The following is a 115343-nucleotide window of genomic DNA, read 5'->3' on the forward strand; positions in this document are numbered from 1 at the left end:
GCGCGGGAACGGGGCGACGGGTCGAGCGTTGCGGTTTGTCGCCGCCCTCAAAATTGCGAAAGCATTTTAGTATAAATTTGCAGGCAAGTCACATAAATGATGCCTTGGAGAACTTAGAGGTAACGGCGAATCCATAGCCAGTAGGCCTTCAGCAGGGGATTGAGAAAAAAATCAAGCGCCAGACTTTGCACGCCGCTGATTTGCAGATCGCTGGAAAACAGTCGGGCGATTTCCCGGTCGGCGACGGCGCGGCGGGATTGCAGGCGTCGCCGCTTCACAAGGATGCGGGGGAGCAGATCGAGCAGGTCGCCGTAGCTTTTGAGTTTGAGAAAAAACCATCCGTGCATTAGCGAGTGCGCCCATTGAGCCAACTCGACGAGCAGGAGGGGCGGCGCGAGGAGGACCAGAGACTTCAATTCCAGATATTTCAGGAGCAGGTGCAGGCGGTTTTTCTCCGAATGATAGTATTTCATCTTGCCCTTGTTGAAATGGTAGCGATGATGAAAGACCGCGCGCGGGTTTGTCAGCAGGCGCCATCCTGCAAGACGGATGCGCCAGGACAGGTCGTGGTCCTCGTGGTAGAGGAAGAGGTCTTCGTCGAAGCCGCCCAGCTCTTCATATACTTCCCGCCTCATCATGAAAATACCGCCGCAGGCCACCTCTTCAGGCGCAAGGTCGTCGCAATCCGGTTCGTCGAGCATACGCGGGTAGGCGATGCCGGTGCAGTGGATGTTAACGCCGAGCGAGTTGATGGCGTTTTGTTTTTGCGAATACAGGATTTTGGGGATCACCGCTCCGATGCCGGGAACGCTTTCCAGCGCGTCGACGAGGATGGCGAAACTGTCCGGCGCGAATTCCAGATCGTTGTTGAGGAAAATCAGGTAATCGCCGCTGGCTCGTTCAAAACCGCGATTGACGGCGGTCCCGAATCCGAGATTGTCCGGGTTTTCGATCAGGAAGGTTTCGTGAAACTGTTCCTTCACCATCGCTTGTGAGCCGTCGCTGGAAGCGTTGTCGCTGACGATGATTTCGATGTCGCCATGCGTTTGTTGTTGCAGGGAGCGGATGCACCGGGCCAGCGTCTCTTTATCGTTCCAGTTGACGATGACGGCTGAAATGCGTTTCATCGTTCGATTCGCTCAGCGCTTGTTTTTGAACAGTTCGAGAAGCTCATTGCAATTGGTATCCCAGTTCATGGACAGGATTTTTTTTTGTCCCCTTTCGGCGAGCGCGAATAGAAGCTGTTCGTCGCGCAGGAGGGATAAAAGATTTTGCGACAAGGCGGAGGCGTCTTTGGGCGGCGAGACCAGAGCGGTTTCGCCGTCGATGGCGTAATCCCGGCATCCCCCGGTGTCGGTGGTGACGAGCGCGGAACCGCAGGCCATCGCTTCCATCGGCGGCATGCCCAGTCCCTCGTGCCAGCTTGGGCAAAGGTAAATGTCGGAAGAGGCGTAGATGTCGCGTAGTTTTTCCTTGGTGGGGCGGTAATGGTATTCGAAATCGAATCCGGCCTTGCGGAATAGCGGAGCGGGGTCTGCCAGTTTTTCGCCGAACACGACAAGGTTTACCGTTTCGCCCGCCGCGCGTGTTTGCTGTATTGCGGCGATGCCGTCGTCGAAGCCTTTCCAGTCGTAATCATGATGGAGCATGCAGACGCGACGTGGCGAGTTCCATATTTTTTCAGCAGGATAAAACACTTCGCTGTTGACGGGGGTGACGAGAACATGGGCGGACTGCCCGTATTGGTCGCGCAGAAGGTCGCCCAGCCAGGTCGAGATGACAATCTTCTGGAAGGGCAATTGATAAGTCTGCTCCGCCGTTTTCTGGTCGCGCATCCACAGGCTTTCATGATGCTGAATGAAATAGAATTTTCGCCCGGCCTTTTCCGGTAAGGTCGCGGCAAATTCCGCCGTTTGCCATGCGGTTGCGACAAAGACGTCGGCGTCGGGAATGAGCGCGGCGTCCTTGCGCGGCAAAATTTCGATGGGTAAAGAATTTTCCATCCAGTCGACGCTGGAGGCGGGTTTGATCGTCCCGTCGTCAAAATAGGTTTTGATTTTTTTGAGAGGTCGGCTCCATTTGACGCGCGGCGGCATGACGAACCAGCGCACCTCGCAGCCCTTGCGCTGGAGTCGATTGGCGTATTCGAACAAGGCGCGGTTGCCGCCGCTGATGCGCGCGTATTGGTTGACCAGAAAGGTGATTTTCATTACGTTACCAAAAGAGATTTGTATTCGCCCTGTCGGCGAAAGGGAAAGACAAGGTCAACCGCCCAGTTTTTTAGACCACTTTCGGAAAAATTTTTGAACCTTGATTTGAACGGGACTTTCCGCCTGCTCGCCGGGTCGTTCGCGAAACAGGGTCGAATGCCGGTTCTCATCCGGCGCTTGTTCGAGTCCGTTGCTGTAATAATACAGCGCCAGCGACTTGCGGCTCCGGTCCTCCGGGCATTGCAAGGGGTCCGGGTGACCGTGATAAGAGCTTTCGGTGGTCGAAAATAAAACGGCGCGATTGAAGACAGGCAGATAGCGTTTTTCACAACGCGCCATGTCGGGACTCCACAATTCGATGTGGCCGCCGTATTCTTCCTTCCAGTCCTTGTTGAGATAGAGCAGGAGGTTGAGTCGGCGGTCCAGTCCAAAGCGTTCGTGCTTGTTGAAATCGACATGCACGCCAAGTTTGCCGCCGCGATAGATATTGTGTTGTCCGCCGCCGCGCAGGCTTGGGTCGGCGATCAGATTCTGGATTCCGGTCAGTTGTTCGAGGAAGCTTAGAAAGGTGGCGGAATTCAGGGTGTAGAGCACGTGGCGCGTTAAGGCGCTCATGTGGTTTTCGTTTTCGTTGGCTTGTTTTTTCTGCCTGGAATCATAATACTCTTTCCACGGGATTGCGTTCTCGCCGGGGAATTCGCTCAATAATTGTTCAGCAATGTCTTCATCCAGAAAATCGTCGATAGCGATGTGCGGGAAAGGAGTCGCCTGCGCGTAGGTTTGGGCGGCTTGCGGAAGCAGGCCCAACAGTTTTTCCATCGGGACCAGCGCTTTGTCGAGTTTGAACGGGGAATTCATAGGGGCTTGCGTTCTGTATGCGTTTTCAACAGATGTATTAATAACTTAAAGAAAGCCCGGAAGCAAAATAAATGCCCGCGCGGTGTCAGAGCATGGGTTGAATCGTTGCGCGTTGGGTTTACTTTAAAATTTCCTGATAGAAGGTGTCGGGGTCTTCCGGGTCAAAGACTTCGTTGGAATACACGATCAGGGCCATGTCGGTGTCCCCCGTGTTTTTGATCGCATGCACCACGCCGGGCAGTATCTTCACGGTTTTGAGGTGGTCCGCGCCCATGACGACGCGCTCCTCTTCTCCCGTTTCCAGATCGTGCAGGAGCAGTTCGCCGACTCCGGTCGGCACGCAGAACCATTCGACCTTTCGGGTGTGATAGTGATTGCCGCGCACTTTTCCCGGATAGGCGACGGACACGTGAATCTGCCCGAAGGACGCGGGCGCTTCCAGATCGTCCGCGCCGAGCGCCTCGATCAACCAGCCGCGATGATCGGATTTTTTATCGAGATCACTGATTTTATATTTTTTCATTTCTTTTGCCGTTCGGAAAACCAGTCCAGAGTTTGGCGGATGCCCTCATTCAACGCGACCTTCGGCTTCCATTGGAAGCGTTTGCTGAATCGGGTGACGTCGCACCCGTAAGACAGTCCGCCAGACTTTTTCGTGTCGCGTTCGACACTCAGTCCGGGAACCTGCCGTTTGATTTGCGCCGCAATCTGATTCAGGGAAATCATCGTTCCGCTACCGACATTATAAATCCTTGCGCCGCGTTTTGCAGGAACTTTTCCGGCTTGAATCAGGGCGCGAATCGCATCGTCGATATAAAGGAAGTTTCTCGATTGCTCGCCGTCGCCATGAATACAGACCGCTTCGCCGCGAATTGCGCGGTCGCAGAAGGTGGCGATGGTCGAGTTGTAATCGGGGCGACAGCCGGGACCGTAGATGTTTGTGAAACGAAGGATCGTGTGATCCAACCCGGAGGCATGGAGAATGTCTTCTGCGGCTTTCTTGCAGACGCCGTAGAGCGTTTCGGGCCGCGTCGCCTGGGATTCGCGGATTTTGAAATTGTCGCCAGTGATTGCGTAGACCAGCGCCGAGGACATGAAAATGACGCGCGGTCGCGGCTCGGGTAGAGACTGGAGCGCTTCGACCAGATGGCTCATGTAGAGGACGTTGCCCTCGATGATTTCTTTCGAGCTTGCGCGATTGACGCCGCCCAGATGGTAAATCAAATCAAGATTCGTCGCGAATTTGCGCAGAACGGCGACTCCGGGAACGGATTTTCCATTTGCTCTGTTGAGGGGTGAAATCTCCCCAGATCGGCTCGCCCGTAGCGCGTTCGTTAAATGAGAGCCAATGAAGCCGGAGGCGCCGGTGACGCCAATGGCGGGAGTTGATTTTTGATCTGGGGTTTTGCGCATTATCACCAGGAGCTAGGAGGCTTTTCTCTAGGACTATTAATACGGACAGGGACTGAATTTGCAACGGATTTTTTTGTGCGTTCGGGCGGCAGAGCTTGCATCTTTCTTTCTCGTCCTTCCTTTGCTAGTCTTTGTCGAGTTTGAGATCAATCGCTCCGGAATTTTTTTAAAGGTCTTCATTGTTATGAAATTTATTTTATCCCTTGTCGCGAGCTTGTTCTGCGTTGCTGTCGCCACGGCTCAGGAGGCGACCCCGTTTCAGGAGGCGCGTCCGGGCTACGAGTATCAGTTTCCAAGAGATTTCGGATCGCACGACGCCTTTCGCGTTGAGTGGTGGTACTACACGGGTAATCTGAAGGCTGTGGAAGACGGCAGGGACTTTGGTTATCAACTGACTTTTTTTCGCGTTGGACTCGACCCGGAAGAAAAGATTCCCAATCCATCACGCTGGACGCCGCGGCAGATTTATTTTTCGCATTTTACCGTGACCGACGTTGCCGGAGAAAAATTCTATTTTTTTGAAAAAATCAATCGGGCGGGATTGGGCACGGCGGGAGCGGAGGCAGGGCGCATGCAGGTCTGGAACGACGACTGGACGCTGGAGGGCGACGCAAGCGAGCATCATTTCAAGGCCCGTCAGAACGGGGTCGGGCTGGAATTGAAACTGAAGCCTTCCAAACCCCTTGTGTTTCATGGCGCCGAAGGGATCAGCCGCAAGGGTGAGGAAGAAGGCAACGCCTCGCATTATTTTTCTTACACGCGCATGGCTAGCGAGGGCGTGTTGGAGTTGAACGGAAAGACTTATCGGGTTGAGGGCACGAGCTGGATGGACCGCGAATTTTCCAGCAATCAGTTGAACGACGCCCTCGAAGGCTGGGACTGGTTTTCGCTCAAACTGAATAACGATTACGAAGTCATGTTGTATCAGTTGCGCAAGAAAGGCGGCGGGGTCGACGCCTTTTCAAGCGGCACTTTGATTGCTCCCGACGGCTCATGGGAACATCTGCGACTCGAGCAGTTCACGGTCAAAGCGCGCGACCAATGGACCAGTCCGGAAACCGGAGCGGCGTATCCCTCTGGCTGGGAGATTGCGATTCCCGATCACAAGATTCAGTTGCGCGTTGAGCCGGACCTGCGGAAGCAGGAATTGTATCGTTTGCGTTCGATCGATTCTTCTTATTGGGAAGGAAGCGTTTCCGTACAAGGGCGGCAAGGCGGCGAGTCTGTCGACGGCAAGGGCTATGTGGAGCTGGTGGGCTACGAAAAACCGCTCAAACAGGAATTGCCTGAGTGATTTTTTCAATCCGGGACGATGATCGAAAGGCAGGTCAGGCCGCCGTCGGCCTTTTCAAATTCGCTCATCTCCAGTTCGACGATGCGTTGAAACAATCCGCTTTCACGAAGCAGGGCGTGTGTTTCAGGGAAGCCTGAGGGCATGAGGTAGGCGTCGCCAAGAGCAATTCCGTTCGCCGCGTAGGATTCCTCTTCGCACACTTCGAGCATTTTATAATCTTTAAATTGTTCTGTGTCCACACCTAGCGGGTCGACTAAGAGCGTGTTGTCCGCCAGGTAGGACGCGGCGCTTTTCAGGTGCAGTCCGCGCAAGACATCGACGCCGACGACAGTTTTATTTGTCAGGGCTTGCAGGGCGGGAATCGCTTCGGCGTTGCTTCGTTTCGATTGCCCAACGAAGATATGCCGATCGGTTGCCAGCGCATCGCCGCCATCCAGCCAGACCGTTTCGGGAGGAAACTTTACAGCGAGCAAGTCTTCCAATTGATTCAGCAAAGAAGGCGCTTCCGGTTGTCGGGTTGGCTCGCGCATCGGACAGGCCAGCGCAACGCCTTTGCAGACCACCGCGACATCCTCGACGAAGGGCTGATCCGGGCAGTCCTCGATATTGGGCGCCTGAACGATGCGTCCTCCTGCGTTCCGCAAGGCCTCGACATAAGCCTGATGCTGGCTCAGGGCCTTGGGAAAATCGATGGAATCTTTTTTCGCATGGCTGGAGATCGCGCGGGTGAATGCAGGCGTCGGTTGTCGGACGAACGCGGTGAACGTGCGCATGGCCTTCCCCTCTCAGAGCCTCGTCAGTCGATGGTTCTGGTTCCCATCAATCGGGAAAAATAAAGCATGCTCATGGTCTTCCGCGCTCCCCTCAGAATTTTCATTGTCGCCTTGTCGGGTTTCAAGCCCGCCTTGACCCGTTCGGGCTGGGCGAAATACACGATGCCGTTGACGGTGATGAAATCGTGCCGGTTGATGCGCATCACTTTGCGCGTGTATTCCTTTGGATATTCATAATACTCGTCCAGCTTGGGCACGTATTTTTCATCCATCTCGTATAAAATGCCCTCCATCATTCCGGCATTCGTGGGAGTCGGCTCGATGTTCACCACGCCCAGGCCTTCCGGCGCATTGGGGTCGGATGGAAGTTTGTTGAACACCACCCGATAGGCGGACAGGGTCACGTTTGTTTTGGAGTTGTATTCGAATCCCTGTTCTTTGAAATAGGTCTCGTTTACCATCTCTCCGTAAGCAAAAAAATTGATAAAATCGGGCATTTAATTCTCCAGTCAAGCCGTTGTTTTCGTCAGACTATCACTATGATTTCAGACGTAAACTAAAAGAGTTGTGGTCAGTAATCGGTTATGATAGCATGAAACGACCTTCCAATAACAGCGGCCTTCTGTTGATGCAATATTTTGAACTTGGTTGAGATATCCGGCATCTAATACAAACTGTTATTTTCTTCTGATGACTCCCCTTTCTGGCGAAACTGCCAATAAAGGGCCGTTTAATAATTAATTTTTAAGGAGTGGATTTATGGCAGCCGAGAATGTTGTCCCTGTAACTGACAGTGATTTTGGATCTTCCGTTTTGAACGGTGATAAACCCGCGATGGTCGATTTCTGGGCCGATTGGTGTCAGCCTTGCAAAATGCTGGCTCCCACGGTTGAGGAGCTTGCAGGCGAGTACGAAGGTAGCGTGATGGTGGGAAAAGTCAACGTTGACGACAACCCTTCAACGGCGACGACCTATGGCATTCGAGGGATTCCGACCTTGCTGTTTTTCAAGGGCGGTCAAGTGGTCCATCAACTGGTGGGCGTTAAATCCAAAGCGGAAATCAAAAAGGTGATCGACGAATACCTGGTTTGATCCGGATTGTGTTATCGGGCCGCCCAGCCAATTGTGGGGGCGGCCGGTTACGCCCGGAGGCCCGGTCGTTTTATTCCGCGGCTGTCGTCGTTTCGAAAACCGGGCGCAGTCCCAGCGCTTCGATCATTTCAATATCACGTTTCGGGTCCTGGCCTTTGGTGGTCAGGTAATTGCCTCCGAGAATTCCGTTGGCCCCGGCGCTGAACAAGCGTTCCTGTCCTTCCGTAAAAATTTCTTCCCGACCGCCGCAGACAAACAAATCAATTTGAGGAAGCGTCAGACGCAGTAACGCGATGGTGCGAAGCGCTTCGATCGCGGGCATGAGTCCCTGATTTTCCAGATCCGTTCCCTCAATGGGTTTGAGGAAATTGACGGGGAGCGATTGCGTTTCCAGAGCTTTGATATCAAAAGCCAGCTCGACGCGCTGAGCGAAACTTTCCCCCATTCCAAAGATGCCGCCGACGCAGACATGCAGGCCCGCTTCCTTGGCGTTTTTCACGGCGCTGACTTCGTCTTCATAGCTGTGCGTGGTGACGATGTTTTCGAAATGACTGGCGGCGGTTTCGAGATTGTGGTGGCATCGGTCAAGACCGGCGGCTTTCAAATCCTTCATATCCTCCAGGCTCATCAGGCCGAGCGAGCAACAGACTTCAAGCCGGGTTTCGGCTTTGATGCGCTTGATGGCTTCTTTCACACGATCCAGTTCTTCGCGGTTATCGAGAGAGGTCCCGGCGGTGACGATTGAAAATTCGTTGGAGCCGAAGGCTTCCGCTTCTTTAGCGGCGGCGACGATGGCGTCGACGTCGAGCAGTCCGTATTCAGGACTTTCCGTTTCGAAACGGCTCGACTGGGCGCAGAAGGAGCAATCTTCCTGACAGCGTCCTGATTTGGCGTTGACGATAGAGCAGATTTTGACTTCGTCGCCCTTGAACTTGTCGCGGATTTTGTCCACGCCGACAAACAGGTATTCCAGTTCTTCGTGAGAAAAGGATTCCAGCGCCAGCGCCTGATCGCGGCTGATGCCTTGGCCTTGCAAACCGTTTTCAACCAGTGAATCTATATATTCTTTTCGCATAGTGAAAATGCTCTTGATGTAATGGGTTATTAGAATGCAACATCCTACCATGAAGGCCTTTGCGGTCAAACCACAAGCTGTAAAAAAACGTCAGGCCATTTTGGACGGGTTTTTTAATAAATCCAGTTCTATTCATAGCTCAGTTGAGAGCGCAATTCCTCAATCGTGTGCGTCGGGGCCAGGCAGGCGCCCTGACGACAAACGTAGAAGGTCGCTTTTCCGCCCACCAGTTGTTTGCCTGCCAGAAGAGGGATCGATTTTGCGATTTGAGCGACTTCGTCTTCGTAGGCAAAAGCGAACACGGCGTTGGGGAAAAACTCCTGACGAATGCAGGACCGCAATTTCTCCGTTTCCGGGTCCTTGCGTTTTCCTATCAACACGACTTCCTTGAGGCCGCCGAGGTAGAGGTGCATGGCCTGGAGCATGAACGAGGAGTTGAGTCCGTATTCCATCAAGTCTTCGTGAAAGGAACAGAAGATTTTTTCCGCGCGCGCTGAAAATTCGGGATCGCCGAGATAGGCGGATAATTTCAAGCAGGCCAGCGCGGCGTTGCTGTTGCCCGAAGGCTCGACGCCGTCGTAACCTGAAACCTGCCGGACGATGAGTTTTTCCGCGTCGCTGGCGGTTTCGTAATAAGCTCCGTCGGATTTGAATTTTTCTTCCACCGTATCCATCAGTTGTTTGGCGCGCAGGATCAGGCTGGGATCGTACTGCGCTTCGTAAAGGTCCAGACAGGCGGAGGCGATGGAGGTGTAATCAAACAGGTATCCGTCGTACAGGGCCTGGCCATCGCGATAGCGGCGGAGCAGTTTGCCTTCCGGCGTCAGAAGATGTTCGAAGATGAAATCGAGCGCCTTGCGGGCTTTGTTGACGCGATCGTCGTCGCCGAGAATTCGCCCGGCTCGGGCCATGGCGCTGATCATCATGCCGTTCCATGAGGTCAGAACCTTGTCGTCGAGGAGCGGGCGAATGCGCTTGCTACGCGCCTCCATCAAAATCGTTCGCGTGCGCTCCAGTTCCTGGATCACCGTTTCTTCTGGGTAAGACAACTTCTTCGCCAGTTCGGGGACGCTACGCAGGACGTGAAGATTGTTTTTGCCCTCGAAATTTCCCTTTGCGGTGATGTTGTAATAAGGAATCGCGACCGATGCGGTTTGCCGTCCCAGCAATTGTTCGATTTCCTCCAGCGTCCAGACGTAAAACTTGCCTTCCACGCCTTCGCTGTCGGCGTCTTCAGCGCTGTAAAACGCGCCGTCCGGCGAGGTCATGTCGCGATCAATGTAATGGAAGAGGTCGTTGGCGTAGTCGGCGAAATCCTTGTCGCCCGTCTTCTGGTAAGTTTCAATGAGAGCAGTGGCGAACAATGCGTTGTCGTAGAGCATTTTTTCGAAATGCGGGATCATCCAGTGGTAATCGGTACTGTAGCGCGACATTCCGCCGCCGATCTGGTCGTAGATGCCGCCGTTTTTCATGGCGCGCAGGGTGTTGACCGTCATCTTCAGGCTGGCTTCATGACCGGTTCGATGGTAATGCCGGAGCAGGAGAGACAGCCCCATCGAAGCCGGGAATTTGTTTTGTTGCTGAAATTTGAAGCCGTGGTTCAGCGTGTCGTAGTGACGTTCATAAAGTTCAGCGGCCTTGTCCTCTCCTTCAAAGGAAAGCGAATCGAGGGGGCCGCTTCGGGTTTCGTCTTTGGATGAGTTTTTAATGTAGTCGATCAGGGCCTGTCCCTGCTTGTCCACCTTCTCGTGTTCGTTGTTCCAGATATTGCTGAGGAATTTCAGGACGTCGCTGAAAGAGGGCAGGTTGAATTTTTTGACGGGCGGGAAATAGGTTCCGCCGTAAAAGGGAATGCCTTCCGGCGTTACAAACACGTTGAGCGGCCAGCCGCCCTGTTGTCCCATCGCCTGCACGGCTTTCATGTATACGCCGTCAACGTCCGGGCGTTCCTCTCTGTCGACTTTAACGGCGATGTAATTCGCGTTTAGTTGTTTAGCCAGTTCCGGGTTCTCGAAGGATTCGCGCTCCATCACATGGCACCAGTGGCAGGTCGCGTAACCGATGCTGACGAGCAGGGGCAGGTTCTTTTCTTTAGCCTCGCGAAAGGCTTCTTCGCCCCAGGGGCGCCAGTTGACGGGGTTGTGCGCGTGTTGCAACAGGTACGGGCTTTTTTCGTGTATCAGAGCATTCGTGTATTCAGGATTCGTCATAGAGTTCGTTGAAGCGCTCAAAAAAATCCGGGAAGGATTTTTCAACGCATTGAGGATTGATGATTTTGACGCCCGGGATGGCAAGTCCGGCGAGAGCAAAGCTCATGGCCATTCGGTGATCGTCGTAAGTTTCGATTGCCGCGCCCCTGTAGTTTCCGGGAATGATGTTGAGAAAGTCGTCGCCGGCTTCGACCGAGGCGCCGAGGCGGCTCAGCTCCTGCGACAGGGCGGCGATGCGATCCGTTTCCTTGATGCGCAGATTGCCGATGCCGGTGATGCGCGTGACCCCCTTCGCGAACAAGGCGACCACGGCAAGCGTTTGGGCGACGTCGGGCATATTATTCATGTTGATGTCGATCCCGCGCAAGGGCTTCCCTATCACGGTGATTTTGTTTTCCCCCGTTTGTATCTCGCAACCCATTTGCTGAAGGGCGTTGAGGAATTCCTTGTCGCCCTGCACGCTGTCGGGATTGAGTCGTTCGACCGTCGCCTTGCCTCCAGTGATGGCGGCGGCGGCGAAGAAATAAGACGCGCTCGAAAAATCGCCTTCGACCAGATAATCCCGCGCTTTGTAGCGTTGTCCGGCGGCGACGCGGAATGTCTGGAAGCTCTCATTTTCTACAGTCACCCCGAAGGCCTTCATGATATCGAGGGTGATCAGCGCGTAGGATTTCGAGGTGAGGTCTCCGTTGATATGGATCACCGCGCCGGTTTCAAAGCAGGGCGACGATAGCAGAAGCGAGGTGAGGTACTGACTGCTCTTGTCCCCGGCGATATGAATTTCTCCTCCGGGCACGCCGCCTCCGGCAATTTGCAGGGGAGGGCAACCGTTGTCGTTGACGGAAACGGCTTTGACGCCCATGGCGTTCAGCGCATCCAGCAAATCCCGAATCGGGCGCTCGCGCATGCGTTCGCTACCATCCAGACAGGAGGGGCCGGGAGCCAGCGCGGCGAATGTGGTCAGAAAGCGCATGGCGGTTCCTGCATTGCCGACGCTGATCGTCTCTTGCGGCGCGTTCAGGCGTCCGCCATTGCCCGCAACGCGGAATGCGGAAGTGTGCTTCTCGACCGTTACGCCGAACTGATTCAGAGCCGTACTCATATAGTGTGTGTCGTCGCTGAACAGCGGGTGACTCAGGAGACTGACCCCTTCCGCCAGCGCGGCGATCAGCAATGCCCGGTTGGTGTAACTTTTAGAGCCCGGACAGGCAATGACGGCGTTAATGTTTTGCGCAGGTTTTATTTCGATCACTTTAGATTCCGGTAAAAAAACAAAGCACTATAGCACACTGAGCCGTCAGGAATCGAACCGTAAGGCGGTTAAAAGAATTCCCGTCAATTGGTGAAAAACAGGGGGAGGAACGCTGACAAGGTTTTATCCTAATCAATTTGTTCTGACATCGAAATACAATGCTATTCCACTCACAAGCCTTGTCGGGATTGGTTCGTAAGGACGGATGCGATAATATTTCGAAGTGGTGAAAAAAATAAGGACTAATGCTGATAGGATTTATTCCTACAAAAAGAAAATTTTTTTTAAAGCGTATTCTTGTTTCGGGATTTTCTTTTTGCTATGATGACGTCGTTATACCTTTTAAATAGGAGGCGAAGGCGGCAAGGACTGCGCCCAGTTATGACGACTTCAGATAAAACACCTCAAGGGCAGGAACGTAAAAAGGAATCACTTTACCAACGATTATGGCTCAGCAAGTCGGAAGATGAAAGGAAGCGAATCAAGTCCTTTGGCCCCCTGTTTTTGTATAGTTTTGGGGTTATCTATGGCGTGATTTATCTTTCCATACTGAACACGGTCAATCGCGACCGGGTGGGCACCACTGTAAAAACCTGGTTTGGCGGAGATAAGCCGGAAGTGGTTGCGGCAAGACAGAAAGAAAAAGAGGACTTGAAAGCCAGCTTCAAGGAATTGCGCAAGAGGGTTTCCGGCGGCAGGTGATTTACACCTCGTTTTCCCTTGAATATTGAAGCGGGCGAAATTTATGCGAAGATTGCTTTATACCTTTAATTTATTTTATCTGTTTGGGCTTTCTTTGTGGCTCGCTGGAATGTTCCTATTGGGAATTCTGGTCGAGATCATGGTTCGCATCAACCTGAAAGACGATCCGTCCAAGGGTAGCGTGATCATGAATCAGATCATGGACGTTTTTAATGTTCATGTGATCTATACCTGTATCGGGCTCATGGTTGCGGCTGAGATATTCAAGCTTGTGATGGCGAAAACGGGAAGCGCCGGATACCAGGAGAACATCGTCACCAAGAGACGTTGGACGCGGGAAGTCATTCTGGGCATCATGATCGTTTTGGCTATTTATATGGGAAGCGTTTTAAGACCGGAAATGCACGAGGTCGACCGACTCAAAAAGGCAAATCCCGAGGATAAAAAAATACAGATTCAATTTGACCGTTTTCATGGTAAATTTGTAAACATTTATACGGTCAATATGATTTTAGGATTGGCTCTTCTGTATATCCATGGGAAGGAAATGACCCGCTTTCGGGAGGATGTCCATGATGGCGGCTCTAAAGTAGCTACCCCTCCTCCACGCTAGGCTTGGTTTTGAATCGATTGAATGTTGAAACGTTTTCTAGCCAGTTTTTTTATTTGTTGTTTGGGCATTGTTGTATCGCAGACTTCTCTTGTTCTCGCGGACGATACTGTTGAAGTTGAAGACCCTTACGCCGCTTCTGCCGAAGCGGAGACGTCGTCGTCTGATGACGAAGAAGACCCCTCCTCACCTGATCCCAATCTCTCACTGATCCCTTCCGTTGACGACTATCAACGAATGGTAATGGTCCCAGCGGGCGGTTTTAAAATGGGATCGACTTTCTCAGAAATCAAAGATTATCTGGCCGCTTGCAGGAAGGTGGATAAAAACTGCGCCTTATGGTGGTTTGATGATGAATTGCCGAAGCACGACGTCTATCTGTATAGTTTCTGGATCGACATCTTCGAAGTGACTAATAAAGAATACCTGGAATTTGTGCTTGCCACCGACCGCCGACCCGCGCTGGACGAAACCTGCGAGACAGAGCGATGCTGGGCGGGTAATATCTGGAAGGGAAAATCCTTTCCTGAGAAAGCCGCCAACCAGCCGGTGACTCAGGTCAGCTGGGAAGACGCTTATGAATATTGCGCCTGGCGAGGCAAACGTCTACCTACCGAGGCTGAATGGGAAAAAGCCGCGCGCGGTCCCGGCGGTGGCATCTACCCCTGGGGAGACAGCTCTCCCAAAGGTCGAGCCACTTATAAACGAAAATGGCGGGGCGTTTTGACGATGACCAACGTTGGCAGTTATTCGCGAGGAGTGTCGCCTTATGGCGTTCATGACATGGCGGGGAACGTTTGGGAATGGGTGAACGACTGGTACGGAAGAAATTATTATAAGAACAGCGCCAAGCGAAATCCCAAGGGTCCCAAAGAAGGATATTTCAGAGTGTCGCGCGGCGGATCGTGGGTGAATTATGAGGACAGCCTGAGAAGCGCCCTGCGGCGCTGGAGCCGGGCGGATGTACGTTTCAACGACACCGGATTCCGTTGCGCCAAAGACCATGTTCGCAAGGGTCCTTCATAACCGTGGACGACGGTATAACCAGCCCTCACAGGATTGCGCTATGACTAAACCGAAACGCACCGATGATTTGACGGATGCAGAACGCGAAATCCTGCGCCCCTATCTTTCCGATGTGGACTCCAGCGTTTTTGTGTTGAAGAATCTCAACCCTGAAGTGATCGGGGCGGCTCTGGCGCGATACAGCCGGGCGCCGACAGGGTTCAAGGAAACGGTGGCGCGCGAATTCCTCAACGCAGACGGCACGCCCAATGAGGTCAAAGGCACCCAACTGATCGACCGGGTGGTTAATAAATTTGGCGACGAGTCGGTTTCCGAACTGGCGGTCGCTCCCCTGTGCATCGAAGACGTATCCAATCTCGCCACAAAAATCATTGAAGATTGCCGCATTGGCGGCTCCCCTATTGAAGAATCCACGCGCTATGTGTTGTACGACCAGGTTCGCGACGGTCGCTGGCGCTATGTCGTCCCGCCGGGGATCGCGGATTCTGGACTGGAGGGGAAATACGTCCAGACCATGGATTTTATATTTGAAAGCTACGCCAGTCTGGTGGACCCGGTTCAGGATTTGTTCCGCAAGAAACTTCCCGAAAATAAATTCCAGATCGATGTGGACCGCAATGGAAAGCATGAAAAAGTAGCGGGAGACGCTCTGGAAAACGACGCGGAGCGCAAAGCCTTTCGACTGGCTTACGGTTTCACCATACGCAGCGCCGCATGCGATGTGGTGCGATGCATTCTTCCCGCAAGCGCCAAGGCCAATCTGGGCGTGGTGGGCAACGGTCGCTATTTCACGGGACTCATCAGCAAGCTGATGACGCATGAATTGAAAGAGGCTCGGGTTCTGGCGGAAAAAATCCAGGAAGCGCTGCAGACCTATATCCCCACGTTCATCAAGAGAGCGCGAGTCAACGATTACGCCATGCAGAATGAACGCGCCATGCGCGCTCTGTGTCATGAGTTGTTTGATGCGGTTCCCATCGAAACGAATCGGGAAGTGGATTTGCTCGAAAATGAAACGGTCGATTTCAAAACAAACCTCATCGCGTCCATGTTGTTTCCTTATCTATCTCATTCGACGCGGCAGATTCGCGAAGTGGTGAAGAAACTCCCGGATGCGCGCCGCGATCAGATTTTTACCGCCTATGTGGGCGACCGGCAAAGCAAGCGCGACCGTCCCGGGAGGGCGTTGGAATACGGTTATCCCGTGAATTTTGACATCGTCGCCGGTTTTGCCGAATACCGCGACCTGCAACGGCATCGCATGCTGACCCAGCAGAGGCAGGACCTTGGGATCGCACTGGGTTATTCCATTCCTGAAGAAATTCGCGAAGTGGGCGGGGAACCCGTCGTGCGCGAGTGTTTCGAGAGAGCGGAATCCCTGTATCGGGATTTTGTCCGGGCGGGGATGGAACGCGAGGCGCAGTATGCCGCTCTGTTCAATCACTACATCCGATGGAATATGGGAATGAACCTGCGAGAGTTTGAACACCTGACCGAATTACGATCGCAAAAAGCCGGACACCCCAAATACCGCCGCACCGTACAACTGATGGCGCGTTTGTATTTGAAAGAGCATCCTGAAATGGAAGCGATCCTGAAATTTGTCGATTACAACGATTATGACGGCGGCGTGACCCGCGCCGAGCAAGAAGCCCGCACGGCTTTCAAAAGTCTTGCCTCCGGGGTATTTGACGATATGGATTGAGCGTCCATTGTTAATCGTCATTTCGGCGCTTGATTCAACGCCTCTGGGTGAATTTTCCAGGTGTGTATTCCCAGATGATAGCGCTGAATGATGTTATTGAGCCGGATCCAGTATTTCCCATCCTCTTCCGTTTCCAGTATCAGAACAATACCCGCTTCCTTTCCAGTGGCCATTGAATAGTGCAAGGCCTGGCCAATCGCTTCGGCCCATTTCGAGCCGAAATCGAATTCGATCGCGTGCTGGGTTGTGAGGCAGTCGACGCGGGTGCGGTCGATCAGGCGGACCTCTGTTTGACCCTGGGCTTGCTGGCACCAATAAGCCTGATAGGCCTTTTCAGGAAAGAGACGGGACGCGGAGACCTCTCCTTTGAAAACAAAGAAAATAATAAAAATTGTCAAAAATACGCTTTGCATTGAGGAGCCTTCAGGCGAAGTTTGAGGAACAAGACGTTCGTTCTTTAAAAATCCCAATTCGGAACTAAGGATTGTGGTGAGCGGAGATGTCGCCGGTACACAGTCCTCTTGATTAATTATACGGTATTTTAAATTCCTTATTGGGAAATAAAGCGATTTGCTTCATATATAATGAAAAAAATTCTATGTCCACTGGAGTGGAGGGACGGGATTTTTCACGTTAACCGGCGGGGTTTTATTTGATTCAACGGCACAGCGTTTTTGAGAGTAAATCCAGCGCTGGTTTTGAAATTAGAGTCAGAAAAAGGGAGATTTTAGTTGAACTTCGTTGGGATTTAGTTATTATCACCCTTTATATTTTCATACTTAACTAACAGTCAAGGGCGCAAAAATGAAGATTGGTGTTCCCAAAGAGGTTCATGCTGGCGAAAGGCGGGTGGCCACTACCCCTGAGGTTGTCAGTCAACTCAAAAAGCTAGGTTTTGAAGTTTCGGTGCAGGCAGGCGCCGGAGCGCTGGCTCATTTTGCGGATGCCGCATATGTAGAAGCCGGTGCGACGGTTGTGGAAAGCGCCAAAACATTGTGGCAAGAGAGCGACATAATATTGAAAGTTCGCGCGCCGGAAATGAATCCGGACTTGAAGACCGACGAAGTCGATCTTCTACACGAAAATCAGATACTCATCACCTTTCTCTGGCCGGCTCAGAATCCTGAGTTGTTAAAACGCCTGGCGGAGAAACAAGTAACCGCGCTGGCGATGGACAGCGTGCCTCGTATTTCGCGAGCGCAGAAGATGGACGCGCTCAGTTCAATGGCGAATATTGCGGGTTATCGCGCAGTGGTGGAAGCGGCTCAGCATTTCGGTCGTTTTTTCACCGGTCAAATCACCGCCGCAGGAAAGATTCCTCCTGCAAAGGTCATGGTGATCGGCGCGGGCGTGGCGGGTCTTTCGGCGATTGGCGCGGCGAAAAGCATGGGCGCGATCGTGAGAGCGTTCGACACGCGACCGGAAGTGAAAGAACAGGTCGAGAGTATGGATGCGGAGTTTCTGGAACTCGATTTTGAAGAAGAAGGTTCGGGATCGGGCGGTTACGCGAAGGTCATGAGCGAAGAGTTCATTAAAGCTGAAATGGAATTGTTCGCCGAGCAGGCCAAGGAAGTGGATATCATTATCACCACGGCTTTGATTCCCGGAAAACCCGCTCCAGAGCTGATTACGGAAGCGATGGTCTCCTCCATGAAAGACGGTAGCGTTATTGTCGATCTGGCGGCAGAGCAGGGCGGTAACTGTAAATTGTCAAAAGCAGGCGAAGTGGTGAGCGCGCACGGCGTGTCCATCATCGGCTACACCGATTTGCCAAGCCGTTTGTCGGCGCAGTCGAGTCAGTTGTATGGCACCAATCTGCGCCATCTGCTGACAGACATGTGTCCTGAAAAGGACGGCAATTTAAAAGTCGATATGGAAGATGAAGTGGTGCGCGGCGCGACGGTGGTCAAGGATGGCGAGATCACATGGCCGCCTCCGGCTCCCAAACTTTCAGCCGCTCCGGCCAAACCGGCGGAAGCGTCCAAGCCCGCTCCAAAACCCGAAGCCAAAGAACAGCCCGCTTGGATGGGGCCGCTGATAACCTTCGGCGTCGGCGGACTCGCTCTGTTTGGATTAGGTTCGGTCGCTCCCGCTTCATTCATGGCTCATTTTACGGTATTCGTGCTGGCCTGTTTTGTCGGCTACATGGTCATCTGGAACGTTTCGGCGGCTTTGCACACTCCGCTCATGAGCGTGACCAACGCGATCAGCAGTATCATTATTATTGGCGCCATCTTACAGATCAGCTCGGGAGAACCGATCATCGTTCTTCTTGCAGGACTGGCTGTTCTGATTACGGCTATCAACATAGCAGGCGGTTTCGCGGTGACGCGCCGAATGCTGGAAATGTTTCGCAAATAGGAGGCGATAAAAGATGAGTGAAGGTATCGTAACCGCCTCTTATGTTGGGGCGACAATTCTTTTTATTCTGGCGCTGGGCGGACTGAGCAATCAGGAAACCGCGCGACGCGGTAATCTGTACGGCATGATCGGCATGACGCTGGCTCTGGTTGCGACCATTTCAAGCGTCACCGACCATATGGTATTGCTTATCCTCGGTCTGTTGGTTGGCGGTTCGGTCGGTATTGTGCTGGCGAAGCGCGTTCAAATGACGGAAATGCCGGAGCTGGTGGCCATTCTGCACAGTCTGGTAGGTCTGGCGGCGGTGCTGGTTGGATATGCAAATTTCATGGATTCAACGATTCATTTTGAGGGCGTTGAAAAATCAATTCATGACATTGAAACCTATCTGGGTATTCTTATCGGAGCGATCACGTTTTCCGGTTCCATCATTGCATTTGGTAAATTGAGCGGGAAAATCGGCGGCAATCCCATGTTACTGCCCGGACGCCACTGGATGAACCTGGGTTTGTTGATCCTGACCATCTGGTTGTGCGACGCATTTGTCGATCAATCGGCGCAGGGCGCTGGCACATTTCCTTTGATCATCATGACCTTGATCGCGCTGGCGTTTGGCGTTCATATGGTCATGGCCATTGGCGGCGCAGACATGCCGGTGGTGGTTTCGATGCTCAACAGTTATTCCGGCTGGGCCGCATCGGCGACGGGCTTCATGCTCAGCAATGACTTGTTGATCGTGACCGGCGCGCTGGTAGGAAGTAGCGGCGCGATTCTGAGCTACATCATGTGTCGCGCGATGAACCGCAAGTTTTTGTCGGTTATCGCTGGCGGATTTGGGACTACAGCGAGCGGCAGTCCTGCCGCGGCTGGAGAACAGGGTGAAGTGGTTGCGATCGATGCGGTTGAGGCGGCGACTCTTCTCAAGGAAGCCAAAGAAGTGATGATCATTCCGGGCTATGGAATGGCGGTGGCTCAAGCTCAGCACATTGTCTGCGAGATCACCAAAACCCTGCGTAGCAAGAAGGTCAACGTGCGCTTCGGAATTCATCCCGTTGCCGGACGTATGCCGGGCCACATGAACGTACTGCTGGCCGAAGCGAAGGTGCCTTACGACATCGTTTATGAAATGGATGAGATCAACGATGACTTCCCGAAAATCGACGTTTCGGTTGTTATCGGCGCGAACGACATCGTGAATCCTTCCGCTCAGGACGAACCCAACAGCCCGATTGCCGGTATGCCGGTCATGGAGTGTTGGAAAGGCGAAACGACCATCGTGCTGAAACGCGGTATGGCGACCGGTTATGCGGGCGTGGACAATCCTTTGTTCTTCAAGGAGAATACCCGCATGTTGTTTGGCGACGCCAAAAAGAGCCTGGACGAGGTCTTCAAAAATCTCTAAGGCTTTGCGTTGAAGACGCGATGCGTCTGATTACAAGTTCAAAACCTGTCGATTTGTGATGGGTTGAAAATAGGAAAGGGCCTGTTTCCTCAATAGAGGAGACAGGCTCTTTTTTTATTTCAGTGAAGCGGAATGGTGAAGGCGCCGTTGCCGTTGAACGATGGAACCAGAACCTGATTATTCCGAAAATCATAAGAAATGTCAGCGGGAGTCACCAGATTTTCCCTGAGGATTTCCATGTTTGAAAAATCACTTATCAGGTAAATTTTCCCAGTGGAGAAACTGGACACGATCAAGCGTCCCGAACGATCAAAATCCATCCCGTCGGGTCGTTTCATCTTTCCCGGAACAGCGGGCCGAATGCTTCCGTCATTGGCGACGCTCAATATTTCTCCACTCCCATAGGCGGCGGCGAGCAGACGCTTGCGAGCCGCATCGTAGACCAGGCCATTCGGATTCCTCAACCGGGAACCCTTCGCCAGAATGGACGCGGCGTAACTCTGACCGCGGCTCAGTTTGAAAATGATGTTGGCGTGCGTGTCTGAAATATAGAGGTTGCCCTCGGGGTCGGCGGCAATGTCGTTAAGAAAACGCGCTCCCATGATAGAAAGCCCGATAGAGCCGAGAAATTTTCCAGAAGCCTTGTCGAAAAAACAAACCCGGTCGATGTCCGTCACATAAAGTCGCTCGCCGACGATGGCGAGACCTTTCGGGGCATGCAGTGTCGTCCCCAGCCTGCCAGACTGGATGAAATTCAAGTTTTCAATCGAACCGTCGGGAAAGAGTTTTGTGATGAATCCGTTGTTGTTTTTTTGTCGCGCTCCGCCGTTGACGTTGGAAATATAATAGGAACCGGTGGCGGGGTCGATGATAAAACTTTCAGGTTTTTTTAATCCGCTGACGTTAAACGCAGACGCAGAGGGAGGCGCCGTGAGGAAGGTCAGGATCGTGATGAAAAGCGCATATCGTTTCATGATTCACCGGAAAAATGCCAGGGGAAACCGGGATGTGCTAAAGTGATTTTTCCTGAGGCGAAGGCCCTGTACTCTAAAGAAGGCTATCAAATGAAGGTTTCGAATAAAAGGCAAAATATTTTCAGCGGAATAGCGCTGATGGGAGCGACCGGTTTGCTGATAGGCCTGACCGTAGACAGCGTTGTTCTCATGGTCGTCGCCTGCTCTTTGGGATGCGTCGTCGGCGGCTTTGTCGGCTGGCTCGGCGGGACTCGCTTTATGTTGATTATCTGCGTCGGCGGTTTGTTGGGAACGGCGGTCGGTTACTCCACAGGGGATCGCGATATTCTGATCGTTTCAGCGGGGAGCGGCGCGGCGATCTTCGGTTTCATCGGAGCGCAGTTGGAACTGTTTTTAGGAAAACCTTGAGTTACAACGAAGTTAGAAATCGCACTGGAATTGAAAATAAAAAGCCTTGAGAACGGACAACCGCTCCCAAGGCTTCTTTATTTTTTAGGGAAAATTCCAGGGGGTTCTACTGAGGCCCGGTTTCCTTAACGCCAATTCGTTTGTAGTCTTCATCGGTCAGCATTTTAACAGTACCCGAGTCCGAAGAACTTCCCTGATGGTTGGCGGCGCAAGCCCAACAAAATGCCAGAGATACGATTAACAGCGCTTGTGCGAAAAGTTTCATTCTCTCCTCCAAAAGTTGAAATTTCCATTACTATAAAATAGTTTGGCTTAAAATTGAACGAAAAAATGGCCTCCCGCAAACTGAAATGATGCAAGGGTGAAAGGGTGGAGAAAGCGGCTTTTTAAATTTAAAGAAATGCCTGCGGGGCGCGCCAATGGTTGACTTCAGATGGAGGGCGGAGTTTCTACAATTTCTTTGGCGATGGTGAATTGGATGGAGTTGAACGCCCGGTCGATGGTTTCCTGAACGTAGTCGATGGGGATCACTACCGCCAGCCCTGAATTTTCTTCAAATACAATGCGGGGTTGTCCGGTTTGCTGGCTCAGAGCGGTTTCGGTGTAGGTCAGGTAACTGGCGATGATGCCAATCAAGCCCGGTTTCGATACGGCGGGCGCGCCGATGCTGATGATTTCCGGCTTGTAGATCACCGGGCCGCCGCTATTGCCGGGGAAGACCATGGCGTCGATCAGAAAGTCGGCGCTGTGACGATTGATCGCATCCTGAACCCGGGCGATGATGCCGGATCGCGCGATGACGTAATGACGTTCCGGGGCGGCGATGCCCATGGGAAAACCGAGAACGTAGACGAAGTCTCCTTCGGAAATCTGCTTTTGAGCCATTTCCTTCAGCGGCGTGAAATGGTAGTCGGATTTGAAAAAATCATACTGGATTTCATGAGCGGATAAAAAATTCGCGTCGATTCCGATTGCGGCGAGATCGATATCCGGGTTCTTGTGACCGGTCCACAAAGACGCGCCTGTTTTGTTGTATAATGGAATGATATAGTTGCGCGAAGGCTCAGGCCCTGAAGGATTGAAGCGAACCACAAGGTCGGTTCTGTCCTGCAAAACATGGCGGTTGGTCACAATAAAGAGATGATATTCTTGCTGATCGCTTGATATGGAATGATGCAGGCGCCCCACGAGGGTTCCGGTGCCGGTCCATGTGATATCATCCGCGGCTTCCCGATTACCGAGAGTGACGACGCAATTGAAATAGGATGGAGGTATCAATGCCATACCTGTTTTTCGGAATAATTTGAAGAAAAGTTAAGCCTGCCGATGCATTTGAACTGGTTTTTTTGAATTCAGACGCGGTTTTCGCTCAATGCCATGATAGTTTTGGGCCTTTGTAGCGACACATTGAAGATGGCGGTATGGATTTTTTCAAAGACTCAGGGAGCTGAACATTTGAATTTGAGACAGTTTTTTTCAACCGCCCTGGCATGTTTACCGATGGTCTTCATTCTGAACATCGCGCAGGCGCAAGAGACCATCACTATTTCCGGCTCCACGACGGTCGCGCCCATTGCATCTCGCGCGGCGGAGGCATTTTTAGTCAATCGACCGGAAATTAGAATTCTTGTCAATGGCGGCGGTTCCGGCGTTGGAATCAATGCGGTTGGAAGCGGTCTGGCGCAAATTGGCATGGCCTCTCGCATGATTACGCCGCGAGAGTTGTCCCGATTTGAGCGGAGTCAATTGAAGGCGCACGCGGTCGGAAGGGATGGCGTGGCCTGCGCAATTTCTGCATCGATATATAACGCGGGTGTGCGGGCCTTGACGCGCGAACAAATCGCAGGGATTTATCTCGGGAAGATAAAAAACTGGAGCGCCCTGGGCGGACCGGATAGCGCGATAGTCGTTATTGATAAGGAGCGTCACCGAGGGACGCGCCACGTTTTTATGAATTATGTGTTTGGCGACGCTAACGCGCGCACTCCCGGCGCCCGTTTGGTCACCGGTTCCAATAATGAAGAACGCGCTAAAATTGCGCAGAGTGATGCGGCCATCGGTATGTTGTCTCTTGCCTGGCTGAACGATGCGGTCAAAGGCGTTGCGATCCAGGAAGGCGACGCGCGAATCGAGCCTAGCGTTGCCAATGTGCGTTCCGGAGCCTACCCCATCACGCGAGACCTGTTGTTTGTAACCGCAGGCGAACCGGTCGGAGCGGTCAAGGAATTCATGGAATTTATATACGGTCCCAAAGGAAAAGAGATTGTCGTTGACAGCGGATACATTCCCATTGAACGTCCTTGAGAAAAGGCCGACCGACCCACTGTTCTGGTTCTCGGCCTTGTCGGCCGGGTTGACCCTGCTGATCGGTCTGGGTTTTTATGTCTACCTGTTCTGGGCGAGCTGGCCGCTGTGGCGCGACCATTCTTTGAGTTTCTTCACCAGTACGGACTGGTTTCCCGGGGAATCCTACGGCGCTCTTGCGATGATTTACGGTTCCGTGATGGTTTCGACCCTGGCTTTGGTCACAGCCCTTCCCTTTGCCCTTGCGGGCGCGGTGACGGCGTCCGAATTTTTGTCGCCTCGATTGCGTTTGGTTTTCAAGGCGGCGATGGAGCTCATGGCGGGCGTCCCTGGAATTGTTTACGGTTTGTTGGGCGCCGCTCTGCTTGCGCTTTGGGTGAAGGACTGGTTTGGATTGATCGACGGCAACACTCTGTTCACCGCGGGGATTTTGTTGGGCGTGATGATCCTGCCGACGATCATGACTCTGGCGGAAGACGCGATTCATTCGGTGCCGCGCGAGTTTCGCGAAACGGCGGCGAGTCTGGGCCTTCCGCCCTTACAGGCTTTTTTCCGCGTCGTGTTTCCGCAGGCTCTGCCGGGCATCGTAGGCGCTGTTCTGCTTGGGCTGGGTCGGGCATTGGGCGAGACGATTGCCGTGATGCTGGTGATCGGAGGACTCGACATGATCCCGTCTCCCTGGTTCGACTGGTTTGCGCCGGGACAGAGCATCCCTTCGAAACTGGGGAGGGAAGCGGCGGAAGCGATCGGTTCGGGGATGCACTGGAACGCATTGCTGGGGCTTGGATGCGCGCTGTTTTCCGGTTCCATGTTGTTGACGGGATTTGGCTCTTATCTATTGAGGAGGCGGCAACGGTGAGGCAAACATTGGATCGCATGCTGATCGCAATAATCTTTATGTTAGCCGCAACGGGGTTGCTGGTTTTGCTGATTATTTTATCGACCGTGTTCGGCAAAGGAATGCCGGCGCTTTCTCTCGGATTTCTGACCGAGCCGTCGAGTGATTTTGGCGCCGAGGGCGGCGTGTTTTATCAAATCATTGGAACGCTGATTTTGACCGTCGGGGCATTGGCGATCGCGCTTCCCCTTGCGGTGGGGACGACCTTGTTTCAGACCGAATGTCTGCGTTCGCATCGTCTGAAAGCCGCCTTTCGCGCGGTGATTTATTCGTTGAACGCCATGCCGACCATCCTGTTCGGTCTGGCGGGTTATGTTTTGTTTGGGGTTTATTTAGGAGCCGGAGTGTCCTGGTTGACGGGCGCTCTGATATTGGGAATCATGATTCTTCCAACCATACAGGCAAGCATTCAGGAAGCCGTTGAAGGGCTTCCCGAAAAGTACCGGGAAACGGGAACCTCGTTGGGCATGACGCCCTGGGCGCTGGCGCAGAACGTGGTCCTGCCGCTATGCTGGCATGGCGCGGTGACCGGCGGATTGCTGGGGCTGGCGCGCGCGGCCGGGGAGACGGCGGCCATCATGTTCACCGCCGCCGCGTTTTCAGGCGCCACCTTCCCGCAGTCGTTTAAAGATCCGGTTCCCACTTTACAGACGCATATTCTGGTGCTGGCTCAGGACGCTTCGCAGGCGAGTTCTCTGACCAACGCCTGGGGCGCGGCATCTGTTTTATTGCTGATGGTGTTTCTATTGATCCTGTTCTCGCTTTGGGTGCGCAATCAGTTTTCCATGGAGGCCCAGCGGTGAAAGATAAAATGGTGAATCTGGAACTGAAGAACACCGAGATTACCTATAACGGAAAACCCATTTTGAAAAATCTTTGTTATGGATTTCCCGAAAACTCGATCACTTGTATTCTGGGCGCTTCCGGTTCAGGCAAGACGACCTTGTTACGCTCCCTGAGTCGCCTGAACGACCGGATACCCGGTTTCAAGGTTCGCGGGGAAGTTTGGGTCGCCGGCACGGAAATCTATTTAAACGGCGTTAACGTCTATGACTTGCGGCGCAAGGTCGGTATGATTTTTCAGTCCCCCTGCGTGTTCCCGAAAAGCATTTATGAAAATGTTATTTTTGGCTACAAATACCATCACCCTAAAAGGAAATCGGAATTCCCCGAGATCGCAGAACGCTATTTGAAAGAAACGCATCTGTGGGACGAGGTCAAGGATCGCCTGAAAAAACCCGCATCCATACTGTCTCAAGGGCAAAAGCAGAGACTGTCCATCGCCAGAACGCTGGCCCTTGAACCGGAAATCTTGCTCATGGACGAGCCGACCTCGTCGCTGGACCCGGTCTCCGTCGAGGCCTTTGAACAATTGATCTTGTCTCTCAAGGAAAAACACACCATACTGATGGCGACGCATAACATCGCGCAAACCCGAAGAATTGCAGATGAAGTGGTGTTTTTGCATGAGGGGCAAATCTGGGATCAGGGACCCTCTGCGACGTTCTTTGAAGCTACATTGAGCGCCGAGGCTCAACGGTTTCTCGAAGGGGACCGCCCCCGTATCTAGTCACCCCGTTTCCCAAACATTCCCATGTCGCCCGATTCTAAAAACAAGCCATCCTCCGGGGAAAAGATGGAGTCCCTGTCCACGCTGGGCGACGCGCTTCGTCAACAAAACCCAAACCTTGCCAGAGCGTTCGAAATTTTTCAGGATCGGGCGGAACCGGCCAATCGACTGGTTGAAGTGTTTCACGACATTCTTCCCTACGATTGGGAGGACCCTTTGCTGTTTGAGAAGGGCGTCGAGCTGACTTCCGAAGGTCGCTTCGGCGAATCCGTCGCCGTGTTCCAGCAGGTCTTGCAGAAACAGCCGGAGGCCTATCCGGCCTATCATATGCTGGGGCATGTGTTTGGATGCCAGGGCCAATTCAAAACCGAAGTTGAATATTATCGCAAGGCGTTACGCATCCGCCCGGACTATCCGCAAGCCTGGATCAACCTCGGCTCGGCTTATCAGGCCTTGGGCAAAGAGAAAAAGGCGGTCGAAGCCTTCTGTCAGGCGGCGCGCCACACGCCTGATTTTGCGCTTGCGGATTATTGGTTGACCTACACCATCGATCGCTTGCGCCGATTTCCCAAAGACCCTAGTCACCCGAAAAAAGAAACCGGTCGGAAACGTTATTTTGCCGACGCCTGTTATTTTCTGGGGCTGGCCTATGTGGAATACGCAAGCCATAACTCTGCGCGTCAGGCCTTCAAAAAAGCGGTGCGTATCGATCCTGCTTTTGCCGACGCCTTTGGTCAGTTGGGGCATCTGCATATCAAGAAAATGCGCAATCCCAAACGCGCGGAAAAATATCTTGCGAGCGCGAACCAACTGTATCTGAAACAGAATGACTTGCATCATGCGGCCTTGATCCAGGCCCTGAGAGAGAAAAAAGAGAGCGGCGCGGCGACTCCTGAAGACTGGCTTAAGGAAGGGTTGCGTTTACAGCAGAACGGACAGAATCAGGGAGCCATCGACGCCTATCGGGTTGCGGTCAATTTACAAAAGGGTTATGTCGATGCGCATTACAATCTGGGAATCGCTTTTGGCAGTCAGGTGGATATGGGTTTTCCCGTTCATCATAAGGCAATTTGGGAATTCAACCACGTCATTGAATTGAAGCGGGATTTCATCCACGCTTATACCGCGTTGGCGGCGATTTATATCAAGAAGGGCGAGCCTGAAGAAGCGATCACAGTCATTGAAAAGGGATTGGAGATCGATTCCCGGGAAGTGAACCTTTACTATTATATGGGAATCGCCCGGCAATTTTTAAGAGAGTACGATGAGGCGGCGGAAGCGCTGAAGCAGGCGGCGATCCTCAAACCGCAATCGATTCCCATCCGGTTTTACCTGGGGATGGCTCATATGGAACGGGGGCGTTATGCGGAAGCGAGCGAGGCGTTTCAGGAAACGGTGCGTCTCAAGCCGGATTTCGCCGACGGACACCATATGCTGGGCGCGATTTATCACGACAAAATTCCCGACCCGGAGAAAGCCGCGTTTCATTTGAAAAAGGCGGACCAGCTCTATGTGAAACTGGAGGAGTATTCGCGTTCCGCCCAGGTGCGTTTGTTGATCGAACAAATTACCTGATCGCCCTGCAAACTAAAGGCTCGTCAATGCCAAGCCGGATTCTGAAATTCATTGCGCTGGTTTTTTTGTCGCTTCTTCTTGAAGCTCCGTATTTTGCCCGGGCGCTTCCAACGCAGTTGTCGGCTCCTCCCGAAAATAATATCAGCGCCTCCGTCGCGGCTCAACGCGCTCTGGTTGATTCCCTCTATTATGAATTTGATCGCTGGTTCGAGATTTTCGACGAGCGCATTGCCTTTCTGGAGGCGCAACCCGAATCCAGAGATAATACAATGGAGCGGATGCGCTTTTATTTCGCGTATGCGGGCTTGCTGGGGGAAGTGTCGCACACCCTCGCCTTCACCAGTCAATACAAGATCGATTCCGTGGCCAAACCATTTTCCTATTACAGCGAGATGGCCAAGAAAACCGCGCGCGAGATCATCGATCGAGACGATGCGAGCCCGTCTGAAAAGGCGGAAGCCTATATGTACCTTGGCGGAGCGGAAGGTTATATTGCAATTTTTGAATACGGACAAGGCGATCTGGTGTCGGCGCTGATCAACGGATTGCAGGCGGATGGGCATTTGGAGAAGGCGCTGGACCTGGATTCGCGCTTTGTTGATTCCAATTTTGGACTGGGAATGTACCGTTACGGCAACAGCCGTCTGGGCGGTTTCGGCAATTTCATTCTGCAGGGCGGATCGGATTTGCGCAAAGAGGGTCTGGCTCATATTGAAACCGCGTTGAGGGAGGACGCTTCATCGCGTCCCCTGGTCTACAAGACGCTGATCTGGTTCAATATTTCCGAACAGATCAATCCGGCGAACGCGAATCTTCCTAAGGATCATGTCCTGGCGCCCCACAATCGACGCGCTCGAGTTCTGGAACTGCTGGCAGAATTCAAGTCCGCCTATTTTTCGGATCCAGCGCGCAAGGATTTCATAGGCAATAAAGAATATTTTATGATGGACGCGCTACAGGCGATGCTCGATGGAAGGTACCGCGACGGCAAGGCTGGGTTCGAAAAGGCGCTTGAAATCTGCGACTACCTCATCAAGGTAAAGAAAATGCCGATCAACCCGCAGTTGATTCGTTCCGTCAAGGCGGGAATTGAGTTTTGCGAGTTGATGCTGATGAAGCCGGATGAATCGGGCGACGCGCCTCTTTGTCTGAAGGTCTCCCAGCATCTTGATTTCCTGAAAAACGGCGGCGCCATGTTGGAATACGATTCAAAAAAAATTCAGCGCGAACTTCAGGATGTGTTTACAGAAGCCTTGAAAAAGTTTTCAAACAAGAATCATTGCTGATCTGAATGCGAATGTAAGGCCTGGGCGAGGCGCGCGACCAAAGATGCAGAGCAGGTTGCTATTATCTTTAAATTTCTGGACATGGTTCACGGACGGCTTTTTTCAGACACTCAGGTTTATCCGTTTAGAGGATTCGATGAATAAAAAAATCATACTACTGACATGCCTGACTGTTGGGGCAGGGTTGTTTTTCTACTTTGACCTGAACCAGTATTTATCACTGGACGGTCTCAAGGCGAACCGGGATCGATTGCTTGACTATTATGAACACAATGCCGTTCCGATGATTCTCGGGTTCATTGCGTTATACATTGTCGTTGTGGCGGTGTCTCTGCCAGGCGCGACGATTCTGACTTTAGGGGGAGGCGCTATATTCGGATCGGTGATGGGGACCGCAGTCGTCAACGTTGGCGCGACGATCGGAGCGACTCTGGCGTTTCTTGCGGCCCGATTTTTGTTGAGGGATTGGGTCGAAGGAAAATTCGGCGAGCGCCTGCAACCCTTCAATGCGGGATTTTCGCAAAACGCGCTCAACTATATTCTGTTTCTTCGCTTGGTTCCTTTGTTCCCTTTTTTCCTGGTCAATTTGTTGTCCGGGCTCACCCAGGTTCCGTTACGCATTTATTTTTTTGGAACGATGTTTGGCACGCTTCCCGGAACTTTTGTCTATGCGAATGCGGGATCGAGTCTGGCGTCGATCAATTCCCTGAGAGATATCGCATCGCCCGAAGTGTTGCTGTCTTTCGCTCTTCTTGGTTTGTTTGCGGTTGTTCCCGCCTTGTACCAACGTTTCAAAAAGAAGAGTCCAGCGGCTTCGTAACTCTGTCGCGCGGGCGATTTATGTTCCTTGCTTGATGCGAAATTGCCTGTACAATGAGGCTTCAGACCCTCTAGTAAGGAACGCATTTCAACCATGTCGGAAGAAGACGCCGAGCGTAGACGCATCGAAGGCAATAAAAAATATTTAAGCGATTCGAATCTCAGAGACACCTATCTGGCCGGGGCCAACCTGAGCGGCGGCCTGATACGCGGCGCCGATTTGGAGCGTTGTGATCTGAGCGACTCAAATCTGGAAGGCGCGGACCTGAGCCGCGCCAATTTGTTTCAGGCGAATCTTCAGGGCGCGAATCTGAAAAAAGCGAATTTGAGCAAAGCCAATCTGGGCGCGGCCAATTTATCCGGCGCCGATTTGACCGGAGCCATTTTGGGGAAGACCGACCTTTCGGGAGCGATCCTCAACAAAACCGTTTGCGACGAAGCGGATTTTCGTCAAGCGATCATGACGGAAGCGGAGTTCGATGAAGCCAGTTTTTGCGGCGCCAATCTGCGTAAGGTTGATTTTTCAAACACCAGCCTGAAAGGCGCGCGCATGAAAGGTTCCGATCTGAGGCGCGCCCGTTTTGCGAACGCGAAATTATTTAAAATCGATTTGAGTAAATCCGACCTGACCTCGGCGAGTTTCCTCAACGCTGATATGACGGAAGCCTATTTGAGCGGGGCGAATTTGAGCAAAGCGGATTTTTCCGGCGCCAATCTGAAGGGAACCGTCTTTCGCTACGCCATGAATATGGATAAAGAACAAATGAAATCTGCCCTCCTGGACGACCGCACCCGCCTGCCGCATTACCTGAAGTGATCTCGAAATACTATCAGAGAATTTCCACCCGGATGCGATGCACGCCGTCGACGCCGGAAGGAAAGGGGTCTCTGCTTCCATTCTCCTGCCGACCGCTGTATTGATCGGCGGCTCTCACCGAAATATCAAATTCACCGCGACTGTGGGGCGTCCAGCGATAGCTCCAGAACACCCAACTGTATGGCGACAGCGGTTTCTCGATTTCGGCGAGGAACCAGGTTCGCTCGCCGTCGGTAGACACTTGCACATACTGTATGCCGCGATCCCCGGCAAATGCGATGCCCTTGATTTCTGTGGAACGCAAAGGCAGGGCGTCTTCGTTTTGCGGGAAGTCGATTCTGGAAAAAATATGAACTCGGGCTTGTTGCGTCCAACCTTTTTTCTGCCAATAACCCTGATAGGAGCCGCGCGAAATTTCGATCTCGCGCAACCACTTCACCTGCTTGATGCCGTACAGACCGGGGATGAGCAGTCGCACGGGCATTCCGTGGTCCGGCGTTAAAGGCTGATCGTTCATGCTGTAGGCGATCATCGCTCCGGGGTGAAATCCTTTTTTCAATGGCACGCTTTCGTGATAACCGTCGTCGGCTCGCAGGATCAGACGATTGGAGAAAAAGTCGGGGTCGGCCTTTCGTAGTAATGTGGAGAGGGGAACGCCCTGCCAGTAGGCGTTGCCGAGGGCGCGGCCGCCAACAGGATTTCCGATGCAGGAAAGGGTGATCGCCTGACGCACCGAGGGCATGGCGCGAATCTCATCGAGACTCAGAGATAAGGGCTGGGACAGTCTGCCGTGGATTTTGAGACGCCAGTCGGGAGAGCGCATGACTTCGGCTTTGGGCGGACCTGAAATATCTTCGACATAAAATTCGGGAACGGGAGTGACGGGAAGCGTTTCGCGCCGCGTTTGCAAAATACGCGGTTTCATATTCGCCAGAGCTTTGAGAGGCGCGAGGGCCAGCAAGGCGAAGTCGGCCAGCAGACTTTTTAAAAATTGTTTGCGCGTCAACTGCATGGGAGCCGAGACCGCGCCTGTCCGGCGAGGTCGTAACGATTAAAATATCATCCGGCAAGGGACCGCCCTTTTGAAGGGGGCGCCTTGCCGGACGTTTTCAATTACAACAGGAATCCCCGTCCGAGGGCGCTTCGGTCTCGGGATCGGTGATCGTGAAATGGCCTGCGTAGGGAGCGTCGCCAAGAATTTTGACGGTCGCCTCATCGACCTCGACGTCTTCGCCGACGCGAAACTCCTGACCGTTGCAGACGATGCTTTCAAATGGGCCGTTGTAGGCCGCCATCAGCGAACTGCAACAGGACGATTCGCCGGGATCGGGCGCATAAGCTGTCAGCGTGTAGGAGTAAAATTTAATGCCCTCGATGATTTTCCACAAATAATCTTTTTTGAGGGAGATGCCGTGAAAGCCGATGGCGCGGGTCATGTCGATGAATTCTTTCAGGGTCATCGCGCCGGACGCGCATTCTCCCCAGAGTTCCCGGTTGTCCCGCATATGCTGAGGCGCGGCGCGATCTGAAATGATGTCCGCAATGACAAAGCGTCCGCCGGGTTTTAAAATTCGTTTGATTTCCTTGAAGACCTCGGCTTTGCTGACTGAAAGATTGAGTACGCAATTGGAGGTCACGAGGTTCGCCGCGTCGTCTTCGACGGGAATTTTCTCCAGGAAACCCTGCTTGAATTCGACGTTGCCATAGCCCAGGTTCTTCGCGACCTTTTCGGCGTTGAGACTCGCTTTTTTCAGCATCGCTTCGGTCATGTCCACGCCAATGACGCGACCGGAAGCTCCGACCAGTTTGGATGCGATGAAGCAGTCGATGCCGCCGCCAGACCCAAGATCGACCATGGTTTCTCCCTGACGCAGACCGGCGCGGTCGACGGGACTTCCGCATCCGTAAGAGATCGCACGGACTTCTTCCGGGATATGGGACAGATTACTTTCATCGTATTCAGCGGGGCAACACAAGCTGTCCTGCGCTTCGAGCGCGGCTTTCGAATAAAAATCTCGCACGTCTTCGCGTGTGACCTTGGAGTCTTCCTGCTCGTCGCAACAGCTGGATTCGGACATGACGGTATTCCTTTCAGACATAATTGTTAGGGATGATTTTTTAATTCCAGTTTGATTCGGGTCTTGGCTTCATCGGTCAGGCGACGGTCTTCGCCTGCGGGATCGTCTTCCCTGCCGATGCGATGCGCCAGGTTCCGGATGATGAGCATTTGATTGACATAAAACCGGCAAAATTTACACATCGCCAGATGAATTTTAACGCGCAGGCGCTTGCCCAGGGGAAGCGGATGGTCGAGCGATTCCGACAGCAACGGAGAGGTGTCCTCACAGGTCATTTTAAACAATTTCATCATGGCGTTCATCATAATGGGTCGCCCCGGTTTTCGAACCATTTCGCTTCAAGACAGAGTTTGAGCTGGTTGCGGGCGCGATGGAGAATGACCCACAGATTGGTCGGCTTGATATCGAATTCATTACAGATTTCAGAGGAATTCATCTGCTCCAGCTCTTTAAGTATGAATATCTTGCGAAATTTTTCGGGCAAGCCCTCCATGCAGGTTTTAAGCGCTATGGCCAGTTGAGCGTTTTCAGTCGCTTTCTCCGGGTCCAGTCCCCAGTCTTTTGGGAAAATTTTCCAGTGACCGGAGGCGTCGTATTCGATCGGGTCGGAAGCATCTTCCGCCGACAGGTCGAATCCTTGCAGGCGTTTGGACTGCCGGAAATGATCCATGATCTTGTGTTTCATGATACCAAAGAGCCAGCTCTTTTCCGTCGATTTACCGGCGAAATTATCCTGCGCCTGCAAAGCCGCGAGCAGAGTCGTCTGGACAATTTCTTCCGCCGTGTCCGGATTTTTAACGCGGACGAGGGCGTAGCGATACATCATGTCGCCGTAACGGTCGACCCAGTGTTCGCTATCTAGTTGCGGCATCGCATCGCATGGAATCTTTAGATGGCGTCAGCGCTGGAGTGGATAGGTCAAGACGCATTATGCCGGTCCGCTTTTTGCCCATCGTTCTTTGAACGCCAATTCGACAAACTGTTTGAAACAGGATTTTGCCAGGCGGAGCGGATTGAAGGATATATCGAGGGGACGATCGGCCAGTTTGAAATCTTCAGCGCGTAAAAGTTGCAGGTCGGTTTCTCCGACGAGTTGAATCTGAGCCATGTCTGCCTGGCCGAACTTGAGTTGTTCGGCGGCCGTCAAAACATACATGCGTTCCAGGGGAACCGGTAAAATTTCCGTCATGACTCGATCTACCGCAGTCTGGTCGCGGCCCGCGCAGACGACGCCGAGCGGGAAAGGCGTTCCGTTCATCGGGCCGTTGCCCTGCATGGCCTGAACGCCGTCGACCACGGTCAGGGTCGGGTTCACCTTTTGCGCGATTTCAACCAGCATGCGCCCGAATTTGACCTTGTCGTTTTGAACGAGGCAATGCAGTACGGGTTTGCGTTTGCCAATCACCAGACCGAACAGATTTTTTATGGAGAGCGTCACCGTCATCTGCCGGTGCGATTTTACTTTGGGCAGATTCACGACATGATCGTAGTCGTCGAGGCAACCGGCGATTTTAAGGTGCGGAATTTTTTCGAGCGATTCAAAATCAGTCGGGCGCGATAGCGGAGTGATTTGGGCGCCATAAGTTTTGACCAGCGGTTCATATCCGGCCTGGCGGGCCACAAAATTCAGGCTTCCCATTGCCGGACTGTCTGAAATGGTGATACTGCGGACGCCAAAATCTTTCAGGACCCGGCACATGGCTTCGAGAATGACCGGGTGGGTGGTCACGCATTGTTCCGGCGTTGCCGAGCGCAGTAAATTGGGCTTCAACAAGACCCGGTCCCCGGGTTTGAAGGGAGAAGCGTCGGGGAACAGTCGGTCCACGCTATCTCGAATGAAGCATTCAATTGCGTTCAGATCGTAATCGGCCTGTTTTTTTAATACGACTTTAGATTTCATGAGCGTCTCTTGGGAAAAGTAAATTATACGACTTTCAGGCTAAAAAAACAAAAGAACATCCCCCCGATCCGGCGTGGCTCAGCGGCCGTAGAGATTTTCATAGATCCAGTAGTTGCGCAGGACTTTTTTTACATAACCCCGGGTTTCAGGATAAGGAATGGACTCGATAAAAACGTCGGGGTCTTCGATATGCTTGAAGCGTTTCAGCCATTTTTTCAGGGCCGAGGGTCCGGCGTTGTAAGAAATGAGCAAGTGCGCCCGGTTGTCGCCAATGGTGTCTTGTAGTTTGCGTAGATAAGCGATGCCGAGGGAAATATTGATCCCCGGTTCGAACAGGTCTTCCTCGCTCTCAAAAGTTACCGAAACATTTTTATAGGTTTTGATCCTGCGCCCGGTTGCGGGCATGATCTGCATCAAGCCGCGAGCGCCGGCGCTGGAAAGCGCGTCGGCTTCAAAAAGACTTTCCTGTTTTATCAGGCCCTGTACAAAAAACGGATCGACTTTCAATTGTGTCGCCTGAGTCTGGATGATTCTATCGAAGGCGGAAGGGTAATAGGTGGTCCAGAAAATACGAGGCAATTCCTTTTCATCTTCTTTGCCCTTGAAGTTGCGATACAGTTGAAGCAGTCGCACCGCAGAGGAGTAGGAGCCAGCCTGATTGTATAGCTGTGATAACCAAAGAACGCCGGAATAGTTTTTACGAATGGACCCGTCAATTTGCTTCAATTCTCTTTCGGCGAATGGGTAGAGGCCGAGTCCGATCATCTCTCGGGCGCGGTCGAGATGATATTGGGAGTTCTTGGAGATGGAAGGCGATGTTGCGTCCAGCGGACCCTTCGATTCCCGGGGCTTCAATTTTGCGGCGTTCGGGTCGATGGATGTCAACAGTTCCTTGCCGCGCAAGCCGTAATAGGTGTAGGGGTAGTTTTCAAAAGCGCTTTGAAAACGTTTTCGAGCTTGCTCTTTATCGCCCAGCTTATATGCGGCCTTGGCGCTCCAGAACAGATTGTCTTCAGAAGCGATGTCGGATGGAAAGCGCCGCGCATTTTCAGCGAATTGTTCATAGGCGCTTTTGTAGTCGCCGTTGAGGTAGTGAATCCAGCCCATGCGCCAGGCGCAGACCTGGCCTTCTGTTTTGCTGGGGTAATTTTCCGCGACATAGCGGAATTGTTCGAGCGCTGATTTGAAATCTTTTCGTTCCTCATACATTCGTCCCTTGATGTAACGCGCCTGAACCGCCCAGTCGTCTCTGGGATGTTCTTTAATGACCGAGTCGAAATATGCCATCGCTTTGTTGTTCTTGCCCAGATTCCAAAGATGGCGTCCGGTTTGATACTTCGCTTCGGGGACTCTCTTGTGCTCAGGATAGCGTTTCAAGAAAGACTCAAGCGTGGCGACGGCTTGCGTGCGGTCCCTCAACCCGGCGTGCGCGGTCGCCAGATAGAAATAAAATTTTCCAGGAAGCGGACCCTGGTCTTTCATGAGCCGATTGAGTTCGCCGATGACCTGGGCGTAGCGTACTTCTTTAAGGAGACCTTTGGTGCGCGTGGCCCATTCCTCTTCGCTGAGGATTTTCTTTATGATCTTGCCTTCCAGCTCGTAGCGCGCTTTCTGCGTTTCGGCTTCTGCAGAGAGGGGGGTTGCTGGATGGTGAATGAAAAAATAGGAATAAGTTTCGTAGGCGAGTTGATGCTTGCCGCTTGCCTGCAAGAGTCGGGCTTTTTGAAAGATCGACTCCTCCAGCAGTTCGCGATCCGAGTCGGTGGATGCTTTTTGCTCCAGAGACTGGATGAGTTTTTCCAGATGTTCGACGGCGGTTATCGTTTGACCGGATCGTTCAAGCGCATGGGCTTGTAAACTTTGGGACTCGTGATAGAGAACGCTTTGAGGAAACCGGTTCGCGATCTGCTGGGTTTGCAAAATCGCCTCTTTGAATTGCTTGCGCGTCAGAAGCAGCTGGGCCATATCCATGCGAATATAGTCTTCAATTTCAGGATAGACCTCGATCAATTGGTTCAGTTCGGCTTCCAGCGCGTCGAGAGACTTTTCGGAAGCGCCGTTTAGCGTTGCGGATTGAATGCGAGCCTGCAAATAACGCGTTTGCTTGTCCTGCTGGCCTTGCAGGTTCTTGAGGAGTTTCGAAGCCTGATCCCATTGCTGATGGTTGATTTTTCTCCCGATTTGTTGCAGAGCCGTTTCTTCCGCCTCGACGGGCGCCGGGGCAAACACGCACAGGAACGCGGCGACCAGAAATGACGCCAGCGCGGCGTTCAAATGTCGTGAAATTTTATCGCGCAAGGATTCGGCGTTATCGTCGGGCGTGGCGGGTATCGGGATCGCTCCGGGGATTTTTTTGAACCAGGTGGTCTGGCGTTTGGCGTAGCGTCGGGTTTCCTGCTTGATCTTGTCGACGGCGTCGGAGAGGGAACATTGCCCCTCAAGATGTTCCGCCAATTGCGCGTAACCGATGCTCTTGAAGGGTTTCAAATGCGCGCCCCATCCCTTGCGTTTCAAGGATTTCACTTCTTCCAGAAGACCGGCGTCCATCATTGTATCGACTCTCTTGTTGATGTTGGCGTAGAGGAGGGTTCGCTCCCATTGCAGGAGGAAGGTGTGGATCGGAAAATCATGTCTCGACGGAGTTTCTTCCTGCTGATGAAATTCGGAAAGAGGTCGCTGGCTTTGGTAATAGACGCAGAGCGCTCGTTCGATGCGTTGCGGGTCCGTGGGTTTGATTTTTTCCGCAGACACCGGATCGACCTTCTTCAACTCAAGGTGCAGTTCCGGCGCGCCGCGTTCGACGATTTGGTTTTTGATTCGTTGTTTGAGTTCCGGGTCGATCTGAACTCCGCAGTCGAAGTCTTCCGTCAGGGTCTTGATATAAAGTCCGGCGCCTCCCGAGAGGATTGGCGTACAGCCGCGTTGATGCAAGTTTTCAATGATGCGCATGGCTTCGATTTTAAAATCGAACGCGGAGAATTCTTCATCCGGTTCGAGAATGTCGATGAGATGGTGCGGAACCCGCGCCCTCAGTGAAGCGGCGGGCTTGGCGGTGCCGATGTCAAAATATTTGTAGATCTGAAGCGAATCTGCGTTGACGACCTCGCTCTGCAACATCTCTGCAAGGGCGACGGCGGTTTCAGTCTTCCCGGACCCGGTCGGGCCGGCCAGTATGATTAAAGGAGGCATAAATGCGTTCCATGGACAAGGTGTATTGGTTTGCTGATTCATAAACATAAAGCGGAGGTTCCACCACGCACTCTGTCTTTTTACCCAGCACGGCCTGGGCTAGAAAAATTTTAGCGGGCGCCGAAGAGTTGCCATGGATGAACCACAGTCGTTTGGGGTGAAGCTCGCGCGCCGTCATTGCATTCAAGGTTTCCGTGAGCCGACTTGGCGGGTAGGCGACGGTCAGCGTTCCGCCCTTTTTCAGTAGCGTTTCAGACAGAGCGCATAGCGTCTCCAGGTTGAGTTTCAACTCGTGCCGGGCAAGGGCTTTCTCGGAGTTGGGATTGAGCCGCCCGGTGTTGACTTTCCGATAGGGTGGATTGGAAACGATGTGTTCAAACTTGGCGCTCCCAGCGCTTTCAGCAAAGTCAGCAATGTCTTGATTGATGATCGTAACGCGATCTCGCAAGCCGCTTCGTTCAATATTATCAGACGCCAGCGTTGCCAGCGAGGTCTGCAATTCCACTCCGGTGACGCGCGCCTGCGGATGTCGGGAGGCGATGAGTAGTGGAATGATTCCGCAACCCGTGCCGATGTCGAGCGTTCGGTCCTCTGGTTCCAGAGCGAGGAAGTGAGCGAGCAGAAAGGGTTCGATGGAATATCGATACCCTTCGGAGCTTTGCTGGATCTGAAATGGGCGAGCGGGGAAAAGCGAAAGGGTCATGCAAGGTTCCTTGGCAAGCATATTGTTCTTATGAATTTTACATGAAGCCCGTTGCGACGGCAAGGCGCGCCGTCGTTCTGTCGATGGCTTGATCGGAGCTTAATGTGAAAAGGGCCAAAAACGAAGTTTGGGCGGCGATAACAGGACGGCGATTTTATCCCCCTCGTACACGAGCGGCAATTTGCGCAAGGACACTAAAAGGCCATCGCCTGGAGCGACGATGCTTTCCAGCGTCTCCCCGGTGTAGGGGTGACGAACGTTTCCGAGGACCTGGTCTTTTTCAAGTCGCGCCCCGGGTTGGACGGTGGGAATGAACAGTCCGGGCTGTTTGCTGGAGACGATGGTTTCGCATTGTTTTGGAAATATCAGGGTTTCGCGTTTGTTGCTCGCGTGGGTCGAGTGGGTCACAATTTCCAGAGCCATGAGCAGATCAATGAGAGCCTGAAAGGCGAGGTCGCAATAGCGGGTCGATATGCGCCCGCGTTCTCCGCCGCAAAAGATGAGCGCGGGCGTTTGCCGTTCCGTCCAGTGATGAAAAAAACGCGCCTTGAAGGAGGTCGGCGTTTTGATCTTACGCAGGAGGGGGAAAGACGTGGCGCGGGCCATTTTCTTTTCAATGCGGCGTAACGACATGCATTGCAGGTGCGGGTGCGATTCGAAATGCCGCGCCTCAGAACCGAGCAGAACTCCATAAGTGGAATGGAAGGTGGCCTCGTACACGGCGCGGGCGTAGCGTTCTTCCGGTTCCCCGGCGTCGTTGCCGGGGAAGGACATGTCGGCGTCCAGTCCGTCCGAAGGCCAGACCGGGCTTCCGGTTTCGAAGGCGTTGGGGTTGACGGTGGGGAATAGCTGGATTTTTTCCCGTATCTGGTAGGGCGATTCCGGGTTGCTTTCGATCTGGTCGAGAAAGGCAATCAAGCGCGATGAAATTTCTATGGCGTTGAAATCATCGCCATGCAGTCCGCCGACGATGGACAGGGTTTCTTCGGCGTCCGTACCGGTCCATTCGAATTGGTAGAAATCCGTATCCGGCCCCAGGGGCGATGGAATGGAAAGGAGTTTGCGTTTCATTCGGATTTCCTGGCGATGCGCGCGAGCGGCGCGCCGAGGCGCGTCAAGGGATGTTCGCGCAAAGTGAAAACGCGACCGGACTCCGGGGCGATGACGGACTCGCAGATCCCCAGCGCGGGGTCTCTCAATTCTCCTATGCGATCGCCTTTTCGGATCGGGTCGCCGAGTTTTATGCCTGCGACGAACAGGCCGGGTCGTTCCGCCTGAACGAGAGCGACGTCGCGCGGTCTGAGCGTTTGCGGCGTTTTAACGGTCGGCGGGGAGGGCAGATTCAAGGCTCCCGTTGTGTGAAGGAAATTGAGCAGTCCATCCAGAGCCTGCTGACAAAAATCAGGATGGATGCGCAGTCCAATTCCGGTTTCAATCACCAGCGTGGGAATTTGCAGTCGGTTCAGATTGAAGCCCAGAGTCGATTCATAAACCGGACCGAGCGGGTGAATCCACACGACGTCCATATTGCAATGCAGGGCCAGAGGGAGCAGGGTCTTTTCCTGTCCGTGGATGATGCGTATCTGCGGAAGCTCGGACAAATGCAGGTTGCTGGCGTGTATGTCAAAAGCGAAATCGGAGTGACGCCCGATGTCTTCCAGGAGCGCGCCCGCAATCCGGGCCGGAATCGAGTCGCGCGATTCGGAATCGAATTGACGATTCAGGTCGATCGCAGAATAGGGATCGACGCGCTCTCCGCATTCGATGGCCTGTGGGTTGACTGCGGGGTATATATGAATAGAACCGGTGAATGCCTCGGGTCGGGACTGCCACAGCTCGCGCAGGTGATGGATCAGCAGATCGCAGATGTAGACGCCGTCGTATTCATTGCCGTGCAGTCCTGCGACGATGGAAACCCCGGGGCCTTTGGATTTGCTTTGGGGCTTGAAACTGATGCGCTGGATATCGTGCTGAAGGCCCAGAGGCGAGCGAAATGAAAAGAGAGTGTTGGTTTGCATGCACTACTTGTCCTGCTGGGTTTTTCGTGATCGCGCCTCCAGATCAAGGGCGTCGATTTTCTTTTTCAGCGTGTTGCGATTGATGCCGAGCGCTTTGGCGGCGGCGATCTGTTTTCCGGAAAACTCTGAAAGGAGAATTTTGAAGAGCTGTTTTTCCGTGAGCTGTATCAGGTCTTCGTGGAGACGACCGTCGTGACGCCTTCGATTGACAACGAGATAATCTTTCACAAGGGCGTGTAATTTATCTTCCCAGACCAGATCAAAACTGGATTCGGCGGAGCCGGTCTCCGTGAGCGATTGCGGCAAATGTTCTTTCAGAATGGGGCCGCTGGAGGCGAGCACCATCGCGCTTTTGCAAACGTTCTCCAGTTCGCGAATGTTTCCCGGCCAGATATGGTTCTGGATCAATTGCTCGGCTTCCGGCGAAAGGTAGACCGGGCCGCGAGTCAGTTCCGGCGCGAAGCTGTCGATGAAATGCTGGGCAAGCAGAAGAATATCCTCGCGCCTTTCGCGCAGGGGCGGCAGGTGAATGTTGACGACGTTCAAGCGATGGTAGAGGTCTTCGCGGAAGCGTTTTTGCGCGATCATCTCCAGCAGGTTCTGGTTGGTTGCGGCGAGAATACGGACATTGGCGCGCAGGGGGGTTTTGCCGCCGACGCGATAATATTCCTTGTCCTGCAAAACCCGCAGAATTTTTGCCTGAAGCGCGGGTTCCATGTCGCCGATTTCATCGAGAAAGAGCGAACCGCCCTCCGCCAGTTCGAATTTGCCTTCCTTGGTTTCGGAGGCCCCGGTGAACGATCCCTTTTCGTGACCGAACAATTCCGATTCGAGCAGTTCGCGCGAGATGGCGGCGCAGTTGATGCCGATGAAAGGTTGTTCTGTGCGCTGGGAGAATTGATGCAGGGCGTGCGCGACCAGTTCCTTGCCCGAGCCGCTCTCTCCGGTAATGAGCGCGGGTAGCCCGGACTCTGCAGATTTGCCGATGATCTTGAAAATCTCCTGCATTTTTTTGCTCTTGCCGACGATCGCGCCGCCCATGTTTTTAGGCGTCGACTCCTGCTCTCCCTGCGGTCGTTCGATCTGGCGGGTTTCCGCAATTCGTTGCACGAGGCTGTAAATTTCATTCAGGTCGAAAGGCTTGCTGATGTAGTCGTAAGCGCCCAGGCGCATGGCTTCGATGGTGTTGTTCATCGTGTCCTGCGCCGTCATCATGACGATGGGGATTTCCGGGCGAGTCTCTTTGGCATTGTTGAGGAATTCGAGTCCGCTCATGCCCTCCATGAAGATGTCTGAGAAAATCAGCAGGTAAGGCGTTTCGGACAGCGCGGTCAGCGCGTCTTCGCCGCTGGAGGCGGTGTGAACCTCGTAGCCCTTTTTTTCAAGGGCGACTTTGAGCACGCGGCGGATGGAATCTTCGTCGTCTACGATCAGGATGGTCTCGTTCATGCGCCTATCCTAGCATTTCTGATGGATGGGAAGGAACACCTGAAAAGAGGTTCCCTCGTTTTTATTGGATGCGACTTTGATCTTGCCGTTGTGTTTCTCAATGATTTTTAAAGACAGCGCCAGCCCGAGTCCGCTTCCCTTGCTCTTGGTGGTGAAAAAGGGAGTGAACAGATTGTCGAGTTGACGGCTTTCCATGCCGCAGCCGGAGTCTGTGATTTCGATGACGATGAATTGTTGCGAGGCTTTTTGCTCGGGATCCGTCGCGGCGTAGCTGGAGACGTAGCGCGTGCCCAGTTTGAGCTTCCCTCCTTCGGGCATCGCTTCCCTGGAATTTTTTATCAGATTGAGAAACACCTGCTTGAGCTGATCGGGGTCGGCGTCAATGCTGGGCAGGCTGGGGTCGTATTCCTGGGCGAGATGGATGGACTGCTTCGAAAGCAATTCTTTTTCGAGAGTCAGGATTTCGTCGAGAACCCGGTGGATATTGGTCGTTACAACGCTTAGATGGCGATCCTGTGAGAAGTCCATCATGCGTTTGATGATGCGGTCCATGCGGTCGACTTCGGACACGATCACTTCAAAGAGCTGGCTTTGCTGGCTGTTCTGGAATTCCGATAGCAGGAGTTGCGCGGAGACTTTGATGCTTCCCAGCGGATTGCGTATCTCGTGCGCCATGCCGAGCGTGAGCGCTTCGGCGGTGGACAATTTGTCGAAGGGTTTGCGGCTGGTTTCGATATCTTTTTGAAAGCTCAGATCCTTGATGAGGGCGACGGCGCCGATGCCGCTTCCCGCGTCGTCGAACAAGGGGGACAGGGTGATCCCCGCTGGGAAAGGCGATGCGTCATGGTTGCGGTAGCCGACGCTTTCCAGATCCTGATAGGTGGCGCCGGATTCCAGAGTCGCGCGCATTTTTTTGGAAAGGTCTTCGTCGTCCGGGAACAGATCGGAGAAGGGGCGGCCTTTCAAACTCTCGCCAGAGCGGTAGAACATTTCTTCAAGCGCGAGATTGCTCTCGATGATATTGAAGCGAGGATCGATGAGGAGAACGCCGTGAATGAGAGACGCAAACAGATTTTTGAATAAGTCTGCGTTTCCCATAGGCGACCGATCTATTTGGAAGCCTTCGCTTTTTTAGTCTTGCCGCCGGAATAGGGGTTTTTAGCCGCAGGTTTCTTGGGAGCGGGCTTGGGCTTTGTGGCGGCGGGGGCAGGCGCCGATTCCGTTTTGCCGCCGTTCGTGTCGCCGGACGTGGCCGCCGGGGCCGGAGCGGTCTCCGTCGCGCCGCCGTTGGATTCGTTATCCCAGCCTTTTTTCCTGTTTTCGGAAGGATAGTCGGTGGCGTACCAGCCGCTTCCCTTGAGGATGAAGCCTGTGGCGGAAACCAGACGCTCGACTTTGCCGCCGCATTTGGGGTCTTCGCATTTCTTTATGGGCTTGGCGGAAATGGACTGCATGACTTCAAACGCGCCGCCGCATTTTTCGCATTGGTATTCATAGATGGGCATGGACTGCACACTCCTTTAATTATTTAACAGGGCCAAAACTGGGTCTTCAATAAACCCTAAATAATATCTGGATACCAGAATGGCAAGTTTTCGGGGAAAAATGTTTGCAGGATCAGATCGTTGTTGGCTAAACCGTGGCGAGCCATTTCTCGAAACCGGGAACCTGGCCTTTGACAATTTCAAAAAAGGATTTCTGAATCTTATCCGTCATGGGGCCTTTTTTACCCGAACCGATCAGGCGCCCATCGACTTCTCTAACGGGTGTGATCTCGGCGGCGGTTCCTGTCAGGAAAATTTCATCGGCGATGTACAGCTCGTCGCGCGTCACCGGTTCTTCCGTCAGCTCGTAACCGTGCAGTTTGCAAATTTCCGTTACCGCGTCGCGGGTGATGCCCGCCAGATTGGAACAGGACAGCGGCGGCGTTTTGATTTTGCCTTTTCGGACGAGAAACACGTTCTCGCCGGAACCCTCGGAAACCAGTCCGCCGGGTTCGAGCAGAATCGCCTCGTCGTAGCCGTCGCGCACCGCCTCCGCCTTCGCCAGAATCGAATTGATGTAATAACCGCAAGCCTTGGCGCGCGTCATGGTGATGTTGACATGATGCCGCGTGAAGGAAGACACGCGAACGCGAATGCCCTTGTTCAACCCGTCGTCGCCCAGATAAGCGCCCCAGGGCCAGGCGGCAATGGCGACGCGAACGTCCACGCCCTCGGGATTGAGGCCCATTTTGTTGCTCCCCAGGAAGATGATGGGGCGGATGTAACATTCCTCTAGCTGATTCTCGCGAACCACGGAAAGCGTAGCGTCCGTCAAGTCTTTGGGGCTGTATGGGACCTCCATACCGAGGATTTTAGCCGAGGCAAAGAGTCGTTCTATATGTTCGTCGAGACGAAAGATGGCAGACGTCCCGTTTTGCGTTCGATAACAGCGGATGCCTTCAAAAACGCCCATTCCGTAATGAAGCGTGTGCGTGAGAACATGCACATTCGCCTCATGCCAGGGGACGAGTTTGCCGTCCATCCAGATCCATTCAGATTTTTCCACGTGGTGAAACCTTTGAAATTGAGAGATAGGAATGCTGTTTCGATTTTATGGAGCAATTAAGATAAAATCAAGTCAATAAATGAATTGACAAGCCTTTTTGAGTTTGATAGCTTAGCTCTCTTTTGCGGGCCGCTAGCTCAGTTGGTAGAGCAACGCCCTTTTAAGGCGTGGGTCGAAGGTTCGAGTCCTTCGCGGCTCACTTTTCCTGCCTTTTGGAAATTCCGTAAAAGAATTTTTGAATTGATAAAAATTGATGTCCCCATCGTCTAGCCTGGCCCAGGACACCGGCCTTTCACGCCGGCGACGCGGGTTCGAATCCCGCTGGGGACGCCAATTTATCAATCCCGGCCAAGTCCTTGAGATATCAAAGAATTTTGTCGGTTCGAAACCTGTCCCCTATAAGACACCATTTTAATTCACTCTCTTACCAATTGGCTAAAAGCTAGGCGGTGTGTGGGATTCCAGCGGTTCAAAAAATTTCGGTTAGAAGGAAATAGCAGACGTGGCCCGGATCAATCGATCTGACAGCTAGGGTTATGCAATAATGCTTATTGGGTGAAGCAGACGTTCCAATTTCTTGGTCGACTTTCTCCATCCGACCCAAAGCGGACATTGAAACCACCTGTATAATTCGATTACCAATTCTTCTGTTTTCCTGCAACAACTCCTCCGCCACCCGCATGAAAACGGAACTTCTGTAAAATAATTTTGGCGATATTTTTTTCTTAAATTACTGTGAGAATGATTATGCAGAAATTAACTTACAGTCAATAGTCTCGTGATATTTTTCATTAGTCCTTATGCCCCGTAGGGGTATGATCCCTTTATTTGGGAGGGAATCGAGGTGATGGGGGTTAATATGTTTTGGCCCAGACACAGTTAGGTTCATACAATTGGTGGTCTAGGGCTTCTTCCAAGAAGTTTTGATCTAAGTGCTACATATATAGCCTCAGCATCTTTATATTCTTTCTCATTTAATATGGACCAGGGACGATCTCGGACATGGCGGCCAGGGTGGACAAAATTACGCATAGAGCGCAAAACATTTGCCAAAACATCCGGTTTGAATTGCATTCCAATAGGTGAAGTTAATTTAGGTAGCCAGTTAGCGTTAAGGCAGGTTTCTATAAGCGTTTCAAAGTTCCATTTGGTGGGGTCGTCTGCAATTTTAGAACTAGGCTGTTTTCGTTTTGGAAGAGTGCTTGCAATGAGGACTGCTTTCTTTTTGGAACGAAGACAGCGAATAATAAAGAGACCTTCTAGGCCTGCCCCTAGTATTGTTATTGCTGCAGTGTAAGCTTTAGCCGAAGCTGCTCTGTGGGCTTCTTCTTCGTACTGGAAAACAATGTCTTTTAAAGCGAGGCCAGTTTGGTCCTTATGAAACATCGAACGTCGGCCTCTCTCACGTAATTCCTCAAATTCACTGGGGTTCTGCTCCTTTAAATCAGCAAGATCATTTAAGCCACACTTTCGCATCATCTCTAAAAAGTGGTTATCCAAAAAAGTGTCATATTGCTGACTCAATTTTTGATAAGGCAGCGGAGCCTGGTCAATTGGCCAATATTCATCGGATTTGAGGCCGTGTTCTTTTTCAATCTTTCTCATTGCAGTTGAAATTTTTTCTAAATCCTTCTGATATTTTCCATCTAGACAACAACTTTCATGGAGGCGTTCAATGGGAAATGTTCCAAAAAATACGAATTGTTGGTAGGTCAATAAACCTGAAGCATAAAGTGCTTTGGCTAGATTGACAGATTCTTCTACTGCTTCCGGATTTTTCCAATCAGGTTTTTTGGGGTTATTTTTATTTTCGAATATTTTTTTAGCCAGTTCCGAACGGTGAATATCATTTAGAACACGATTTTCCAGTCGCTCTAGTGCATTGATAAATGCCTTTGGTGTGGCAATATATTTTCGCTTTTTTTTAAGTGGTTTTAATAATATGCGCTTGATTTCTTCATCTGTGGTCATCGTAGAAACCCCAAACCAATAGAATTAATTTAAAACTTAGTCTTCCGATTCAAGTCTATATAGTGGCCTTTACTCTGTCAACGAAATCCAAGTTTATAAGTCATTGCTAGAAGCCGACGGCGACTGAAGGGATCAAATCGCTGTTTGTTTGAAACAAAGTGGTCACCCAATTCGATCAAGGTTTGGGGGAATATACAGAGCTTAAATGTACGTCCGCTATCGGTCGAAAGCTGAATTCTGGATTAGCTACTGAGTGTCCGCTATGTATGTCATATTCATTTAATCTCGAAAAGCTGTTTCCCATTCTTCCAAAGCTCAAAGAACTGGTTCGAAGTTTCTGACATTGAGGGTGCCAATTTATCAATCCCTCCCTTCTTTCAAAATCCCGCATAGAAAATCCATTTTCCTGTTCGAAATCTCTCCCATTAACATTCCCCCTCGCAAAAATGTTCTACCAATTCGAATGAAAGCTTGGTGTGTTGTGCAATTTCCGAAGTTCTGAAAATTTTCTTTTAGAAAGTTAAGGGTGCAAACGCAGGTCTTTAGATTTCGGGTGGATTGTCGGCTTCCGATGCAAATTATTCTTTATCAAAATACTTATTAAGTAATCAGGATAATATTTTTGAGGGGGCGAATTTTTTTCAAGTTGCTCTGACGAGTGGCGCTTATATTGGAAAACATTGCAAAACCGTTGAATAGTCTGGTTAATGAAAGCCCTTCCCCTAAAAGATTGAATTCAAAAAAATATTATAATAGTGTTACTTGAATATTTTTTCTGAGTTAAAAGTTGCATTCAACTTTTAAATTTCAAGATTGTCGTTCTAAAATATCTTCTGCGAATCCAATTCTAAATGAGGCAAGGATTATGATACGCCTACCAGCGCTTGCATCTCTTTTTACAATTCTGTTTTTCATTTTTAGTTTAACGGGCAATCTGATTACTGCTGATCCCGTTTTAACAAACGTTGCGTTTGCGCAGGACAAGACGGATGGCAAGAACAAAAACAGCCAGAAGAAACAGAGGAAAAAGAAAAGGGACGACGACAAAGATAAAGATACTGACAGCAACGGCATCCCTGGACAAATCAGAAATCTTCAAAACCAGATCAATGCATTGCAAATTGAACTCGATAATATTCAGATAAGCGCCGGTCCGCAGGGCGATCCCGGACCGCAGGGCCCGGCAGGTCCCCCAGGCTCGGCAGGGCCACAAGGTCCAGCAGGCGCCGACGGTCAGGATGGTGCAGAGGGTCCACAGGGCCCCATTGGTTTGCAAGGTCCGCAAGGGGAAATGGGCCCCCCGGGTCCTCCGGGTCCTTCAGGTTCCGGAGGCACAGGTCTTACTTATGTGTCCGAGAAACCCAATCTTATATTTATTCCGCCTGCAAACACCGGGGTTTTTGTAGACGTTCCCCAGCGAGCGTTGGATTACAGCAAGCATTCCAGCTCTTCCATATTGCGAATCAGCTATCACGATTTTTTCTTTTTGCGAGGTTTTCAGTCGACCACCATATTAAACATGCGGTTTATTCTGAAAGATCTTGCTAGTGGGGCGGAGATCGTTCTCCCTAACGAACCTTTATTTATCCAACGTATGGTTCAACATTTGAGCGGCTCTTCTTTTACCACGGAAACAGGGGCCACGAACCTTCCATTTTATTTTGGATCCACAGCTGTTAGGCATTAACGCGTCGTATCTTGCAACGGGGAATTACAGCCTTCGGATTCAAAGTCATGAAGATAATTTTAACGGCAACTTCCAAAGCGCCAGCATCGGGAATTCCGAGGTGCCATTCCTGATTCAGGTGGAGGAGATCGAGCCTTAGTCTGTTCAGATTAATCAGCGGTCACAAGCCAGCCCATCATTCCCGTTAAGGGGGTGATGGGCTTTTTGTTTGTGGGGCAGAATTGTCGCGCTCGTTACGGGTCGAGAGCGGTCTCCAGGTCAGTGTATAAAGATTTTCTGTTTTATGGAGTTATCCTCATAGAGACGTTCCAGGTTTCCGATAGCGAGGCCGTCAATTTGTCTATATCATTCAGTTTAAATAAAGCATTTTAGAAAAATCCACTTTCCCAAATTCTAGAGCAACCGTCCCCATTCTACCCAAAGCGTCCATTTGTAGATTATAGTTTTAAATAGTCTATCAACCTGAAAAGGAGAAATGCCATGAGCAACTATCCAAGAACATTTTCGCATATTGGAATTTCCGTTCCCAATGTAGAGAAGGCCGTTGAGTTTTATAGCAAGGTTATGGGTTGGTACCTAATTATGAAACCTACTGTTATCAACGAGGAGTCCGACACGCCCATAGGGCAAATGTGCGTTGATGTATTTGGAACAGGTTGGGGTTCATTCAAAATCGCTCATATGTCTACAGGCGATAAAATTGGCATAGAAATGTTCGAGTTTAAAAACAATGAAAAGCCTGAAGATTTCGAATACTGGAAGACAAGTACATTTCATTTTTGTGTTCAAGACCCTGACATCGAGGGACTGGTAGAAAAAATAGTGGCTAATGGCGGTAAGCAGAGAATGCCAATTCGAGAGTATTACCCGGGTAAGAAGCCATACAAGATGGTTTATGTTGAAGACCCCTTTGGTCTCATTTTCGAAGTCTACTCACATAGCTATGAGCTTACTTATTCGCAGGGAGCCTATTGAAAGGGCGCAAAGCGATTTACCATTTATCAAGAATTCCAAAGCTGTTCCACATTGCTGGGAAGGTGGGGAAATATTCAAAATGAAAATTCAGAGTAGAAGCGCTTCGCTCAAATGGGGATTTGGTCGGCTTTTTCTTTGGTCAGCTCGACCGGGGTGAGCCTGTCCTGAACGGGCGCTCCTGATCCGAGAATCACGCAGGCGGCTAAATCGCCGGTGACGTTGACGACCGTTCGGCTCATGTCCAGAACTCGATCCACTCCCATGATCAGCACCAGTCCTTCGGATGAAATGCCGAAGTCTCCGGCGATATTCCCCAGGATCACCAGCCCCACTCCCGGCGTGCCCGGCGCGCCTATGGAGGATGCGACCAGAGTCACTACGATCAAGACAATCTCCGGCAGGGAGAGTTCTCGTCCTGACATTTGAGTGAGGAAAATGATGGCGACGGCCTGGTAGAGCGCGGTGCCCGCCATGTTAACGGTGGCGGCCAGGGGAATGATCAGGCCCGCAATGTTCTCAGGCACTTTCAGTTTTTCTACGGCGGTTTTGATGGAAATCGGCATGACAGCCGCGGTGCTGGAGGTGGAAAATGCCAGTAATTGCGCGCCTGCAATATTTTTTGCGAATGCGATGGGGTTCATCTTGCCGAGAACTGCGACAAGCAGGAGATACATTGCCAGCAGGCAGAGCAGTCCCGCCAGTACGGTGAGGATATACACTCCCATGCCCAGTATTGTGGCCAGTCCTATTTTGGAAATCAATTGAGCCATCAGACCGAATACCGCCCAGGGAGCCAGAAACATGGCCCATTTGACAACCGTCATGGAAACTTCCATGAGCGCTTCCATCAAACTGAGGAATGAAGAAATTTTTTCACGCGGAACGGTGGTGCAGGCGATTCCTATCAGCATGGCAAATACTACGATTCCCAGCATTTCACCCTGGGCCAGGGAGGCGAGCGGTTTTTGCGGAATCAAATCCGCAATGATCTGCGGGGCGCTTCTTCGGGAAGATTCATCTTCGGGAAGGGGAACCTTCTGTTCGCCCGATTCAACGTCTGAAGTATGAAGATTGATATAAGCTCCGGGCTTGATTGCCAATGCCAAAGAAATTCCCAGCGCGGCGGCTAATGTTGTGGTGATGACCACAAAGATTGCGAATTTAAATCCGACGCTTTTTAACTGGTTGCCACCCACCGAATTGTTCAGGCCGATAATGATTGAAGCCAATACTAAAATACTGACAACCATTCCGATCAGGCCGAGAAACAGTTTTCCGGGAAGGGCCAGCCAGTCGCCTGCAATGATTGCTTTTTCTGGAGAAACCAGACCCATATCGGGACCTAAAAGCGCTCCAACGATAATCCCCATCATCAAGCCGATGATGACCTGGAGCCACAACCGGTTTCTGACAAGGGAATCCAGACGACCGGAGAGGTCGCTTAAAAAATCCGATGCCGAATCAACCAGCAATACGGCGCTTCCTTTTGAAGACTTCAGTGGGGAAAAATTAAACATTCAATTTGTGCGTGAAATGAATGGAGTCAAAACAATCATTCAACAAAAGTCGCTGGCATTGAATAATGCAGTTGCGAGATCTTCCACTCGCTGTCCAGGCGCTGAAAAACGGCGGTGAGCCGGGCAAAAACCTTGATCGTTCCATCGGGCGCGGAGATTTTAATGTTGATATCCGCCGAAATCCAGGCGATAGACTCGGCTCCCGACACCATCAAATTTTCATAGTTAAATTCTGAAATATTCTCGGTTAAATCAAAAATCTGTTTGAAACGGGATTTGATGTTTTCAAGTCCAATGTACTTGGAATCAGTTTTCGTGCCGATGATAGTGACGTCGGGTTCGTCAGAAAAAATATCCAACAAGGCATCAGGATCTGCTTTTACATACAAAGCGAGCAGTCTGTCCAAAATCACTTTAATTTCTTTTTCAATCGTCGGATCAACTCTCATTTATAACTCCAGAGGGGAAAATGCGTCCGTTTGTTTTAGAGCCCTGTTCTTCATGGGCCAACGGGGTTTTGAATGCTCGTTATGCGCTCCTTTGCTTCAGAAAAACATGTTCCTTATCTATAAGGTAGTTCCAGCTGGAAAAAATTCCACTCCAATTTCATTTTTCTTAGATATCGTGCCGGGACCAACTCACTCCATATTTTTTGGTTTCTCGTTTTGAGCCCCTTTGGGAATCAGTTGGCTCGGCTGTCTGACGCCTTACTTTTAACTAGCGTATAATGGGCGAGAGAGATCGAATCAAAAATGAGTCCAGTTTCAGGGAGTGATTGCAAAGTGAAAAAATATTTACGGGGAATCGTTGCATGTATCGCATGCGCTGGCCTGTCAGTCGCAAGCCACAGCCTTGCCGGCGAAGCGGCGGTCGGGTCGGGTTCCTCGATAGTCTTGATGTCCGAGGTAGAGTGGGGGCCGCTCAATCCTGCTCGCGGCGACAAGGGGCCAAGGGCGGGCGCTCTTTGGGGCGATCGCAATGCTCCCGGCCCGTCGGGCTTTCTGGTCAGGTTTGTGGACGGTTTTTCGTCGCCCTCGCATATTCACAATGTCTCCTATCGCGGCGTGGTCGTCAGCGGACTCGTTCATAACGATGATCCTGAGGCCGCTGATATGTGGATGTCGAGGGCTTCGTATTGGACGCAACCTGCGGGCGAGGCGCATATCACTGCGGCGAAGGGGAGCGTCAACCTGGCTTATATAGAGATTGAGGAAGGTCCCTACCTTGTTCTGCCCACAGAAAAAGCTTTTGATAACGGCGAAAGGCCGGTCAACCTGGAGGCGAAGAATATCGTGTGGTTGAACGCATCGAACCTTAACTGGATCGATGCGCCGGGAACCTCAGACTCTGCCAATGGACCGAAGCTGGCATTTCTATGGGGCAAGCCGCAAGCCGATGAATTGAATGGATCCTTCATCAAACTTCCAGCAGGATTTACTGGAAGGATGAGTAGCCAGGCTTCGAGTTTCCATGCGGTTGTGATTCAGGGTCAGGCCCGACGCGAGGGGCTGGGCGATGCTGAAACGAGGACGCTGGAGCCGGGCAGTTATTTCGGTTCCAAGGGAACGTCGGAGCATCGCCTGTCGTGCGTAGCGGAAGAGGCTTGCATTATTTATGTGCGGGTGAGCGGCAAGTATGCAGTCATTCCAGCGCTTCAATGATAAAGCGTCACGCTTGAAGCGCTTGCTTGCAAACCTGCATCCGGCTCGAATTTGCTTCTTGCAGGCGTTTAGGAATGAGAGAGGACGCGACGATTCGAGTCGCAGGAGATTCGATCAGGCCCCTCGCTTTCTGGCGCTCGCCTGCGGGATTGCATGTTGATTCCCCCACTTTTCCAGAGCCAGTAAGATCGGGCGGAGGGACTTTCCTTTTTGGGTCAGGCTGTATTCCACCTTCGGCGGAACCTCGGCGTACACCTTGCGCGAAACCAGCCCGTCACTTTCTAATTCCCTGAGTTGTTTGGTCAGCATCCTTTGCGTCACGTTTCCCATGTTGCGTTTGAGCTCGTTGAAACGTTTGACGCCGTCCAGCAGATGATACAAGGCCATGCCTTTCCACTTCCCACCGAACAATTCGAGAGACGCTTCGACGGGGCATGCCCCAGAGCAATCATAGCTTTTAAATCTCATGTTGGGCCCCTATAGTATACTTTATGTGCCTATATCACTTTAATGTGCGTACTTGTCATAATAGTCAGTATATCGTAGTTTGAGTGTATGATCAAACTTTGGCGGCTCAGGCAGGCAACGCCGGGCGTCATTAAACATATTTCTAAAGAGGCAAGTTATGAAAGCAATTGGTTATCAACTTGATGGTGGGGCGAAAAGCGGCGCCTTCGTTGAATTCGAACAGCAGACGCCTCAAGCGAAGGGGCATGATCTGCTGGTGAGGATCGAGGCGGTATCTGTCAACCCCGTTGACTACAAGGTGCGTCAGGGACTCAAAGAAGCGCAGACTCCTCCTGTAATTCTCGGCTGGGACGCCGCCGGAGTGGTTGAGTCCGTCGGCGATAAGGTGAGCCGTTTTAAAATTGGCGACCGCGTTTATTATGCAGGGGATATCACCCGGAGCGGTAGCAACGCTTCCCACCAATTGGTGGAAGAGCATATCGTCGGTCGCATGCCGAAATCGCTGGATTTTGCAGAAGCCGCCGCCTTGCCCCTCACCGGCATCACGGCATGGGAGGCGCTCTTTGATCGTCTTAAAATCGATCCCGATGCGGACAGGGACAAGCAAATTCTAATCATTGGCGGCGCCGGAGGAGTCGGCTCGATTGCGATTCAACTGGCTAAAAAGGTCGCCCATTTGAAAGTCATTGCCACCGCTTCGCGCGAAGAGAGTCGTCAGTGGTGTTTGTCGCTGGGGGCGGATGTTGTGGTCAATCACCGCGAGAACATGCCCGAGCAGTTCAAGCAACAAGGGCTCGCGCAACCTGATTATGTTCTTTGCTTGAATGACACCGACGGTCATTTCAAGGCGATGTCGGAACTGGTGGCTCCGCAGGGAATGATTTGCAGTATCGTCGAAACCGCTCAAGATCACAGTCTGGATGAATTGAAATCAAAGAGCGCGGGATTTGTCTGGGAGTTCATGTTCACGCGGTCCATGTATGCAACTGCCGACAGAGGCAAACAGCATGATTTGTTGAACTCGATCGCCGAGCTTGTTGATGCGGGGGAAATCAAATCAACTCTGAATGAAATTTTTGGAGAACTCTCGGCGGAAAATATTTCGAAGGCTCATCAACAAGTCGAGGCCGGGGCAAGCATCGGTAAAATCGTGTTGACTCAAGGCTGGGAAAAGAAGTGATATTTTTTCAACTTACCGCGTTTCTTGACGTCATGATAGATGAGACGAACGGCGCCGACTCTGGAGCATTTCTATAGCGCTTTCTTGAAGCGAATGGGGATTTGCGGAAACAATAAACTCTGTATCGCTCATGGCCTCATTTCTGACTGCGGTCGATCTTTTTGAAGCCAACGGGAATTTGCGGTGGTTTGGGAAGCCCGACCGTGAGGAGGTATTGCTCGAAGTCGGGATGGTTATAAATGTCGTGAGGGATGGGGTAGATTCGTTTCGGTTGATCGTCCTTGTCTGAATCCTTTATCCCGTACTTTTTTTTCAGTTCCAGCGGGAAGTCTACATTATTCTTGAGCAGGTAATCGAGGATGGCGGGTTCCAGTAAAATATGGGTTGGCAGTAGGGCCAAAGGATGCCCCGTCTCGGTTTTGGCTTGCTCGGTTTGATTCTTTTCTTCTCTGACCGGCGTTGCGTGTTGGGGGCGCTCGTCTTGCGTTGATTGCGGGGGAGTCGCCTGTTTTGTTCTGGCTTGTTTTTGGGGAACGGGGCTGGGAGCATCGCCTCCGTTACCCATGATTTTGACATAACTCTTGCCCGCTTCGTTGGACCAGACTTCAATTTTGTTGAAGTCGCGCAACAGCGTTGATACCAGCTCCCGCCAGTTTGCTTTTTTCATATTCAGGGAGAGCCGGGGAAAAACCATGCCTTTGGGGATGTCAAAGCGAATTCCGCTTTGGCGCTGAATCTCTCCCAGAATATCGAGCATGGGAACCTGTTGCGCCTCAAGACGAACGCCGTCTTTTTCTTCTATCAGGGAGAGAGAAGGCGCTTGAGCTTTCGCCGGAGAAACGAGGCAGAGTATCAGGAGTAGAGAAACAAAGAGTCGCATGCTGGATATCTAGAGACCATGAGTGAAACGCTTTCGTTCGAGTTTGCTCCCTGAGAGGGGGATGCGTCAAGTCAATTGAGTCAGAGAAACAAGCGGGTCGGGAAACTCCCAACCCGCTTGTGCGTTTGAATCCATGTCTGCAAATCAATTTGGCGAAGAAAAACTGCCTCCCACCCAGTTTCTTATTCCTGTGGCTGATCTGCCTGAGCCACCGCTGACGCTGGAGTAGTGGCCGACAGCATAATTATTTACGCCACCGCTGACGCTGGAGTAATTGCCGGAGGCCAAATTGCTCACGCCACCGCTGATGCTGGAGTAGTCTCCAGGGAGAGAGTTCCCTGATCCACCGCTGGCGCTGGAGTATGAGCCGTCGGCTTGATTAGAATTGCCGCCACTGACGCTGGAGTAGTCTCCAGCGGCGCTATTGTAAGAGCCGCCACTGACGATGGCATAGAGGCCGGAAGCTTGATTTCGTTGGCCGCCGCTGATGCTGGAGTAATTGCCGTAAGCAAAATTGCTCGCGCCACCGCTGACGATGGAGTAATCGCCGGGGGCAAGATTTCTCTCGCCGCCGCTGACGTTGGAGGCGTAGCCGGAGGCTTCGTTGTATCGTCCGGCAGTGACGCTGGCGTAGCCTTGACTGGCCGAATTTTCAGTTCCGGCGACGATGCCTCCAAAGCTGGAGTAATTGTTGCCTGTGCCTACGATCAGGTAATGCGATCCTGTTTTATTGGAAGAGAAAGATAAGCTGTCTTCGTTGTAACCGATGAAGAGGTTTCCAGTTCCATTGACGGTTCCGCCTGTCTGCCCGGAACCGCTGACCACTTGCAGGTTCATGCCGGTGAAGAGCAGACGGTCAAATCCCCTGGCATCCGTATCCCGCGTTACGCCGGAAAAACGGTTCCGCAATTCGCTGATGTCGGCCGTGATCTGAGTGGTGTCTGCATTGCCCGGAGGACCTTGAGGTCCAACGGGACCTTGCGCGCCATCGAGACCCGCCAGTCCTTGCAGACCGGTATCGCCTTTCGGTCCTTGCGGTCCGGTCAGACCTATCGGTCCCTGTGGCCCGGCGGGACCTTGCGCGCCATCGAGACCCGCCAGTCCTTGCAGACCGGTATCGCCTTTCGGTCCTTGCGGTCCGGTCAGACCTATCGGTCCCTGTGGCCCGGCGGGACCTTGCGCGCCATCGAGACCCGCCAGTCCTTGCAGACCGGTATCGCCTTTCGGTCCTTGCGGTCCGGTCAGACCTATCGGTCCCTGTGGCCCGGCGGGACCTTGCGCGCCATCGAGACCCGCCAGTCCCTGCAGACCGGTATCGCCCTTCGGTCCTTGCGGACCGGTCAGACCCATCGGGCCTTGCGGTCCGGCGGGACCTTGTGCGCCATCGAGACCCGCCAGTCCCTGCAGACCGGTATCGCCTTTCGGGCCTTGAGGGCCGGGAGTCAATTGAATGTTAGTGATTTGCGATTGCAAGGAGGCAATCTGCTGTTCCATATTTTGTATGATAGTCCACAGGCGACGTTTTGAAATTTTGTCATCGTCGTCATCGTCTTTATTCTTTTTTTTGCTGATCTTGTTTTTACCTTTTTTATCAGAATCATCGTCGTCCGCTAATGCGGCAGAAGCGCATGTCAGGGACAGTAAAAAAATGACCGCAACTAAAAGACCTGTGCAGGTTCGATTCAGGTTCATGCAGTTTCTCCTTGATGAAGGGATCGTTTCATATGAATTTATAAATGATCCGATGGACCATTCCTTATGGATTAATGTTGTAATTGCAGAGAGATAATATAATCACGTTCCATCTGCTCAATCGGTGAGAATATTACTGACAATCCGGGGAAAGTCAAAGCATAATATGGTGTTCCTTTTTTCAGGAAAACATCAATTTAATATCAATGATTTAACCGGGTAGTTGGTGCGAAATATTTTGTTTGGATGAGGGGATTTGTTTTGCGAATCGCTGGCGTTTGAGCAAGGATTTTAGGGGAGCGCGGCTGTGAATGGCCCCAATTCTCGTCAGGGAGAGGGGTCTGCTGATAAGCTGTTGCTATGGAATAGAAAAGTGAAACCTTGCCGAATACGACTCGCCATTCCTGCCGACTTTGAAACCTGCGCGCTGATTTTCACCCGGGCCTGGAACTGCTCGCTACCCGAAAAACCGAAACAAGTGACGGTGGATGACATCATCTTGTTGACTGAAGGCGAACTGGTTCACGTGGCTGAACGCGGTGGAAAGGTGGCGGGCTTTATTTCAGTCTGGGAACCGGAAAGCTTCATTCACCATTTGTATGTTGATCCCGAATTTTGGGGAATGGGGATCGGGACGGAGTTGGTCGATTTTATGGCTTCGTTGACCAGGGGACGTCCTTTGGGCTTGAAGTGCAAAGTCGGAAATAAGTTGGCGATGGCTTTTTACCGGGCGCGGGGTTTTGTAGAAACAGACGAGCGAGGCGAAGACGAATACGGCCCCTGGGCGCGCTTGCTTCGAGTATCGAACCCTGAGCGACAACCGATGCGTTCACTTAAGCCATACGATTAAAATATTGTTAGAATTTCCCATGTCATGATATTACTTAGGGCGAATCGAATTCCTAAACAGGAGTGAACTCAATGAATACGGTTGCAAGAAAAGTATTACTGTTTGGAGGCGGGGGAGTTCTGTTTTTTACGCTGGCCCTGTTTGGAATGTTTTCCGTTCAATCGCCGCAAAAATTGTCGTTACCGCCTTTTTCAGAGTGGACGGTGTATTCCGGCGTTACGGTTAAAGCGAATGGGGATTGGGAAATTGTCGTTGATGGCACGGACGCTCCGTATTTATATCAAATTCAAAGCCCCCCTATCGATGTCGAATTCTTCCAAAATGTCTATCAGTTTTCGCTTCCCATAGAGGTGATGCAAGGAAAGGTGGCTGTGGGCGTACTCAATGAGGGCAAAGAGACTTGGTTGAACGCTCCAAAATTACTGAGCCATTATTCCGTTAAAACGATGTTCAACCGTCAGGTGAGCGTTGTGGTGGCAAATGATGACCCGGGCCCAAGCAATCCCAGTCGTTTCACGGTTAGAATCCCCAGATAAGTCCAGGATAAGACGAGTTCAGATATTGAGTCAGCGAAACTCAGCGGCGAGTTTTCCTGTGATTCTCGGTTTTTCAATCATGGGATAATAATCTCTCAATAAGAAGGAAGCGGGCGTATCTCCCGCCTTGATCCTGACTGCCAGCTTTCCCCATCCTTCTGTGTTCGAGCAATTCAGGATGCGATATTTATAAAGATCATCGCGTTTCATCTCGATACCGCTGTTTTTGCAAGTGGAGCCGTCGGGAAAGACCACTTCAGTTTTAAGCTCTCCCCTGCCAAGATCTGCAAAAATTCCTATTTTTAATTCTGGAGCATAGTAGGTGTAGGAAGGGTTCAACTCTATGGTTTCGCCGGGGTTCAATTTTATGAGCAGTCCGAAATCGCTATGGCTTACATCTGTCGGCGGTTTGTCAAAACCTGGTATTTTTCTGAAGCCCGGGCGCATGTTCTCGGTTTTACGGAACAACCTCCTGTAACCCTCTTCCATTTGTCTGGCCCACTTTTTGACATGACCCGGACTGAATTGGTCGTGAGAGGTAGCGTGAATCAGCATATGAGCCATATTTGCGGCGAAGGGGTGGTCCGGAAATTTATCGAGCGCCTTATCGAACACGATTGGCCATTCCGGGTCGCCCAGAGTGTACGCGTATGCCGGGTAATAGGGATTGTCTGGAGCTTTTTTTATGGCGTGGCGAAAGTATGCAACTTTTAACGCGTCGGCTTTCTTTCGGTATTCATCAAATGTTTCATTTGGAATGCCGCGCGGTCTCCAGTGTTCTGGCAGGCTGGTGTCGTATCTCCAAATCGACCATAGATGCAAGCTCCACGCGCCAAAGAGTTCAACCGATCCAGGCTCATTATTTCCCAGCGTTCTTATGGTCTCTATCTGCGATCGTAGCCATTCCGGATTGGCTATGTCAGGGGTCGTTTTATGTGTATGGAGCAAGTAATACCAGATACGAAATACAGGATCTTCTTTTTTGGATTCCTTGATGAAATAGGGAGTGGATACCAACAAGGAGACAATGATCGCGCTTGCGGCGACAAAACCCGTACGGGAAAATTCCGGAGCTCGAAAGCACGCCAGCTTGTTTCGATTGCGCAGGAGAAATCCAAGCAAGCCGGGTATCAGCAGAATCAAAAAAAGCATTCCCGGAATATAATACCGCCCATGCTGATGGATCATAAACAGAGAGGAACTGATTCCAAAATATTCATAAAAGGCAATCGCCATAGGCGGCATGCAGACCACCCAACTGAATGGAAAGGCAAGTAGGTATAGCGAGAGGGAAAGCACCAGAGCGAGCCCAAAGTAGAACAAGGGGAGGTAAGGGTTCAGGCCGCCTTTGGGAAGGTCCGACATTTCGTTGTTCAATTGATCCTGGAAACGCACCAAGGCGTACATTCGCTTCCACAGACCTTCAAAATAATCTCCCGGTCTGTTTTGGGCGATATCAACCATAGAGTCCTTGCCGAACTGGCTGATCGTTTGATGATTGATCAGACTCCATGCATGCGTTTTCAGGTATTGATCGTATTCGTACGAACGATAATGTCCGAAATCGCTATGGATCATTCCATAATGGTTGTAGCGTTCGCCGATGCCTGAAAACAATCCAATATAGGCAAGCCCCGTATTTTTAACGGCGTTCACTGCGCTGATGGGTTTGTATAGGTTTTCTCCATAGGCAGTGAATGAGTGTGTGGCGATGCTCAAACAAAGCCCTGCGAACAGGGCTCTGACGACCAGGAGTTTGTTTAATTTAAAAATGCCGATTAATAACAGTAAAGCCAGAACCAGCGTTGCGTTCATTTTATGGTGAACGGGTAGAATAAACAGGTAGGCCAGGGTGTGGATTCCAAAGAGTATTCCTAAAGAAGCCTCTATCATCACCCGCTTGTATTTCTTGAGAGAATTGAACCACGAATTGGGGTTGAATAAAATCTGCCCCAATAACATGGTGAGCGCCCCGTACAGGGTGATATGGAATAGCTGAGTTTTGTACAGGAATGCGAACGAAACCAGACCTAGTAATGTAGAGGCTGATAAATTGCGAACGACCAGAAAAACAAAGACAGGGCTTATGAAAAGTATGACAAGTAAAATCAAGCCGATGTGAACGTGACTGAAATTTGTTTCTGAAAGAATCCATGCGACCGGGATGACTTGCGAAGCCCATCTGATAACGTAAGTCGTGTTCGTTGTGAATTCCCATTCGCCATCGCACTGCGTGGTAAAATAAAAATTTCTGATTTCTTCGTTGGCGGATGCGACATAATTGAAAATGGCTGACCAGCCATACATTTGTTCGCCGAACTGCGCTTTTATTTGTTCCTTTTTCTGATTCAGCGACTGGTTGAGTTTGGTCTTCAGTCCAGGAATTGAAGAGCAGGATTCGACTCCCCGATTGTGAATATAGCTGTAGATCCAATCGCTATCGCCACTATGTCCATAATTTAAAATGGGAGATGTGAGTTGGTAGAGCTTGTCCAGATTGGGTTTTATGGAGTCTGTTTGTAGATTGAATAGAATAAAAACCGAAGCCAGTAGCGCTGTAATCCAATGCCGGTCTATCGCCAGAAGCCATCGGATGAGTGTTTTGGTGGGTGAAGAAACGTGCTTTGTTGGCGGGTTTGTCGGTTCGTTTTCAGCGGGTCCGTCTGGGTCTTGTGTCAAGGAAGTCATTCTAATTATCGTGAGAAGAGCGGACGCGAGAACAGGGAATAAAGGCTTGCATTATAATCGATTAACAGGGGCTTAACTAGTAATTTTTAATTTTCAGGACGGTTGCGGTGGCCTGGATTTTCGGCATTTCGGGGCCCTTCCCTTTAGCTGGGGTGAATTTGTTTTGCACATTCGGGCATAGAAAGAATTACTTTTTTAATTCCATCGCAGTCTCTTTAAAAAAGTGGTTTGAAGTCCGAGGATGTTGTAAAATGCCTCAAGGTTGATCGGGCTGACCGATTGAGGACTGTCCATCAGGTTGGCTGAATCGGCCCTTGAAACATTTCAATGATTGCGCGCATCCCGGTTCATCTTGTAATCCCTGTGAATTATTTCCTCAATTAAATGCATCGAAACGCCGATTATATAACAAGGGTCGGGTTGTGTGCCGGGCCGGTTACGTTAAAAATTCAATTTTCACCGAACAAAGGACCCGTGGCGACTCAATGATTGTCAGCATGACCCCCTTCAGAATATCGTTTTTTGGCGGAGGAACCGACTACCCCACCTGGTACAAACTCAATGGGGGATCAGTCATCTCTACCACAATCAACAAGTATTGCTATATCACCTGCCGTTATCTGCCTCCATTTTTTAACCACCGTCATCGCGTGGTTTATTCCAGAATTGAAAATGTGATGGACGCGTCGGAAATTCAGCACCCGTCTGTGCGAGCGGTTATGAAATGGTTGAATTGGCAAAAAGGGATCGAGATTCATCATGACGGCGACCTGCCGGCTCGCTCCGGTCTGGGGTCGAGTTCTTCGTTTACGGTGGGACTGTTCAACGCCCTGTCTGCCCTTGAAGGCCGATTGATTTCGAATCGTGAACTGGCGGCGCAGGCGATTCATATTGAACAGGAAGTTATTCGGGAGAATGTGGGGTCTCAAGACCAGATTGCGGCGGCGTTTGGCGGCTTCAACAAGATTGATTTCAAGAGGGATGGTTCGTTTGATGTGACTCCCATCATTTTGCCTCAAGATAAAAAAGTGGCTTTGGAAAATAATTTGATGTTGTTTTTTACAGGCCTGTCGCGCAATGCGTCGGATATTGCAAAGTCGAAAATTGCGAATATGGAAAATCGGTTTGAAGAGCTGGATCGGATCCGGCGCATGGTCGATCAGGCCGCCGATATTTTGCAAAACTCCAGCGACATGGCAACCGATTTTGGTCGCCTTCTGGATGAAGGGTGGCAATACAAGAAACAGCTTTCAGATCAGGTTTCGACGCCTGAGATTGACGAGATTTATGAGGCCGCAAAGAGCGCGGGAGCCGTTGGCGGTAAGCTGATGGGCGCGGGCGGAGGCGGCTTCATGGTTTTTGTCGTTAAGCCGGAATTTCAGGAAAGGGTTCGCGAGCGTTTGAAACATTTGATTTATGTTCCTTTTCAATTTGAAAGCTCTGGCAGTAAAATAGTGCTGTATCAGCCCAACGGTCTGGGCTGATGACCACTGAGTGTCCACCGTTCGGCAATATTGCATTTGACGGTTCGCTTTGAAAATTCCCTCTCCAGTATACGTTGCCGGACATAAGGGTCTGATAGGCTCCGCCTTTTTGAGAAGGTTGCGGCGGGAATCCAGCGTTGATGTGCTCACCGCAGATCACTCGGAACTCGAACTCACGGATGCTTCAGCGGTTCGTGAATTTTTTGAACGCCACCGACCCCAAACGGTTATTTTAGCCGCAGGTCGAGTGGGAGGGATTATCGCAAACCGAGACTCCCCGGCGGATTTCATTACCGACAACTTGTCCATTCAATTGAATGTGTTGCGTTCGGCCCACCGGGTTGGCGTTCAAAAATTAATTCTGCTGGGTTCTTCTTGCATGTATCCCCGGGAATGCCCGCAACCGATGCATGAAGGGCAATTGTTAACGGGTCATCCCGAACCGACGAGCCTGCCCTATGCCATCGCAAAACTGGGCGGCGTGTACATGTGCATGGCCTACAATCAGCAGTTTGGCGGGCGTCGTTTCATTCCGGTGATTCCTAACAACGCGTACGGGCCGAATGATAATTTTGATCCCGATACGTCGCATGTTCTTTCCGCCTTGATTCGAAAATTTTTTGATGCCAAAATGCGCGGGGATAAGGTGGTCAGTCTTTGGGGCACCGGCAGTCCGCGCCGGGAATTTATTCATGTTGATGATATTGCCGATGCCTGCCTGTTTTTGCTGGAAAACGACGACCCTGACCTTGAAGTTCCCGTAAATATTGGATCGGGCAAAGATATTTCGATCAGCGAGTTGGCCCAGTTGATTGCTGAAATTGTTGAGTACGAAGGTCGTGTGGAGTGGGATGATTCAAAACCCGACGGCGCTCCAAGAAAATTACTGGACAGTTCAAGGATCAAATCCCTTGGCTGGAACCCCGCCGTTCCCTTTCGAGAAGGTGTGCGATCTACCTATGAATGGTTCCGAAATAATTCCCACCAGGAATGAGTTATGATCAAATTTAAATATGAAGGCAAAGGTTTTCAGGGGAGACCTTCTGAAAATTTGCCGTATTCGCAAGATCAGGTTCTGAGTATGCTTCGCTCGATGTTGCGTGTTCGTTTGCTTGAAGAGAAAATCGAGACGATTTATCACCTGGATGAGATGAAAACGCCGGTTCATCTGGTCATCGGACAGGAAGCGATTTCCACGGGTTGCTGTGAGGCTTTGCGCCCTGAAGATCATGTGTATGGAACCTATCGAACGCACGGCAACTACATCGCAAAAGGCGGGGATCTGAAGAAGATGCTGTCGGAGTTGTATTGTCGCGCAGACGGTTGCGTGGGGTCTAAAGGAGGCTCCATGCATTTGCTGGACAAGGATGCGGGCTTCATGGGCTGTTCCGCAATTGTCAGCGGTATTCTTCCCATTGCGACCGGCGCGGCCCTTTCGGCCAAAATGTTAAAACAGGATCGCGTTACCGTGGTTTTTTTCGGAGAGGCGGGAACAGAAGAAGGCGTTTTGTGGGAAAGTTTCAATTTCGCGGCGCTTAAAAAACTCCCAATCATTTATATATGCGAAAACAATTTTTATGCGGTTTGCTCGCCTTTGGAAAACAGACAACCTCCAGGCGTTGATATCTATAAAAAAGCGGAGAGCTTTGGGATCAAGAGTCGTTTGGTGGATGGAACCAACGTGCTGGATGTGTACGACGCGGTTCGAGACGCCTCCGATCACGTTCGCAACGGAGAGGGGCCGTACTTTATTGAAGCGCGAGCCTACCGCTGGCGCGGTCACGGCGGCGTAGGGGATGACAGCGCTTCAGGGTATCGCGATCCCAAGGAAGTCGAGGCCTGGAAAAAATATTGTCCTATTGAAACTTTTTACAATTATCTGGGGAAATGCGGTATGGTTGACTCCCAGTTGCGCAAAGAGATGACGCGACAACTGACAGAAGAGATTGAAGCCGCCTTCGAGCATGGTTTGAAAAGTCCCAATCCCGTTAAGGAAGATCTGGCGACGTTTGTATACTGTGATTAAGTAAATGGTTCGACCCTGCGCAACGAGCAGGTCTGCATTTCCCTCAATACAATCAAAATACAATAAAAAGGGTACCTGGATAATGCCTTGGGCAGAAAAACTGATTTCATCCAAAGCCGTTTCTCAGAATTTTAATGGGGAAGGGCGGGCGCTGACTTACACCGAAGCGCTCAACGAAGCGTTGCGTACGGCCATGGAAATAGATCCCAAGGTTTTTGTGATGGGGCAAGGCGTCGACGACCCCAAGGGTATGTTCGGGGTAACCACCGGATTGAATCAGGAATTTGGCGGGGAGCGGGTGTTCGATACGCCTTTGGCGGAAGAATCCATGATGGGCATTGGTCTGGGCGCCGCCATGAACGGGATGAGACCTGTGTATATGCACAATCGTCCCGATTTTTTATTGCTCGCGTTCAACCAGCTCGTCAACCATGCGTCCAAGACCCATTACATGGATAATGGCCTGACGCGAGCGCCGATGGTGATATGGGCCGCCGTGGCCCGTGGTTGGGGTTCTGGATCTCAGCATTCGCAAGCGATACAAGGCATGTTGTTAAGCGTTCCCGGATTGAAAATCGTGATGCCCAGCACGCCATACGACGCCAAGGGCTTGATGCTCGCTTCCATCGCAGACAATAATCCGGTATTGATTTTTGAACATCGCTGGCTGATGAAGCAACAAGGCGCTGTGCCGGAAGAATTTTATACGGTCCCGCTTGGCAAAGGCGTGTATCGGACACGCGGCGAGCATTTGACCATTGTCGGCACCTCGCATACTCTGATTCAATCCATGGAAGCCATGGAACTTTTGAAGAAAGAAGGGGTCAGCGCCGATGTGATTGATCTGAGAACGATCAAGCCGCTGGATGAGGAAATTATTTTGGAGTCGGTGAAGAAAACCGGTCGCCTGTTGGTCGTGGATACCGGATGGGCCATGGGAGGGGTTTGCGCTGAAATAGGTTGTCTCGTGGCGGAGAAGGGATTTAAAGATTTGAAAGCTCCCGTGCGTCGCATTGGTTTGCCGGACATTCCCCACCCTGCTGGATACACTCTCGAACAATTTTACTATCCCAACACAGAAACGATTGCGCAGACCATTCGCGAACTGGTCGCATTTCAATGATCGAAACGAATCAACGTATGAAGTATGAACTGGCGGAAAGCAGTTGGGGGCCGGAAGAGATTCAGGCGATCCAAAGGGTGATCGATAGCGACCGTTATACGATGGGCGACAATGTCGCGCGTTTTGAAAAAGCCTTTGCTGAAAAATTCGGGATGCGCTACGGCCTGATGGTCAGTTCGGGGTCTACGGCGAATCTTGTGGGCGTGGCGTCGCTGTTTTACAAAAAGAATCGTCCCCTGCAACGCGGCGACGAAGTCATCGTGCCCTCTATATCCTGGGCGACAACCTTTTACCCGTTAATGCAATACGGCTTGAAACTCAGGTTTCTGGACGTCGAGCTGGACACGCTCAATATGGATGTGTCGAAGCTGGAAGAAGCTCTCACTCCTCGAACCCGGATGGTTGTGGCGGTGAGTATCCTGGGCAATCCCTGCGCCTTGGATACGATGCGCGCGTTTTGCGATAAACACGATTTGATTTTGTTCGAGGACAATTGCGAATCGATGGGGGCGGAGCTGAACGGCAAGGCCTGCGGGACTTTTGGCGAGGTCTGTACCTTCAGCACCTTTTTCTCTCACCACATCTCGACGATGGAGGGCGGAGTGATCCTGACGGACGATGAGGAAATTTATCATCTGGCCCGATCTCTCAGAGCGCATGGCTGGACTCGCGATCTGCCTCCAGACTCCCAGATATTTGACCGTACTGAAGACGATTTTTTTGAGGCCTACCGTTTTATATTGCCCGGATACAATGCCCGACCGCTTGAATTGAGCGGAGCCGTTGGCTTGGAACAACTGCCCAAGCTGGATGCAATGGTCGATGCGCGACGTCGCAATGGAGATCATTTCGTTCGACTGTTTGGAAAAGACGATCGATTCATTATCCAGAAGGAAAATGGACTCAGTTCATGGTTTGCTTTTACCTTGATCCTGAACCCTGAATTGTCCATACAGCGCAAAGACATCACCGCGGGTTTGAGGGATGCGGACATTGGTTTCAGAATCATTACCGGCGGCAATTTTCTCCGCCACGATGTCATAAAATATTTTGATTATGATTGTGTCGGCGAGATAAAAAATGCGGACATCGCCCACGACAGAGGTTTCTTTGTGGGTAACTTCCCCAGAGATATATCTTCAGAACTCAATTATTTTCATAGGGTGATCAACCAACTTCTTTCCTAGCGAGTTCAGATGGAAGCTGTGATTCTTGCGGGAGGACTGGGAACCCGACTTCGCGCAACCGTAAAGGATGTGCCAAAACCCATGGCCCCTGTCAGAGATCGTCCTTTTCTTGAAATTCTTCTTGATTATTGGTTGGCGCAGGGAGTCTCCCGCTTTATTCTCTCGGTAGGCTATAAAAAAGAGGTGATACAGGAGCATTTTGGCTCCAGTTACCGAAATATTCCGGTGGATTATGCGGTGGAATCGACGCCGCTCGGTACCGGCGGCGGGCTTCTTCTCGCTCTGGATCAATTGAAGAGTCGGGAAACTTTTCTTGCCTTGAACGGCGATACGTTTTTTGGAGTGAATCTGGACGCCTTTGCAAACTTTCATCGCGAGAGTCAAGCGCAGGTTTCGCTGGCTTTGTTCAAGGCCCCTCCCGCTGGTCGGTATAACGGCGTTGGATTGGGTGACGACCGTTCCATCCGGTCATTTGGCAACCGATCCGAAGGACAGGCGGGTGGTCACATTAATGGCGGAGTTTATCTGATCCATCCGCAGGCCTTTGCAACTGTCAGGAAGCGAGCGGGCGAAAAAATTTCTCTTGAAGACGAAGTCTTTCCCGCATTGGTCGATAGCGGAGTCGATTTCAGAGGCTATGTCGCAGACGCCCGGTTTATTGACATTGGCATGCCGGAAGATTATAAACTTGCGCAGAATTTTTTTTAATCAAACAGGTCTAAGGAGTCGTTTTGGGTTTTAAAATTTTAATTACCGGAGGGGCTGGGTACCTTGGCTCAACGTTGACGCCGTCGTTGTTGGAGGCGGGGCATGACGTCACCGTTTTGGATAATTTCCTTTACGGTCAGGCCAGCTTGAATCACGTATGCCATCACCCTGCATTTCATGTGGTGAAAGGAGATGTGCGGGTCGAAAGCACAATCAGCCCTCTATTGAAACAGGCCGACGTGGTGATACCCCTTGCCGCGCTGGTGGGCGCGCCCATTTGCTCCGCCGACCCTGTTGGCGCGCAAACGGTGAATCACGACGCCATAACGCTGATGTTGAAGCATATGAGTCCGGCGCAACGTCTGTTGATGCCCACCACGAACAGCGCTTACGGAACGGGCGACGAGGATAATTTTTGCGACGAGAATTCTCCCTTGCGTCCTATTTCCAAATACGCAAAGGACAAGGTGGAGATTGAAAAAATCATCATGGATCGAGAGAACTCCATCAGCTTTCGCCTGGCGACGGTGTTTGGCATGTCGCCAAGAATGAGAATCGATCTTTTGGTGAACGATTTTACATATCGCGCCGTTCATGATCGATTTGTGATATTATTCGAAAGCTCTTTTAAGAGGAATTTCATTCACGTGAAAGATATTACGCGGGTGTTTCATCATGGAATCAATAATTTTGAAACCATGCGCGGTGAAATTTTCAACGTGGGTCTTTCAGATGCGAATTTGTCCAAGGAAGAGTTGTGCAAGGCCATAAAAAGCCGCATTCCTGAATTCCTCTATATGGAAGCGCCTCTGGGTAAGGACCCCGACCAGAGAAATTATATTGTATCCAACGCAAAAATTGAAAAGACAGGGTTTCACCCTGCACACTCTTTGGACGACGGCATCGTGGAGCTGATTAAAGGTTATACGATGTTAAAAAATACCAGATACGGAAACGTGTAAACGAAAAGTGCGAATTTGCAAGGTCGGACTCGTTTGACCACGCCCACCCCCCCACATAAATTTTTGAGGAAGCTATGGGAGACAAGCTAACCACCACCCTTTTTGTGCCGGCTTTAAATGAGGTGGATGGTCTGAAAGCCATCATGCCCAAAATTGATCCCAGCTGGTTCGATCAGATCATTATTGCAGATGGCAATTCACAGGACGGGTCGGTGGAGTATGCTGAATCTCAGGGCTATGAGGTCATGGTGCAATCTCAAAAAGGGATACGCCATGCTTACATCGAAGGATTTCCCATGATTCGGGGAGATATTGTGGTGACCTTCAGTCCAGATGGCAATTGCATTCCCGAGCACATTCCGGCTCTTATCGAAAAGATCAAAGAGGGATATGACATGGTTGTCGCTTCAAGATACAAGGACGAAGCAAAAAGCGACGACGATGATATTGTGACGGGTTTCGGCAATTACATGTTCAATTTCATTATCAAATTATTGCATGGCTATCCTTATACCGACTGTATGGGGATTTTTAGAGCATACAGGACCAATGTGTTTTATGAGTTGGGATTGGATAAAGAGGAGTCTTACTGGCAGGAACAACTGTATGCCACGAAAATCGGCATTGAGCCGCTCTTGTCAATTCGCGCCGCAAAAATGAAAATGAAGATCGGAGAGATTCCTGCGGACGAGCCGCCCAGGATATTTGGCGAACGTAAACTCCAGATTTTTCGCTGGGGAGCGTCCTACCTCACTCAGATGATAACTGAGTTCTTTTCCCGTAAATATCGTCGTAAATGATCGATTTGTGTCCTCCCCCCTTTTTAAGGTCCCGGGGCGTTGTCTGGTCCGTGAAGGATGTTAAAAGTTCACTGATTTGTTGTTCCCGGGAAGAAAAGCCTCATAACTTGAGCAAACTTTTAAAGTTTGCCCCTCAGCGTTCCGAAAAGAAATAAGAGTAGGGCTTGGCGGCTTTGCGTGTGTATTTTTTCAGATCGGGATCTTTGTGTTTTTCAGGCAGATGAATAATATGAATCCGCTTGACATATAGAGAGGCAAAGATAAAATAAATAAGGGATTTTTCCTTTGATTCTCTTTTGGAACCATCTTCCAGCTTTATTTTCTTCACAATCCCACTAGGTAGTACGGGAGATAGCCGCCATTCTTGAAAACAGTATACATTTATAAAAATTATTCATCCCTGTCATGATGTGGTTGCGGATGATTTGTTGACCTAAAGGATATCATTTAATGTCCAACACGAAAAAACCAAACATTCTTTTGCTTTACCCAAAAACGGGTTTTGATTTTGGTTCGACGGTTGCCCCTCCGCATGCCTTGCTGACAATAGCCGCTCCGGCTCTTGAGGCAGGATACGAAGTTACAATTCTGGATCAGAGAACCCGGTCTATTAGCGAAAGCGTCTTGGAAGATCTGATATCCGACGATCTGATATGCATTGGTATATCGACGATGACGGGCACTCAGATTCGTCATGCACTGCACCTTGCTGGGATGTGCCGCAAAATAACGAACGGCAAGGTTCCTTTGGTTTGGGGCGGTTGTCATCCAGCGGTCATGCCAGAGCAAACCGCCGTGCATGAGATGGTTGATATCGTTGTGAGAGGAGAAGGCGACGAAACATTTCTAGAGCTTGTCAAAGCTCTGGATAGTAAAGAAGATATTCGTCAAATCAAGGGACTGACGTATCAGGATGGCGGTGAGATGATCAACACGCCCGAACGCCCTTTGATGGATGTTGAAGACTTGCTCCCGACTCCGTGGCATTTGGTCAATGTAGAAGATTACATCCACCGGGATATGTATGTGAAGAATCGATATCGGGTTTTGGACTTGGGGCAGACCAGCCGTGGATGCCCGTTCGATTGCGGTTTCTGTAGCAGCGCTGAAATTCGGGAAAGAAAATGGCGGGCGATTTCTGCCGACAAAAGCGTGGATATGATCACCGAATCGGTTCGCAAATTCAATCTGGATGGGTTTTGGTTGCGAGACGATGAGTTCTATATCAACAGAAAACGCGCCTCAAGAATATTCGAAGGCATGGTTCGCAATGAATTGGACGTTTCGTTTTATACATCTGGCGCTCGCGCGGATGTATTTATGAAATCTACTGATGAGGATGTCCGACTTCTCAAGCGGGCAGGCGCGCACACCTTGAAATTTGGCGCTGAATCGGGTTCCCAGCGTATTCTGGACCTGATGCAAAAAGGTATTTCCGTTGAGCAGACAATCGAAGCGAATGAGCGTTGCAAAAAATTTGATATCAGCCCGGCTTTCGGGCTGATGGTTGGATACCCGACTGAGACCTTTGAGGATATCAACAAGACGATTGACCTTGGTTTTCTGTTGAAACGAAATAACCCCACGGCAGAACTGGAAACGATGGCGACTTACACAGCCCTCCCCGGAACTCCAGATTGGCACCTTGCTAAAGAGCATGGCTTGAAAGAGCCGGGTAGTCTCGAAGAATGGTCGGATTGGGTTTTTGACGATTATGATCTGAAAGGAGAAATCATTCCCTGGTTCAATCGTGAAGAAAGAATCTATGTGGGTAATATTTCTTACATGAGCATTCTTGCAAATGCGTTAGAGAATGTCATGGGGAGCCTTGGCAACAGACAAATGAGATACGTTGCGCAAAAAGCGGCTAAGATGGTTAGTTTTTACTACTCCAACAAGCTGGAAAATAAGATGTACCGTTTCGCTCCGGAATTGTCGCTGGTTCGAAAATTGCGTCATGAATTATTTTATAACAGTGATTTCACTCTATCTTGATAAGCTAACCTATCCCTGGTTCAAAAATCATGCAGAAGTTCTTCAATAAGCTGTGGCTTACACTGGGTTCTTTGTTGGTCATCCTCTCAGCGGGAACGCTTATTATTGTCGTTTATATCGCCAAATTTTTAAACAAAGCCTTGCCTAACAAGTTTAAGGATAAATTGTTTTTGAATTCGAAAGCCCATCCTTTGCCTCCGGCTATGGAAAAGAACTGAGCGGTTTTTAACTTCCGTTGAGTTCTGAAAATCCAGCTGATTTTAAGGAGACCTCCCTCCTGAAAGTCTTGGGATGAAAAAACAAAAATCTGAACTCCCTCCTGATTTCATTATTCATCAGCGCAGGACCGTCTGCGAAAACAGCAAATTCAACGTCTATTTTGATCATGTCGAAAGCGGATCTGTATTTGAGATACGCGATTTCCTGGTCGTATCCCCCAAGGTAAAACTGGACAATCTTGTGACGGGTTGCGCCGTCTTGCCGGTTGTTGGCGATCAATTTGCTCTATTAAAGATTTTCAGACATCCGGTCCGAGAGTATTCATGGGAGATTCCGCGTGGATTTGTTGAATCGGTGGAGTCGATGAATGCATCCGCGTTGCGGGAACTCAAGGAAGAAACCGGGCTGGTTTGCGATGAAAAAAAACTCATCCCTATGGGGCAAATAACGCCAGAGGCGGGAATCCTTGAAGCCAGGATTCAATTGTTTGCGGCGCTGGATTGTTACGAGGATCGCCCTTTTCAGCCAAACGAAATGGGACATCGTGAAATGAAGCTGTTTTCAAAAACCGAGATCGAGGAGATGGCGCAAAATTCGATCATTCAAGACCCCGCGACTCTCATCACCTATTATCGCTATTTGCAGAATAAGTAAAGCAAGGCCTTGTTCTGCCAAGTTTTTATACGAAATTGATTCCTTCCGGCATTTTGGTCTGGTTGTCGCCCAGTCCAAAGCTGTCTACCTGTTCCTGAGTCAGCGCAGTCGCTTCCGACCAATCCGCCCCCTGGATCATGATGTCGCTTAAATTCGCCGATTCAAAATTCGAATTCTTGCAAACGCTCTTTTGCATATACGCTCCATCCAGATTGGCATGTGAAAAATTAGCGTTTTCAAGGTCGCATTTTTGAAGGTCGGCGTCTTCCAGATTGGTTGCCGAGAAATTTGCATCCTTGAAGTTGGATTCTTTCAAAACGGCGCCCTGCAGATTGGAGCCCTGAAAATCGATGCCCGCCAGGTTTTTGCCCCGAAGATTTGCCTTGATCAGTTTGGAGTTGGATAATTGGGCGGGTTGACCCTTTTGCTGACCCGACGTCACCCATTGTTCATGTTGTTCGATGATAGCGTTCAATTCATCTTCTGAGACTTCTCTCAAGTCTGCATTCTCTCCCATGTATCAATACCCCTGAATATAGTAATTAATTTAGTTTTGTTTTCCACCCGCGGTTGGGTTTGTGTGAATGCGGATTCATTTGAGTTGCTGTAATCCGTACAAACCGTACAGAGTGCGAACCACTATAACATCACTCTGTATTAGGGGAGTGTCTATTATAAAAGTTCCCAGATTAATTTCCCATAGTTTCTTTCCAGTTTTGGCGTCGATTTTCATGAGCCAGGTTCCGGATCCTGTATACAACGCCCCATCCTTGAAGAGGGGGCGCGCCTTCATTGCTCCGCGCCCCTGGAGTCGCCATAGCAGTTTTCCTGTATTGAGATCTGCGGCAGAAATGATTTCATCCCATGAGACGGCATAAAGCACGCCTCCGGCTATTGCGATTCCCTCAAAGATTTCCATTTGAGTATCTATGGTTTGAATGAGTTTTCCATCATTCAAGTCGAGTTGATAGATAACGCCTTTTTTGTCAGCGTAAACGACAGTGTTTTCGTAGATCACCGGAGTGGCGTGAGCATTGGAGCGGCCTTTGAATTTCCACTTTAGGTTCCATGTGTTTTTATCAAACGCCAGAAAAAGGCCATCGTGCATAGTTGGTACGAATACAGAATCTACTGTTTGGGCAATTCCGCCTAATGATGATTGCTTGTTGTTGTATAACAAGACCGGTTGATCCGCCGCCGTATCATCCATCAAATCCTTGGGGATTTGCTGGGCTGTAAATTGATAGTCGGTTCTCCAGACATGCGTCGAGTGGTAAATGTTTTGATCGTCCACAATGAAGGGGGAGTAAATGTGATACTTCAAAGGCCCTTCGTTAATTGTTTCCAGAGTGTCTGCATTGATTGTGCGAACCCTCTGGTGACCCTTGGGGTCCAGCTCGGCGATAACTAATTTATCCTTCTTGAGTTGGAAATAGCCTGCGATGCATCCGGGTCCTTTTCGGTAAGGTATATTCTTTTCGATCACGCCCGTGTCGGGGTTGACCACGGCCAGATCAAGATAACGATTGAACAAGATGTTTGCGCCGAAGGGAACGAGGTGGCCATCCGAATAAGGTTGGGTTCCAGCGGGAATGTGCATTCGCCATTTGATCTGAATGGAATCGTTATAGTCGTTTCCTGTGAAAATTCTTTTCAAACGATCTTGTTGATTCAGAAGCTGAGGATTTTTACTCCCATAGCTGTAGGGGTCATACCCTTTTATTCCGAGGAGCAACACGATGCAAACCAGCACGCTCGTAGTCAGGGTCAAGATTTGGATGGATTTAGAATGAGGGCTTTCAAGAGGCTTCCTCTGGTTTGCGTGTCCTTCGCTCTTGAATAACAGCTTGCTGTAAAAGGACCGGAGGATTTTAAATAAAGACGACAGGCCGAGCGTGATAACAATGGTGAATGACAGGTAAATGTAGATAAAGTACCCAACACCGCTACCCGCCGCTCCTATCAATACCAATGCATAGATGACAGGAGCGAGAACAAATATCATCAACCGTCTATCGCCAAGAACTGCAAATGGCAGGAATAGTAAGCTGAAACTCATTAAGGCCCATAAATACTGGATGTGGTCGGGTTTGATAAAATCCAGAACGCGTTCCTGAATTTTTTGACAACTACCGGGGCGTACCTGACTGGGAAGAGAGAATGCGTTCAGGGGCAGTCTGTTCTTCCAGGCGGTGAAAAATTCTATGGGGTGCGTCGCCACATAACCCGCAAGAAACTTTTGCATTTCAGGATAGTTTGATTGCGCTTGCGGGCGAGCAGAATCATTCAGGAAATACCCGAGCCGGGAGACATGGCAGTCGTCGAACATGATGCCCAGTGAATTATCAGGATTTCCTGCGCCAAAGTTGGTGATGGGAACGATAGACATTTGGCTCCCGTCGTATAGAGCAAATTTCTGATGCTGGTGATAATTGTTGCTCATGATCAGAACGGGTATGAAATAGGTGATTGCAAAGGCGATGAGGGTCTTCTTTAAAGACCGTTTGTTGATGCCCATGCATAGAAATACGAGGGTCAGAAATAGAATCGGGACGAGTTTAAGGTCGTTTCGCCACAGAAGGGCGCAGGTTCCGAGCAGACCGAACAGCATTAAGGTTTTCCATCCCTGGTCCTCGAATGCGAGACGATAGGATAGAATGAAAAAACCTATGAAAATTGGAAAGAATAAAGAGGTGTGCACGTTCCCGGATAGATATGTGAATACCAATTCGGGATCCAGAGATAAAAATGCAAATGCGATGAGCGGAAAAAAATGGACTCCGGGAAGCTGGTTCTTTATGAAAATATGTATGAGGAAAAAGTAAAGGGCGATGTTCGCGCCGGTGACGATAACAAACTGGACAATTCGGTATGCCACTTCCGTATAAAAGGGGTCTTCAAGGGAATATCCGAAGATTCTCAGAAATCGAAAAATGAGAGAGTAAAAGACCGGTCGGCCCGGCGCGTAATTGTAAAATGGTATCAGAGGGTTTTCTGCGGGTTCGGCGCGGGGCATGTCAAATATGGTCCATGCATTATTGCAGTATGAAAAGCCGGGGCGATAAACGTGCGAGACGACCCAGTAGGCTTCATAGAAGCTGAGAGCCAGGATCGTATAAAAACAGAAACGATAAAACCGGGGATGGTTTTTTTCCTCTATCAAGTCTTCTCGACGGTCTGGCATCATGGCGGCAAACAGGCAGATTGGCCCCAAAAGCAACGTTAGCAGTGCAAAGCAAAGAAGGCATAACCAAGCGAGTTTTGTCCAGCCGTTCAATTCCCACTGTTTGCCCGACGATTGCATGTCCGAGAGTTTGTCGCCGCCTGTAACTGAAACCGCAATTTCTCTTAAATCATTTGCGTTTCTACCTTCTATGACGAGATGAAATTCATCGTAAAACCACGCAAATGTTTCAAGTTTGAAATTCTCCCGCCCTTTTTTACTGTCTGGGTTCCACACAAAATGCGAAGCCAATAGGGGGCCGTCTGGCGATCCGCCACGCACTTGGACATCAACAGGCTGGGATTGGAAATTTGGAAGTAATATGTTTGTTTGAAAATAAAGGAAACGGAGACTCGCACCTTTGTGGATGGGCAATAGCGCGGATTTTGCGAGCGGGGAATGTTGCCTCAAGTCGAGAGAGTTTTGTTGCTGAGTTTGTATTGGCTGGGACTTAAAGCCAATCAGATACAGAAGAAACGAGCAAATACCGATGAGTAAAAGGGCGAAAGAAAAACCTTTGAAAGAAAAATTTTTAAAGGTGATTTCGTTTGCCGAAGGGCTCATGTTTTATAAACGCTGAAATTGATGTGTGATCAATGTAAATCAAGCATCACGGTTCTGGACAGCAAGCGGATGGTTGTTTTCATTACATTGTCCGCGGTGTGTCAATTGCGTGTTCTTCCAGTCCATAGACCGCGTAGAGAGAACGAACGATGATCATATTATTATGAAATAAGGGAGTGTCCATAACATATGTACCCAGGTCGATTTTCCAAACAACCTCGCCCGTAGCCGCATTGATTTTCAGTAGCCAGGTTCCAGAGCCAACATAGAGGTGACCATTTTTGTAGGCCGGTTTAGATTTCATCCCGCCATACCCTTTAATTTTCCAGAGCATTTTTCCGGTTTTCAGGTCCGATGCGGTGATGAATTCATCCCATGAGACGCTATAAACGACGTCGCCCACCACTTCAATTCCGTTGAGAATATTGGTGTTGGTTTCAATTTTTTGAACCAAGCTCCCATCATTGATATGCAACTGATAGATAGTACCGTCGATATCGCCGTAGATGACGGTTTTATTATGAATGACAGGGGTGGAATGAGAATGGGTCTTTCCTTGATAGGACCAGATGGATTGTCCTGTACTCTTGTCGACAGCATAGAATTTCCCCTGCCCTACAGTTCCAAGATACAAGGCATGTTCGGACTGTGCAATTCCGCTTACAGAGGGCGCTTCGTTGAATGACCACATGGCTGGAGCCTTTCCGCTCCATTCCTCCTTCTCGCGCTCAAAAAAATCAAAGTGATACTCCTGTCCCGCCAGGTGGTAACTTCCGTTATTGGGAGCGATGTGGTAAAAACGTTTTTCATCTATCAAAAATTTCGATTGAACATAAAATCCGACGGGAGAAAATCCCAATGTGTCCAACGTGTCCAGATTAATGAATCGAATTCGTTTGCGAACATCGTTCGGGGTGTGCTCAACGAGGAATAATAGATTGTCTCTAAGTGAAAAATATCCTGTGAAGTTCGGGTTTCCGTGGGAGTGTTCTAATTGTTTGCCCTCCCCGGTTTTAGCGTTTAACACCATTAAGACTTCATACGTCGTGAAGACGACATTGTTTTTGTAGCGCAAAAGGTGGCCTTGTTCGCGAGGCATGGTGCCGCTGGGAACCTTGCGCATCCATTTGATATTGATGGAGGGCAGGTGCTGATTGTTTTCGAAGATGCGTTTTCCCCGGTCCACGCTGTTCAATTCGCTGGATCTAATGAAGTTTTCATGTGTTGGGTTGTATCCCTTGCAGGCGATCCAAAACGCAACCATGAGCAAAGCGCCGAATAATACTGTCGAAACCTGGATCCAAAGTGGGTAAGGTTGCGCCCATTCTTGCAATTCCTTCTGAGGCGCGTTCAGCGACCAACGGTAAAAACGCAGGCAATATTTATAGATTTGAGACAGTCCTAATCCGCAGGAAAGCAGAATTGTTAAGTAGGCATATGGCGTGTAGCCAATTCCGCTTCCACCCATTCCCACCGCATAAATAGCGAATAAGGATGGGATTAAAAAATAAAGCGCAAATCTTATGTTTGCAAAAATTGCGAAAGGAAGCAAAATCAGGCCCGCGGTCGTGACAAGAAAAAAATAATTTGTGTAATGCTGAGGGATAACGCTGATGAGGCGAGGATGAACGTTTTCACAAGTTCCCGGCAATGCATTTCTTACGAAGTTGAATACATTATTAGGGGTGCGATTTTGCCATGCTTTTAATATTTCATCGGGATGGTCGGACGCATATTTAAAAAAGAAATCTCGGGAGTATTTTGCGTTAGATTCATTATTGGGGGCTTCGTAGAATTCGTTAGGGTAGAAATCTTTGGTTAGAAAGTAACTTTGTTTGACGACAGACATATCGTCGTACATAAACCCCATTGCATTATCTCTGTAGTCATTGCCAACATGAGTGGAAATGGAAACTGAGAAAAGAGAGGCTTGGTGCATTTCAAACTTTCCAAAACGATATTGATTGAGCGACATGTACAAGAGCGGCAAGCTCAAGGTGCTTATCAGCAATATCGAGATGGTTTTGAACGTACATTTTTTCAACCCCCACCCGCAAAAGATCAATGTCAAATATATGAATGGAACCAGTTTTAATTCATTTCTCCATAAAATGAATAGCCCTCCCAGCAATCCCCATAGAATTAAATCGCTTGTATTTTGCCGGTGAAATGCAAGGCGGTAAGACAGGATCATCAGAGCGACAAAAAACGCAATGAGCAATCCCCCCTGATTCTGCGCTGTCATATAAGTGAAAATCAAGTCTGGGTGGAGCGCTAGAAACGATACAGGAAGGAGCGGAAAAATCCATTGGCCCGGCAGGTCCGACTCTTTAAAAAGTTTAACCAGGAAAAAATAGAGCGAGATATTCCCAATGAATGCAATTGAGATCATTACGAATCGATAACTCAGCTCTCTATAGACCACCCCGTCTTCGGGAAAGCCCATGAATTTTGTGACTTCAAAAATTATTTTGAAAAAGGTGGGGATCCCGGGCGCGTAATTATAAAAAGGAAAAAAAAGAGGGTAGGTTTCCTCTCCCATCTTAAGATCCCAGCTTGTCCATTGATCGTTGCAGTACGAAAAACCCGGCAGGTAAATGGTTTTTAAAATAATCCAGGATTTGTAGAGGCCAAACAACAGGATGATGGCAAGCGCGATCAACGCAATATTTTTTTGCTGGAGTCTGTGGATAAAACCAGGAGGCTTTAATTCAAACTTTGCGTGCAAAAGGCAGAGGGGACCGACGACGATAAATGTTAGAACGCTTGAAAGAAATAAGAGACGGTACAAGCGCGACCAGCCATTATGATCCCATCCATCCTTTGAGTTAAAGGTGTCGGTTAAATGACTGCCGATGGAAAGATCCACTTTAATTTGATTAAGATCTTGCGGATTTTTTGCCGTGATAGTCAGATAGAATGAATCATGAGACCATGAAAAAAAATCGAAATTGCCGCTTTGGGTGACTGATGTTTTTTGAGGGTTCCAGATCTCAATTGAATCGAGGGTTGGACCATAAAGACTTCCTCCTTTGATTTCCATGCGCAAAGGCAAGGTCTGAAATTGGGGAAGTCTGATCTGAACCTGACTGTATAGAAAACGGAAGGATGCGTTTGACGAGAGCGGCAATTTTGCCACAAACTTGTTTTTGGCGGCTGTGAATAAATGTAGATCGTTGATGTTCTGTTGAGGAAAGGGCGAAATTAAAGGGCGATAATAGTAAAATATAAATAAAAACGAAATGATTGCAAATACGAATATGAGTGCAGGGAATTGTAAGGATCTATGCCATCTTGTACCGTTTCTGAGAAACGACATCCCTTGAAACATTATGCGTCGCCTACTTGTATGCTGACAAATTGATAGGTGGGCATCATGAAATAATGGTAAGTTTTTTAAGTTAGAAAAGGATATTGATGGAAAAACGGATAGTTGAACGCCATCTGGGCAGAGGTAAATGCGGTAGCTATCGCCAGTTTGGCTAAGCACATTTTAATAAGAAATGTGAGTTTGTCCATAATTATCTTACGGACTGTTTTCCATCGGGGCTTACTGCTGAGCTGATAATGAAATCGAAAGAATGATCTGACCGTTTTTCAAAGACCCCGTTAAACAATTATTGAGGGATACGCTATTTTTTCTCTAAAACAAATTGTACGGTAGACGAATTAGAGACAATAGATTGAAACATGCTGATGGGTATGAAAAACAAGAGGAGTAGAGAGAAATAAGCGCTTCTGCCGTTGTTCAAGCGGGCCTTGAACAGGTTGTGTTGAATATAGTGCTGGATCGAAAGCGCCCAGTGAACAGGTTGTAACGTGTTTTTAATCTGACGTATTTTGAATCCAGATTTTTCTGCCAGTTGCTTAATGTTTTCCTCGTTTAAAAGATACAGGTGCATGGGTGCGCTGTAGCCTCCCCAATACTTGCCAAATAGTTTACAGTCCCATGAATTGATGTTTGGCGTCTCACCGACGATTAGCCCTCCTTTGTCTAATAATTCGTGACAGGATTGAAGGAAGGAGAGTGGATCGAGCACATGCTCTATGAGATTTTCAATGATAATCAGGTTGAAATTTCTTTGTGGGTAGGTCTCCGTATCTAGCAATCCATGATGAACTTCAAAGCCGTTTGCGCGGGCGCTTTGAACAGCGACTGCATTAAAATCCAATCCAAATATCTGTTTGAACCCTCTGTTTCTGAATTCTCCAAGCAAATCCCCTTTGCCGCAACCAACCTCTAAAATTTTTTCGCCGTTTGTGATGAATTGGGAATAGCGGATGACTTTGTATTTCCAATACCAGGCCTTTAATTTCTTGATTAAGAAATAATGATGGGATGTGAAGCCATGGTAATCGTCGGGATAATATTTCTTGATATCATCTAAATTCGGGAAAGGGTCTATTGTCAGCAAACCGCATGCATTGCATCGCGTGAAAGAAAATTTTCCCGGGTTGTTGTATTCCCAGTCGAGAATGTTTTGAACTGCAATTTCAAAACTATCTGATGAGCATAAAAAGCAAGCTCCACGATCATTAGACATTTTGGCTAATCGAGTGAATGGAAGGATTGATACATATTGGATATTTAGAGTCAGAGCGAATCAGGATATTTCAATTCGGAGCAGGTAATGCGAACAAAGATTATCACGCGTTACTCATTTGCGCCAGCCTAAATGTCCCGGCCTATGGTGGCTGTCCTCACTACGACCGTGTATTCTTGGCAGAATTTAATCTGGATCAGAAGGCCATGTGGCAATCATCCAGTCCGTAATTCTTCAACTCCATAGACTCCGTAATATCCTCGAATAAGAATCATTTGATCTAGGATCAAGGGAGTATCGTTGATGAACATTCCAAGATTGATCTCCCATAACACGCGCCCGTCGACGGGGTCAATTTTCATCAGCCATGTTCCTGCGCCCACGTAGATGGCTTTCTGGTGGGAGAGCGGCGTGGACATAACGGCTCCTCGCCCTTGAGTTCGCCAAATGATTTTCTCCTCTTGTAAATTCGCGGCTACGAAAGAGCCGGACCAGGAGCCAAGGTAGACAATGCCATCCTTATACTCAATGCCCTTGAACACTTCCATGTCAGCGTCTACTTGCTTGAGTAATTTTCCTGTCTGGATATCAAGCTGATAAATCATTCCTGTTTTGTCTGAATAAATCACAGAATCCTCGAGAACCACAGGGGTTGCATGTGAATTCCCTCGCCCCTGAAATTCCCAACGGATGTTGCCGGTTTTTTTATCGATAGCAATGAATTTCCCATCTTTCAGAGTCCCGGAAAAGATCGTATCGTTTGACAGCGCCAAGTTGCTCAGCGCAGGTAGTTCCTCCAGCAACCAGGAGCCATCAGCGGATCCAGATTTTTTGCCGGCTGAAGAAGTGTAGGAATGCTTGACGATATGATAGGTTCCCTTTGTAGGAGCGTTGAAATAAATGGAATGCTCATCGGCCTCTATGTTGGAGTAAATATAATAATTGGTTGGAGCCTGGTGTAATGTGTTTCCGGTTTCAATGTCGACGACTCGCAATACTTGTTCGCCCTTGTTCCCGTATTCAGCGATGAATAATTTCCCGTTATGAATGGTGAAAAATCCCTCGATGCACCCTGTACTGTGAGGGAAGGGTCGTTTGGAACTGATATGGCCGGTGGCCGGATCGATAATCACAAGATCGCCTGCCTGGTCAAAAATAGCTTTGTCCTTGTAGGGCAGAAGATGGCCGTCGTCAAAGGGATAGGTGACATAGGGGGCCGGATGAAACCAGCGGATTTGTAATGTGTCCATATGTTTGTTGCCATTATAAATCCGTTGCATGCGGTCTTGCTCGTTGATCTGGCTGGGGCTCATGTGGTTGAAGGCGATGGGATCGTATCCATTCATTCCTAAAATAATACAGACGTACAGAATCGCCGCTAGTATGACGACGGCTCCATTTGCAAGGGAAAGCTTTCGATGATTGACTGCGGCCTCATTATCTACTGAGAGGGTTTTCCCGGTCAGCAGGTAATCATAAAATCGGGAAAGTTGTTTCCAAACCCCAGCCATTCCCATGACGAGCGCTAATATGAAGGTCAAGAAAATATAAGGGAAATAACCGATACCGCTTCCAGCAAATCCGACGATTCCCAGTCCAAATACAGCGGGCAGGAGAGCAAATAAGGTCAACCGACCAAAAGACGCAATTGCAAAGGGCATGAAGAATAAATTGGCTCCAAGTAACAGCCATATGAAATGACCGCCGACGGGCTTAAACCATTTATCAAATCTTTGCGCCACGTTGTCGCACGCGGGCATTGCCTTGCTGACGACGCCAAATATATGTTGAGGGATCCTTCGGCTCCATGAGATCAGTAAATCTGAAGGGGTCGATAAAAGATGTTTGAAATAATACTGTTGCTGATACTTTGCATTTCCGGAATCGGTGGGGTTCAAATCCTTGTTCATATAATGACCCAATCGAGCCGTTTGACAGTCCCAGAAGATTATCCCCTTTGAATTATCGTTGTAGCCGTAGCCTATATTATTGATGGGGACGATAGAAAACTGACCGCTGTCATGCAGAGCAAATTTGTTATATTCATTCTTGTTGTAAAACATAATTGCAAGAGGTAGCAGTATTGTGCAGACAATCAGAGCGCTTCCTATTTTGAATGATCCCTTTCGATCTCCTCTTGCAATCAGAATCAAAGCGATCAAAATAAATGGAAGAATCGCTAATTCGTTTCTCCAGAGAATTGCAAGCCCGCCGATCATTCCAAACAGGAGAATGAATTTCCAGTCTGGCGATTCGCTCAATCTGTGAGAGACAATCAAAAAGGCAATGAATATTGCAGGGAATAAGCCCGCCTGAACGCCTGTATGAACGCCGGACGATAAATAGGAGACGATCATTTCTGGCCAAAGCGACAACATCGCAAAGATCAGTAAGGGAAACAGGCGAGCGCCGGGAAGTTTATTTTTTTTCCAGAAACGAACTGAAAAAAAGTAGAGAGCTATATTTGCAATCGTCGCGATTATGAATTGAACCACCCGGTGCGAGACTTCGTCATGGATCACATCTCCCGGTGGAAAACCCGCTTTTGCGGCCAGCCAGAAAATAGTCGAGTAGAACATGGCTTGACCCGGCGCATAATTGAAAAATGGAATGTGAGGAATATCTTTGGATCGAGTGACATGCAATACAGCTGTGGTCCAATGTCCGTTGCAGAAGGAAAATTCAGGAAGGTAGATGTCGACTAAAATGGAGTATGCAAGAAACACGCTCGAAGCAAGGATCGTCCAGAACAGGGTCAATGAGATGGCGTCTCGTTTCGATTCGCTAGGCGACCAGCCACGTATTTCACAAACTCTTGCCATGAGGCAGGTTGGGCCGAACAGAAGGTAGAAACTGCAAAGAGCAATAAAAACCATTAAATGCAATTTGCCGAGGCCAAATGTTTCCCAGGGGTCATCAGGGCGAAACAGGTCCGAAATGCGGTCTCCAATGATGAAATAGAACTTCAGCGATGAAAGCTCCTCTACATTATTGCCAGAGATCGTCAGAAAGAAGCTGCGATGTTGCCATGAGAAAAAGTCGAGAGTGGTGGTTTCATTCTGGGGTTCAGGGTTCGGGTTCCAGACAAGGCGTTCAGCCAATACAGGGCCCGATGGGCCGTCTCCTCTGATTTCAATTTTTATTGGGGTGGACTGGTGAGGCGGTAATTCCATCCTGATCTGGCTGTAAAGAAAACGTAAGTTGGAAAATACCGGGAAAGGAAGTTTGACGAGCTTTTTCTTGTCCGCAAATTTAAAAATTTTATAATTTGCGACGGTGGTTGGATTAATGGGTTCGTAGACAGGGCGAAAATAAATAACTAACAGAATCGTTACAGGTAGCAGGATAAAAAGTAATAGCGCAAACCATCGGACGACTTGCGCGATTATAGAAATTTTTCCAGGCATGACCTTTGCTGATTCTTGAGGTGGGTCGAGTGACATGGATAGCCGACCAAATTAGTTACAGCGCTTTAGATGAAGGGCTGAGGGTTCAAATACATGTTTTCAGGGTATCGAGGGCTTTTCCTGAATGCCATAGCTTGCATAAAGGCCACGGATAATAATGTACCCTTTTAATTAAAGAGGTGTCAAAAAATCAAGAACCCTCTGCGAATTGCTTACGTGTTCCCTGTGTGATGAGTCGATGGGATTGGCTCGTAGGGCGAACTGATACGGTTTTGATAGAAAACGAGAAGACATCGGCAGTGCACAGATTGAATTGCCTCGCAAGATTGACGGTGTTGGGAGGGGTTAACGTTCAAATCCTCTAACGCGATCCCGGACGGGTTCTACTATTTTTTCAATAGATAAAGCCAGGAAGACTGAAAAAATCAGGCATCCCACTACAATGGAAAAACTAATTTCAGGTTCAAGAATGAATATATGTTCGCCTAAATAATTCCGCGTCATTTCTATAATAAATGTATGAGAAATATAAAGTGGGTAGGATAAATTGCCAAGGAAATGGTCTATTTTAGACCGGCGCGTCAGCAAAAACAGGAAAGGAATCAGCAACATTACAGAAATATATATTATCCAAATGATCAGTCCATCTGCCCCCTGTTGATGAATCCAAACTTGACTGTTCTCCTTTCCCCAATAAACATCGTAGATGAATAACAACAATGCATGAGGCCATAACACCATTCCAAAGGTGGTCCACGCCGGGTTGTCTTTAACTCTTGAATAAATAATATAGGCAAGATGTCCCATCAAGAAAAAGACCATGACTCCTGGGAAAACAGAATACATCTGGAAAAGACCATAATTCCCCATCTCTGTTTCATAATATTCTGATTTCAGCCAGTACCGCCAGCCCAGACCCGCTCCTATCAGGCACAGGATCATCCATGTTTTAAGTCGATGGACTAAGGGTGTCAAAAGGTAGTACTGAAGTTCAATCCCTAAAGACCATGCAGGGACAATGATCAGATAATTTTCCGTAAACCAGGATAAATTAACAAATGAATAAAGTAGATCGGCTCCGAAAATTGATATGTTTGGAATTACGCTTAGGTATCCAATAAAATTTTGCCACGGATCATAGGGCGTATAGTTGCGTTGTATTAATGAGCCATAGAGAAAGTAGAGGAAGGCGATAAAGACTGCGGAAATCAGGGTTATATTTATTGGGAAATAAATCTCCCGGGTATTGTTGTTTTTTGTGATCAATCGGCCAAGTTTTTGAAACATTCTTCGCAATAAATTGTTTAGCCTGTTGAGAGGCTTATATTGAACAGGCGTTCCAAAATGCTCGGATAATGTGAATATGATCAGGTAAAAAATAAAACTCCAAATAAAAAAAACAAGCGCCATGGCGCTAAGGGATTCGAGGTCGTAATATTTTTTGCAGACCAGGTGCAATACAATGACAAAAATAAATGTGGGAAACAGGCGCAGGTATCGATTCGCATAGAAATTTTTAGGGGAGTCTTTGTAATCCTCAAACACCAATCCCATATAAAATCCCGAGATTGTAAAAAACATCATTACAGAGGAGTTGGAGTTGACCAGCGCATAGTCTCCAATTCCGTTGGAGGTGTGCACGATGCAAACAGATAAGGCTAATATGAGTCGGAGAATTCCCACTAATGGCTTCCTATATTAAGTAGATGCGACTGGCTGTAATCAATGAGCTTCCCTGCAATAGTGACCGGGCTTCGTGGTTGGGCTTAACATTAGGCTTTTAAAATCACTTTTCGAAAAGATGTCTCGGCAAGGTAATTTATAGAAGTACTTGTTCAATGCTAACTGCAGGATTTGGGACTTTTGGGGGTCTTCCTGGCGCCCGGTTTTTACTGGGGCGTCCTCCATGATTACAGTTTGCATCGCTGATGTCAGTTGTTTTGAGCGGAGTTCAATATTCGTAATATTGCTGTAATACGAGGCTAAATTTAACAAGACTGCAACAAATAGAGTGTAGCAGGAGAAACGAGTTTTCGCGCTGATATCCTCAGAGGAAAGTTTAACGGCGATTGTTAAAACAATGAGGATGAGGAAGCTGGTGGAGAAAATTCTATACTTCGAGTCAAGAGCGTGAGTTGAATTGTCGCTAACAAGCAAAGAGGCTTCCGAGCAGGCGACAAGAATTATGAAAAGCATGAAGTAATAAATGGCAGGGTTTGTAAGGTAGAATTTATTGCGGGTTAGAATTATGAAATAAATGATCGCCGTCAACCCACCCCATGGCGCAAACCAGCCGAAATAAGCATTATCAATTGAAAGCGTCGCGCCTATGAAAGAAAAAAAATGATATAAATAACTGACGGGGTGACGAAGGATATCGCCTACGCTCGAAACGATATCGGGCGCTCCAAAATAGAGGATGGATAATATTATAAGGAAGGCAGCGCCGGAACACAGAGTTACTGCAAGGATACGCTTGTGATGTTGTAAGAAATGAATTCCCAATACGATCATTACGAGAATGCCTGTATTGGAGCCAAGCATAGACAAACCGCCGAAAAAAAAGCTTCCAGTGATTGCCAGAGACAAGTGGTGATTGACAAAATAAAAGGCCCAGCCTGCGAAAACTATAATGCTGAAATACTGGGCGGCTTCAGCGCTATGGCTCATAAGCGCCCAATGTTGCATTTGGAACAATATCCAGGCTATGGTCGCTGGGAGAATGAGCCCCTCATGCTTTCGCGGTATGAGCATCACGAACAAAATAAACAAGCCTAACAGTAAGCTGTTGCTTAACAAAAGCGCAGTTTTTATGTTAAGCATAGGGTTGAAAATCTTTGCTACTGAAAAAACTAGTTTAGCCGGGGTTAAATGATGCTCGGAAGATGGAGGGATAAAAAGAGCGAGTTTGTCATGAATTTGCTCGGTCCCTTCCAGGCTCATGACAAAGGGCAGTATTTCCCAGTCTGAAGAAAAAGGGATGCCGACAGATTTCTGGTAAATGATGAAGAAAAACAGCTCTATCGGGGCCAGGACGAGCAAGATCAGAAGCGCTTTTAATTTTCCTTCCTGAAATTGAAGCTTCGCAATCGGGTCAATGATTTCTATTTGCTTGAGGCTTGGTTGCTTGAAAATAACTTTACTCCCTGGCGGAATAACAGAAGCAGTTGGGGAATCGTTTGGTGAATTGTCGTTGAAGATGAAGGATGAGAAATATCATTATCAATACGCATCACCTGAATGCGAATCTGAGGAAAGGGATGGTGGAACGACCCTGTTGAAAGAAATTTTACTATGTCTGGAGTTAGCTTGTCCAGTGCAGGTGGTATGTTTATACAGGAAAAACTATGCTGTAAAGCCAATCTGGTATGGATTAAAATTGAACTGGGGCTTCGAGCATTGATGTCAAATTGTTCAGATTGATGGTTATATTTTAACGCTTTAAATAGTCCCTTGCGAGGGAAGTTCTCCATGTTTTTAGAGACGAATGGAGCCAGTATAAACTAGCGACGAATTTAATTTTTTTGTCCGTTTTTTTACTAAAATTAACTGGGCTTGATTCTTTAGCTCAATATAGAATTTTTTTCAATTGGGGAACCTGTCATGTTTCTTGACCCTGAATTTTCTGAACTATGAAGGCAGAGGAACCCTCCACAAACCCTTTGTTAATCCTGGCGGGCGCGTCCGGCGGCCTGGGCCAGTCTCTTAAGCAGATTTACTCTGACAAGGGCTGGAGGGTCACTGAAATCAGTCGGGATTCCTGTGACTTTTCAAGTCCAAAAGCGGTTGAAAGCCTGGTATCAGTTCTCCTTCTCGAAAATACGAGACCGGATTTGTTCATCTATGCGGCGGCCTTGTCCGAAGCGGGTTATCTGGATGAGATAGAGTCAGGCGCTTTGCGTCGATCTTTTGAGGTTAATTTTCTAACTCCGGTACGTTTGCTTGAAGCCTTGCAGGCATCAGAGCTGGGCTGTCCCCGATTTGTATTCATTCACTCCGGCGCGGCGGATTTTCTGATCCCCGGATTGGCCCCCTATGCTTTGAGTAAACGCGCTCTGCGAGATTATTTGAATATTGCCGGTTTGGAGTCAGCGTTCCATCACACTCAAATTTTACAGGTTTGGCCGGGAGCGATGGCGACGGGATTGAATGAAAAAACTCGACTGCATGGCAGTTTTAAATTGCCCCGGGGCATGCAAGCGCGACCTCCGGAAGAAGTGGCTCTCAAGATTTATAATGCAGTGCAACAAGGCGCTGACTGTTTGCGCCTTTCCCCGGTTCCGCGGTTTCTTGGATGGTTGCAATCCGTGGCTCCCTGTGTGATGAACGCCTTGATTCGACTTCACCCCGGTCTCAAACGAAAGCTCTGAATACAGTTAAGTTATTTCGAAGAGCCGCGTTTCGTGGTAATATTTGGAAGGCGTTACGCGGTTTGACGCCGTGACGCGTGTTCTTTCCTTACACTTCCATCGACTCGATACGAGCCTTGTCAAAAAAAATAGAAGATTCCACTGATATTATTCTTGGCGCCGGTCCCACTGGATTGAGCGTGGGCCTTGGCGTTGCGCTGAGAAGCGCGAGTCACAACGCTCTGATTCTGGAAGCAAAGAGTCGCCCCGGCGGCTTGGCGGGTAGTTTTTACTGGAAGAACCATATTGTGGATTATGGTCCTCATCGTCTTTCCACAATCCTGGATAATGTGCGCGTTCTTGCCGAAGATTTATTAGGTCCCGATTGCTTGTTGAAAATGAGTCTGCATGGCGTTCAGTACAGCGGGAGACTATTCCAATTTCCTCCAAGGGTTATCGACTGGTTGTCTCCTGAATGCGTCTACCATCTCGTTTCATTTGGATTGAGTTATATCTGGGGGCATCTTGTGTGGATCACACGCCGCTTTGATACAGCGACTTTTGAAAGCATCATGATTCGGAAGTTTGGAAATCAGTTCTATAATAAAATCATCTACCCAATGGCGAAAAAGGTGTGGATTGAACCGCGCGATATCGACCCCAGTTTTGTCACACAGCGCTTTGCGTCGATTCACCCATTTGAAGTCATCAAGAAAATATTGATCCCAAAGCAGGAATTAAACCCGGCGGCATTTTATTATCCCCGGAAAGGCTTCGAGCAGTTGTGGCTGAATATCGCCCATCGCTTCGAACAGGAAGGCAACCACATTGCCTACAACACGAAAGCGACTCGCGTGGTTGTTCAGGACAATAAAATTGTCCGGGTTGAATTTTCCGGACCGGACGGCGATCAGGCGATTGAAGGAGACAATTTGAATGTCGTGTCAACCATTCCTGTCACAGGCTTGATTCAGATACTCGAAGGTTTCGAGCCGATTGATCGCTTGAAAGAATTGGCGAGTCGCTTGAGGTTTAAGTCGATGCTCCTGGTAGCGTTTGAATTTGATCAGCCGGAGACGCTCCCGTTTCGTACGCATATCTACCCCGAGGATGATTTTATTTTCAATCGTCTCTTCGAACAAAATCAGTACAGCCGCGAAACGGTCGAGGAAGGGAAGTCGGTTGTTGTCGCAGATATCACGGTTCTCCAGGGCGATCCTCTTTTTGAAAAGTCTGATCAAGAGATCATTGATCGGGTGAAAAAGGATATGGCAAAGCTACGCTATATCAAGAGCTGGAAAATCACCGATGCCTATGTAGGGCGGGTCGAGTACGCTTATGTGGTTCCCGATCTTGAGACCCGGAAAAGTTTTCATGAGATCACTCATATTTTAAAAAGTATTCCCAACCTGATCCTTTCAGGAAGATTTGGCATCGGCGAGTACGACAACAGCGATTATGCGATGGATCAGGGCCTTGCCATTGGAGCCATGTTGTGCGGCGAAAGCAGCAAGCTGGATTATTTGTTGACCTTGCACAAAACGAGAGGGCGCCCCATCGTCGGTTGAGTTTCAGCCAGCGCCGATAATTCCTCTCATCTTCAGCGCCCAGGATTATTAATTCCTTCCTTCACGATATGATGCGACGATTCTTCAAGCGTTTCTTGAGATGGTTGGGAAGAAGCGTTTATCCTCCCTTCCTTCCCTTTCAGGGGGCGAGCGTTAATGGGGCCGAACGTTATCTGGAAGATGTTTGGAAGGACGCTCCCTGGTACGCCGCTTTGGCGCATACGGGAATGGCGGTGGTTTTCAACTTCCTGCCGATTTTAATAATAAAAAAAATCAATTTGTTTGCATTCCTTTCGACTGAAGATCAGGAGCGGATGATCCTCGCGCTCATGGGTTCGCGCATCTATTTTTTCAGGCTTCTGGTTTATGCTCTGAGGGGAAACGCATTCGTCGCAATTTTAAGAGATCCTGAAGTTAGAAAAATTCTCCCTCCCTCTCCCCCCTTCAATCCGCCGCCCCCGCCGACGTTCGAATCAGGGCAAACTCAAGCCGATCAGAATCAGTTGCAGGAGGCGGATTATGTCATCATTGGGTCAGGCGCCGCAGGCGCAACGATTGCGAAGGAACTGGCGGAGAATAATAAGGATGTCTTGATTCTGGAGGAAGGCTCCTGGTTTCGCCGTCCGGATTTCAGCGAAGATTTGTATGGGGCGATCGCGCGCATGTTTCGGGATTTTGGCGTTCAAGCGGCCAGGGGACCATCCATTTTCCCGGTGCTTGAAGGACGTTGCGTGGGTGGGTCGACGGTCATCAACGGGGCGATCATTCATCGACTGCCGGAGTCTGTTCATGCAGAATGGCGCAGTGATGCGGGCATCGCGGAACGGTTGCCTTTTGAACAACTGGAGCGTCATGCCGATGCGATTGAAAAAGAATTGGGGATCGGCGCGAATTTGGAGGGTCTGCTTGACGATCTAGCGGTGGTTTCTGTTTTGAAAGCGATGGGTTGGGATTATAACGCAATGTTGCGTAATGCGCCGGGGTGCCAGCATAGCGGACGTTGCCTTCAGGGTTGTCCCTCTGGAGGCAAGCTGTCGATGGAAAATTCATTCATTCCACAAGCCTTGCGATCGGGAGCGCGGATTGCAACCGGTCGTAAAGCGCTCCGTTTGATGATGGATGGGTCTGTGGCGACTGGGGTGACGACTGAAAATGCGGAAGGGGGTGTCAGCTCCTACAGGGCCAGAAAAGCCGTGATTCTGGCAGGGGGGACAATTCAAACGCCGTTGATTTTGAAGCGGAGTGGATTGGGCGGGCCTCATGTGGGACGGCATTTTCAAAGCCACCTTGGAGTGGGTACGGTTGGCATTCTCAATGTTTCCGCCCGATCAGTGGAAGGGCCGCCGCAGGGAATCGAAATTTTCCCTCCGGACAATCGCGACGTCAAGCTGGCGACCCAATTGCTTCCCCCTGAGCTACTACTCGCTCGCTCGCCCGTCATGGGGCAAGATTTAGCGGAATTGATGCGACAGTGCGACCGGGTTTCGAGTTGGACGGGAAGCGTTCGTTCCAGCGCGGAGGGAAGCGTGAGTCCGGGGCTGTTCGGTCGCGCGTCCATCGAGTTCAGTCCAAGTCGCCAGGATATGGAAAACTTGCGCTATGCAGTGTGGCAACTTTGTAAATTATTGTTTCAGTTGGGGGCGGTCAGGGTATTTCCAGGCATTGCTGGAATCGCGTCTGAATTTAAAAACCCAGGAGAGGCCGATCAGGTCCTTGCGGCCTCGCTCGACCCTAAAAATTATTTCATGGGGGTGGGGCATTTGTTTGGAACCTGCCGTATGGGCTCGGACCCTGCGCTTAGCGTGGTGGGGCCTGATTTCCGTTTGCATGGGAAGCGCAATCTGTATGTTGCGGATGGAAGCGTTTTCCCGACCAATTTAGGCGTCAACCCGCAGTTGGCGATCATGACGCTGGCGCGGCATTGCGCGCATAATATTATCAGCGATCGTTCTTAAAAGACGGTCGTCCTACTTGCGCGGCGTTTCTTTAAACTGGCCGCATAGTTTGTCGAAGGCAGATCGGTTGAATATGCGATAGGGCAGGTGAATCTCTTTTTTTCTCAGCAGTTCCATGCGATCTCGCATCGCTTCATCTTCTTTGTTCTGAACCGCCTGGTGACGCTTCAATACCTTCTGGATGAGATTCTTGAAAAGATACAGGATCGGGGGCGCGTCCATGACAATCTCATTTACAAGTTCGCATTTGTAATCAGGATCGTCGGATGGATTGAGAATGCAGTTGGTCGCGACCGTAGAGTGAAGAAAAGGAATGCACTCGACCTGGTGGATTACATTTTCTGCAATCACCTTGCGAAATCCAAAAGTTTTCAGCGTTAAAAAAAAGAACACTCGGCGGACGGACTCGTAAACGAGAAAATCGTAAAAATGCGGAGAATCTTCTTCTTTTTCGACATGCAGGAGCGTGAAGGATTTATTGGTGTTGGGGTGCAGGTAGCCGACATGCTCAAGGTCAAAGGACACTTCCCAGCAAGTTTCAACGGAAGCCCTGGAATAAGTTTTAACAGTCGTATGAATTATGGGCACGATTCAAATTCTCTGAAAGCCGAGCGCTTCGCTGGAAGTTCCCGAAATAGATTGTGATTCCATCCATGTTTAATACTCTGGGTTTTAGAATACATGCAATTCTCCATCGACCAAAGCCGCCTCAAAGGTGGACAGCGATTTGAATTGATGATGATCGCTTTTAAAACGAGTGGTATCGAATTGCAGTCCATGCCAGGGGCAATGAAGAATTTCTTGATTATGATTCAAACATAACTGCGCCCCCATATGCGGACAAATGGAAGACACGACATGCAACTCAGGGTCTTTCCACACGATGACCTCAATTTTATCGTTGAGCCATAAGTATTCAGGCTCTGCGCCTATGTTTCTCCCATTCAGAGGGACGATGAATCTAGCTTGTTTCATATGAATTCTGGCGCATCAGATTTTTTCTAATTCGATGATCATGGAATAACCGCATAATCTTCCCAAGGGTTGCAACACCCATTCAACGGCTTTGATCAGATTATAACATTTGTCTGGAACCAGCGTTTTTAGCGACAGACCTCCAGAAAGGACATACCTTAGAGGCGCCTGCGCTTTCAGCCGACGGATTTTTAATCCGGGAAAATCTTTTTCGAAGCGTTTTCGATCTCTATAAAAAATAATCCAGGGCAGGGCCTGATTTGCGTCTGACAAATGACCGTCGCCTTGAGTTGTCCAGCCGGCTTGCGTATCAAACAGTTCATGGTGAAAATTTTTCAAAAGATAACGGGACCAGGGCGTGTTGTGTGGCTCGACCATGAAGACGCGGCCATGTTTTTCCAAACAGCGTTCGAGTTCCTCGAAAAACAGGATTGGCGTCTTGATGTGGTGCAATACGCCTAACAATAAAACGGACCGGATCGATTCGTCGCGGAATGGCAGTTGGGTGGCGTCCAACGCCAGATCGACCGTGGGGGTGAAACTGATTTCAGAAGTCAGCGCCGATGGAATGGTCTCTTTAAGAAAGCCGGAGCCTGAACCCAGTTCCAAAATAATGCCTTTGCCTGGGCATTGCATAGAGACGTTTGCAAATTCGAGATAGTAGTCTTCGTAAATTTTTTTTAAAAATGGTTTGCTTTGAATGATCGTTCGATGAATTTCCCGCGTAGAAAAATCGTTTAAATCTTTCAGGACCGCCGTTTCCTTGAGTCTGAGTTTGGAAATTCGTTTGCGAATCAGATCGGTCAGTGAATAGGTCATTTCAGGGAGCGCATGCGGTTAACGAAATTTGCTTTGCTGGTCATGACGTTTCGCAGTAGAAGAACTTTCAGGATAAGGGTGGGTGGACAGGTCTCTGTCGCTGGAAGTATACAGATCTTTCACCAGACGCAGGTAGCCTTTAGCTACATGCATGAACGATGGAAAGGTAACAGCTTTAGACACGCCGGTTTTTCTTAGACCAAGACGATAGGGCACCTCGGCGAATAAAATTCCCTGCTTCACCGTTCGAATCAAAATATCCGTCTGAAAGAAAAAGCTGGAGCTTCGATAGTCCAGGTCCACAAGAATAGATTTTCTATAAAGGACGGTGCCATTGGTGTAATTAAAATAAACCATGAAGGTGGTGTTGATGATGAACCGGTAAATCAGCGACAGCGCGTTCCTCGCCAGCGAGCGGACCTGTTTGTTGAAAACGAAGGGGATGACGATATCGACATGTTCGAGAAGTTTGAGGTATCGAAGAATCTCCCAGGGGTCGTTCTCGTTGTCTCCGGGGAACATGGTCACAATTTCTTTTTGCGCGTGATCGACGCCATCCCAGAAAGATGCGCCGATTCCTTGAGGGGAATCGTGGCTGATGAGGCGAACCCGGTCGGTATTATCGATGATCAAAGATTCTACGATTTCCTTTGTGCGGTCTGTGCTTCCGTCGTTGATAACAATGATTTCCCCATCCACTTCATAGTCGTCAAACGCTTCCAGAGTGTTTTTGACGGCGCGCATGATATTGGCCTCTTCATTCAAGGCGGGCATCACGACGCTCAGAGACGGAGTGGAAAAGGCCATCGTTAGGCTTTCGAAAAGGTTAAGGTCTCTAGCTGTGCTGTCATTACTTTCAAGAGCAGGCCTTTCTGGATGTGATGATCGTATCGATGATGCAGTGGCAAATTGAAAGATGGAGAATTTCTACCGGCCCATATTCCGGTGACGGCGCGTAAAAATTAATGTCTCCCATCGCTCTCAAGGGATTATCATCCTTGAAACCTGAAAATGTAATCACCTGACAGTTTTTTAAGCGCGCGGCCTCGACCCCTCTCAAAATATTTTCGGATTTTCCCGAACTGCTGATCGCAAACAGAATATCGCCAGGATCGGAAAACATTTCGATGGGTTTTTCAAAAACATGTTTGTAGCCATAATCGTTACTGATGCAGGTCAGCAGGGAGCTGTCGTTGAACGCCTGCGCTCGTACGCCGCCGTTTTTCCAGTAATCGGTGGACATGTGGCTGGCGATTGCGGCGCTCGCTCCATTGCCGATAAAAATTATTTTATGGCCCGCGTCGGATTGTTTGATGACATGCTGTGCGACGGTTTCAACGGCGCTGATGAACTCGATGGGCTCGCCTGCAGAGTCGGACGCTTGCAGGGAGCGCAGAGTGTTTTGGAGGCCTTGGAAATAACTTTCAATATAGTGTTTCATGGATACGCTGTTCAAGAGAGTAGGGAATGGATGAATTCGAGAAGCTCATGTTTTTCCACGGGTTTTTTATTTCCAACGATTTGAACCGCAAGCGCCCCGACGGCGTTTCCAATGAACGATACGAAGTCGAGAGGCATACCCTTTGCGAAACAGGGAGCGGTGAAGGAGAAAAACGCGTCTCCGGCGCCTATGGTGTCGATCACCTTTGTAGAAAAAATAGGGGTGCGGTTGACCTCATTATTGCTATCGATTCCAATTGAACCTTTTTTCCCCAGCGTTGTGATCAGGAATGAAGCGTCGATTTCCTGGCGAATCTGTTTTGCAATTCCCTCGATGGCTTTGTATTTTTGCTGAGCGGCCAGTCGTATTTCTGGTTCATCCAGACAAACGAAATCGGGGCCGCCGTATTTCGTTATCAGATTATATCCTGCATTGGCCGCATTTGTCTGCGTGTTTATTCCCAATAGCTTGCCGCTTTGCTTGACCGTTTCATAGATTTTATTATTGATAAACCCGTGACCAAAATCTGAAACCATCACTAAATCGTAGTCGGCGATCACAGCCGAGATGTGGTCTGTGATATTTTTTTCCAAGGCTCCGTTGATAGCGGAATCATTGATGAAATTTATTTCGAAGAGTTTTTGATTGAGATAGGAGTGGACGTATCGTTTTTTTACGATGGTCGGCGCATCGTCGCGAAAAAAGAATTTTGGAGAGATCTGAGGCTTCAGGTTCTGACGGACAAAATCTTCCCGGGAATCGGATTCGCCCAACAGACAAACCAGATGCACCTCGTCGCAAATGCCGGCGAGGTGATTGGCGATGGCAAAGGCTCCTCCGGCGAACACTTCATGGTCGAGGTATTTGTTAACCACCAGATTCGCTTTGCCCGCTTTGCCCAGCGGTTCGCAATAGTGGTATTCGTCGATGATTCCGTCGCCCAGTAGCATGACTTTGAGAGGTTGCAGGGAATTCAGATTGTCGACGATGTCCTGAAACGAATATTTTGTCTTGAACCGCTCGATAAACCGCCGGGTGTCTTCGGGATATATGTCCAAGAACTGGTTGATGATTTTTGAGGCGCTGAAGGATTGGCCCAGGGTTTCAAAGATTTTGCTTTGCCCGAGGTAGAGCTCTTTCTCGGCTTCAAATATTTTCTGATGAATAGTCTGGTCGCGCTCTTTATGGGCCTGGCCTTTGGCAAAAATATCGGGTTGCAGGAGTTGCACCGCGTCAAAAGGTTTTTCGTCGTCAACCACGCAGACATAATCGACCTGGGTCAGGGAGGCGACATTCAGGGCGCGCATGGATTCCGGGAAAACGGGGCGTCCGGGGCCTCTTCTGACGTCTTTGTCCTTGATCACGGTGACGACCAGTATGTCCCCCTGCGTTCTGGCAGAGTTCAGGTGCTGGATGATGCCGGGGTGAATGAGGTCGAAAACGCCGTGACTCTGGACGATGGTTTTACCGTCTTTTCGGAGGCGTTCAATTTCTGGAATCAGTTCGCCCAGCGCCCAAATTTTTTTGTTAGTTTCCATAGTTCAATGATTCTTTTCGGATGAAAGCTCCGATTACTTGAAATGCTCATTCAGAAGTTTGGTGGAGGAAAATACAATCTCATGGGTGAACCGGATTTCAGCGCCAATTTCCTTTAATACTTCCGCTTCTTTCTGGATTTTTCCAGTTTTATCTTCGAGTTTTTCGAATTCCTGACCTTTGACATAGATTGCGGGTTTGAGCAGGCGTATCGTTTCCTCTGCGGTGGCCCACTGGTTCAGGGCAACGTAGTCAACGCATTCCAGGGCGGCGATTGAATCCATGCGCAGGCGCTGGTTGAATACGGGGCGTCCGGGGCCTTTGTCGACAAATCCATCCGGCGTTACGGTGACGACGAGGATGTCGCCCATTGTTTTTGCGGATTGAAAATACTTGATGTGGCCCGGATGCATGAGGTCGAAACAGCCGTGACACAGGACGATCCGCTTGCCCTGATTTTGGAGCGGTTCAAGCCTTTCCGCGAGCGTTTGCAATTCGAGAATTTTCATTCAAGCTCCAGATGGTCTTTTGATGCGGACGGTCTAGCGATTCGTTTCCGCGTGGTTGATGGCGGTCCATAAAGCCGGAATGGTATCGGCGTGCCGGCCTTTGACATAAAAACTTTCCCCGCCGTCCGATACCGTTCGTACGAGCATGGTTTTCCAGGGCCTGAAGAAATAAGCCGGGTCTTCCCGCGAGGGTTCCCGATCGAAGTTTTCCGGCAGGTCGTGCAGGTCGCAAACCAGAGTGGCGAAATTCTTTATGACAGCGCCATTTTGGCTGGCGACGTTGCGGGCCATGCTCAGGGCTTTCAGGTAGACTTCGGGGGCCATGACGCTACTGCCAAAGTTCATGACCGCACCGCCTTCGAGATTTTGGATCACGGCGGCAAACTTCAGAAAATCATTATAGGACAAGGCGCCGGTGGCGGCTCCGTTGCAATTGGGGTGTTCGTGGATGATGTCGTAACCGATGCCCACATGCACAGTCGCCGGTATTTGGAGCTTGCAAGCCCAGGCGAACAGGCTGGTTTCCGCATGGGGTAGTTTTTCATCCAGTATGTTTTGCCCGACCGCTTCGCCCATGCCGATGGAATCATCCTTTCGGTAGGCTGTATTGATGATGTCGTTCAATACGCCGGTTTCCCGCCAAAGCCCAAACTCCCCAGTTTTGATATAACGCGCGACGCTCTCGGTGGTGGCGCCGATGCTTGCAAACTCGTAATCATGGATGATGCCCGCCCCATTCATCGCAAGGCAATTTAGATAGCCCCGTTTCATCAGGTCGATGAGATAATTTTGCACGCCGGAGCGAATGACATGCGCGCCGATCATTATGACATTGGCGCGTCCTTCTATTCGCGCTCGAACCATGCGTTTGGCGATCTGTTGCAGTTTGGGATGCACTGAATCGGCGTTCAACTCCTTCAGCGGAAGGATGGATTCCAATCCTAAATCATGCCGACGTTTTTCAAGCGGCTGGATATGAAGGGCTGATCGGTCAAATCGTGGTGAGGGCATGAACGATGAACAGGGTTTGGGATCGATATTGATTATTCAGGAAAATAAAAAACTGATTTCCCGGTTGACGATGTGGAATTTTAAAAAGGCGGTCGGTTCGCCGTGTTGATGCGACGTGGCGCACGGGAGCGTAGTCCATTTATGCCCGATTGCATCGGATTGTTATACTTGGAAAGATTGAAAAACTCGCTCACACGGACTTTGTACAGTCTTCTTTTCTGCTTTTTAATCTTAAAACATTCTGATTGTTTTGTGAACGAAAAGTTGATTTTGGGATTGGCAGGCCCGATACGATTTTTCCAGTGTGATGGGGAACGCTGAGTCGGGGGTCTGAATACGGGCGCCGTAGGTTTGCTTGAATGGATTTCTTGCTGTTTTGAATCAACTTGTATTTGCGGGACCTAGATGAGAATTCAAGGCGGGTTGTGGCGTGAAACTTTGCTTTGGCATTGTTTCTATTGCATTCAATGCTTTTTTGAAAGCTGAAAATATGGGATACTGTATTTGACATATCGCCCCTAAGGGTTCTTCTCTGACCGCGATGCATGGCGATACGGTGTTTTGCCGCCGAGGCAGATTTGTTTGTTGGTATCGCGAGAATTCAACGGCTCTTGCTGTTTATTGTCGCAGACACTTTACTAAATTGAAAATTTGCCGAAAATAAGTTGTATGGCTTTATTTGTAGTCCTTGGCGGTGAATCTGCCGATGCTTCACAGGGATCGAATGGGTTTCATGCCGATGAACTGAAGCCGCAGAATAAAAGAGACTCGCGTTGCTATTCTTGATCGACGCATACTGCTTTCAATACTCTATTCCCACATCCTTTCTAAGGGCGCCAACAATCAATGACTGACACCCCAAAGAACACTAATCGTTTCGGTAAAGAAGTAATTACCAATAATATTCCCAAAGATGCGCCTCTGGCCAGCTCTCCCGGGCATAAATTAAGGACCTCGAATACCATTGTCGATCGCAAGGTCCTGGCTGAAAATGAGCTTCGAAAAATTGAACAGCCGGTTGATCCAAAGGAGATCAAGCCCTTAAAGGACCAGAAACTGGAATTCGTTGAGTTTGACGACCAGGTTGGCGTGGTTCGCACGAGCGCTGAGGCGGAGCCTGAAAAGAGTGAAGACACGACGCCGAACATGTTCACCGGCCCCAGCCACAGGAACAAGGCGGAGCGTTTCCGGTTCGATGGTCATAAAATGATGCATCATCTGGACCGGATACAGGCCTGGCAAAACGGCGAAAAATTTGCCCCGATTCATATAGACATGGGACTGACCAAATTTTGTAATACCGCCTGTATCTATTGTTATGCTGTTGTGCAGAATATGACGAAGGGGGCCATGATCGGTCGCGACGCTCTTTTAAATTATGTGGAAGATTGCGGCAAGTTGGGCGTGCGTTCCATCGGCTTTATAGGCGATGGGGAGCCGACCCTGAATCCTACCGTTTACGACGCGACGGTGCTTGCGGCGGAGGTCGGGGTGGACACGTCGATGGCGACCAACGGACTTTTGCTTGAAATGGACCGAGCGCATGATTTGTTGAAGAACATGACCTGGATTCGCTTTAATCTGTCCGCCGGGGACGCGCAGGGTTTCAAGGAAGTTCATCAGTCCCGGCCTGAAAGTTTTGATTTGCTCATTGAAAAGATCAAGGAGCTGGTGCGCATCAAAAAAGAAAACGGCTACAAGTGTACGCTGGGTTTGCAGATGGTGCTGATTCCTGAATGTTACGATCAGGTTTTGAAAGAAGCGGAACTGGGAGCCGAGCTGGGCGTGGACTATTTTGTCATCAAGCACTGTTCGGATTCGGAGTATAAGGAGATCGGCGTCGACTACAGCAGTTACATGGGCATACAGGACATGCTGAAAGAGGCCGAGGCCTTGTCCAACAAGGACTATGTCGTTCAGGTCAAATGGAATAAAATCCTCGCCGCGGGCGAGTCTGATCTCTATAAAAACGGTTATCGCAAGTACGACGTGTGCCACGGAACGCCTTTCCTGTTGCAGATTTCCGGCAATGGGAAAATTTACCCCTGCGGCCCATTTTTCAACAAAGAACGTTTTTATATTGGCGACCTGCATAAAGATTCTTTCTTCGACATCGTGATGGGCGACCGTTACTGGGAAGTGCATAACGATGTTGTCGCATCGGTCGACGTGCATAAGGACTGCGCTATTGGTTGTCGGCAGGATTATGTGAATAAATTTTTGTGGGATCTGAAAAACGTCCCTGAGCATGTCAACTTTATCTAGAGCCAGTGGATTCTGAAACTTCAGTCGAGCCGTCGTCCGGTTTTGTGCAGGAGTTTGTCGGCGCCGTGGTGGTTGGCACAGACGGAAAAATTCTCTGTCAGTTGCGCGACGATATTCCCGGCATTCAATTTCCCGGTCGCTGGACCTGCTCTCCCGGCGGGCATATGGAAGCGGGGGAGGTTCCCCGGCAGGCCATTTTAAGGGAATTGCAGGAGGAGTTCGGTATTGAGGTTGAGCGCCTCGAATTGTTGGACAGCTTTTCCGAGTCCGAGGCAAGCGTTAAAGGAACCTATCACGCCTTCATGGCCAAACTGAAAACCCCGGAAGATCAAGTGCGATGTTATGAGGGGCAAGAGGCGCGCCTCTTTGCGCCAGAAATTATTCCGACCTTGAATCTGCATCCGGTCAGTTTGAAAATTTTCAACAAATATCTCGAACGTCAACGCGACGCTTCGTGATTTCTAAGATTCCAATCATCCATGGGCGACCCCTTTAAAATAGACCATCACAAGATCAATTATCATGTGGATCGCTTGAACGACTGGTTGGAAGAGAAAACGGTCTATCCGATTTATGTGGAGATCGCTCCTGCCGGGGCTTGTAATCATCGCTGTTCCTTTTGCGCGGTGGATTATATCGGTTACAAGGTGGTGTTTCTGGAGGCGGAGGTTCTCAAGAGCCGAATCACTGAGATGGGTCGACTGGGGATTCGAAGCGTGATGTACGCCGGGGAAGGCGAGCCGCTACTGCACAAGGACCTGCCTGAAATTATTCTGCACACGAAAGATTCGGGGATTGACGTTTCCATCACCACCAACGCGGTTCCTTTGACTGAAAAATGGGCGGAGAAGGCGTTGCCGGGAATCACCTGGATCAAGACCAGCATCAACGCGGGTTCTGCGGAGACTTATGCTCAAATCCATCAGACAAAGAAAGAGGATTTTGACAAGGTCGTGTCCAATCTGGAAAAAGCCGTGGCCATTCGCAATCGAAAAAACCTGGACTGCGTCATTGGCACGCAAATGGTTTTACTCCCTGAAAACGAGCATGAAGCGGTCGATCTTGCGAAGCGGATGAAGTCGATCGGATGCGATTATCTGGTCATCAAGCCCTATTCCCAACATAAAAAAAGCATCACCCGAACTTACGAGAATATCGATTATCAAAAGAGTCTTGATTTCAAGGATGAGCTGGAATCGGTCAATGGAGAGAATTTTTCGGTCGTCTTCCGGGAAAACACCGTTAAGAAGCTGGACGAAAACGAACATTATTATAAGAAATGCTATTCGACGCCGAATTTCTGGGCTTACATCATGGCCGATGGAACGGTCTACGGTTGTAGCGCCTATCTGTTGGACGAGCGCTTTTGTTATGGCGACATCAACGAGAACTCTTTTGAAGAAATCTGGGAAGGCGAACGACGTTTGAAGAATCTGGAATTCGTCAAAAATGAATTGAACATTTCGGAATGCCGCAAGAACTGTCGCATGGATGCAGTCAATCGTTATCTGTGGGACCTCAAAAATCCTCCCTCCCATGTCAATTTCATATGATGGATCCTAAGACTGCGGCGGACGCCTATTCGCGTCTCATCATAATCCGTTTGACTGAAGAAGCGATAGCTGAAGAATACAAACAACAGGAAATGAAGTGCCCGGTTCATCTGTCGATAGGGCAAGAGGCGGTCGCGGCTGGCGTGTCTCTGTGCTTGAGCGATCAGGACGTGGTCTTTAGCACGCATCGGTGCCATAGCCACTATCTGGCTAAAAATGGCGACCTGAATCGCATGATCGCCGAACTCTATGGAAAGAAAGAAGGTTGCGCCAAAGGTTTGGGCGGTTCCATGCATCTGATCGATGAAGGCGTCGGCATGATGGGTTCGTCTGCGATTGTTGGCGGAAGCATTCCCCTGGCGGTGGGCGCGGCTTTGTCGTTTAAAATGTTCAACCAGCCTCATATTGCGGTTCCTTATTTTGGCGACGGCGCCTGCGAGGAAGGGGTGTTTCATGAAAGCCTGAATTTTGCCGCTCTGAAAAAACTACCCGTTATTTTCGTTTGCGAGAACAATGCCGTGGCGACGTCTTCCCCTTTGCTGGCTCGTCGTCCTGCGAATAACATTTTTCAACACGGCCAGGTATTTGGGATTCCGGGGTATCAGGTAGACGGAAACGATCTGGCCTCAGTCTATGCGACTGCAAAGCGGGCTAGAGAACATGCGGCGAGCGGGAAGGGGCCAGTTCTCATCGAGGCCCGAACCTATCGCATCATGGGACATGTGGGGCCTCAACAGGACTGTTCCTCTGGGCTGAGAACGCAGGAGGAGTGGGACCAATGGAAAGACGCTTGCCCCATCAAACGTTTTGAGGCGTATTGTGACGAAAAGAATTTATTGTCGGAGTCGGAGCGGGAAACGATGCGTCGGTCAACGCAATTACAAATTCAAGAGGCCTTTGAGATCGCCAAGGCAGGGGCTCCCGCCGAGTGGATAGCATGACGGAAACACGAATTCTCAAATATCGCGAAGCGCTCAACGAAGCGTTGCTTCAAGCCATGCAGGGCGACGAAAACATATTTGTCATGGGTTGCGGCGTGGACGACGAGGGCGGGATTTTCGGAACCACTCGCGCCGCTTATGAAGCATTTGGGAAAGAGCGGGTGATCGACGCGCCGCTTTCAGAAAACGCCATCGCAGGCATTGGAGTCGGCGCCGCCATCATGGGTCGTCGTCCCGTGATCGTGCATGCGCGGAATGATTTTCTGTTACTGGCGATGGATCAGATCATCAACCATGCGGCGAAATGGAATTTCATGAGCGGAGGCAAGCTGGATTGCCCTATGCTGATCCGGGCGATAGTGGGCAGGGGTTGGGGGCAGGCGGCGCAACATTCGCAAAGTTTACAGTCGCTCTTCGCTCATATTCCCGGGCTGAAGGTCATTTTGCCGTCAACGGCATACGATGCTAAAGGACTTCTCCTCGCAAGCCTGCAAGATAATGAAACGGTGATTTGTATTGAACATCGACTGCTCTATGAAATTGAGGAGCCAGTTCCTGAAGAGGCTTACACCATCCCTCTGGGAAAAGGCGACGTCAAACGCTCAGGCAAGGATGTCACCCTCGTTGCATTTTCGTATATGGTCGCCGAAGCGCTGAAAGCCGCGACCTTACTCGAGGCTGAAAACATTTCTGTCGAAGTGATTGACCCGAGATGCGTGGCGCCGCTTGATATGGACTTGATTCTGGAGTCTGTTCGTAAAACCGGTCGGGTGGTAATCGCCGATACCAGTTGGAAGAGTTTTGGAGCCTCGGCGGAGATCGCAACGCGTATTTATGAAAGTTGTCTGCGCGAATTGGAGGCTCCGATTGCGAGAATAGGTCTGCCGGATCAAAACACTCCCTGCGCTTCAAATCTGGAAAAAGAATTTTACCCCGGCGTGGACGACATCGTGAAGGCCGTCCAAAGCCTGACACATCCCCATCATAATGCATCAGATTATATTGCGCGTGAAAGTTCACCCGAACATGCGAAATTCACAGGGCCATTCTAAGGGCGCCAATGTTACCCGATCTGAATGCTCTGCTTGGTTGTACTGAAAAATAATAGCTGAAAAACATACATGGAAGTCCTTCCGGAAAATAACGCGTCCCGCGAATTTTCAGTAAAGGGACTGTCATGCCTGGCGCTTGGGTTTTTCGTTGTCGCCGCGCTTCTTTATTTTATATATTCCCAGTCTTTTGTAAGAGCGATCATTCCCTCTGTCCAGATGGACATTCACTTGTTCAAGGCAGGTGAATCAAAAAGTGTAGTCAAGCTTCCTGCTCCTGAGAACTCTTTTTTTAGATTTTTATACTGTGAGACAGAAATTCTCCTTCCTAAGTTTCAAGCCTCGCCGTTGCTTTTGGAAGTCCGCGCCGACTCGCCCAGCGGTCGGATTGTGGATTCTCTTTATGTTTGGAATCCTCAAGCCGACGCCAATGTGAAATATGTGGAGTTTGATTTCTTTTCATGGTTTTCTCAATCTTTTTTTCTAGTCATAAGCGCTAATATCCCCTCAGATATGCGTGGCCTGAAAATGTCGGCGGCTGTTGGGGAGCGCGCTTCGGATCATTCGAATGAAGGTTATAGAGCGGAGCAGGAGCGCAAGCGAAAAGCCAATGTCGGGCCGGGCGAGAGCGACGGTTTTTGGGAAGAAACAAAGGCGGAATTATTTGGGGGACTGGAATCTGAGTTAGGCCTGGCCCAGGATGGCCGGGTGATTATGATGCAAATGCTTCTTTATGCCTCGGCGCTCTTGTTTCTAATTGTGGGCCCGTTTTATCTTTTGATAATGATCCTCAATCATTATCAATGGGTGTTGAAAGAGGAGTCCTGCAGGCGCGTTTCGTTGTGTTGTCTGGCGGGTATCCTGGGTTTGAGTTTCATGGAAGGCGGCAAGGTTCTGACGCAGGTCTATCTGCCGGAGTTTTCCTTTTGCAACGGAACCTGGAAGGCGCTTGACGTTGAGTATGGTGAAAAATCATCCACACTCTTGCAGTATTATAATTATGCTCCTGGCAGGGCCGCATTTTTTTATTTGATATTTCGCGCTTTGGAATGGTACGGGATTTCAAAAACAGACCCTGTTTATACCGAGATTGCATATCGGGTCGTGCAGTTTTTGATCATCACTGGCGGCAACGTCCTGCTGTATTTTTTCTTGGTCAAGATTCTAAAGAAAGCCCGGCTCCCTGGCGCATGGTTCCTGCCGCTGATAAGCGTTGCTCTTTTGTCGTTGCACCCGGAATTTGTTTTTACCAATTTATCTGTGCAACCTCATACCTCGCTGTTTTTCACCATTTTCATAGCGTTGATCTGGGTATCGTATCGTCTGGCTTTTGAAGATCAAGGCTGGAAAACCATGTTGATGTTTGCGTCGATCGGCGCCGTCGCTATTTTGTGGAGAAACGAACTCAAGCTGGTTCCTTTCATATTTCTGTTGTTGTGTTGCGCGAACTTGCGCGAATGGAAACGAGCGGTGAAAATCTTCACTGTGACCGCGATGTTGACAAGCGTACTGCCGCTTTCTGTGATGACTTATAACTACGAAAGACATGGGCAGTTTGCATTGCACACCGCAAGCCAGATGGCCATCCGGCCACTGGAGTCAATCGGGCAAGGTCTCCCTGACGAGTCCTATGGGTTGTTTTGGGATGACGGTTATATTTCGCGTTTTGAATTGCGTTTGAGCGAAGACAGATTCCCGGAAATTGCTGGCTCCTATCCTTATCTTTTAAAATTTTATTACAACTACATTGTGAACCACCCAAAAGATTTTTTCATGTCCTGGGCCAATCGCGTTCCGATGAATCTGTTTGTTCTGCCAAGTCAACTGCACGAATCTCAAGGCGCGTGTGAGGGTATTTATAAGCGGGTAGACGACTACATCCGTCCTCTGCATAAACTTCACCTTTGGCTGATTCTTTGCGCCGCTCTGTTGTTCCTGCCCTTCGCCTTGTTTAAGGAGCGACGAGGCATGCCGTTTGTAATGATTCCCGCGTTATATGGTCTGGGCGTTGTCGGGGTGGCGGGGAGCATGGAGGGCTATTTTGTTTATGTTTATTTGTCTTTTGCTGTGATTCTGGTTGTTGGTATGGCTTCTGTTTTGAGAGTTTGCCAGCAGAATTATTCCCGCATTATATTTCCCGTTTCTACGACATCCCGGTCCGCGTTTGAAGCAAATCCCGGTGATGCTCCAAGCGGGTTATTTCGTGTTTCGACCTTGTTGCTGGGCTTGTGCCTGGGGGGAGTGATGTACTTGGGGGTGACAGGATTTTCATTTAGAGACATGCGATATGAAAGTCCTCAGGCAATAAATATTCAGGACAGGCTCGAACGAATTTATAGGGGCAATCATTATTCAGGGAAGGTCAGAATAAAGTGGTTGCATACCCCGCCTTATTACACTCTGCCCTACATCGCCGGACATTTTTACAAAACGAAAATCGGGTTGCTTTATAACAGCTATAGCAATCATGAAATGAGAGTCGTTACTCCTGAGAGCGGTGAAGGTCTCAAGGCCATGAAGTTGAAACACAAATCAGGGGGGCCGGGCGGTCATTTCCTTGTGCATGGAGAAAAATTATTTGTGTCTGAAATGGAGACACACAGTCAGCAGGAATTTCGAGTGATAGAGTTTGAAAAAGGTAAGGTCTTGGCGGCAGGAAAACTAAAGTATCCCATTTACAGTAAATTTATTGTCGATGAGAATGCTGTTTATTACGCGACTTACGTTGGTAGAAAGTACCACATAGCGTCTCAGCCCTTGCCTGGAAGTAGAGCGAAACCGACGACTCCGGCAGAGTATGACTGGATTTTTGACGAAGCGGCGGCCTTGAGTTCTGTGGCGCAAACAGCGGACGCGATTTACTTTGGATCGATGCATGAAGGATATTTTTACTCTTTGGACAAGAAAACCGGAAACGTGATCTGGAAGTTCCAGGGACAGGCTAGCGCTTTTTCAACGCCGATCATTGATGGTGAGACGATCGTCTATGCCGACAGAATCGGGCGGGTCTATCAGCTGGATCGTAGAACAGGGAGGCTGTTGTCTGAAGTGGATACAAGCTCAATGGTCTTCGAAGGCCTGTCTCTGGACGGCAGTCAGGCGTATACGGTATCGTATGACAATTTGATTTCTTCGGTGGATTTAACGCAGAAAAAAATGCTGTGGCAAATCAAAGGACATGGCGCGATGAGGGTTCCCCCTCTCGTTCAAGAGAAAAGTCTGTATGTCAGTTCGGGAACCTGGCTCATGAAACTGGATCGCGCGACTGGGGGAATTTTGTGGGAGATTAATTTGGGAACGTTTATCCTTGATACGCCTATGGTGTCAGGCGACTCTGTCTTTGTGCGCAGCATCTACGGCGTCTATGGATTGAATGAATTTTCCTGATGGCGATATCCCTGCTCTAATCTGGCGCGAACGTCCCTTCGTAGTTTTTTTTCAGTTCTGGAGCCTGGTTTTTTTTCTTGAGGAAACAATTGCCAATCGCCAGGGCTTCTATGTCGGTCCCCATGAAACAGCGAAAGGCGTCTTCAGGCGTGCATACAATCGGCTCTCCTCGAACATTGAAGCTGGTGTTGACGAGAACGGGGCAACCTGTGGTCGCTTTGAATTCAGAGATCAATCGGTGGTACTTCGCGTTAGTTTCCTTGTGAACGGTTTGTATGCGCGCCGAATAATCCACATGCGTGACCGCTGGGATTTCAGAGCGCGGCACATGGAGCTTTTCTATTCCGAACAAGCGTTCTTCTTCCGGACTCATTTCAAGTCGCCGGCTCTTGACGACATCAGCGACGAGGAGCATGTAGGGACTGTCCGTATCCAGATCGAACCAGTCTGCAAGGTCTTCGCGTAAAATGGAGGGGGCGAAGGGACGAAACGATTCTCTGAATTTCACTTTGATGTTTAAAATCGACTGCATGCCTGGAGACCGGGCATCGCCAAGGATGGAGCGCGCTCCCAGTGCGCGTGGGCCAAATTCCATGCGTCCCTGAAACCAGCCAAGGGCGGCCCCTCCGTTCAATGTTTGAACGCAGGTATTGATCAGCGCGTCGTCTGTCATTTGCTCAAAGACGGCCCCTTCCTTCTGCAGTCTGGATTGAATTTCATCATTAGAAAACTCGTTTCCAAGGTAAGACCCTTTCATCGAGTCTTGCGACGGATGGACCTTGCGAGCTTGCCCCTTAAATAAATGGTAGGCGACTAATGCGGCTCCAAGCGCCCCGCCTGCGTCGCCTGATGATGGTTGAATCCAGATATTTTTAAAATTGGCGTTGCGCAATATTTTTCCATTGGCAACGCAATTCAAGGCGACGCCTCCAGCCAGGCATAGATTCTGTGTTCGAGTTTCTCTTGCAATGGACTCGGTGAGTTTGATGACGACCTCCTCGAGCACAGTTTGAATGGATGCGGCAATATCCATGTCCTTTTGCGTGATCTCTTGTTCGGCTGGCCGGGGCGGCCCGTCAAACAAACGGTCGAATTTGTCATTGGTCATGCGGGAGCCGACGCAGTAATCAAAATATTCCAGGTTCAGGCGAAAACTTCCGTCCGCTTTCACGTCGATGAGATGATCTTTGATTGTATCGGCGTATTCAGGTCTGCCATAGGGCGCCAGACCCATGAGCTTGTATTCTCCTGAATTGACTTTGAATCCGGCATAGTAGGTGAAGGCTGAATAGAGGAGGCCCAGTGAGTGGGGGAAGTGAATTTCCTTCAGGATTGATAATGAATGTTCTTTGCCTATGGAAAGCGAGGTGGTCGTCCATTCGCCAACGCCATCCATAGTCAATACGGCGGCTTCCTCAAACGGAGAAGGGTAGAACGCGCTCGCGGCGTGGCTTAAATGGTGTTCGGAAAAAAGTAATTTCTCCTGAAGGTCTCCTGAAAAACCAGATCGTTTCAAGTTGTCGCACAATATTTTTTTTTGAAACAATTTTTCCTTGAGCCAGACCGGAATTGCTTTGCAGAAGGAGCTGAATCCCTTGGGCGCAAACTGCAGGTAGGTTTCCAGAAGTCTTTCGAATTTCAGAAAGGGTTTGTCGTAGAAAACAATGAAGTCGACGGCTTCGGAAGAAATAGCGGCTTGCGAAAGACAATATGCGATGGAGTTTTTGGGGAAATTGGGGTCGTGTTTAATTCGAGAAAACCGTTCTTCTTGCGCGGCGGCGATGATTTCCCCATCGCAGATCAAAGCCGCGGCGCTGTCATGATAAAAAGCTGAAATTCCAAGAATGTACATGGTTGGGTTTCTTAAAACAGTGTGTACACAAAGGGGGCGATCGCTGTTCCTTGAGTCAGTACGAGTAGTCCGCCTACGAGCGTCATCACAATAATTATTGGCAGAAGCCAATATTTTTTGCGGGCTCGGATGAACGACCAGAGTTCAATGATAAAAGACATGATTCCTCTAAAATTGTTGGCGTAAGGATTCGGGCTCGGGGCCTGGAGGCTTTCTGTCTATCCAGTAGCTTTGTTTTTCTGAAGAGTATTTGAGAGACAGGAAGTCTGAACTCAAAAAGCGTTTCATGACCCCGATCGGGCAGATGACAAAGAAAAACAAAACGCCCAGAATGACGGGATTGAAGACTTTACCTAAAATCAAACCCAGGCGAGTCCATGCTCTGTTCAACGGGGCTAATCGAGTGGGTTGTATTATGGAGATGATGAGGAATAATAGACCGACCGAAAGCGCCCAGATTCGCGGATCGTGCCCTTGCAATAAGGGGTACAGGCCAATAGCCAGGAATATGACAGTGAAGACAAATCCAAAAGAACGGTTGGATGGAAGTTTTGTGTCTACGTTACGTTCGAGATTTTCGTGCATTTAATTTTCAGTAAAAAAGCTCGTTCATTTGAAAGGGAGCGATCATGAGACAGCCCTGTGGCATCCTTTGCTAGGGGATTATAAGCTGTTTAAAGTTGGCTGTAAAAAACAATCGGGTCCCCGCAAAGGGATTTTCAGGGAATCGACATTTCAAAAATTGTGTTTTCTGCAGGTTGGTCGTAGAAGTTATTTGACGCCACCAATTGTATCGATCGATTGTTCTTAGAATCAAACAACAACTTTCGGTTAAGTGAGCACTGGGGTATGAGCAACCAATTGGAAGTTTCATCCAGGACGCCGAGGCAGACCTGCCCTTTAAGGACTTTCAGTTCAATGTTGACTTGGTAGATGGTGTTCTTTTGGACGGCAACGTTCGGACTCATGATTTGATAGCCTAATTGACTGGAGTCGCCATAAAGGGTCAGTTTATCAGCGGAGATTTTATTTTTGTGCTGATTTTCTTTGGCTTGAATTCTCCATCGGGTGAATTCAGGGAGTGAAAGATTCTTGTATTTATAATCACATTTAATCTTGTCAAACTCCACGGTATGAACGTCAAAGCGATCCTCTACGCCAATGTCGTCATTTTGATCGGGTTTGGGTAGCGCGCCGCTGTCTAGTTTTGATTGGATGATGGGTATTAATTTCGAGAAAAAAGTCCATGCTTTGAAAGTGGTTCCGTCTGGATTGGTGTGTACAGCATCCAAAAACAGGTCGGGGTCCATTGGGAAATCAGAAGCTACATCGATGAACTCTAAATCATTCGTTTTGGAAAAACTCCTCGTCAGGCGGTTCTGAAAATCCATGAGTTGGCGCAGTTCTGAATAGGTGTAAGGTTTCAGAACCTCATTGAGATATCTGTGTATATCTTTGTGTTTCACAGGGTCCAGTTTCAAGCCGTCTTCCGCCAGCATGATAAATGAGGCCATAATCAGAGACGAGTTAATTTTTTTTATCTCAGCGTTCATCTCCTTGAGATCGTCCAGTATGAGCTTGTTGTTTTGGTTTAATGAGGGGTCGAGAATGTCGGGATTTTTTGTGTCTAAATCATCAGGGATGGTTAAGGTATGTTTTTGCTTGGGAAGTTCTCTCAGAGTTGTCGGGTTCAGTAATTCCAGAACACGATTGACTATTGCAGAATATTTTGATTTTTGTTCGGGCGCCATAATCTCGAAATCAATTTTGTAGGGCGCGGGTTTACTTGTGCCGGCAAATTGGATCCATTCGAGGTAATTGAATTGGTTGATCCCTTCAAAATATACGACCATATCTGGCTCGAAGGGGAGAACTTCCTGGTAAAGAATTTCCTTAATGCCCTGAGAGTCTATTCCATTTCGTCCTGTGTTCATGACTTCGAACTTGATATCTAATTGCCTGGATTGCGCCCATAGATTAAGCCAGTGACCAACCAGTTCGGGATACGAAAACTTGGTAGCCCCATAAGTGGTAGAGGCTCCCAAAAAGGCGATTCGTATCGTCCTGGGAGGTTTGTTAACTTCGATATCGACTCCACGCCAGCCATATTTATTATGGATTTTGCGGTGCGGGGTTTTGAAATTTGGGAAATTACGAAATTGAGGTAAGTGGGTTTCAGTCAGGGGATTAAAGGTATATATGGATTTTATTTTGCTGAAACGATCAAAATAGATATCTCTCCAAACTCCAAAATCGGTCAGTCCGCAAAAAGTTTTGACAAGGAAATTTTTGTTGAAAACCTGATACGTCCATTCAGAGACGATCGGACCTTCGCTGGCCAGGGCATCGCGTCTAGCCAGTAACTCAGGCATGATGGGTTCGTTGTCCAGGCGTTTTAAGAAATCCTCGGGGACGCTTAATATCCATTCCGGATTGATATGTTCATTATTGGAAATTGATTTAGCAAAGTTGATTAGTTTCTGGCTATGTAGTGTTTCCTTGTCCACAAGAGATGAGGACAGTTGTAATCGCATGGAGAAGGGGATGTAGCCGTCTATCTGCCTGATAAGGAGTTCGGATACAAGTAGCGAGCATAGCGTGGCGACTACGACGATAAGGAAATTTTTCATTTTGAGTTTAAATTGAGAGGAGGGATTTGTGATTCCTGTGGAAAGTAACAAGCTGGGATGAACTTTTTAACGAATCCGTATCGGTTTTATAGACAATCTGGCCTTGCTCAGGTGGATAAAGTTAAATAATACAATAAGACGTGTTTGGCGGTGAGTGGTTTTAAGATACTGATTGGCTTTCAGGATTTTCAATGATCCTTTATTAAAATATTATATCAAAATGGATGATTTTAGGTGTTTTTTCTGTATTCCTGATGGTATTGACACAACATAATTCGCTGAAATCATATTCGTTGAGGATCAGAAGCTGAACAGGTGGCGTTGTTTTGGTTGCAAACAGTCAATGTTAAAAAAACAAAATCTTTTGTGTTTTTTTAATAATAAAAAGGAATATTTAAGGGTTTCGTGCCGATAAGTAAAAGAGGCTTGGATTACCGGAACCTGAGGATTTAAATAGGTTAAGTTCCTGAAATGATTTTTTATAAGGCCTGTTTATAACGGTTTAATGTATAATGCCTTCGTGCAGTAAATATTTATATATTCCCATGCAGAAACTAAAATAACTGGAATTATAGCTCCATAAGGTGGAGTGCGGATTTTGAGGATAACTTAATGAAAATAGATGTTTTATTAATAAGAACCCGCTCGGATTACCTGGAGTTTGCTGAAGGTTTTGTGGAGCCGCCTCAAGGTCTGTTGGCTGTCGCCGCGCCTCTGATAGAAAAAGGTCTTCACGTTAAAATTATCGATCAGAGAGTGGAGCGAAACTGGAAGGAACAGATTGAGTCCATATTAAAAGAAAAACCCATTTGTGTGGGTATGGGTAGCATGAGTGGACCGCAACTCTACCATACAATGGAGATGGCAAAGTGGGTTAAGCAGGTAGCTCCCGATCAGGTCGTTGTATTAGGCGGACCGCATGTGACGATGTCGCCGATGCAAATGATCGATTCGCCATCCATAGATATTGTCGTTCCCTTTGAAGGCGAAGTCACCTTTTTGGAGTTGGTGGAAACGCTGGCAAATAAAGGGGATTTGAATCAAGTCAAGGGCCTGTATTTTAAAAATTCTGAAGGCGAGGTCATCAAGACGGCGATCCGCGAAGGATTGAATGTCAATGAGCTTCCTACCCAACCCTATGATTTAATTGATATCAAACATTACACTTCGAATGTTGCGGGCGAGCCGTCAATGGGTTTTTTCCCCGATAGGGGTTGTCCTCATATTTGCGCTTTTTGTAATGTGAATGAATACTTTACGACGACGAAGACGCGTATCATGTCGGCGGAAAATATTGTCAAAAATATGCGCTCCATCGCCGCTCTGGGCGTCAAAATCATCGCGATGGGCGATAGTAATTTTCTCGGTAGCGTCAGGAGAATAAGGCAGTTGGCTGAAATTCTGGCAAACGAGGATATCGGGCTGAAAATTAAATGCTCCGGGCGGGTCGATGATATCAACCGACTGGATGATGAGTTGCTTTTGAAATTAAGAAAAGTAGGTTTCTATGCTTTTCAGGTGGGGATAGAATCCGGCTCAGACCGAATGCTTGAGTTCATGGATAAAAAAATCATGGTCAAGGACATTGTTTCGGCGAATCAGAAGATGAAACGAGCCGATATCATTCCCTTGATGTCTTTCATGGGTGGAATGCCCGGTGAGGGAGTGGAAGACGGTCAGAAGACTATGGAATTGATGATGCAGTTGACTGATGACAATCCAAACATCAGGATGACCAATTTGCAACTCTATCGTTTGCTCCCGGGGAACACCAAATTCTGGCAGATTGCCGAACAAGAATATGGCGTCAAGTATCCGGAAAATTATGAGGCCTGGTATAACATTTGGTGTTTGGGGCACCCCTGGTTGTCTGAGAAAGACAAAAAACAGTTCGAGATGTGGGACCTGATGTCTTACTTCATTGATCACAAAAGCGTGGTTGAATATTACAACCGTTGGTGGACGCGCTTATTGGTTCCGGTTTATTCCAAAGTGGTTCGCTGGCGTATTAGAAATAAATTTTACAAATTCATGCCTGAACTTGCAGTGGTGAAATGGCGACGGGGCGATAAGATCTATTATGATTTTTACCCGGACACGAAGGAATCCGATAGGAAAGTCACGCCAGAAGAACTGCTCAACGACAAGAAATGGCAACGAACTCGCGGTAATTCGTATATTAAGAATGACTATGTCAAAGGAGCTTACGCCAACGACGCTATTTCTTAAAGCTTGGCGTTTGCATGACTCCCGAAATAAAGTAGCGGTATAAAAACCCTGCGTAGAAAGGTTAGATCATCACTTGAATCCTCTCAATATGGTTGATCCAATTAAAAAAAATATCAAGGTTGCGTTGGTTCATCCATCGACGCACGATTCCGTCCAATCGTTATTTACATTTCATAAAAACGAAGGCGTGGGGCACAAGCCTCCGCTTGCCGTGCTGATTCTGGCGACCCACCTCAAGGCCAAGGGTTTTGACAACGTTCATTGTTTTGATGCGCAGTTAGATAACCTCAGCGTTGAAGAATCCGTCGCCCAGTTGGTGGCCCTGAAGCCCGATGTGATCGGCCTCACGGTATGGACCGATTTCTGGTACCCGGCATGGAAAACAGCAAAACAACTGCGCGAGAAACTACCTGACTGCAAAATCATTCTGGGCGGCCCTCATTGTTCTGTGTACCCGCGAGAGACTCTGGAATATTCCGACGCTGATTTTGTTGTCCGCGGCGACGGCGAGGAGGTCTTGCAGGGCGTTCTGGAGCAGTTGGCAAATAACGAGATGGTGAAAGAGGTTCCCGGACTGTTCCGCAAGATCGAAGGCCGGGTTCTGGCGCCTGAGGTGGATCTGGCGATGGTCCCGGATATCACTGATATCCCGCACCCGGACCGCTTGCTCTTGCCTTATAAGAGATACAATTCGGTGCTGAATCCGAGCGCTTACGAAACAACGATGATAACGTCGCGTGGTTGCCCTCATAAATGCAATTTCTGCAAAATGGATGTGCAGAAGGTTTATTGCAGGACCGCAGAGCAGGTGGTTGAAGAGTTCAGGGCGATTGCTGAGCTGGGGATCACCGATGTTCAGGTTTATGACGACACTTTCACCTGGTCGAAAAAACGGGTTCTGGAGATATGCGACGGACTCATTGCCAACAACATCAAGATAAACTGGGCCATCCGAGATCGCGTCAAGCGCGCCGATCCGGATATTTACAAGCGGATGAAAGAAGCCGGTTGCTACCGAATTCACTTTGGCGTGGAAACGGGTTCAAAGCGAATTCTCGATGCGACGGGCAAAGCCACTACTCTGGAAGAGGCGGAGCACGCGATTCAACTGGCGAAAGACGCCGGCTTCGACACGATGGCATACTATATGTTTGGTTTTCCGGACGAGACTATGGAAGACGCGCAAAAGACCATCGCATTTGCCGGCAAGCTGGACACGAACTACGCAGTTTTTGCAGTGACTATCCCGTACCCGGGAACGGCGCTGTATGATTTGGGGCTGGAGCGTGGAATATTGCCCTTTGATTTTTGGGTCGAGTACACCAAGAACCCAACGCCATGCTATCGCATCCCGCATCTACTTGAGCAACATATGAATCGGGAAGCGTTGATCAAGTTAAAGAACTACGCTTTGAGATCTTATTATTTCACTCCAAAACGATTGTTGCAGGAAGCGCGCAAGCTATCGTCCTGGACCGAATTGAAACGCAAGAGCGGCATGGCCTTTAATATTTTGAGCGACTCAATCAAGCCGCGTTTTCAGAAAAGTCACCCTGAAACAACCGATAAAAATTATTACATGTACACCAATAGCAATTCATGAATTGTTTTAATGGATTCGACTTATCATGCTGACTGAAACAGAAAATATTAGCGAAGTAGAGACGGCCAGACCGACGCGTCGCGGTTCTGTTCTTGTGCTGTTGCCTGGGGATGGAATCAACAAAAAGAACGTGATCCGCGATTTGCTCT

The 115343-nt window shown here is 49.4% G+C and carries 98 protein-coding genes and 2 tRNA genes (1 of these 100 running past the window's edge); 48 read left to right on the forward strand and 52 right to left on the reverse strand.

The genetic code is table 11. From position 1 onward, the window contains the following. Positions 1-113 precede the first annotated feature (113 nt). The 5 genes from G3M78_07355 to G3M78_07375 all read right to left on the reverse strand — a co-directional run bounded on the left by G3M78_07355 (position 114) and on the right by G3M78_07375 (position 4481). A complete protein-coding gene (locus tag G3M78_07355; protein QPJ65215.1) occupies positions 114-1127 on the reverse strand; it encodes a glycosyltransferase family 2 protein in 1014 nt (337 codons plus the stop codon). A 12-nt stretch (positions 1128-1139) separates the two neighbouring features. Further along, positions 1140-2210 carry a glycosyltransferase family 4 protein gene (locus tag G3M78_07360; protein ID QPJ65216.1) on the reverse strand — a complete coding sequence of 357 codons (1071 nt, stop codon included), beginning with the start codon at positions 2208-2210 and terminating at the stop codon, positions 1140-1142. Between the two features lie 54 nt (positions 2211-2264). Next, on the reverse strand, positions 2265-3068 hold the full coding sequence (locus tag G3M78_07365; protein QPJ65217.1) for a 2OG-Fe(II) oxygenase: 804 nt from the start codon (positions 3066-3068) through the stop codon (positions 2265-2267). A 118-nt stretch (positions 3069-3186) separates the two neighbouring features. After that, positions 3187-3591, reverse strand: coding sequence for a hypothetical protein (locus G3M78_07370; GenBank protein QPJ65218.1), 405 nt, complete (start codon positions 3589-3591; stop codon positions 3187-3189). After that, positions 3588-4481, reverse strand: coding sequence for an NAD(P)-dependent oxidoreductase (locus G3M78_07375; GenBank protein ID QPJ65219.1), 894 nt, complete (start codon positions 4479-4481; stop codon positions 3588-3590). The genes G3M78_07370 and G3M78_07375 overlap by 4 nt, the downstream gene beginning before the upstream one ends. A 184-nt stretch (positions 4482-4665) precedes the next feature. Here G3M78_07375 and G3M78_07380 point away from each other — a divergent pair, with 184 nt between their 5' ends. Continuing rightward, a complete protein-coding gene (locus G3M78_07380; protein ID QPJ65220.1) occupies positions 4666-5775 on the forward strand; it encodes a carotenoid 1,2-hydratase in 1110 nt (369 codons plus the stop codon). A 5-nt stretch (positions 5776-5780) separates the two neighbouring features. Here G3M78_07380 and G3M78_07385 read toward each other — a convergent pair whose 3' ends face one another. Further along, positions 5781-6548, reverse strand: coding sequence for a hypothetical protein (locus tag G3M78_07385; protein QPJ65221.1), 768 nt, complete (start codon positions 6546-6548; stop codon positions 5781-5783). Positions 6549-6571: 23 nt separating this feature from the next. After that, entirely contained in the window at positions 6572-7045 is a 474-nt protein-coding gene (locus tag G3M78_07390; GenBank protein QPJ65222.1) for a gamma-glutamylcyclotransferase, read from the reverse strand. 262 nt (positions 7046-7307) lie between these two features. Here G3M78_07390 and trxA point away from each other — a divergent pair, with 262 nt between their 5' ends. Further along, entirely contained in the window at positions 7308-7640 is a 333-nt protein-coding gene (gene trxA, locus G3M78_07395; protein QPJ65223.1) for a thioredoxin, read from the forward strand. Positions 7641-7710: 70 nt separating this feature from the next. Here trxA and bioB read toward each other — a convergent pair whose 3' ends face one another. The 3 genes from bioB to aroA all read right to left on the reverse strand — a co-directional run bounded on the left by bioB (position 7711) and on the right by aroA (position 12177). Then, positions 7711-8715: a biotin synthase BioB gene (gene bioB / locus G3M78_07400; protein ID QPJ65224.1), complete on the reverse strand. Its 1005-nt coding sequence runs from the start codon at positions 8713-8715 to the stop codon at positions 7711-7713. A gap of 128 nt (positions 8716-8843) precedes the next feature. Continuing rightward, positions 8844-10925, reverse strand: a complete 2082-nt coding sequence (locus tag G3M78_07405; GenBank protein ID QPJ65225.1) for a thioredoxin domain-containing protein — start codon at positions 10923-10925, stop codon at positions 8844-8846. After that, positions 10912-12177, reverse strand: a complete 1266-nt coding sequence (aroA, locus tag G3M78_07410) for a 3-phosphoshikimate 1-carboxyvinyltransferase (GenBank protein QPJ65226.1) — start codon at positions 12175-12177, stop codon at positions 10912-10914. The genes G3M78_07405 and aroA overlap by 14 nt, the downstream gene beginning before the upstream one ends. 381 nt (positions 12178-12558) lie before the next feature. Between aroA and G3M78_07415 the strand changes: the two genes are divergently transcribed. From G3M78_07415 to G3M78_07430, 4 genes are all read left to right on the forward strand, one after another. Further along, complete coding sequence (locus G3M78_07415) at positions 12559-12879, forward strand: hypothetical protein (protein QPJ65227.1); 321 nt, start codon at positions 12559-12561, stop codon at positions 12877-12879. 109 nt (positions 12880-12988) lie between these two features. After that, the gene (locus tag G3M78_07420) at positions 12989-13492 is read left to right on the forward strand and encodes a hypothetical protein (protein ID QPJ65228.1); all 504 of its coding nucleotides are present in this window, start codon (positions 12989-12991) and stop codon (positions 13490-13492) included. Between the two features lie 234 nt (positions 13493-13726). Beyond that, a complete protein-coding gene (locus G3M78_07425) occupies positions 13727-14515 on the forward strand; it encodes a formylglycine-generating enzyme family protein (protein QPJ66798.1) in 789 nt (262 codons plus the stop codon). A gap of 40 nt (positions 14516-14555) precedes the next feature. Then, positions 14556-16220 (forward strand): hypothetical protein, encoded by a 1665-nt coding sequence (locus G3M78_07430; GenBank protein QPJ65229.1) that lies wholly within the window; start codon positions 14556-14558, stop codon positions 16218-16220. Between the two features lie 17 nt (positions 16221-16237). On the opposite strand, the gene G3M78_07435 is transcribed toward G3M78_07430, so the two are convergent. Continuing rightward, positions 16238-16633 carry a hypothetical protein gene (locus tag G3M78_07435; protein QPJ65230.1) on the reverse strand — a complete coding sequence of 132 codons (396 nt, stop codon included), beginning with the start codon at positions 16631-16633 and terminating at the stop codon, positions 16238-16240. 391 nt (positions 16634-17024) lie between these two features. Here G3M78_07435 and G3M78_07440 point away from each other — a divergent pair, with 391 nt between their 5' ends. Continuing rightward, positions 17025-18581: a Re/Si-specific NAD(P)(+) transhydrogenase subunit alpha gene (locus G3M78_07440; GenBank protein ID QPJ65231.1), complete on the forward strand. Its 1557-nt coding sequence runs from the start codon at positions 17025-17027 to the stop codon at positions 18579-18581. A gap of 13 nt (positions 18582-18594) precedes the next feature. After that, the gene (pntB, locus tag G3M78_07445; protein ID QPJ65232.1) at positions 18595-19983 is read left to right on the forward strand and encodes a Re/Si-specific NAD(P)(+) transhydrogenase subunit beta; all 1389 of its coding nucleotides are present in this window, start codon (positions 18595-18597) and stop codon (positions 19981-19983) included. Positions 19984-20102: 119 nt separating this feature from the next. On the opposite strand, the gene G3M78_07450 is transcribed toward pntB, so the two are convergent. Continuing rightward, positions 20103-20957 (reverse strand): hypothetical protein, encoded by an 855-nt coding sequence (locus G3M78_07450; protein ID QPJ65233.1) that lies wholly within the window; start codon positions 20955-20957, stop codon positions 20103-20105. A gap of 90 nt (positions 20958-21047) precedes the next feature. Here G3M78_07450 and G3M78_07455 point away from each other — a divergent pair, with 90 nt between their 5' ends. Then, positions 21048-21365 carry a hypothetical protein gene (locus G3M78_07455; protein QPJ66799.1) on the forward strand — a complete coding sequence of 106 codons (318 nt, stop codon included), beginning with the start codon at positions 21048-21050 and terminating at the stop codon, positions 21363-21365. A 106-nt stretch (positions 21366-21471) separates the two neighbouring features. Here the strand turns inward: G3M78_07455 and G3M78_07460 are convergent, their stop codons facing one another. Next, positions 21472-21630 carry a hypothetical protein gene (locus G3M78_07460; protein QPJ65234.1) on the reverse strand — a complete coding sequence of 53 codons (159 nt, stop codon included), beginning with the start codon at positions 21628-21630 and terminating at the stop codon, positions 21472-21474. A 164-nt stretch (positions 21631-21794) separates the two neighbouring features. Beyond that, a complete protein-coding gene (locus G3M78_07465) occupies positions 21795-22649 on the reverse strand; it encodes a hypothetical protein (GenBank protein ID QPJ65235.1) in 855 nt (284 codons plus the stop codon). Positions 22650-22778: 129 nt separating this feature from the next. Here G3M78_07465 and G3M78_07470 point away from each other — a divergent pair, with 129 nt between their 5' ends. The 8 genes from G3M78_07470 (at position 22779) to G3M78_07505 (ending at position 30634) form a co-directional block, all read left to right on the forward strand. Beyond that, positions 22779-23669, forward strand: a complete 891-nt coding sequence (locus tag G3M78_07470; protein QPJ66800.1) for a phosphate ABC transporter substrate-binding protein — start codon at positions 22779-22781, stop codon at positions 23667-23669. Beyond that, positions 23656-24528: a phosphate ABC transporter permease subunit PstC gene (gene pstC / locus G3M78_07475; GenBank protein QPJ65236.1), complete on the forward strand. Its 873-nt coding sequence runs from the start codon at positions 23656-23658 to the stop codon at positions 24526-24528. Before G3M78_07470 ends, pstC begins: the two co-directional genes overlap by 14 nt. A gap of 17 nt (positions 24529-24545) precedes the next feature. Then, positions 24546-25370: an ABC transporter permease subunit gene (locus tag G3M78_07480; GenBank protein ID QPJ65237.1), complete on the forward strand. Its 825-nt coding sequence runs from the start codon at positions 24546-24548 to the stop codon at positions 25368-25370. Positions 25371-25378: 8 nt separating this feature from the next. Further along, complete coding sequence (locus G3M78_07485) at positions 25379-26137, forward strand: phosphate ABC transporter ATP-binding protein (GenBank protein ID QPJ66801.1); 759 nt, start codon at positions 25379-25381, stop codon at positions 26135-26137. Between the two features lie 24 nt (positions 26138-26161). Further along, on the forward strand, positions 26162-27712 hold the full coding sequence (locus G3M78_07490; protein QPJ65238.1) for a tetratricopeptide repeat protein: 1551 nt from the start codon (positions 26162-26164) through the stop codon (positions 27710-27712). Positions 27713-27738: 26 nt separating this feature from the next. Further along, positions 27739-28998: a hypothetical protein gene (locus G3M78_07495; GenBank protein ID QPJ65239.1), complete on the forward strand. Its 1260-nt coding sequence runs from the start codon at positions 27739-27741 to the stop codon at positions 28996-28998. 136 nt (positions 28999-29134) lie between these two features. After that, positions 29135-29818, forward strand: coding sequence for a TVP38/TMEM64 family protein (locus tag G3M78_07500; protein ID QPJ65240.1), 684 nt, complete (start codon positions 29135-29137; stop codon positions 29816-29818). 93 nt (positions 29819-29911) lie between these two features. Continuing rightward, positions 29912-30634, forward strand: a complete 723-nt coding sequence (locus G3M78_07505; GenBank protein ID QPJ65241.1) for a pentapeptide repeat-containing protein — start codon at positions 29912-29914, stop codon at positions 30632-30634. Between the two features lie 13 nt (positions 30635-30647). On the opposite strand, the gene G3M78_07510 is transcribed toward G3M78_07505, so the two are convergent. The 13 genes from G3M78_07510 to G3M78_07570 form a co-directional block, all read right to left on the reverse strand. Then, positions 30648-31646 (reverse strand): molybdopterin-dependent oxidoreductase, encoded by a 999-nt coding sequence (locus tag G3M78_07510; GenBank protein ID QPJ65242.1) that lies wholly within the window; start codon positions 31644-31646, stop codon positions 30648-30650. Positions 31647-31743: 97 nt separating this feature from the next. After that, a complete protein-coding gene (locus G3M78_07515; protein QPJ65243.1) occupies positions 31744-32712 on the reverse strand; it encodes a methyltransferase domain-containing protein in 969 nt (322 codons plus the stop codon). 26 nt (positions 32713-32738) lie between these two features. Then, a complete protein-coding gene (locus G3M78_07520) occupies positions 32739-33005 on the reverse strand; it encodes a zf-HC2 domain-containing protein (GenBank protein ID QPJ65244.1) in 267 nt (88 codons plus the stop codon). An 8-nt stretch (positions 33006-33013) separates the two neighbouring features. Next, positions 33014-33583: a sigma-70 family RNA polymerase sigma factor gene (locus G3M78_07525; GenBank protein ID QPJ65245.1), complete on the reverse strand. Its 570-nt coding sequence runs from the start codon at positions 33581-33583 to the stop codon at positions 33014-33016. Positions 33584-33640: 57 nt separating this feature from the next. After that, a complete protein-coding gene (locus G3M78_07530; GenBank protein ID QPJ65246.1) occupies positions 33641-34612 on the reverse strand; it encodes a DUF362 domain-containing protein in 972 nt (323 codons plus the stop codon). Positions 34613-34690: 78 nt separating this feature from the next. Continuing rightward, the gene (gene miaA / locus G3M78_07535; GenBank protein ID QPJ65247.1) at positions 34691-37801 is read right to left on the reverse strand and encodes a tRNA (adenosine(37)-N6)-dimethylallyltransferase MiaA; all 3111 of its coding nucleotides are present in this window, start codon (positions 37799-37801) and stop codon (positions 34691-34693) included. After that, positions 37752-38504, reverse strand: coding sequence for a tRNA1(Val) (adenine(37)-N6)-methyltransferase (locus G3M78_07540; protein QPJ65248.1), 753 nt, complete (start codon positions 38502-38504; stop codon positions 37752-37754). Before G3M78_07540 ends, miaA begins: the two co-directional genes overlap by 50 nt. A 99-nt stretch (positions 38505-38603) precedes the next feature. Beyond that, the gene (locus G3M78_07545) at positions 38604-39575 is read right to left on the reverse strand and encodes a hypothetical protein (protein ID QPJ65249.1); all 972 of its coding nucleotides are present in this window, start codon (positions 39573-39575) and stop codon (positions 38604-38606) included. After that, a complete protein-coding gene (locus G3M78_07550) occupies positions 39572-40522 on the reverse strand; it encodes a hypothetical protein (protein ID QPJ65250.1) in 951 nt (316 codons plus the stop codon). The genes G3M78_07545 and G3M78_07550 overlap by 4 nt, the downstream gene beginning before the upstream one ends. A 3-nt stretch (positions 40523-40525) precedes the next feature. Then, on the reverse strand, positions 40526-41971 hold the full coding sequence (locus tag G3M78_07555) for a sigma-54-dependent Fis family transcriptional regulator (protein ID QPJ65251.1): 1446 nt from the start codon (positions 41969-41971) through the stop codon (positions 40526-40528). Between the two features lie 9 nt (positions 41972-41980). Further along, positions 41981-43069, reverse strand: a complete 1089-nt coding sequence (locus tag G3M78_07560; protein QPJ65252.1) for a PAS domain-containing protein — start codon at positions 43067-43069, stop codon at positions 41981-41983. Between the two features lie 11 nt (positions 43070-43080). Then, a complete protein-coding gene (locus G3M78_07565) occupies positions 43081-43476 on the reverse strand; it encodes a zinc ribbon domain-containing protein (protein QPJ65253.1) in 396 nt (131 codons plus the stop codon). A 127-nt stretch (positions 43477-43603) separates the two neighbouring features. Next, on the reverse strand, positions 43604-44521 hold the full coding sequence (locus G3M78_07570; GenBank protein ID QPJ65254.1) for a branched-chain amino acid transaminase: 918 nt from the start codon (positions 44519-44521) through the stop codon (positions 43604-43606). A 126-nt stretch (positions 44522-44647) separates the two neighbouring features. On the opposite strand from G3M78_07570, the gene G3M78_07575 reads away from it, so the two are divergent. Next, positions 44648-44720: transfer RNA gene (locus G3M78_07575), tRNA-Lys, on the forward strand. Positions 44721-44776: 56 nt separating this feature from the next. Beyond that, a tRNA-Glu gene (locus G3M78_07580) sits at positions 44777-44854 on the forward strand. Between the two features lie 552 nt (positions 44855-45406). Here the strand turns inward: G3M78_07580 and G3M78_07585 are convergent. Beyond that, entirely contained in the window at positions 45407-46492 is a 1086-nt protein-coding gene (locus tag G3M78_07585) for a hypothetical protein (protein QPJ65255.1), read from the reverse strand. An 865-nt stretch (positions 46493-47357) separates the two neighbouring features. Here G3M78_07585 and G3M78_07590 point away from each other — a divergent pair. Together G3M78_07590 and G3M78_07595 are read left to right on the forward strand one after the other, a co-directional pair. Then, positions 47358-48179, forward strand: a complete 822-nt coding sequence (locus tag G3M78_07590; GenBank protein ID QPJ65256.1) for a collagen-like protein — start codon at positions 47358-47360, stop codon at positions 48177-48179. Positions 48180-48659: 480 nt separating this feature from the next. Next, entirely contained in the window at positions 48660-49154 is a 495-nt protein-coding gene (locus G3M78_07595) for a lactoylglutathione lyase family protein (GenBank protein ID QPJ65257.1), read from the forward strand. A gap of 107 nt (positions 49155-49261) precedes the next feature. On the opposite strand, the gene G3M78_07600 is transcribed toward G3M78_07595, so the two are convergent. Both G3M78_07600 and G3M78_07605 read right to left on the reverse strand, forming a co-directional pair. Next, positions 49262-50671, reverse strand: coding sequence for a dicarboxylate/amino acid:cation symporter (locus tag G3M78_07600; protein QPJ65258.1), 1410 nt, complete (start codon positions 50669-50671; stop codon positions 49262-49264). A gap of 35 nt (positions 50672-50706) precedes the next feature. After that, a complete protein-coding gene (locus G3M78_07605) occupies positions 50707-51120 on the reverse strand; it encodes a nuclear transport factor 2 family protein (GenBank protein QPJ65259.1) in 414 nt (137 codons plus the stop codon). Between the two features lie 447 nt (positions 51121-51567). Here G3M78_07605 and G3M78_07610 point away from each other — a divergent pair, with 447 nt between their 5' ends. Further along, positions 51568-52332 carry a DUF4437 domain-containing protein gene (locus tag G3M78_07610; protein ID QPJ66802.1) on the forward strand — a complete coding sequence of 255 codons (765 nt, stop codon included), beginning with the start codon at positions 51568-51570 and terminating at the stop codon, positions 52330-52332. A 114-nt stretch (positions 52333-52446) separates the two neighbouring features. Here the strand turns inward: G3M78_07610 and G3M78_07615 are convergent, their stop codons facing one another. Then, positions 52447-52800, reverse strand: a complete 354-nt coding sequence (locus G3M78_07615; GenBank protein ID QPJ65260.1) for a helix-turn-helix transcriptional regulator — start codon at positions 52798-52800, stop codon at positions 52447-52449. Positions 52801-52957: 157 nt separating this feature from the next. Here G3M78_07615 and G3M78_07620 point away from each other — a divergent pair, with 157 nt between their 5' ends. Next, positions 52958-53980, forward strand: coding sequence for a zinc-binding alcohol dehydrogenase family protein (locus tag G3M78_07620; protein ID QPJ65261.1), 1023 nt, complete (start codon positions 52958-52960; stop codon positions 53978-53980). Positions 53981-54116: 136 nt separating this feature from the next. On the opposite strand, the gene G3M78_07625 is transcribed toward G3M78_07620, so the two are convergent. Continuing rightward, a complete protein-coding gene (locus G3M78_07625; protein QPJ65262.1) occupies positions 54117-54860 on the reverse strand; it encodes a hypothetical protein in 744 nt (247 codons plus the stop codon). A 144-nt stretch (positions 54861-55004) separates the two neighbouring features. After that, on the reverse strand, positions 55005-56552 hold the full coding sequence (locus G3M78_07630) for a hypothetical protein (GenBank protein QPJ65263.1): 1548 nt from the start codon (positions 56550-56552) through the stop codon (positions 55005-55007). 373 nt (positions 56553-56925) lie between these two features. Here G3M78_07630 and G3M78_07635 point away from each other — a divergent pair, with 373 nt between their 5' ends. Together G3M78_07635 and G3M78_07640 are read left to right on the forward strand one after the other, a co-directional pair. Continuing rightward, on the forward strand, positions 56926-57402 hold the full coding sequence (locus G3M78_07635; protein ID QPJ65264.1) for a GNAT family N-acetyltransferase: 477 nt from the start codon (positions 56926-56928) through the stop codon (positions 57400-57402). A gap of 71 nt (positions 57403-57473) precedes the next feature. Next, a complete protein-coding gene (locus tag G3M78_07640) occupies positions 57474-57938 on the forward strand; it encodes a hypothetical protein (protein QPJ65265.1) in 465 nt (154 codons plus the stop codon). Between the two features lie 30 nt (positions 57939-57968). On the opposite strand, the gene G3M78_07645 is transcribed toward G3M78_07640, so the two are convergent. Next, positions 57969-60626 carry a hypothetical protein gene (locus tag G3M78_07645; GenBank protein ID QPJ65266.1) on the reverse strand — a complete coding sequence of 886 codons (2658 nt, stop codon included), beginning with the start codon at positions 60624-60626 and terminating at the stop codon, positions 57969-57971. A gap of 485 nt (positions 60627-61111) precedes the next feature. Between G3M78_07645 and G3M78_07650 the strand changes: the two genes are divergently transcribed. From G3M78_07650 to G3M78_07695, 10 genes are all read left to right on the forward strand, one after another. Further along, the gene (locus tag G3M78_07650) at positions 61112-62110 is read left to right on the forward strand and encodes a kinase (protein ID QPJ65267.1); all 999 of its coding nucleotides are present in this window, start codon (positions 61112-61114) and stop codon (positions 62108-62110) included. 49 nt (positions 62111-62159) lie between these two features. Continuing rightward, positions 62160-63104: a GDP-L-fucose synthase gene (locus G3M78_07655; GenBank protein QPJ65268.1), complete on the forward strand. Its 945-nt coding sequence runs from the start codon at positions 62160-62162 to the stop codon at positions 63102-63104. Between the two features lie 3 nt (positions 63105-63107). Then, positions 63108-64136, forward strand: a complete 1029-nt coding sequence (locus G3M78_07660) for a thiamine pyrophosphate-dependent dehydrogenase E1 component subunit alpha (protein ID QPJ65269.1) — start codon at positions 63108-63110, stop codon at positions 64134-64136. An 82-nt stretch (positions 64137-64218) separates the two neighbouring features. Further along, positions 64219-65259, forward strand: a complete 1041-nt coding sequence (locus tag G3M78_07665; protein QPJ65270.1) for an alpha-ketoacid dehydrogenase subunit beta — start codon at positions 64219-64221, stop codon at positions 65257-65259. A gap of 17 nt (positions 65260-65276) precedes the next feature. Next, positions 65277-66446: a DegT/DnrJ/EryC1/StrS family aminotransferase gene (locus G3M78_07670; GenBank protein ID QPJ66803.1), complete on the forward strand. Its 1170-nt coding sequence runs from the start codon at positions 65277-65279 to the stop codon at positions 66444-66446. A gap of 9 nt (positions 66447-66455) precedes the next feature. After that, positions 66456-67154: an NTP transferase domain-containing protein gene (locus tag G3M78_07675; protein ID QPJ65271.1), complete on the forward strand. Its 699-nt coding sequence runs from the start codon at positions 66456-66458 to the stop codon at positions 67152-67154. Positions 67155-67177: 23 nt separating this feature from the next. Beyond that, the gene (locus tag G3M78_07680) at positions 67178-68116 is read left to right on the forward strand and encodes an SDR family oxidoreductase (protein ID QPJ65272.1); all 939 of its coding nucleotides are present in this window, start codon (positions 67178-67180) and stop codon (positions 68114-68116) included. Between the two features lie 74 nt (positions 68117-68190). Continuing rightward, positions 68191-68916 (forward strand): glycosyltransferase, encoded by a 726-nt coding sequence (locus G3M78_07685; protein ID QPJ65273.1) that lies wholly within the window; start codon positions 68191-68193, stop codon positions 68914-68916. Between the two features lie 450 nt (positions 68917-69366). Further along, positions 69367-70911 (forward strand): B12-binding domain-containing radical SAM protein, encoded by a 1545-nt coding sequence (locus G3M78_07690; GenBank protein ID QPJ65274.1) that lies wholly within the window; start codon positions 69367-69369, stop codon positions 70909-70911. A gap of 291 nt (positions 70912-71202) precedes the next feature. Beyond that, positions 71203-71784 carry an NUDIX hydrolase gene (locus G3M78_07695; GenBank protein QPJ65275.1) on the forward strand — a complete coding sequence of 194 codons (582 nt, stop codon included), beginning with the start codon at positions 71203-71205 and terminating at the stop codon, positions 71782-71784. A 25-nt stretch (positions 71785-71809) separates the two neighbouring features. Here the strand turns inward: G3M78_07695 and G3M78_07700 are convergent, their stop codons facing one another. The 7 genes from G3M78_07700 to G3M78_07730 all read right to left on the reverse strand — a co-directional run bounded on the left by G3M78_07700 (position 71810) and on the right by G3M78_07730 (position 86564). Continuing rightward, positions 71810-72301 (reverse strand): pentapeptide repeat-containing protein, encoded by a 492-nt coding sequence (locus G3M78_07700; protein ID QPJ65276.1) that lies wholly within the window; start codon positions 72299-72301, stop codon positions 71810-71812. 75 nt (positions 72302-72376) lie between these two features. Further along, entirely contained in the window at positions 72377-75259 is a 2883-nt protein-coding gene (locus tag G3M78_07705; protein ID QPJ65277.1) for a PQQ-like beta-propeller repeat protein, read from the reverse strand. 394 nt (positions 75260-75653) lie between these two features. Beyond that, positions 75654-79061 carry a PQQ-like beta-propeller repeat protein gene (locus G3M78_07710; protein QPJ65278.1) on the reverse strand — a complete coding sequence of 1136 codons (3408 nt, stop codon included), beginning with the start codon at positions 79059-79061 and terminating at the stop codon, positions 75654-75656. 142 nt (positions 79062-79203) lie between these two features. Next, positions 79204-79986 (reverse strand): class I SAM-dependent methyltransferase, encoded by a 783-nt coding sequence (locus G3M78_07715; GenBank protein ID QPJ65279.1) that lies wholly within the window; start codon positions 79984-79986, stop codon positions 79204-79206. A 344-nt stretch (positions 79987-80330) separates the two neighbouring features. Then, complete coding sequence (locus tag G3M78_07720; GenBank protein ID QPJ65280.1) at positions 80331-83522, reverse strand: PQQ-like beta-propeller repeat protein; 3192 nt, start codon at positions 83520-83522, stop codon at positions 80331-80333. 345 nt (positions 83523-83867) lie between these two features. Further along, positions 83868-85163: an acyltransferase gene (locus G3M78_07725; protein QPJ65281.1), complete on the reverse strand. Its 1296-nt coding sequence runs from the start codon at positions 85161-85163 to the stop codon at positions 83868-83870. 81 nt (positions 85164-85244) lie between these two features. Beyond that, entirely contained in the window at positions 85245-86564 is a 1320-nt protein-coding gene (locus G3M78_07730; protein ID QPJ65282.1) for a hypothetical protein, read from the reverse strand. Between the two features lie 85 nt (positions 86565-86649). Here G3M78_07730 and G3M78_07735 point away from each other — a divergent pair, with 85 nt between their 5' ends. The 4 genes from G3M78_07735 to G3M78_07750 all read left to right on the forward strand — a co-directional run bounded on the left by G3M78_07735 (position 86650) and on the right by G3M78_07750 (position 91394). Continuing rightward, entirely contained in the window at positions 86650-86925 is a 276-nt protein-coding gene (locus tag G3M78_07735; protein ID QPJ65283.1) for a hypothetical protein, read from the forward strand. Between the two features lie 229 nt (positions 86926-87154). Further along, positions 87155-87892: an SDR family NAD(P)-dependent oxidoreductase gene (locus G3M78_07740; GenBank protein QPJ65284.1), complete on the forward strand. Its 738-nt coding sequence runs from the start codon at positions 87155-87157 to the stop codon at positions 87890-87892. Between the two features lie 77 nt (positions 87893-87969). Further along, a complete protein-coding gene (locus G3M78_07745; GenBank protein QPJ65285.1) occupies positions 87970-89439 on the forward strand; it encodes an NAD(P)-binding protein in 1470 nt (489 codons plus the stop codon). 68 nt (positions 89440-89507) lie between these two features. Then, a complete protein-coding gene (locus tag G3M78_07750) occupies positions 89508-91394 on the forward strand; it encodes a GMC family oxidoreductase (GenBank protein QPJ65286.1) in 1887 nt (628 codons plus the stop codon). A gap of 12 nt (positions 91395-91406) precedes the next feature. Here G3M78_07750 and G3M78_07755 read toward each other — a convergent pair whose 3' ends face one another. The 8 genes from G3M78_07755 to G3M78_07790 all read right to left on the reverse strand — a co-directional run bounded on the left by G3M78_07755 (position 91407) and on the right by G3M78_07790 (position 97685). Then, positions 91407-91982 carry a hypothetical protein gene (locus tag G3M78_07755; GenBank protein ID QPJ65287.1) on the reverse strand — a complete coding sequence of 192 codons (576 nt, stop codon included), beginning with the start codon at positions 91980-91982 and terminating at the stop codon, positions 91407-91409. An 84-nt stretch (positions 91983-92066) separates the two neighbouring features. After that, on the reverse strand, positions 92067-92369 hold the full coding sequence (locus tag G3M78_07760; GenBank protein QPJ65288.1) for a Rieske (2Fe-2S) protein: 303 nt from the start codon (positions 92367-92369) through the stop codon (positions 92067-92069). A gap of 15 nt (positions 92370-92384) precedes the next feature. After that, positions 92385-93188 (reverse strand): class I SAM-dependent methyltransferase, encoded by an 804-nt coding sequence (locus G3M78_07765; GenBank protein ID QPJ65289.1) that lies wholly within the window; start codon positions 93186-93188, stop codon positions 92385-92387. Between the two features lie 18 nt (positions 93189-93206). After that, entirely contained in the window at positions 93207-93995 is a 789-nt protein-coding gene (locus G3M78_07770) for a glycosyltransferase family 2 protein (GenBank protein QPJ65290.1), read from the reverse strand. Between the two features lie 49 nt (positions 93996-94044). Continuing rightward, positions 94045-94629 (reverse strand): SIS domain-containing protein, encoded by a 585-nt coding sequence (locus G3M78_07775; GenBank protein QPJ65291.1) that lies wholly within the window; start codon positions 94627-94629, stop codon positions 94045-94047. Positions 94630-94640: 11 nt separating this feature from the next. Then, entirely contained in the window at positions 94641-96167 is a 1527-nt protein-coding gene (locus G3M78_07780; protein QPJ65292.1) for an adenylyltransferase/cytidyltransferase family protein, read from the reverse strand. Positions 96168-96200: 33 nt separating this feature from the next. Beyond that, positions 96201-96674: an adenylyltransferase/cytidyltransferase family protein gene (locus G3M78_07785; protein QPJ65293.1), complete on the reverse strand. Its 474-nt coding sequence runs from the start codon at positions 96672-96674 to the stop codon at positions 96201-96203. Positions 96675-96707: 33 nt separating this feature from the next. Next, positions 96708-97685: a hypothetical protein gene (locus G3M78_07790; protein ID QPJ65294.1), complete on the reverse strand. Its 978-nt coding sequence runs from the start codon at positions 97683-97685 to the stop codon at positions 96708-96710. A gap of 846 nt (positions 97686-98531) precedes the next feature. On the opposite strand from G3M78_07790, the gene G3M78_07795 reads away from it, so the two are divergent. The 6 genes from G3M78_07795 (at position 98532) to G3M78_07820 (ending at position 106880) form a co-directional block, all read left to right on the forward strand. Next, the gene (locus tag G3M78_07795) at positions 98532-99950 is read left to right on the forward strand and encodes a radical SAM protein (GenBank protein ID QPJ65295.1); all 1419 of its coding nucleotides are present in this window, start codon (positions 98532-98534) and stop codon (positions 99948-99950) included. A gap of 5 nt (positions 99951-99955) precedes the next feature. After that, positions 99956-100408, forward strand: a complete 453-nt coding sequence (locus G3M78_07800) for an NUDIX domain-containing protein (protein ID QPJ65296.1) — start codon at positions 99956-99958, stop codon at positions 100406-100408. Between the two features lie 21 nt (positions 100409-100429). Beyond that, positions 100430-101503 carry a radical SAM protein gene (locus tag G3M78_07805; protein QPJ65297.1) on the forward strand — a complete coding sequence of 358 codons (1074 nt, stop codon included), beginning with the start codon at positions 100430-100432 and terminating at the stop codon, positions 101501-101503. Continuing rightward, positions 101500-102444 carry a thiamine pyrophosphate-dependent dehydrogenase E1 component subunit alpha gene (locus tag G3M78_07810; protein ID QPJ65298.1) on the forward strand — a complete coding sequence of 315 codons (945 nt, stop codon included), beginning with the start codon at positions 101500-101502 and terminating at the stop codon, positions 102442-102444. Before G3M78_07805 ends, G3M78_07810 begins: the two co-directional genes overlap by 4 nt. Further along, a complete protein-coding gene (locus G3M78_07815; GenBank protein ID QPJ65299.1) occupies positions 102441-103496 on the forward strand; it encodes an alpha-ketoacid dehydrogenase subunit beta in 1056 nt (351 codons plus the stop codon). The genes G3M78_07810 and G3M78_07815 overlap by 4 nt, the downstream gene beginning before the upstream one ends. A 525-nt stretch (positions 103497-104021) precedes the next feature. After that, a complete protein-coding gene (locus G3M78_07820; GenBank protein ID QPJ65300.1) occupies positions 104022-106880 on the forward strand; it encodes a PQQ-binding-like beta-propeller repeat protein in 2859 nt (952 codons plus the stop codon). Between the two features lie 16 nt (positions 106881-106896). On the opposite strand, the gene G3M78_07825 is transcribed toward G3M78_07820, so the two are convergent. The 3 genes from G3M78_07825 to G3M78_07835 form a co-directional block, all read right to left on the reverse strand. Then, complete coding sequence (locus tag G3M78_07825; GenBank protein ID QPJ65301.1) at positions 106897-108732, reverse strand: carbamoyltransferase; 1836 nt, start codon at positions 108730-108732, stop codon at positions 106897-106899. 168 nt (positions 108733-108900) lie between these two features. Further along, the gene (locus tag G3M78_07830) at positions 108901-109317 is read right to left on the reverse strand and encodes a hypothetical protein (protein QPJ65302.1); all 417 of its coding nucleotides are present in this window, start codon (positions 109315-109317) and stop codon (positions 108901-108903) included. A gap of 134 nt (positions 109318-109451) precedes the next feature. Then, a complete protein-coding gene (locus G3M78_07835) occupies positions 109452-111362 on the reverse strand; it encodes a hypothetical protein (protein QPJ65303.1) in 1911 nt (636 codons plus the stop codon). 612 nt (positions 111363-111974) lie between these two features. On the opposite strand from G3M78_07835, the gene G3M78_07840 reads away from it, so the two are divergent. The 3 genes from G3M78_07840 to G3M78_07850 all read left to right on the forward strand — a co-directional run. Then, positions 111975-113591 (forward strand): B12-binding domain-containing radical SAM protein, encoded by a 1617-nt coding sequence (locus tag G3M78_07840; protein QPJ65304.1) that lies wholly within the window; start codon positions 111975-111977, stop codon positions 113589-113591. A gap of 88 nt (positions 113592-113679) precedes the next feature. Continuing rightward, positions 113680-115194, forward strand: a complete 1515-nt coding sequence (locus G3M78_07845; GenBank protein ID QPJ65305.1) for a B12-binding domain-containing radical SAM protein — start codon at positions 113680-113682, stop codon at positions 115192-115194. A gap of 25 nt (positions 115195-115219) precedes the next feature. Then, on the forward strand, positions 115220-115343 hold the 5' portion of the coding sequence (locus tag G3M78_07850) for a radical SAM protein (protein QPJ65306.1). The gene runs 1382 nt beyond the window's last position; the window shows 124 of its 1506 coding nt (coding positions 1-124); its start codon is at positions 115220-115222; the stop codon falls past the right edge of the window.

Origin of the sequence: Candidatus Nitrohelix vancouverensis, from assembly GCA_015698305.1 — a bacterium.
GTDB classification, from domain to species: domain Bacteria; phylum Nitrospinota; class Nitrospinia; order Nitrospinales; family VA-1; genus Nitrohelix; species Nitrohelix vancouverensis.

Bases quoted from the DNA above. Each gene is read 5' to 3' on its own strand.
- G3M78_07355 (QPJ65215.1), bottom strand. From the start codon at position 1,127: ATGAAACGCATTTCAGCCGTCATCGTCAACTGGAACGATAAAGAGACG.
- G3M78_07360 (QPJ65216.1), bottom strand. From the start codon at position 2,210: ATGAAAATCACCTTTCTGGTCAACCAATACGCGCGCATCAGCGGCGGC.
- G3M78_07365 (QPJ65217.1), bottom strand. From the start codon at position 3,068: ATGAATTCCCCGTTCAAACTCGACAAAGCGCTGGTCCCGATGGAAAAA.
- G3M78_07370 (QPJ65218.1), bottom strand. From the start codon at position 3,591: ATGAAAAAATATAAAATCAGTGATCTCGATAAAAAATCCGATCATCGC.
- G3M78_07375 (QPJ65219.1), bottom strand. From the start codon at position 4,481: ATGCGCAAAACCCCAGATCAAAAATCAACTCCCGCCATTGGCGTCACC.
- G3M78_07380 (QPJ65220.1), top strand. From the start codon at position 4,666: ATGAAATTTATTTTATCCCTTGTCGCGAGCTTGTTCTGCGTTGCTGTC.
- G3M78_07385 (QPJ65221.1), bottom strand. From the start codon at position 6,548: ATGCGCACGTTCACCGCGTTCGTCCGACAACCGACGCCTGCATTCACC.
- G3M78_07390 (QPJ65222.1), bottom strand. From the start codon at position 7,045: ATGCCCGATTTTATCAATTTTTTTGCTTACGGAGAGATGGTAAACGAG.
- trxA (QPJ65223.1), top strand. From the start codon at position 7,308: ATGGCAGCCGAGAATGTTGTCCCTGTAACTGACAGTGATTTTGGATCT.
- bioB (QPJ65224.1), bottom strand. From the start codon at position 8,715: ATGCGAAAAGAATATATAGATTCACTGGTTGAAAACGGTTTGCAAGGC.
- G3M78_07405 (QPJ65225.1), bottom strand. From the start codon at position 10,925: ATGACGAATCCTGAATACACGAATGCTCTGATACACGAAAAAAGCCCG.
- G3M78_07415 (QPJ65227.1), top strand. From the start codon at position 12,559: ATGACGACTTCAGATAAAACACCTCAAGGGCAGGAACGTAAAAAGGAA.
- G3M78_07420 (QPJ65228.1), top strand. From the start codon at position 12,989: ATGTTCCTATTGGGAATTCTGGTCGAGATCATGGTTCGCATCAACCTG.
- G3M78_07425 (QPJ66798.1), top strand. From the start codon at position 13,727: ATGGTAATGGTCCCAGCGGGCGGTTTTAAAATGGGATCGACTTTCTCA.
- G3M78_07430 (QPJ65229.1), top strand. From the start codon at position 14,556: ATGACTAAACCGAAACGCACCGATGATTTGACGGATGCAGAACGCGAA.
- G3M78_07435 (QPJ65230.1), bottom strand. From the start codon at position 16,633: ATGCAAAGCGTATTTTTGACAATTTTTATTATTTTCTTTGTTTTCAAA.
- G3M78_07440 (QPJ65231.1), top strand. From the start codon at position 17,025: ATGAAGATTGGTGTTCCCAAAGAGGTTCATGCTGGCGAAAGGCGGGTG.
- pntB (QPJ65232.1), top strand. From the start codon at position 18,595: ATGAGTGAAGGTATCGTAACCGCCTCTTATGTTGGGGCGACAATTCTT.
- G3M78_07450 (QPJ65233.1), bottom strand. From the start codon at position 20,957: ATGAAACGATATGCGCTTTTCATCACGATCCTGACCTTCCTCACGGCG.
- G3M78_07455 (QPJ66799.1), top strand. From the start codon at position 21,048: ATGAAGGTTTCGAATAAAAGGCAAAATATTTTCAGCGGAATAGCGCTG.
- G3M78_07460 (QPJ65234.1), bottom strand. From the start codon at position 21,630: ATGAAACTTTTCGCACAAGCGCTGTTAATCGTATCTCTGGCATTTTGT.
- G3M78_07465 (QPJ65235.1), bottom strand. From the start codon at position 22,649: ATGGCATTGATACCTCCATCCTATTTCAATTGCGTCGTCACTCTCGGT.
- G3M78_07470 (QPJ66800.1), top strand. From the start codon at position 22,779: ATGGCGGTATGGATTTTTTCAAAGACTCAGGGAGCTGAACATTTGAAT.
- G3M78_07480 (QPJ65237.1), top strand. From the start codon at position 24,546: ATGCTGATCGCAATAATCTTTATGTTAGCCGCAACGGGGTTGCTGGTT.
- G3M78_07485 (QPJ66801.1), top strand. From the start codon at position 25,379: ATGGTGAATCTGGAACTGAAGAACACCGAGATTACCTATAACGGAAAA.
- G3M78_07490 (QPJ65238.1), top strand. From the start codon at position 26,162: ATGTCGCCCGATTCTAAAAACAAGCCATCCTCCGGGGAAAAGATGGAG.
- G3M78_07495 (QPJ65239.1), top strand. From the start codon at position 27,739: ATGCCAAGCCGGATTCTGAAATTCATTGCGCTGGTTTTTTTGTCGCTT.
- G3M78_07500 (QPJ65240.1), top strand. From the start codon at position 29,135: ATGAATAAAAAAATCATACTACTGACATGCCTGACTGTTGGGGCAGGG.
- G3M78_07505 (QPJ65241.1), top strand. From the start codon at position 29,912: ATGTCGGAAGAAGACGCCGAGCGTAGACGCATCGAAGGCAATAAAAAA.
- G3M78_07510 (QPJ65242.1), bottom strand. From the start codon at position 31,646: ATGCAGTTGACGCGCAAACAATTTTTAAAAAGTCTGCTGGCCGACTTC.
- G3M78_07515 (QPJ65243.1), bottom strand. From the start codon at position 32,712: ATGTCCGAATCCAGCTGTTGCGACGAGCAGGAAGACTCCAAGGTCACA.
- G3M78_07520 (QPJ65244.1), bottom strand. From the start codon at position 33,005: ATGATGAAATTGTTTAAAATGACCTGTGAGGACACCTCTCCGTTGCTG.
- G3M78_07525 (QPJ65245.1), bottom strand. From the start codon at position 33,583: ATGCCGCAACTAGATAGCGAACACTGGGTCGACCGTTACGGCGACATG.
- G3M78_07530 (QPJ65246.1), bottom strand. From the start codon at position 34,612: ATGAAATCTAAAGTCGTATTAAAAAAACAGGCCGATTACGATCTGAAC.
- miaA (QPJ65247.1), bottom strand. From the start codon at position 37,801: ATGCCTCCTTTAATCATACTGGCCGGCCCGACCGGGTCCGGGAAGACT.
- G3M78_07540 (QPJ65248.1), bottom strand. From the start codon at position 38,504: ATGACCCTTTCGCTTTTCCCCGCTCGCCCATTTCAGATCCAGCAAAGC.
- G3M78_07545 (QPJ65249.1), bottom strand. From the start codon at position 39,575: ATGAAACGCAAACTCCTTTCCATTCCATCGCCCCTGGGGCCGGATACG.
- G3M78_07550 (QPJ65250.1), bottom strand. From the start codon at position 40,522: ATGCAAACCAACACTCTCTTTTCATTTCGCTCGCCTCTGGGCCTTCAG.
- G3M78_07555 (QPJ65251.1), bottom strand. From the start codon at position 41,971: ATGAACGAGACCATCCTGATCGTAGACGACGAAGATTCCATCCGCCGC.
- G3M78_07560 (QPJ65252.1), bottom strand. From the start codon at position 43,069: ATGGGAAACGCAGACTTATTCAAAAATCTGTTTGCGTCTCTCATTCAC.
- G3M78_07565 (QPJ65253.1), bottom strand. From the start codon at position 43,476: ATGCCCATCTATGAATACCAATGCGAAAAATGCGGCGGCGCGTTTGAA.
- G3M78_07585 (QPJ65255.1), bottom strand. From the start codon at position 46,492: ATGACCACAGATGAAGAAATCAAGCGCATATTATTAAAACCACTTAAA.
- G3M78_07590 (QPJ65256.1), top strand. From the start codon at position 47,358: ATGATACGCCTACCAGCGCTTGCATCTCTTTTTACAATTCTGTTTTTC.
- G3M78_07595 (QPJ65257.1), top strand. From the start codon at position 48,660: ATGAGCAACTATCCAAGAACATTTTCGCATATTGGAATTTCCGTTCCC.
- G3M78_07600 (QPJ65258.1), bottom strand. From the start codon at position 50,671: ATGTTTAATTTTTCCCCACTGAAGTCTTCAAAAGGAAGCGCCGTATTG.
- G3M78_07605 (QPJ65259.1), bottom strand. From the start codon at position 51,120: ATGAGAGTTGATCCGACGATTGAAAAAGAAATTAAAGTGATTTTGGAC.
- G3M78_07610 (QPJ66802.1), top strand. From the start codon at position 51,568: ATGTCCGAGGTAGAGTGGGGGCCGCTCAATCCTGCTCGCGGCGACAAG.
- G3M78_07615 (QPJ65260.1), bottom strand. From the start codon at position 52,800: ATGAGATTTAAAAGCTATGATTGCTCTGGGGCATGCCCCGTCGAAGCG.
- G3M78_07620 (QPJ65261.1), top strand. From the start codon at position 52,958: ATGAAAGCAATTGGTTATCAACTTGATGGTGGGGCGAAAAGCGGCGCC.
- G3M78_07625 (QPJ65262.1), bottom strand. From the start codon at position 54,860: ATGCGACTCTTTGTTTCTCTACTCCTGATACTCTGCCTCGTTTCTCCG.
- G3M78_07630 (QPJ65263.1), bottom strand. From the start codon at position 56,552: ATGAACCTGAATCGAACCTGCACAGGTCTTTTAGTTGCGGTCATTTTT.
- G3M78_07640 (QPJ65265.1), top strand. From the start codon at position 57,474: ATGAATACGGTTGCAAGAAAAGTATTACTGTTTGGAGGCGGGGGAGTT.
- G3M78_07645 (QPJ65266.1), bottom strand. From the start codon at position 60,626: ATGACTTCCTTGACACAAGACCCAGACGGACCCGCTGAAAACGAACCG.
- G3M78_07650 (QPJ65267.1), top strand. From the start codon at position 61,112: ATGATTGTCAGCATGACCCCCTTCAGAATATCGTTTTTTGGCGGAGGA.
- G3M78_07660 (QPJ65269.1), top strand. From the start codon at position 63,108: ATGATCAAATTTAAATATGAAGGCAAAGGTTTTCAGGGGAGACCTTCT.
- G3M78_07665 (QPJ65270.1), top strand. From the start codon at position 64,219: ATGCCTTGGGCAGAAAAACTGATTTCATCCAAAGCCGTTTCTCAGAAT.
- G3M78_07670 (QPJ66803.1), top strand. From the start codon at position 65,277: ATGAAGTATGAACTGGCGGAAAGCAGTTGGGGGCCGGAAGAGATTCAG.
- G3M78_07675 (QPJ65271.1), top strand. From the start codon at position 66,456: ATGGAAGCTGTGATTCTTGCGGGAGGACTGGGAACCCGACTTCGCGCA.
- G3M78_07685 (QPJ65273.1), top strand. From the start codon at position 68,191: ATGGGAGACAAGCTAACCACCACCCTTTTTGTGCCGGCTTTAAATGAG.
- G3M78_07690 (QPJ65274.1), top strand. From the start codon at position 69,367: ATGTCCAACACGAAAAAACCAAACATTCTTTTGCTTTACCCAAAAACG.
- G3M78_07695 (QPJ65275.1), top strand. From the start codon at position 71,203: ATGAAAAAACAAAAATCTGAACTCCCTCCTGATTTCATTATTCATCAG.
- G3M78_07700 (QPJ65276.1), bottom strand. From the start codon at position 72,301: ATGGGAGAGAATGCAGACTTGAGAGAAGTCTCAGAAGATGAATTGAAC.
- G3M78_07720 (QPJ65280.1), bottom strand. From the start codon at position 83,522: ATGCCTGGAAAAATTTCTATAATCGCGCAAGTCGTCCGATGGTTTGCG.
- G3M78_07740 (QPJ65284.1), top strand. From the start codon at position 87,155: ATGAAGGCAGAGGAACCCTCCACAAACCCTTTGTTAATCCTGGCGGGC.
- G3M78_07750 (QPJ65286.1), top strand. From the start codon at position 89,508: ATGATGCGACGATTCTTCAAGCGTTTCTTGAGATGGTTGGGAAGAAGC.
- G3M78_07760 (QPJ65288.1), bottom strand. From the start codon at position 92,369: ATGAAACAAGCTAGATTCATCGTCCCTCTGAATGGGAGAAACATAGGC.
- G3M78_07765 (QPJ65289.1), bottom strand. From the start codon at position 93,188: ATGACCTATTCACTGACCGATCTGATTCGCAAACGAATTTCCAAACTC.
- G3M78_07770 (QPJ65290.1), bottom strand. From the start codon at position 93,995: ATGGCCTTTTCCACTCCGTCTCTGAGCGTCGTGATGCCCGCCTTGAAT.
- G3M78_07775 (QPJ65291.1), bottom strand. From the start codon at position 94,629: ATGAAACACTATATTGAAAGTTATTTCCAAGGCCTCCAAAACACTCTG.
- G3M78_07780 (QPJ65292.1), bottom strand. From the start codon at position 96,167: ATGGAAACTAACAAAAAAATTTGGGCGCTGGGCGAACTGATTCCAGAA.
- G3M78_07785 (QPJ65293.1), bottom strand. From the start codon at position 96,674: ATGAAAATTCTCGAATTGCAAACGCTCGCGGAAAGGCTTGAACCGCTC.
- G3M78_07790 (QPJ65294.1), bottom strand. From the start codon at position 97,685: ATGCCCTCACCACGATTTGACCGATCAGCCCTTCATATCCAGCCGCTT.
- G3M78_07795 (QPJ65295.1), top strand. From the start codon at position 98,532: ATGACTGACACCCCAAAGAACACTAATCGTTTCGGTAAAGAAGTAATT.
- G3M78_07805 (QPJ65297.1), top strand. From the start codon at position 100,430: ATGGGCGACCCCTTTAAAATAGACCATCACAAGATCAATTATCATGTG.
- G3M78_07810 (QPJ65298.1), top strand. From the start codon at position 101,500: ATGATGGATCCTAAGACTGCGGCGGACGCCTATTCGCGTCTCATCATA.
- G3M78_07815 (QPJ65299.1), top strand. From the start codon at position 102,441: ATGACGGAAACACGAATTCTCAAATATCGCGAAGCGCTCAACGAAGCG.
- G3M78_07820 (QPJ65300.1), top strand. From the start codon at position 104,022: ATGTCGGCGGCTGTTGGGGAGCGCGCTTCGGATCATTCGAATGAAGGT.
- G3M78_07825 (QPJ65301.1), bottom strand. From the start codon at position 108,732: ATGTACATTCTTGGAATTTCAGCTTTTTATCATGACAGCGCCGCGGCT.
- G3M78_07830 (QPJ65302.1), bottom strand. From the start codon at position 109,317: ATGCACGAAAATCTCGAACGTAACGTAGACACAAAACTTCCATCCAAC.
- G3M78_07835 (QPJ65303.1), bottom strand. From the start codon at position 111,362: ATGAAAAATTTCCTTATCGTCGTAGTCGCCACGCTATGCTCGCTACTT.
- G3M78_07840 (QPJ65304.1), top strand. From the start codon at position 111,975: ATGAAAATAGATGTTTTATTAATAAGAACCCGCTCGGATTACCTGGAG.
- G3M78_07845 (QPJ65305.1), top strand. From the start codon at position 113,680: ATGGTTGATCCAATTAAAAAAAATATCAAGGTTGCGTTGGTTCATCCA.